General features: G+C 45.4%; 110 protein-coding genes and 2 pseudogenes. 77 read left to right on the top strand and 35 right to left on the bottom strand.

The genetic code is table 11. The features are described 5' to 3' along the window. The first annotated feature begins 98 nt into the window (after positions 1–98). The 9 genes and pseudogenes from BLU57_RS07570 (at position 99) to BLU57_RS07530 (ending at position 8,472) form a co-directional block, all read left to right on the top strand. Positions 99–554 (top strand): hypothetical protein, encoded by a 456-nt coding sequence (locus BLU57_RS07570; RefSeq protein WP_090318652.1) that lies wholly within the window; start codon positions 99–101, stop codon positions 552–554. Between the two features lie 5 nt (positions 555–559). Further along, positions 560–1,720 carry a glycosyltransferase gene (locus tag BLU57_RS07565; RefSeq protein WP_090318649.1) on the top strand — a complete coding sequence of 387 codons (1,161 nt, stop codon included), beginning with the start codon at positions 560–562 and terminating at the stop codon, positions 1,718–1,720. A 288-nt stretch (positions 1,721–2,008) separates the two neighbouring features. Continuing rightward, a pseudogene (locus tag BLU57_RS07560) lies at positions 2,009–2,743 on the top strand (IS5 family transposase). 13 nt (positions 2,744–2,756) lie between these two features. Next, complete coding sequence (locus BLU57_RS07555) at positions 2,757–3,692, top strand: glycosyltransferase family 2 protein (protein ID WP_218131646.1); 936 nt, start codon at positions 2,757–2,759, stop codon at positions 3,690–3,692. Positions 3,693–3,713: 21 nt separating this feature from the next. After that, positions 3,714–4,460 carry a glycosyltransferase family 2 protein gene (locus tag BLU57_RS07550; RefSeq protein ID WP_218131645.1) on the top strand — a complete coding sequence of 249 codons (747 nt, stop codon included), beginning with the start codon at positions 3,714–3,716 and terminating at the stop codon, positions 4,458–4,460. Between the two features lie 44 nt (positions 4,461–4,504). Beyond that, entirely contained in the window at positions 4,505–5,488 is a 984-nt protein-coding gene (gene fcl, locus BLU57_RS07545) for a GDP-L-fucose synthase (protein ID WP_090318646.1), read from the top strand. A gap of 448 nt (positions 5,489–5,936) precedes the next feature. Beyond that, positions 5,937–6,680, top strand: a complete 744-nt coding sequence (gene surE / locus BLU57_RS07540; RefSeq protein ID WP_090318641.1) for a 5'/3'-nucleotidase SurE — start codon at positions 5,937–5,939, stop codon at positions 6,678–6,680. A gap of 45 nt (positions 6,681–6,725) precedes the next feature. After that, complete coding sequence (locus tag BLU57_RS07535; protein WP_090318638.1) at positions 6,726–7,388, top strand: protein-L-isoaspartate(D-aspartate) O-methyltransferase; 663 nt, start codon at positions 6,726–6,728, stop codon at positions 7,386–7,388. A gap of 16 nt (positions 7,389–7,404) precedes the next feature. Then, positions 7,405–8,472, top strand: a complete 1,068-nt coding sequence (locus tag BLU57_RS07530) for a peptidoglycan DD-metalloendopeptidase family protein (RefSeq protein WP_090318636.1) — start codon at positions 7,405–7,407, stop codon at positions 8,470–8,472. A gap of 83 nt (positions 8,473–8,555) precedes the next feature. Here BLU57_RS07530 and smbP read toward each other — a convergent pair whose 3' ends face one another. The 5 genes from smbP to nadA all read right to left on the bottom strand — a co-directional run bounded on the left by smbP (position 8,556) and on the right by nadA (position 13,255). Then, positions 8,556–8,909 (bottom strand): small metal-binding protein SmbP, encoded by a 354-nt coding sequence (gene smbP / locus BLU57_RS07525; RefSeq protein WP_090318633.1) that lies wholly within the window; start codon positions 8,907–8,909, stop codon positions 8,556–8,558. Positions 8,910–8,980: 71 nt separating this feature from the next. Further along, positions 8,981–9,751 (bottom strand): HAD family hydrolase, encoded by a 771-nt coding sequence (locus BLU57_RS07520; protein WP_090318629.1) that lies wholly within the window; start codon positions 9,749–9,751, stop codon positions 8,981–8,983. Positions 9,752–9,776: 25 nt separating this feature from the next. Beyond that, positions 9,777–10,799, bottom strand: coding sequence for an L-threonylcarbamoyladenylate synthase (locus BLU57_RS07515; RefSeq protein ID WP_090318627.1), 1,023 nt, complete (start codon positions 10,797–10,799; stop codon positions 9,777–9,779). A gap of 61 nt (positions 10,800–10,860) precedes the next feature. Then, a complete protein-coding gene (gene clsB, locus BLU57_RS07510; protein ID WP_090318624.1) occupies positions 10,861–12,033 on the bottom strand; it encodes a cardiolipin synthase ClsB in 1,173 nt (390 codons plus the stop codon). 124 nt (positions 12,034–12,157) lie between these two features. Beyond that, positions 12,158–13,255: a quinolinate synthase NadA gene (gene nadA / locus BLU57_RS07505; RefSeq protein ID WP_090318621.1), complete on the bottom strand. Its 1,098-nt coding sequence runs from the start codon at positions 13,253–13,255 to the stop codon at positions 12,158–12,160. 244 nt (positions 13,256–13,499) lie between these two features. On the opposite strand from nadA, the gene lptC reads away from it, so the two are divergent. The 8 genes from lptC to BLU57_RS07465 all read left to right on the top strand — a co-directional run bounded on the left by lptC (position 13,500) and on the right by BLU57_RS07465 (position 19,358). Next, the gene (gene lptC, locus BLU57_RS07500) at positions 13,500–14,036 is read left to right on the top strand and encodes an LPS export ABC transporter periplasmic protein LptC (protein WP_256206178.1); all 537 of its coding nucleotides are present in this window, start codon (positions 13,500–13,502) and stop codon (positions 14,034–14,036) included. Between the two features lie 11 nt (positions 14,037–14,047). Beyond that, positions 14,048–14,581, top strand: coding sequence for a lipopolysaccharide transport periplasmic protein LptA (gene lptA, locus BLU57_RS07495; RefSeq protein WP_090318616.1), 534 nt, complete (start codon positions 14,048–14,050; stop codon positions 14,579–14,581). A 34-nt stretch (positions 14,582–14,615) separates the two neighbouring features. Beyond that, positions 14,616–15,338, top strand: coding sequence for an LPS export ABC transporter ATP-binding protein (lptB, locus tag BLU57_RS07490; protein WP_090318613.1), 723 nt, complete (start codon positions 14,616–14,618; stop codon positions 15,336–15,338). Positions 15,339–15,392: 54 nt separating this feature from the next. Then, positions 15,393–16,844 (top strand): RNA polymerase factor sigma-54, encoded by a 1,452-nt coding sequence (locus BLU57_RS07485; RefSeq protein ID WP_090318610.1) that lies wholly within the window; start codon positions 15,393–15,395, stop codon positions 16,842–16,844. A gap of 18 nt (positions 16,845–16,862) precedes the next feature. Continuing rightward, a complete protein-coding gene (hpf, locus tag BLU57_RS07480; protein WP_090318606.1) occupies positions 16,863–17,189 on the top strand; it encodes a ribosome hibernation-promoting factor, HPF/YfiA family in 327 nt (108 codons plus the stop codon). Positions 17,190–17,261: 72 nt separating this feature from the next. After that, positions 17,262–17,729, top strand: coding sequence for a PTS sugar transporter subunit IIA (locus BLU57_RS07475; RefSeq protein ID WP_090318670.1), 468 nt, complete (start codon positions 17,262–17,264; stop codon positions 17,727–17,729). Continuing rightward, entirely contained in the window at positions 17,716–18,669 is a 954-nt protein-coding gene (hprK, locus tag BLU57_RS07470; RefSeq protein WP_090318603.1) for an HPr(Ser) kinase/phosphatase, read from the top strand. The genes BLU57_RS07475 and hprK overlap by 14 nt, the downstream gene beginning before the upstream one ends. Before the next feature lie 77 nt (positions 18,670–18,746). Then, positions 18,747–19,358 (top strand): flavin prenyltransferase UbiX, encoded by a 612-nt coding sequence (locus BLU57_RS07465; RefSeq protein ID WP_090318601.1) that lies wholly within the window; start codon positions 18,747–18,749, stop codon positions 19,356–19,358. 29 nt (positions 19,359–19,387) lie between these two features. Here BLU57_RS07465 and BLU57_RS07460 read toward each other — a convergent pair whose 3' ends face one another. The 3 genes from BLU57_RS07460 to BLU57_RS07450 form a co-directional block, all read right to left on the bottom strand. After that, the gene (locus BLU57_RS07460) at positions 19,388–20,002 is read right to left on the bottom strand and encodes a 5-formyltetrahydrofolate cyclo-ligase (protein ID WP_090318598.1); all 615 of its coding nucleotides are present in this window, start codon (positions 20,000–20,002) and stop codon (positions 19,388–19,390) included. A gap of 10 nt (positions 20,003–20,012) precedes the next feature. After that, on the bottom strand, positions 20,013–21,083 hold the full coding sequence (gene mutY / locus BLU57_RS07455; RefSeq protein WP_090318595.1) for an A/G-specific adenine glycosylase: 1,071 nt from the start codon (positions 21,081–21,083) through the stop codon (positions 20,013–20,015). Positions 21,084–21,161: 78 nt separating this feature from the next. After that, a complete protein-coding gene (locus BLU57_RS07450) occupies positions 21,162–21,416 on the bottom strand; it encodes a Rho-binding antiterminator (protein ID WP_090318592.1) in 255 nt (84 codons plus the stop codon). A gap of 68 nt (positions 21,417–21,484) precedes the next feature. Between BLU57_RS07450 and BLU57_RS07445 the strand changes: the two genes are divergently transcribed. Next, positions 21,485–21,826: a YnfA family protein gene (locus BLU57_RS07445; RefSeq protein WP_090318589.1), complete on the top strand. Its 342-nt coding sequence runs from the start codon at positions 21,485–21,487 to the stop codon at positions 21,824–21,826. 47 nt (positions 21,827–21,873) lie between these two features. Here BLU57_RS07445 and BLU57_RS07440 read toward each other — a convergent pair whose 3' ends face one another. The 8 genes from BLU57_RS07440 to BLU57_RS07405 form a co-directional block, all read right to left on the bottom strand. Continuing rightward, on the bottom strand, positions 21,874–22,659 hold the full coding sequence (locus BLU57_RS07440; protein ID WP_090318586.1) for a flagellar brake protein: 786 nt from the start codon (positions 22,657–22,659) through the stop codon (positions 21,874–21,876). 2 nt (positions 22,660–22,661) lie between these two features. After that, positions 22,662–22,982 (bottom strand): EscU/YscU/HrcU family type III secretion system export apparatus switch protein, encoded by a 321-nt coding sequence (locus tag BLU57_RS07435; protein WP_090318583.1) that lies wholly within the window; start codon positions 22,980–22,982, stop codon positions 22,662–22,664. Then, complete coding sequence (gene fliK, locus BLU57_RS07430; RefSeq protein WP_090318580.1) at positions 22,972–24,015, bottom strand: flagellar hook-length control protein FliK; 1,044 nt, start codon at positions 24,013–24,015, stop codon at positions 22,972–22,974. Before fliK ends, BLU57_RS07435 begins: the two co-directional genes overlap by 11 nt. A gap of 71 nt (positions 24,016–24,086) precedes the next feature. Beyond that, positions 24,087–24,422 (bottom strand): flagellar protein FliT, encoded by a 336-nt coding sequence (locus BLU57_RS07425; RefSeq protein WP_090318577.1) that lies wholly within the window; start codon positions 24,420–24,422, stop codon positions 24,087–24,089. A gap of 38 nt (positions 24,423–24,460) precedes the next feature. Then, on the bottom strand, positions 24,461–24,889 hold the full coding sequence (fliS, locus tag BLU57_RS07420) for a flagellar export chaperone FliS (protein WP_090318574.1): 429 nt from the start codon (positions 24,887–24,889) through the stop codon (positions 24,461–24,463). Between the two features lie 38 nt (positions 24,890–24,927). Further along, entirely contained in the window at positions 24,928–26,898 is a 1,971-nt protein-coding gene (fliD, locus tag BLU57_RS07415; RefSeq protein WP_090318571.1) for a flagellar filament capping protein FliD, read from the bottom strand. 28 nt (positions 26,899–26,926) lie between these two features. Further along, the gene (locus tag BLU57_RS07410; protein WP_090318568.1) at positions 26,927–27,298 is read right to left on the bottom strand and encodes a flagellar protein FlaG; all 372 of its coding nucleotides are present in this window, start codon (positions 27,296–27,298) and stop codon (positions 26,927–26,929) included. A gap of 98 nt (positions 27,299–27,396) precedes the next feature. Next, positions 27,397–28,860: a flagellin N-terminal helical domain-containing protein gene (locus tag BLU57_RS07405; protein WP_090318565.1), complete on the bottom strand. Its 1,464-nt coding sequence runs from the start codon at positions 28,858–28,860 to the stop codon at positions 27,397–27,399. Positions 28,861–29,164: 304 nt separating this feature from the next. On the opposite strand from BLU57_RS07405, the gene BLU57_RS07400 reads away from it, so the two are divergent. From BLU57_RS07400 to BLU57_RS07320, 17 genes are all read left to right on the top strand, one after another. Then, complete coding sequence (locus BLU57_RS07400) at positions 29,165–30,736, top strand: hybrid sensor histidine kinase/response regulator (protein ID WP_090318562.1); 1,572 nt, start codon at positions 29,165–29,167, stop codon at positions 30,734–30,736. Positions 30,737–30,751: 15 nt separating this feature from the next. Beyond that, positions 30,752–31,384, top strand: a complete 633-nt coding sequence (locus BLU57_RS07395; protein WP_090318559.1) for a response regulator — start codon at positions 30,752–30,754, stop codon at positions 31,382–31,384. Positions 31,385–31,709: 325 nt separating this feature from the next. Then, positions 31,710–33,233 (top strand): GGDEF domain-containing protein, encoded by a 1,524-nt coding sequence (locus BLU57_RS07390; RefSeq protein WP_256206177.1) that lies wholly within the window; start codon positions 31,710–31,712, stop codon positions 33,231–33,233. 214 nt (positions 33,234–33,447) lie between these two features. Continuing rightward, positions 33,448–34,242 carry a GGDEF domain-containing protein gene (locus tag BLU57_RS07385; RefSeq protein WP_090318553.1) on the top strand — a complete coding sequence of 265 codons (795 nt, stop codon included), beginning with the start codon at positions 33,448–33,450 and terminating at the stop codon, positions 34,240–34,242. A 162-nt stretch (positions 34,243–34,404) separates the two neighbouring features. Beyond that, positions 34,405–35,643, top strand: a complete 1,239-nt coding sequence (locus BLU57_RS07380) for an EAL and HDOD domain-containing protein (RefSeq protein WP_090318548.1) — start codon at positions 34,405–34,407, stop codon at positions 35,641–35,643. A 288-nt stretch (positions 35,644–35,931) separates the two neighbouring features. Further along, positions 35,932–36,516 (top strand): hypothetical protein, encoded by a 585-nt coding sequence (locus BLU57_RS07375; protein ID WP_090318545.1) that lies wholly within the window; start codon positions 35,932–35,934, stop codon positions 36,514–36,516. Positions 36,517–36,569: 53 nt separating this feature from the next. Then, positions 36,570–36,935, top strand: a complete 366-nt coding sequence (locus BLU57_RS07370; RefSeq protein ID WP_090318542.1) for a response regulator — start codon at positions 36,570–36,572, stop codon at positions 36,933–36,935. 131 nt (positions 36,936–37,066) lie between these two features. Further along, the gene (gene cheA / locus BLU57_RS07365) at positions 37,067–39,244 is read left to right on the top strand and encodes a chemotaxis protein CheA (RefSeq protein ID WP_090318539.1); all 2,178 of its coding nucleotides are present in this window, start codon (positions 37,067–37,069) and stop codon (positions 39,242–39,244) included. 59 nt (positions 39,245–39,303) lie between these two features. After that, complete coding sequence (locus tag BLU57_RS07360; protein WP_090318537.1) at positions 39,304–39,816, top strand: chemotaxis protein CheW; 513 nt, start codon at positions 39,304–39,306, stop codon at positions 39,814–39,816. 307 nt (positions 39,817–40,123) lie between these two features. Further along, the gene (locus BLU57_RS07355; protein ID WP_090318534.1) at positions 40,124–40,987 is read left to right on the top strand and encodes a CheR family methyltransferase; all 864 of its coding nucleotides are present in this window, start codon (positions 40,124–40,126) and stop codon (positions 40,985–40,987) included. Positions 40,988–40,991: 4 nt separating this feature from the next. Further along, complete coding sequence (gene cheD, locus BLU57_RS07350; protein ID WP_090318531.1) at positions 40,992–41,603, top strand: chemoreceptor glutamine deamidase CheD; 612 nt, start codon at positions 40,992–40,994, stop codon at positions 41,601–41,603. 37 nt (positions 41,604–41,640) lie between these two features. Further along, entirely contained in the window at positions 41,641–42,720 is a 1,080-nt protein-coding gene (locus BLU57_RS07345) for a protein-glutamate methylesterase/protein-glutamine glutaminase (RefSeq protein ID WP_090318528.1), read from the top strand. 52 nt (positions 42,721–42,772) lie between these two features. Beyond that, on the top strand, positions 42,773–43,267 hold the full coding sequence (locus BLU57_RS07340) for an NlpC/P60 family protein (RefSeq protein WP_090318525.1): 495 nt from the start codon (positions 42,773–42,775) through the stop codon (positions 43,265–43,267). Between the two features lie 157 nt (positions 43,268–43,424). Next, positions 43,425–43,742: a DUF4389 domain-containing protein gene (locus BLU57_RS07335; protein ID WP_090318522.1), complete on the top strand. Its 318-nt coding sequence runs from the start codon at positions 43,425–43,427 to the stop codon at positions 43,740–43,742. 224 nt (positions 43,743–43,966) lie between these two features. Next, positions 43,967–44,947 carry a sulfite exporter TauE/SafE family protein gene (locus BLU57_RS07330; RefSeq protein ID WP_090318519.1) on the top strand — a complete coding sequence of 327 codons (981 nt, stop codon included), beginning with the start codon at positions 43,967–43,969 and terminating at the stop codon, positions 44,945–44,947. Positions 44,948–45,099: 152 nt separating this feature from the next. After that, positions 45,100–45,735, top strand: a complete 636-nt coding sequence (locus BLU57_RS07325) for a DedA family protein (protein ID WP_090318517.1) — start codon at positions 45,100–45,102, stop codon at positions 45,733–45,735. 268 nt (positions 45,736–46,003) lie between these two features. Beyond that, on the top strand, positions 46,004–48,673 hold the full coding sequence (locus tag BLU57_RS07320; protein ID WP_090318514.1) for an MMPL family transporter: 2,670 nt from the start codon (positions 46,004–46,006) through the stop codon (positions 48,671–48,673). 17 nt (positions 48,674–48,690) lie between these two features. Here BLU57_RS07320 and BLU57_RS07315 read toward each other — a convergent pair whose 3' ends face one another. Together BLU57_RS07315 and BLU57_RS07310 are read right to left on the bottom strand one after the other, a co-directional pair. After that, a complete protein-coding gene (locus BLU57_RS07315; RefSeq protein WP_090318511.1) occupies positions 48,691–50,250 on the bottom strand; it encodes an amino acid permease in 1,560 nt (519 codons plus the stop codon). Between the two features lie 517 nt (positions 50,251–50,767). Continuing rightward, positions 50,768–51,010 carry a hypothetical protein gene (locus BLU57_RS07310; protein WP_090318509.1) on the bottom strand — a complete coding sequence of 81 codons (243 nt, stop codon included), beginning with the start codon at positions 51,008–51,010 and terminating at the stop codon, positions 50,768–50,770. A gap of 239 nt (positions 51,011–51,249) precedes the next feature. On the opposite strand from BLU57_RS07310, the gene BLU57_RS16525 reads away from it, so the two are divergent. The 8 genes from BLU57_RS16525 (at position 51,250) to BLU57_RS07270 (ending at position 55,395) form a co-directional block, all read left to right on the top strand. Further along, positions 51,250–51,441, top strand: coding sequence for a hypothetical protein (locus BLU57_RS16525; RefSeq protein WP_256206176.1), 192 nt, complete (start codon positions 51,250–51,252; stop codon positions 51,439–51,441). Between the two features lie 126 nt (positions 51,442–51,567). Beyond that, positions 51,568–51,945, top strand: a complete 378-nt coding sequence (locus BLU57_RS07300; RefSeq protein WP_090318506.1) for a hypothetical protein — start codon at positions 51,568–51,570, stop codon at positions 51,943–51,945. 204 nt (positions 51,946–52,149) lie between these two features. After that, on the top strand, positions 52,150–52,512 hold the full coding sequence (locus BLU57_RS07295) for a hypothetical protein (protein ID WP_090318503.1): 363 nt from the start codon (positions 52,150–52,152) through the stop codon (positions 52,510–52,512). A 299-nt stretch (positions 52,513–52,811) separates the two neighbouring features. Continuing rightward, the gene (locus BLU57_RS07290) at positions 52,812–53,021 is read left to right on the top strand and encodes a hypothetical protein (RefSeq protein WP_090318500.1); all 210 of its coding nucleotides are present in this window, start codon (positions 52,812–52,814) and stop codon (positions 53,019–53,021) included. A 411-nt stretch (positions 53,022–53,432) separates the two neighbouring features. Further along, the gene (locus BLU57_RS07285) at positions 53,433–54,101 is read left to right on the top strand and encodes an IS1595-like element ISNol1 family transposase (RefSeq protein WP_090318497.1); all 669 of its coding nucleotides are present in this window, start codon (positions 53,433–53,435) and stop codon (positions 54,099–54,101) included. Positions 54,102–54,365: 264 nt separating this feature from the next. Then, on the top strand, positions 54,366–54,689 hold the full coding sequence (locus BLU57_RS07280) for a DUF4258 domain-containing protein (protein WP_090318494.1): 324 nt from the start codon (positions 54,366–54,368) through the stop codon (positions 54,687–54,689). Next, the gene (locus tag BLU57_RS07275) at positions 54,686–54,901 is read left to right on the top strand and encodes a hypothetical protein (RefSeq protein ID WP_090318492.1); all 216 of its coding nucleotides are present in this window, start codon (positions 54,686–54,688) and stop codon (positions 54,899–54,901) included. Before BLU57_RS07280 ends, BLU57_RS07275 begins: the two co-directional genes overlap by 4 nt. A gap of 65 nt (positions 54,902–54,966) precedes the next feature. Further along, positions 54,967–55,395 carry a hypothetical protein gene (locus tag BLU57_RS07270; protein ID WP_256206175.1) on the top strand — a complete coding sequence of 143 codons (429 nt, stop codon included), beginning with the start codon at positions 54,967–54,969 and terminating at the stop codon, positions 55,393–55,395. Positions 55,396–55,454: 59 nt separating this feature from the next. Here BLU57_RS07270 and BLU57_RS07265 read toward each other — a convergent pair whose 3' ends face one another. The 5 genes from BLU57_RS07265 to BLU57_RS07245 all read right to left on the bottom strand — a co-directional run bounded on the left by BLU57_RS07265 (position 55,455) and on the right by BLU57_RS07245 (position 60,082). Next, positions 55,455–57,251, bottom strand: coding sequence for a DUF2326 domain-containing protein (locus BLU57_RS07265; protein ID WP_090318489.1), 1,797 nt, complete (start codon positions 57,249–57,251; stop codon positions 55,455–55,457). Beyond that, on the bottom strand, positions 57,238–57,486 hold the full coding sequence (locus BLU57_RS07260) for an ABC-three component system middle component 8 (RefSeq protein ID WP_090318486.1): 249 nt from the start codon (positions 57,484–57,486) through the stop codon (positions 57,238–57,240). Before BLU57_RS07260 ends, BLU57_RS07265 begins: the two co-directional genes overlap by 14 nt. Further along, a complete protein-coding gene (locus tag BLU57_RS07255) occupies positions 57,479–58,507 on the bottom strand; it encodes an ABC-three component system protein (protein WP_256206174.1) in 1,029 nt (342 codons plus the stop codon). Before BLU57_RS07255 ends, BLU57_RS07260 begins: the two co-directional genes overlap by 8 nt. Before the next feature lie 110 nt (positions 58,508–58,617). After that, positions 58,618–58,956 carry a KfrB domain-containing protein gene (locus tag BLU57_RS07250; RefSeq protein ID WP_256206173.1) on the bottom strand — a complete coding sequence of 113 codons (339 nt, stop codon included), beginning with the start codon at positions 58,954–58,956 and terminating at the stop codon, positions 58,618–58,620. A 70-nt stretch (positions 58,957–59,026) separates the two neighbouring features. Beyond that, positions 59,027–60,082, bottom strand: coding sequence for a ParB/RepB/Spo0J family partition protein (locus BLU57_RS07245; RefSeq protein WP_090318479.1), 1,056 nt, complete (start codon positions 60,080–60,082; stop codon positions 59,027–59,029). 519 nt (positions 60,083–60,601) lie between these two features. On the opposite strand from BLU57_RS07245, the gene BLU57_RS07240 reads away from it, so the two are divergent. The 26 genes from BLU57_RS07240 (at position 60,602) to BLU57_RS07120 (ending at position 86,941) form a co-directional block, all read left to right on the top strand. Next, entirely contained in the window at positions 60,602–60,973 is a 372-nt protein-coding gene (locus BLU57_RS07240) for a helix-turn-helix domain-containing protein (RefSeq protein WP_090318471.1), read from the top strand. An 88-nt stretch (positions 60,974–61,061) separates the two neighbouring features. Continuing rightward, on the top strand, positions 61,062–62,027 hold the full coding sequence (trbB, locus tag BLU57_RS07235; RefSeq protein WP_090318467.1) for a P-type conjugative transfer ATPase TrbB: 966 nt from the start codon (positions 61,062–61,064) through the stop codon (positions 62,025–62,027). A gap of 21 nt (positions 62,028–62,048) precedes the next feature. Next, positions 62,049–62,438, top strand: a complete 390-nt coding sequence (locus tag BLU57_RS07230; protein WP_090318464.1) for a TrbC/VirB2 family protein — start codon at positions 62,049–62,051, stop codon at positions 62,436–62,438. Positions 62,439–62,449: 11 nt separating this feature from the next. Next, complete coding sequence (locus BLU57_RS07225; protein ID WP_074721752.1) at positions 62,450–62,761, top strand: conjugal transfer protein TrbD; 312 nt, start codon at positions 62,450–62,452, stop codon at positions 62,759–62,761. Then, positions 62,758–63,033 (top strand): hypothetical protein, encoded by a 276-nt coding sequence (locus BLU57_RS16520; RefSeq protein WP_256206172.1) that lies wholly within the window; start codon positions 62,758–62,760, stop codon positions 63,031–63,033. The genes BLU57_RS07225 and BLU57_RS16520 overlap by 4 nt, the downstream gene beginning before the upstream one ends. Beyond that, a complete protein-coding gene (locus BLU57_RS07220) occupies positions 63,008–65,296 on the top strand; it encodes a VirB4 family type IV secretion/conjugal transfer ATPase (protein ID WP_256206182.1) in 2,289 nt (762 codons plus the stop codon). The genes BLU57_RS16520 and BLU57_RS07220 overlap by 26 nt, the downstream gene beginning before the upstream one ends. Beyond that, complete coding sequence (locus BLU57_RS07215) at positions 65,293–66,057, top strand: VirB8/TrbF family protein (protein WP_090318462.1); 765 nt, start codon at positions 65,293–65,295, stop codon at positions 66,055–66,057. The genes BLU57_RS07220 and BLU57_RS07215 overlap by 4 nt, the downstream gene beginning before the upstream one ends. A gap of 13 nt (positions 66,058–66,070) precedes the next feature. After that, positions 66,071–66,979 carry a P-type conjugative transfer protein TrbG gene (trbG, locus tag BLU57_RS07210; protein ID WP_090318459.1) on the top strand — a complete coding sequence of 303 codons (909 nt, stop codon included), beginning with the start codon at positions 66,071–66,073 and terminating at the stop codon, positions 66,977–66,979. Continuing rightward, entirely contained in the window at positions 66,979–67,464 is a 486-nt protein-coding gene (locus BLU57_RS07205; protein WP_256206171.1) for a conjugal transfer protein TrbH, read from the top strand. Before trbG ends, BLU57_RS07205 begins: the two co-directional genes overlap by 1 nt. Before the next feature lie 13 nt (positions 67,465–67,477). Then, positions 67,478–68,887 (top strand): TrbI/VirB10 family protein, encoded by a 1,410-nt coding sequence (locus BLU57_RS07200; RefSeq protein ID WP_090318456.1) that lies wholly within the window; start codon positions 67,478–67,480, stop codon positions 68,885–68,887. An 18-nt stretch (positions 68,888–68,905) separates the two neighbouring features. Further along, the gene (gene trbJ / locus BLU57_RS07195; protein ID WP_090318453.1) at positions 68,906–69,706 is read left to right on the top strand and encodes a P-type conjugative transfer protein TrbJ; all 801 of its coding nucleotides are present in this window, start codon (positions 68,906–68,908) and stop codon (positions 69,704–69,706) included. A 19-nt stretch (positions 69,707–69,725) separates the two neighbouring features. Continuing rightward, positions 69,726–69,914 (top strand): hypothetical protein, encoded by a 189-nt coding sequence (locus BLU57_RS07190; RefSeq protein WP_256206170.1) that lies wholly within the window; start codon positions 69,726–69,728, stop codon positions 69,912–69,914. A gap of 55 nt (positions 69,915–69,969) precedes the next feature. Beyond that, positions 69,970–71,058: a P-type conjugative transfer protein TrbL gene (trbL, locus tag BLU57_RS07185; protein ID WP_090318448.1), complete on the top strand. Its 1,089-nt coding sequence runs from the start codon at positions 69,970–69,972 to the stop codon at positions 71,056–71,058. A gap of 28 nt (positions 71,059–71,086) precedes the next feature. Continuing rightward, complete coding sequence (locus BLU57_RS07180; protein WP_090318445.1) at positions 71,087–71,545, top strand: transglycosylase SLT domain-containing protein; 459 nt, start codon at positions 71,087–71,089, stop codon at positions 71,543–71,545. 425 nt (positions 71,546–71,970) lie between these two features. Beyond that, the gene (locus BLU57_RS07175) at positions 71,971–72,327 is read left to right on the top strand and encodes a hypothetical protein (protein WP_090318443.1); all 357 of its coding nucleotides are present in this window, start codon (positions 71,971–71,973) and stop codon (positions 72,325–72,327) included. A 105-nt stretch (positions 72,328–72,432) separates the two neighbouring features. Further along, the gene (locus tag BLU57_RS07170) at positions 72,433–72,777 is read left to right on the top strand and encodes a hypothetical protein (protein ID WP_090318439.1); all 345 of its coding nucleotides are present in this window, start codon (positions 72,433–72,435) and stop codon (positions 72,775–72,777) included. A gap of 155 nt (positions 72,778–72,932) precedes the next feature. Continuing rightward, on the top strand, positions 72,933–73,355 hold the full coding sequence (locus tag BLU57_RS07165; RefSeq protein ID WP_090318436.1) for a copper-binding protein: 423 nt from the start codon (positions 72,933–72,935) through the stop codon (positions 73,353–73,355). Further along, positions 73,352–74,698, top strand: coding sequence for a TolC family protein (locus BLU57_RS07160; RefSeq protein ID WP_090318435.1), 1,347 nt, complete (start codon positions 73,352–73,354; stop codon positions 74,696–74,698). The genes BLU57_RS07165 and BLU57_RS07160 overlap by 4 nt, the downstream gene beginning before the upstream one ends. A 24-nt stretch (positions 74,699–74,722) precedes the next feature. After that, positions 74,723–76,315, top strand: a complete 1,593-nt coding sequence (locus BLU57_RS07155; RefSeq protein WP_090318432.1) for an efflux RND transporter periplasmic adaptor subunit — start codon at positions 74,723–74,725, stop codon at positions 76,313–76,315. A 1-nt stretch (position 76,316) separates the two neighbouring features. Then, positions 76,317–79,463 (top strand): efflux RND transporter permease subunit, encoded by a 3,147-nt coding sequence (locus BLU57_RS07150; RefSeq protein WP_090318429.1) that lies wholly within the window; start codon positions 76,317–76,319, stop codon positions 79,461–79,463. Then, positions 79,460–80,119: a class I SAM-dependent methyltransferase gene (locus BLU57_RS07145; RefSeq protein ID WP_090318426.1), complete on the top strand. Its 660-nt coding sequence runs from the start codon at positions 79,460–79,462 to the stop codon at positions 80,117–80,119. Before BLU57_RS07150 ends, BLU57_RS07145 begins: the two co-directional genes overlap by 4 nt. Further along, positions 80,116–82,818, top strand: coding sequence for a cation-translocating P-type ATPase (locus BLU57_RS07140; protein ID WP_090318423.1), 2,703 nt, complete (start codon positions 80,116–80,118; stop codon positions 82,816–82,818). Before BLU57_RS07145 ends, BLU57_RS07140 begins: the two co-directional genes overlap by 4 nt. A gap of 61 nt (positions 82,819–82,879) precedes the next feature. Next, entirely contained in the window at positions 82,880–83,635 is a 756-nt protein-coding gene (locus BLU57_RS07135) for an HD-GYP domain-containing protein (protein WP_090318661.1), read from the top strand. 181 nt (positions 83,636–83,816) lie between these two features. Then, complete coding sequence (locus tag BLU57_RS07130) at positions 83,817–84,170, top strand: hypothetical protein (RefSeq protein ID WP_090318419.1); 354 nt, start codon at positions 83,817–83,819, stop codon at positions 84,168–84,170. A gap of 66 nt (positions 84,171–84,236) precedes the next feature. Beyond that, positions 84,237–86,444 carry a copper-transporting P-type ATPase gene (locus BLU57_RS07125; protein WP_090318416.1) on the top strand — a complete coding sequence of 736 codons (2,208 nt, stop codon included), beginning with the start codon at positions 84,237–84,239 and terminating at the stop codon, positions 86,442–86,444. Between the two features lie 140 nt (positions 86,445–86,584). Next, positions 86,585–86,941 (top strand): hypothetical protein, encoded by a 357-nt coding sequence (locus BLU57_RS07120; protein ID WP_090318413.1) that lies wholly within the window; start codon positions 86,585–86,587, stop codon positions 86,939–86,941. 362 nt (positions 86,942–87,303) lie between these two features. On the opposite strand, the gene BLU57_RS16515 is transcribed toward BLU57_RS07120, so the two are convergent. Next, on the bottom strand, positions 87,304–87,531 hold the full coding sequence (locus BLU57_RS16515; protein WP_090318410.1) for a GDCCVxC domain-containing (seleno)protein: 228 nt from the start codon (positions 87,529–87,531) through the stop codon (positions 87,304–87,306). A 100-nt stretch (positions 87,532–87,631) separates the two neighbouring features. Then, the gene (locus BLU57_RS07110; protein WP_090318408.1) at positions 87,632–88,558 is read right to left on the bottom strand and encodes a cation diffusion facilitator family transporter; all 927 of its coding nucleotides are present in this window, start codon (positions 88,556–88,558) and stop codon (positions 87,632–87,634) included. Between the two features lie 197 nt (positions 88,559–88,755). Between BLU57_RS07110 and BLU57_RS07105 the strand changes: the two genes are divergently transcribed. After that, a complete protein-coding gene (locus BLU57_RS07105) occupies positions 88,756–89,754 on the top strand; it encodes an arsenic resistance protein (RefSeq protein WP_090318405.1) in 999 nt (332 codons plus the stop codon). 73 nt (positions 89,755–89,827) lie between these two features. Here the strand turns inward: BLU57_RS07105 and BLU57_RS07100 are convergent, their stop codons facing one another. The 3 genes from BLU57_RS07100 to BLU57_RS07090 are packed head-to-tail and all read right to left on the bottom strand — an operon-like array spanning position 89,828 to position 91,000. Continuing rightward, positions 89,828–90,442: a class I SAM-dependent methyltransferase gene (locus tag BLU57_RS07100; RefSeq protein WP_090318403.1), complete on the bottom strand. Its 615-nt coding sequence runs from the start codon at positions 90,440–90,442 to the stop codon at positions 89,828–89,830. 11 nt (positions 90,443–90,453) lie between these two features. After that, entirely contained in the window at positions 90,454–90,774 is a 321-nt protein-coding gene (locus tag BLU57_RS07095; RefSeq protein ID WP_090318401.1) for a DsrE family protein, read from the bottom strand. A gap of 19 nt (positions 90,775–90,793) precedes the next feature. Then, on the bottom strand, positions 90,794–91,000 hold the full coding sequence (locus tag BLU57_RS07090; protein WP_090318399.1) for a hypothetical protein: 207 nt from the start codon (positions 90,998–91,000) through the stop codon (positions 90,794–90,796). Between the two features lie 344 nt (positions 91,001–91,344). Between BLU57_RS07090 and BLU57_RS07085 the strand changes: the two genes are divergently transcribed. The 6 genes and pseudogenes from BLU57_RS07085 (at position 91,345) to arsA (ending at position 96,168) form a co-directional block, all read left to right on the top strand. Next, entirely contained in the window at positions 91,345–91,674 is a 330-nt protein-coding gene (locus BLU57_RS07085) for an ArsR/SmtB family transcription factor (protein ID WP_090318397.1), read from the top strand. A 25-nt stretch (positions 91,675–91,699) separates the two neighbouring features. Further along, entirely contained in the window at positions 91,700–92,119 is a 420-nt protein-coding gene (locus tag BLU57_RS07080) for an ArsI/CadI family heavy metal resistance metalloenzyme (RefSeq protein WP_090318395.1), read from the top strand. Between the two features lie 2 nt (positions 92,120–92,121). Next, on the top strand, positions 92,122–92,619 hold the full coding sequence (locus BLU57_RS07075; RefSeq protein WP_090318393.1) for an arsenate reductase ArsC: 498 nt from the start codon (positions 92,122–92,124) through the stop codon (positions 92,617–92,619). A 39-nt stretch (positions 92,620–92,658) separates the two neighbouring features. Beyond that, positions 92,659–93,944: pseudogene (locus tag BLU57_RS07070) on the top strand (arsenic transporter). A 77-nt stretch (positions 93,945–94,021) separates the two neighbouring features. Beyond that, complete coding sequence (arsD, locus tag BLU57_RS07065; protein ID WP_090318390.1) at positions 94,022–94,372, top strand: arsenite efflux transporter metallochaperone ArsD; 351 nt, start codon at positions 94,022–94,024, stop codon at positions 94,370–94,372. 26 nt (positions 94,373–94,398) lie between these two features. Further along, complete coding sequence (arsA, locus tag BLU57_RS07060; RefSeq protein ID WP_090318658.1) at positions 94,399–96,168, top strand: arsenical pump-driving ATPase; 1,770 nt, start codon at positions 94,399–94,401, stop codon at positions 96,166–96,168. 111 nt (positions 96,169–96,279) lie between these two features. On the opposite strand, the gene BLU57_RS16510 is transcribed toward arsA, so the two are convergent. Both BLU57_RS16510 and BLU57_RS07050 read right to left on the bottom strand, forming a co-directional pair. After that, positions 96,280–96,507, bottom strand: coding sequence for a GDCCVxC domain-containing (seleno)protein (locus tag BLU57_RS16510; RefSeq protein WP_090318387.1), 228 nt, complete (start codon positions 96,505–96,507; stop codon positions 96,280–96,282). Between the two features lie 94 nt (positions 96,508–96,601). Next, the gene (locus BLU57_RS07050) at positions 96,602–97,126 is read right to left on the bottom strand and encodes an aspartate carbamoyltransferase (protein WP_090318384.1); all 525 of its coding nucleotides are present in this window, start codon (positions 97,124–97,126) and stop codon (positions 96,602–96,604) included. Between the two features lie 393 nt (positions 97,127–97,519). Here BLU57_RS07050 and BLU57_RS07045 point away from each other — a divergent pair, with 393 nt between their 5' ends. Next, positions 97,520–98,188: an IS1595-like element ISNol1 family transposase gene (locus tag BLU57_RS07045; protein WP_086558077.1), complete on the top strand. Its 669-nt coding sequence runs from the start codon at positions 97,520–97,522 to the stop codon at positions 98,186–98,188. Between the two features lie 344 nt (positions 98,189–98,532). Here BLU57_RS07045 and BLU57_RS07040 read toward each other — a convergent pair whose 3' ends face one another. From BLU57_RS07040 to BLU57_RS07020, 5 genes are all read right to left on the bottom strand, one after another. Then, complete coding sequence (locus BLU57_RS07040) at positions 98,533–99,657, bottom strand: JAB domain-containing protein (protein ID WP_090318381.1); 1,125 nt, start codon at positions 99,655–99,657, stop codon at positions 98,533–98,535. 15 nt (positions 99,658–99,672) lie between these two features. Further along, a complete protein-coding gene (locus BLU57_RS07035) occupies positions 99,673–102,516 on the bottom strand; it encodes a zincin-like metallopeptidase domain-containing protein (RefSeq protein WP_090318378.1) in 2,844 nt (947 codons plus the stop codon). Beyond that, positions 102,513–102,725, bottom strand: coding sequence for a conjugal transfer protein TraD (locus BLU57_RS07030; RefSeq protein WP_090318375.1), 213 nt, complete (start codon positions 102,723–102,725; stop codon positions 102,513–102,515). The genes BLU57_RS07035 and BLU57_RS07030 overlap by 4 nt, the downstream gene beginning before the upstream one ends. Positions 102,726–102,743: 18 nt before the next feature. After that, on the bottom strand, positions 102,744–103,283 hold the full coding sequence (gene traF, locus BLU57_RS07025) for a conjugative transfer signal peptidase TraF (RefSeq protein WP_090318655.1): 540 nt from the start codon (positions 103,281–103,283) through the stop codon (positions 102,744–102,746). Between the two features lie 29 nt (positions 103,284–103,312). After that, the coding region (locus BLU57_RS07020) for a type IV secretory system conjugative DNA transfer family protein (protein ID WP_090318372.1) at positions 103,313–105,028 on the bottom strand (1,716 nt) is incomplete at its 5' end.

Here is a 105,028-nt window from a genome sequence, read left to right as displayed (position 1 = left end):
TGTTTTCCTTTTTATTGGTTGATCTGCCCAGATCTTTACCAACAGGTTACACCGCTTTCTCCTCTACTGTCATACACCAGAAAAGATCATAGCTCGGAGTGCAGATAACACAGGTAAATGAGAAAGATTGGTGGAAAAGTATTATTTTGCATTTTAATAAAAAAGCAGGCAGGCTTTCCGAGATCGTCAAACCTTGGCTGATCGAAATCAATAAGCAACCGAGGCGAGTATCTTTTGCACATGGGGATCTGGGTTCGGAAAATGTATTTGAAGACTGTGCTGGGAATTTATATTTAATTGATTGGGAACGAGCACGATTTGACGCACCTTACCTAACTGATTACATTGGTATTTGGTTGGGGTCTTTTCATGAAGCCATCATAAATGCGGATGATAAGTGGTTTATTTCAGCTATGAAAGAGTTGTTGCAAGATAACTTAGATATATGGGATGTTATTCTTGCATTGCTTTATATTGCTTCGCTTAAATTTCGTTTGGCTGAAATAGTTATTGAAAGGTTAAGTGTTCAATCTTGCATTAATTTTAAAGATTAAGGATTATGAAAATTGTTCATATAGTAGAAGCATTATCAATAAAAGGCGGAGGTGGAGATTTGTCTGTTGCAGAATTAGCTGAGCAGCAGGCCAAGATTGGTCACAATGTATCGATTGTATATTTTAAGGATCTTAGGAAAGGTGATCAGGAACTTAATGTTCGAGGAGTTAGAAAGATTGGTATACCGCCTTCTCAAATACCTATCATGCGAAACCTTGGTTTTTTATACGGACTCACTGAATATTTTGAGAGGGAATTGAATTCGGTAGATATAGTACATATCCACGGTTTATGGCGCTGGTTACTTGTTGCAGCAGCAAGCTTTTGTTATAAAAATAATATTCCTTATATTTCACAGCCACACGGTTCACTTAGTCGAATACAATTAAAATTTAAATGGATACAGAAAAAAATTTGGTGGAGCTTGTTTGATCGTAAATTGGTTTTGAGAGCATCAAAAGTTCAGGCGGAAAGTGGTTTGGATTTTGTAGAGCTTACCGCTGCCGGTATCCCACGAAACAAAATTTATACTGCACCATGTGGCATCGATTTTGGTGCTATTGCAGAGGCAAAAAACATAATGCCGAATTGGGGGGTATCTTTGAAGGATAATGGTTTCATTTTATTTCTTGCACGTTTAGATGTGAATAAGGGATTGGATTTGTTGATAAAAGCTCTTGCACAAATCCCTGAAGAAATTCAGCTACCAAAGATAGTTATTTGCGGCCCAGATTATCATGGGACAGCTGATAAAATGAAAATGCTTGCACGAGAATATCAAATAGATAATAAATTAGTATGGACTGGAATTATCACAAAAGAAAAATGGTGGGCTTATAGGAATGCGGCTTTGTACATTCTACCTTCTAAGTCTGAGAATTTTGGAATTACTGTTCTAGAAGCAATGGCTAACCGTTGCCCAGTACTGACGACTACTGCAACGGCTTGGCAGGAAGCAGGAGAATTAAATTGTGCAATCGTCGTTCCACCCACTGTTGCTGGAATAAAAAAAGGACTCCTAGATTTCTTTAGAATCAGAGAAGATGAAAGGCTATCAATGACGACTCGCGCATATGAATATGTAATTTCTCGATTTGATCATGCAATTGTTACGCAGCGCATTCTCAAAGAATACGAAGAAATTCTTGCATTTAGTCATTCTTAGGGAGGCTCTGAAAAAGGTGGCGAACGATGGTCAGACAAGGTGAAATCAGGTGAAAAAGCACAGTTTACAAGGGGTAAATGAGTATTTTGAGCCTGATTTCAACGCAGCATAGCCGAGCGCAGTAGTTTTTCAGAGCTTCCTTAGAGATACAAAAAAGTGATTCGTTTCTGGATAAATTCTTTGGGTTAAGCGCTCTAGGGGCTGTTGACATTTAGAGATAAGTATTTCATAGAAAGAAACAAACTCGTAATATTGAGATTCCTATACCACCAACAAAACGAGTTTGTGATGCCCCGATTGATGCTCAATGATGAGTTCTGGTCGAAGCTGGAGAAGATTCTGCTTCAAGAAGCAATTTATAACAAGCGCAATCTGCGCATGACAGCAGAAGGCATGCTGTATCGAATGCGTGTAGGTTGCCCGTGGCGAGATCTGCTTGAGGCGTTCGGTTGCTGGAATTCCATCTATAAAAGATTCAACGCGTGGTCATTTAGCAGCAAATGGTTAAGGATTTTCAAGGCGTTGGCTATTGCCCAGATTGGAAGTGGGAATTTATTGATGGCAGCTATGCCAAGGCACACCAGCATAGTGCGGGAGCGGCAGGCCAACAATCGCAAGCCATAGGGAAAAGCCGTGCGGGCAATACCACAAAGATCAATTGGGCCGATGGTTATGGCTTGCCAGTTGAGTTTGAAATCACGTGCGGAGAAGACAATGACTGCTCCGCAGCACCTAATTTGATTGCCAGGCTGCCTGACGCGAAGGCGATTGTTGCGGACAAAGGGCTATGGCAGTGAGTGTATACGCGAGCAGATAACGAAGCAAGGAGCTCAGGTTGTAATACCGAGAAAGCGCAACTCGTTGGAGGGTAATGAGGATATGGATTAGAGCTTATATAGATACCGGCATTGGGTGGAGAATGCTTTTGCCCGGCCAAAACAGTATCGGGCAATTGCAATACGATACGACAAGCTGAAGAGAAATTTTGAGAGCATGGTAGCTATGGCGTGTGGATATCTGTGATTATCTTTGTGAAATGTCAACAGACCCTAGTACGAGTAAAAATAAAAGTATGAGAATCGTTGCAATAATTCTGACAAGAGATGAATCTATTCATATAGAAAGGTGTATTAGAAGTCTGCCTGAGGTGATCTCTGAAATACTGGTGGTTGATTGCGGGTCAAATGATGATACAGTCACTAAAGCAAGTAGACTTGGTGCTAAAGTTATATTCCATAAATGGACAAATTATGCATCCCAATTCAATTGGGCTTTGACTCAGCTTAATGACGATACCGATTGGGTACTTCGCATTGATGCCGATGAGTATCTGACTCTAACGCTCGCAAATGAGATAAAAACTTATTTTTGTAAATTAGAGTGTAATGATGTGAATGGTATTTTTTTTAGTCGACGTATGACTTTTCAAGGTCAATTAATTCGCTATGGTGGTATTTTTCCTGTGCGCGTTTTAAGATTGTTTCGTTTCGGATGTGGTGAATGTGAGAACCGCTGGATGGATGAACACATCAAAGTGATCGGACCTACGATCGAATTCAATGGTGAATTAATCGACGACAATCTTAATTCATTGACATGGTGGGTTGATAAGCATAATAAGTACGCTAGTAGAGAAGCAGTGGATCTTCTCAATTTGGAATACGGTTTTATGCCGCATGATTCGGTGGCTAACTTACGTGGTGGCTCCCAAGCTGGTATGAAGCGCTGGTTAAAGGAAGTTGTGTACTTTCGTTTGCCAGGTGGGTTTAGAGCACTGGTTTATTTCTTCTATCGCTATTTTGTCAGGTGTGGTTTTCTTGATGGTACTGTTGGTTCAACATTTCATTTTTTGCAAGGCTTTTGGTATCGTTATTTGGTAGATGCCAAAGTAGCAGAAGTGCGGCGATATATAAAAAAAAATGGATGTGGTATACAAGAAGCTATTGTGAAAGTATTAAATATTAAAGTCTGATTATAACTCTTGGGGTTTTTCTTGAAACCGGTTATTTCTATTGTTACTGCTGTTTTTAATCGTGCCGATACCATTGAACAAGCGCTTCATAGTGTTCACACTCAAACATGGCGTTATATTGAGCATGTGGTTATAGACGGTGGTTCTACCGATGGAACAGTACAAATTTTAAATGGGTGGCGTGAAATGATCTCGGTTTTAATTAGCGAACCGGATGATGGTATCTATGATGCGCTGAATAAGGGATTTTCTCGTTCCACGGGGGATATTATTGGACTAATGCATTCAGATGATTTTTATGCGAATGAACAAGTGCTTGAGCGCGTAGCCAAGGCCTTTGCTGATCCTACTGTGGATGCTGTATATGGTGATTTGGACTACGTGGTTAAAGACGAACCCTCTCGGATTATTCGAAAATGGCGCTCAGGTATCTATAAACGTAGCAAGTTGGCTTGGGGGTGGATGCCGCCTCACCCCACATTGTATTTACGTCGTCGTGTGATTGATGAATGGGGTGTTTTTGATACCCATTTTCGTATCGCCGCTGATTACGATGCTATATTGCGATATCTGGCACTGGGGAAGATCCGATTGGCCTATATCCCTGAAGTGTTAGTGAAGATGCGCGTAGGGGGCGAGAGCAACCGGTCTTTATCACGAATTTTGCTCAAGAGTCGGGAAGATTTGTACGCTTTGAAAAAGAATGGTGTGGGCGGTATCGGTGCCTTAGTCTGGAAGAATTTAAGCAAAATTAGACAATTTTTTTGATAAAGGCTTCGAGTAGTGCGTAGTCATATTTTTTGGATTAAGTAATGACAAAAATTTATGTGGCTGGACATAGCGGTATGGTGGGATCCGCCATTGTCCGGCTTTTGCAAAAGAGAAAACAAAAGGGTGAGCCGATCGAATTATTAACCCGCACACATGCGGAACTCGATTTAACCGAACAATCGGCTGTCCGGGATTTTTTCTCAGAAGCAAAGCCGGATGTGGTGATCCTGGCTGCGGCAAAAGCTGGCGGGATACATGCTAACAATACTTATCCGGCTGATTTTATCTATCTGAATTTGATGATGGAATGCAATGTTGTACACCAGGCATGGATGGCCGGCGTGAAGCGCCTGCTGTTTTTGGGCAGCTCTTGTATTTATCCTAAATTCGCACCGCAACCGATGCCGGAAGATTCTTTGTTAACCGGAACATTGGAACCGACCAATGAGCCGTATGGAATCGCTAAGATTGCCGGTATCAAATTGTGCGAAAGCTACAACCGGCAGTATGGTGCATCTCATGGCATAGACTACCGGAGTGTGATGCCAACCAATCTATATGGACCAAATGACAATTTCCACCCTGAAAACAGTCATGTAATACCAGCACTGATACGGCGTTTTCACGAAGCCGTGACGACCGGTGCGAAAGAAGTGGTGATATGGGGAAGCGGTAAACCTTACCGCGAATTTCTTCACGTTGATGATATGGCTGAAGCATCACTTTTTGTTCTTGATTTGCCGAAACAAACTTACGAAGCCAATACTCAACCGATGCTGTCTCACATTAATGTTGGAACAGGCCAGGAGGTATCGATTGCACAACTGGCTGAATCGATTGCGCAGGTAGCCGGTTTTGCAGGGAAAATTGTGTTTGATCCCAGTAAACCGGATGGCACGCCGAGAAAATTAATGGATGTATCAAGACTAAAGCAAATGGGATGGTCGGCAAGAATTGGTCTTAAAGATGGCCTGGAAGATGCCTACCGTTGGTATCAACAAGCAAATTCAGTGCGATCAGCGTGAATTAGCGTTGACTAAAGTAGTTTCGACCTAATCTGGCGGTTATCCGATTTGATAATATGCCTGTTTAGATCAAGTTTAGTTAGTATCCCATCGAAAGCAGCGAGATATTAACTGCGTTACCCATTTAAATCTATTGATTTTCAAAATCTTACGACCCCGGGGGGGTTACGCTTGAGTCCGCAATTTTGATGGTTTGATATTTTTTAGAAGTTTGTCATTGAGCGGCATTCTGCAAAAAGGCTTTTACTGGAAAAGAACTGTATAATATTACTTGTGCATTAATTCTGTGTACACAGATATGCACACAGAATTAATGGTAATTGGTGAAATTTCTTGAAACAACTTGGAGTCTAAAAAATTAATAACTCCATAATAATATGATAGATGCTGAGTTTACTGTACACGAATGTTCGTTTGATTATCCAGTGATTTTCATAACCGCATAAAAATGCGCATATTACTCAGTAACGATGATGGATATTTTGCTCCCGGTCTTGCTTGCCTTGCTGAATCACTCTCACAAATTGCAGAAATCATAGTCGTTGCACCCGAGAGAGATCGAAGCGGTTCCAGTAATTCTTTGACACTGGATCGCCCATTAAGTCTGCGTAAATCCCATAGCGGTTTCTATTATGTCAATGGCACACCGACTGACTGTGTCCATTTGGCAGTCACCGGCATGCTCGACATTATGCCGGACATGATTGTTTCCGGAATTAACAAGGGCGCTAACATGGGGGACGATACGATTTATTCGGGTACTGTTGCTGCGGCTACAGAAGGTTTTTTGCTGGGGATTCCTTCATTGGCTGTATCCCTGGTCGATGCGTCCAGAGGGAATTATTTGGCCGCCGCACGTGTTGCGGTTGATATGGTGGAACGTTTCAAAAAAAATGAAATTCAGAGTCCCGTTTTGTTGAATATTAATGTGCCGGATATCGAATATCAGCAACTGCAAGGAATCGAAGTGACCCGCTTGGGGCGGCGGCACAAAGCGGAACCCGTCATTAAATCGCAAAATCCTCGTGGTGAAACCGTATATTGGGTGGGCGCGGCCGGTCCGGCGCAAGACGCTGGGAAAGGAACGGATTTTTATGCTGTTCAGCATCATCGGGTTTCGGTAACGCCGTTACAGATAGATCTCACCCGTTATGATCAGTTGGATCTGATAACAAGCTGGCTTAATAATTAGGCGCTTGTTATGTCGAGAGAGTTGAAATTTTATAGGTACTGATTGGTGAATGTTCGTCATTCTGGAATAGGTATGACCTCGCAGCGTACACGCATGCGCATGATTGAACGTTTGCGTGCACAAGGAATCGCGGATGAGGTGGTTTTATCCGTGATGGGTAACATTCCTCGTCATATTTTTGTTGAAGAAGCCTTGGCAAGCCGGGCTTATGAAGATGTTGCTTTACCTATAAATTACGGACAAACGATATCCAGTCCTTGGATTGTGGCGCGCATGAGCGAACTCTTACGCGCCAATTCAAGTTTAGGCAAGGTGCTGGAAATTGGTACCGGCTGTGGTTATCAGACTGCCGTGCTGGCACATATCGCGCAAAAGGTTTTTTCGATAGAACGGATCGGACCGCTGCTGACACGTACTCGTATCCGGCTGCAAGAGTTGCAGATCCGGAATATCTATTTAAAACATGCGGATGGTTTGCTTGGGCTTGCCGAAGCGGGGCCTTTTGATGGTATTATCATGACGGCAGTGACGACGCACGTGCCACTTTCGTTATTGGAACAACTGGAAGTCGGCGGCAGGATGGTTTTCCCGAAGGGGACCCAAAAGCAGTATTTGTGCATTATTGAGCGGAATGTGCAAGGTTTTACCGAGACGGTATTGGAAGAGGTGAATTTTGTACCTTTACTGGCAGGAGTCATAAAAAAATAGCGGCGCGAGGTATAAAATGGCAAATCATGCAACGATCAAACTGATCAACACTATTGATATCTGCAAGTATATGGTTACGATATTTTCTTTACCGAAGCGGTCAAAGTTACCCATTAGCGATTTTTATTTGTTGTGCGGCGCCAGTCTTCTGTTGATTGGGTGTAGTACGACACAGCCTCCTGTGCAAGTAGTCGATCGCGCAAAAAGCGATGCGGTACAACCTGTAAAGCCAGTCGAATCGAACAATGCGGATAATCAAGTCTATACGGTGCAGAAAGGGGATACGTTATACGGAATAGCGCTTAATCATGGCGTGGATTTCAAGAAATTGACGGAATGGAATAATATTACCGATCCAAATTCGATCAAACCGGGGCAAAAAATTTATTTGTCGATACCGGCAAAAAGCTCGCAACCGGCATTATTCGCCTTACCGCAGCAACCGGAAACGGTAACACTCGAACCGGCGCAGAATCCAGTTGACCGGGTTGTTCCTATTCCTCCCGAAGGCAATCCAGCAGTCAGTAGCGGCAAGGTAAAAAACAGTCCTAAAGCGCTAAAACTTCCTTTCTCAGAGCAGAATGTGGCGCGATTACAATATCCGGCCAATAACCCTACGCCCGCAGTACCCCCTGCATCCGCTGTAGCAGAAAAAAATACCAAAATTGAAGTCGCTCCTCAGCCTGAATCATCAATATCCGATAAAGCGGCCAGTTCGGTTGCCGATTGGATCTGGCCGACAACAGGAAAATTATTGTCATCTTTTTCCAAGAATTCCAAAGGGGTAAAAATATCCGGCCAGGCAGGGCAGCCAGTTCTTGCTTCTGCGGCGGGCGAAGTGGTTTATAGCGGTCATGGCTTGCGCGGCTATGGAAACCTGATCATCATCAAACATGACAATACATTTCTGAGCGCTTATGCGCACAACAGTAAGCTGCTGGTCAAAGAAGGTGAGGCCGTGGTGAAAGGGCAGAAGATCGCGGAAATGGGTAATACCGATACGGACACGATCCAGCTGCATTTTGAAATCCGTAAACATGGAAAACCAGTTGATCCGTTACAATATTTACCTAATCAATCGTAATAGCCGGTAGTAAACCAGTTCGATAGAATAAAAAAAGTGCATAACTCTAAAGGGTTATGCACTTTTTTATTTTCGCTGTTTTTTTATTCAGCAACAGAATGCCGCAGGTGTTTCAACGCCTCGGCAGTATGTTTGGTCGCTTCTTCCGCATGATCTTGTTTCGCATGCGCAATCGCTTCTTCTAGATGCTTAATCGATTCGGTTATGTGTTGATGTGCCTCAGCAGACTCTTTTTCGGCGGCTTTTGCATGGGTGAGACTTTCTTGCGCGTGATCCAGCAATGCTTTGCTATGTCCGGCTTTGCCGTGAATCTGCGCATCCTCCGCGTGTTTTATCGCTTCCGTTGTATGTTGGTGTGCGTCCGCTGCAATGGCTTGTGAGCTGAAGTAAAACAAAGCGCCGATTACAGTAATCGCTAAGGTTTGCTTGAGTTTCATATTACTACCCTCCGTGCTGGTTAAGAAATGATTGCTAGTGTTCAATAGTGTTCATGTTTGCACAAACGGGACTAAGGATTGATCAGGCTATTGAGTGTTTTATAATCGACCCATCCTTGCTCAAGGGTCACACCGCCCATGTGCGTGAATGGCTGGGATGGTTCGCCCAGATCGGACAGAATAGACACCGCGCCGCCGAAATTTTGTGAACGGGTATAACCGCTGACGGTAATGAGAGTGGAAAGATTTGCCGCGCGTGCCGATTTCAAGCCGTTTTCCGAATCTTCAATGGCGATGCATTGTGGCGCGATTAGTTTGAGCTGATCCAGCACCCAGTGGTAAATATCCGGCGCTGGTTTTTTCAACGGCACAATGTCGCCGGCACCGATCACATCAAACCAGCCGATCGATTCTTCACCTAGTGTCGATTTAAGCAGCGCGGTGACATTTTCCATCGTCGTCGTGGTTGCGATCGCAAGCTTTACTTTTTCCCGGCGCAACTCGTGAATCAACCGGGCGACACCAGGACGTAACGGGATGTTGCCGGTTTCCATTAACGACTCAAAATGCTTGGTTTTGGTTTTGTGCAAACTGGCGATCCATTCGGTCAGATTACTTTTATCGAGCTCGGCGGGCATGTATCTTTCCAGGAAATAGCGAATTCGCTCCTTGCCACCGGTAATTTGCAGTAACTCACCATAAAGATCGATATCCCAATTCCAGTCGAGATGGAATTGTTTAAAGGCGGCATTGAAAGCCAGGCGATGACCATCCTGCTCCGTGTCGGCAAGCGTGCCGTCAACATCAAATAGTACAGCTTGTAATTTATTATTTGTATTCATTGTATTAGTCGTAGTAAATGTTGAATCAGTGATAGCTGGCGCGTTGCAAACGATCCGTGACGGCTAACCATCCCGGATGATCTGGCGGCGCCTCAACGAGCAGATAATCAAATGCTGCCCGGTCAAACTGCCGTAATCTGGCATACAGTTGCTGGCCATACGCGACAGGATCGGACGGCATGGCGAATTGTTCGATGGATTGACTCAGGGCGGGCCATGATTGAGCGTTATGCGACCAGGTTATGACCAGTATGCGCAAATCTTGTTCCGCCAGAGCTACTGCGCGCTGCCATAGTTGTTCCGCAGGGTAAATTCTCAATGGCGTTGCCGGCGCATAGTGTGCGGGTAAAGATCCAGAAGTACGGATGGTTTGCTGGCCATTATGCGGCAGCAGAACCGGACCTTCCAGCACCGTCTCAAGGGCGGATAGCGCAATTCCTCCCGGTCTGAGTAATTGCGGTAAGTCATCGTGAAAACTAATGATGGTGCTTTCCAGACCGACGGCACACGCACCGCCATCCAGAATCATATCGACTTCCGGACCTAATTCTTGCTGTACGTGCGCGGCTGTAGTAGGACTGATGCGCCCGAACCGATTGGCTGATGGCGCCGCCAATGCCTTTTCCGGACCTAATGCCTGCAGCAAAGCCAACGCGATGGGATGCGCCGGCATACGCAATCCTACAGTATCTTGTCCCCCCGTTACGCAATCGGGTATGCGCCGGTTGCGCTGCAGGATCACTGTCAAAGGCCCGGGCCAGAAGTGCTGTGCCAGCTTCCAGGCGGATTCCGGAATCGCTTGCGCCCAATGATGCAATTGGGCGATGGCGCCAATATGGACAATCAGTGGATGATCCGCAGGGCGTTGTTTTATCCGGTATATCTTGTGAATAGCGGAAGGATTGGTGACATCGGCACCCAGGCCGTAGACAGTCTCAGTTGGAAACGCAACCGTTCCGCCCGCACATAATATCTGCGCAGCGGCACTAATCTGCTGTTGTTGCTCCGTGGTCAGCCCGGACTGTGGTGTGGATAGCGTTGGTTCCATTGTTGTAACTTTCGATTCTCAATTTAAGGCAAACGCTCATGCCATGGAGCGGTGAAATGAATCACGGTGTATTGTCATGCCAGTCATACCCCAGTATGCCTTGCATCATCCGCACGATATGAAAGCTTAGCCAATTCACGATGTAGTTGCGCCATGAAAAGATACTTTTGCTGGCCGGCGTCACAGGGATCGATTGCTGTGCAATAGCCGTTTTTAAACTGGTTCTTAAGGTAGCGGCAAATTCGTGATCTTCAATAACGACATTGGCCTCGCGCGCGAGCAGCAAACTAAATGGATCAATATTGGAAGAGCCGACTGTGGCCCAATGCTGATCGATGACTGCTACTTTTGCGTGTAAATAACTCCGATTATATTCATAAATTTTAATTCCCGCCCCCAAGAGATTTTCGTACAGGGCTTGGGTTGCATGATATTGCAAGCGGTATTCGATTTTACCTTGCAGCAAAAGTTCGACATGCACACCGCGCCGCGCGGCATTTTTTAGCGCGTTGCTGAATTTTCTTCCCGGCAGAAAATAGGCGTTGGCAATAATAATTTCGCTATGCGCCTGATTAATAGCGTCCAAATAAGCGTGCTCGATATCGTGACGATGCCGCCAATTATCGCGTATCAGCAATGCGGCTTTTTGCTTTCCGCATGGCTCCCCCGATGGTTTGATCGCGGCGGGATGGACCCAGCGCTTCTTAAAATGCGCCCAAGCGACGATCAGCCATAAATGCCGCGCAGCTTTATGGATTTGCATCAGTAACGGGCCGCGGATAATGACGGCATAGTCGAAACGCGGGGTCAGATTTTCCGGGTTATGCTCGTCGTCGATGATATTGATTCCGCCGATAAAAGCAGTTTGTGCATCAATGATCGCTAGTTTGCGGTGCATGCGGCGCAACCGGTAGCGGCGCGGTTTTGAGAAAATATATTCCGGCCGGAATATAAGCACTTTCATGCCCGCTTGCAGCATCCGCTGTATTTCTTCCCGGGGGAAATCCTGTGAACCGAAGCCATCGAGCAGCAGAAATACCGCCACACCACGCTGAGCCGCGCGTTTTAAAGCATCGGTGATTTTTTGGCCAATTGCATCGTATTCAAAAATATATGTTTCGAGGTGGATTTCAGTGTGTGCTTTGTCGATTGCGGCTTCTAGTTCCGGAAAATACTCCGCGCCATTGTGCAATAAAGTGACTTGATTATTCTCAGCAAAGTGAAAATTTCTCATGGAGAAAACAAAGGCTGTACCGGTGTGATCGGCGTGAACGCACGATCAATCAGCCGATGGAAATCTTCCGGAATGTTGCAACACATGGTGGGCGGATTTCCAGACATGGATTGATGCGAAGCGATTACGAGATGCTCAGCATTCTATCCAGCGCCACTTTTGCCAGTTTGGCCTCATGTTCAGGTACTTTGATCTGATTGACCACATTGCCATTAACCAGATTTTCCAGTGCCCAAGCCAGATGCTGGGGATCGATCCGCGCCATGGTCGAACACATACACACCATCGGCGACATGAATTGGACAATTTTGTCCTGTGATTTGAATTCCTCGGCGATCCGGCTGACCAGATTCAATTCCGTGCCAACCAGCCAGCGTGTGCCGCTTTTCGCGGCTGCGATGGTTTTTATGATGTATTCCGTTGAACCGACATAGTCCGATGCTTTGCAGACTTCAATGCTGCATTCCGGGTGCGAGATAACAATGCCATCGGGGTGTTGATTGCGGAAACGGATAATATGCTGCGGCTGAAACATTTGATGCACCGAGCAATGGCCTTTCCACAACAGAATTTTGGCTTTCTTGATTTGTTCGGGTGTCAATCCTCCCATTGGTTCGTCAAAATTCCATACCACCATTTCATCCAGCGGAATGCCTAATTGATGACCGCTCCAGCGGCCCAGATGCTGGTCAGGAAAAAACAGCACTTTTTCGCGTCGTTTGAACGACCATTCCAAAACTTTACCGGCATTGCTGGAGGTGCAGACGATGCCTTCGTGTTCCCCGCAGAACGCTTTCAGGTCGGCGGCGGAATTGATGTAGGTTACGGGGGTGATCACTTCCTCAGGATTCAGTATTTCCGCAAGCTCACGCCAAGCGCGTTCGACGTTGGCGAGATTGGCCATGTCAGCCATGGAACAGCCGGCCGCCATGTCGGGCAGAATAGCGATTTGCGCCGGACTGGAAAGCATATCCGCAACTTCCGCCATGAAGTGCACACCGCAGAACACCAAATAATCCGCATCCGTCTGCGCGGCAAGATGGGAAAGCTTTAAGGAGTCACCTGTCAAGTCTGCGTGCCGGTATACATCGGCGCGTTGATAGTGATGAGCCAGAATGACGGCGCGCTTTCCCAACGCTTTTTTGGCGCTGATGATACGTTGTGCGCATATTTCATCCTGCAGTTGATCATACTGTTCAAATTCAAAGGCTTCTTGATGCATTGCGATCTTATTCTTCCCAATTTGTTGATTGAATGATGAACATTACTCTACTTTAAGATATAGATTCAAGCTGAAATTTAAAGGACTGCGGTGAAAATCTATTCACAAAATGAGAATTAGTGTTCTGTTATAATTCATGAAAGTGGAAATTTTAATCGGCAGTGGTCGTCCGATTCCAAATTGCCGCGGTTAAAGAAACGAATAAAATTTCCAGATGAGCACTCGCCTACATATCAGATCTCCTTTGATTCTCATAGTTTTGTTGATCTTTTTGACCTTCTGGCTGGATCGTCTGACCCGGCCGCTGGAACAAATTAAGGATGATTATTTGTATCGCAATCCGGATTATATTGCGGAGAATTTATCCGGCATCCGGATAGAATACGAACATGCGGTTCAGCGTAAATTCACCGCGCAAAAATTATTTCATTATCTTGATGATAAGGTTACGGAATTGGAGCATGTCAATTTCACCAATATCGAGCCGGAAAAACCGTTGATACGTTTGTTTGCGGATCGGGCGGTCATAATCAGTAAAGGTAAGGATATTTATTTAACCGGAGATGTGACGGCCGTCAGAGGGGCGGATGATGATAAAAGCAAGATTACTTTAGCGACTAATTTCTTGCATCTTATTCCGGATGAAAGCTTGATTAAGTCAGATCAGGCCGTAGCCATTTCCAGATTCAAGACCACGGTTAATGCGAATGGACTGGAGTTCAATAACCGCACCGGGATAATACAGCTCCTATCCAATGTAAAGGCTGTTAATACAAAGTAATTGAATAAAATATGAAGATACTGTTCGTTATTGGTTTTGCTAGTTTATTTTTTATCCAACCGGCTGCGGCTGAGCGGGCCGATCGTGAAAAACCGATCCATCTGGAAGCGGATCATGCCACGGTGGAGGACGTGAATCGTAAGGAAGGCAGCCGGATTAGCACATTCACCGGGAATGTCGTACTGACGCAAGGAACGATGCGGATACTGGCTAATAAAGTGGTGATGAAAGAGGATATGCAAGGATTCCGGCATGCCACCGCAACGGGAGACTTGGTGAGTTTCCGGCAGAAGCGCGATCGTATGAATGAATACGTTGAAGGATGGAGCGAACGGGCGGAATACGATAGTAAAGCGGATAAAATTGAATTGTTCCGGCAAGCGCGGCTGAAGCGCGGTTCCGATGAAGTGCAGGGCGACTATATTTCCTATGACATGAACACTGAGTTTTTCAAGGTTGTCGGCAGCAAAGAGCGCGGCGTTGAAAGCGGTCCCGATAAACGGGTGCGCATCACCATTCAGCCTAAAAACAAACCCGAAGAATGAATCACCGATTAAAGAGTGGAATAAATCTCATAAAATGAGTGAGTTAAAGGCGAATAGTTTAAAAAAACGCTATAAATCACGCACGGTTGTGCAGGATGTTTCTTTTTCACTGAGCAGCGGTGAGGTTATTGGCTTACTGGGACCCAATGGCGCCGGTAAGACGACCTGCTTTTACATGATTGTCGGCTTGGTGCCGCTGGATGGCGGCGGAATTTATCTGAATGATCAGGATTTAGGTCAGATGGCGATTCACCAGCGCGCAAAACTCGGATTAAGTTACCTGCCGCAAGAAGCCTCCATTTTCCGGCGTTTGACCGTTGAAGAGAATATTCTGGCGATACTGGAGTTGCAGCCTTTTGACGAAGACACGAAACAGCGGTATTTAGATGACTTATTACACGATTTGCACATCAGTCATTTGCGCGATAATGCCGCAATCAGTCTGTCCGGAGGTGAACGCCGCCGTGTTGAAATAGCGCGTGCATTGGCGTCCCAACCGCGGTTTATTCTGTTGGATGAACCGTTTGCCGGCGTTGATCCGATTGCTGTCATCGATATTCAGAAAGTGATTTCCTTTCTAAAAGAAAGGGGGATTGGTGTTCTCATTACCGATCATAATGTGCGCGAGACTTTAGGAATTTGTGACAGGGCTTATATCATCAGCGAAGGCCATGTGCTGGCCCAAGGTAAACCTGAAGAGATCATCAATAATGAAAAAGTTAGAGAAGTCTATTTGGGGGAACACTTCCGGCTATAGCGTTCCGGGCGGACTGCAACTGAATCGATTGGCGATTATTGTTTTTTCAGGATTATGAAGCAGACACTCCAATTAAAGGTATCGCAGCAACTCAGATTGACTCCCCAATTGCAGCAATCTATCCGGTTGTTGCAGTTATCCACCGTTGAGCTGAATCAAGAAATTGAAAGAATGGTGCAAGAGAATCCATTGCTGGAATTGGGGGAAGAGTGGGGTGCCCCGCCAGCGGTTGTCTCATCCGATAACCCGGAAACCGCTTCCGAATCAGCAGATTCTGACGCTATCTCAGCAGAAGCGGAATCGACTGAAGTTAAAGCGGAGCGCGAAGAAGATTTTGAGCATGATCCAGAATGGCAGCAGGACAATATTGTCTCTTATGGTGCTCCTGAAGATGATGATCTGGATGGACCGCAGATACCTGACAAGCCGTTAAGCTTGCGGGAACACTTGAATTTTCAAACCTGTCTGAGTCAGATTTCCGAGCGTGAAAAAATAATCATCGGCCTGCTGATCGACAGTCTGGACGATGATGGCTATCTGTTACAGGACTTAAACGAGTTGATGACTCTGCTGCCCGTGGAATTGAACATCGGTCCCGATGATTTGCAGAGTGCGCTGCAACGATTGCAGCATTTTGATCCTGCGGGCGTGGGGGCGCGCAATTTGCAGGAATGTTTGTTATTGCAGCTACAGGCGATGCCAAGTAATGCCGGTCACCGTGACCAAGCGATCAAGGTGGTGCGAGATTATTTGGAAATTCTGGCTTCTCATGATTTCGGTCAAATAAAAAAGCTGTTGGCCTGTGATGATGAAAGCCTTCGTGCGGTCAACAAACTAATTACTAGTTTGAATCCTAAGCCGGGTGCTCAATTTGGTTCTCATAGCGAACGCTACATTGTGCCCGATATTACGGTGACGAAAAGAGGCAGTGTATGGGTTGCGCATCTTAATGCGAATGCGATTCCGCGCCTCAATATAAACCATCTCTATGCTAACATACTCAAACAGGAGCATCATTCCGCGCGTCAATTAGTCAGTCAGCTGAATGAAGCCAAATGGTTAATAAAAAATATACAACAACGCTTCAATACCATTCTGAAAGTAGCCAATGCCATCGTGGAGCGGCAGCAGCAATTTTTTGAACACGGTGCAATTGCGATGCGACCGCTGGTGCTGCGCGAGATTGCGGAAACTTTGGATCTGCATGAGTCCACAGTATCACGGGTAACGACACAAAAATTTATGTATACTCCGCGAGGTATTTTTGAGCTCAAATATTTTTTTGGCAGCCATGTCGCCACGGATTCAGGCGGCTCTTGTTCAGCCACGGCGATTCGTGCGTTGATCAAACAATTTGTACAGGATGAAAATCCAAGGAAGCCGCTGAGCGATAATAAAATTTCAAGTATTCTTGAGCAACAGGGTATTGTTGTTGCGCGTCGAACCATTGCGAAGTACCGGGAATCGCTACAGATTCCCGCGGCAAATCTTCGCAAGTCCATTTAATCAAATTAGAGGAAGGATATGAACCTTAAACTTACCGGTAACCATGTAGAGATTACTGATGCCATGCGTGATTATGTCACTTCAAAAATCAGTAAAATTAAACGCCATTTTGATCATGTCATTGATGTCAGCGTCATTCTCTCGGTTGAGAAGCTTAAGCAAAAGGCTGAAGCTAATGTTCATATACGCGGTAAAGATATTTTTGTCGAAGCCGACAGCGAAGACATGTACGCATCGATTGATAGTCTGGTAGACAAACTGGACCGGCAAATCCTCAAACACAAGGAAAAAAATCTTGAACGGCGCAATCATGGCGCGTTGAAAGATCAAGAGCTTGAACAATAATAGGATGCCGCGTTCATGCGGTTTCAGCATGAATCGCGGCATTATCATCTAGAAGAAAGTATTCCATTCTCCATGAATCAAATTTCGCAATTGCTGCCATTGACGAATGTCATTGTCGATCTTGATGTCAGCAGCAAAAAACGTGTTTTTGAACAAGCCGGATTGTTATTTGAAAATACGAATCAAATTGCACGTAGCCAGGTTTTCGATAGCCTGTTTGCGCGTGAAAAACTCGGTTCAACCGGATTAGGGCAGGGTGTTGCTATCCCGCATGGCCGGATCAAGGGATTGCGCGAAGCGATCGCTGCGCTGGTGACCATGAAGGAGGCGATACCGTTTGATGCGCCTGACGGTCAACCGGTTAATATTGCCTGCATTCTGCTGGTTCCGGAAAAAGCCACTGACAAGCATTTGCAGATTCTAAGCGAGCTTGCGCAGATGTTCAGTGATAAGCAGTTTCGTGAAAGCATCCTGAAATGCAAGGACGCTGCGGAGATCCATAAGCTCATTACCGACTGGGAACCCAATGTCGCGAATTAGTATTGCACAGCTTTTCGAGGATAAAAAAGACAAACTCAAGCTGACCTGGATCACGGGTCAGGCCGGTGCCGCTATCGAGCTCAGCGATGAGGAAATCGCGCAATCGGGACAGGGTATGATCGGTCATTTGAATTTCATTCATCCAGATTGGATTCAAGTCATCAGCAGTGATGAAATTCATTATTTGAACAAGCTGGAAGCCGCTTCGCTGGAGAAAAAGATCAACCAGCTCACGCAGATTAATCTGGCTTGCATCATTGTCGCGGATAACGCTGAAGTGCCGCCACCGATCTTTAATATGGCGAGTGCAAACAATATTCCGTTGCTGCATTCACCTTATCCCGGCTTGGAAGTGATCTGGCTGATCCGTACCTATCTGAGCACTGCGCTGGCGCCATCGTGCAGCTTGCATGGCGTGCTTTTGGATGTGCTCGGCATGGGGGTGATGATAACTGGCGAAAGCGGGGTCGGTAAAAGTGAATTAGCGCTGGAATTGATCAGCCGCGGTCATGGCTTGGTTGCGGATGATGTAGTGGAATTAAGGCGTATCGCACCGGAAACATTGGAAGGTCTCTGTCCGCCGATGCTTCGGGATTATCTGGAAGTGCGCGGTCTAGGCATGCTGAACATCCGCACCATTTTCGGCGAAACGGCAGTGCGGCGCCGCAAAAATATGAAATTGATTGTGCATTTGCAAAATGGCGGCGGATCCAGCTCAGGTCAGTTGGAGCGCCTGCCGATCAGCGATCTGACCGAGAACATTATGAGTGTCGATATCCGCAAGGTTGTTATTCCCGTCGCGGCCGGGCGTAATCTGGCCGTTCTGGTGGAAGCGGCGGTACGGAATTATGTATTGCAATTGCGTGGCATTGATGGCACGAAGGAATTCATTGAACGCCACGAACGTGAGATGAATAACGAATTAGCCGATAAGAATTAATTCCGGCGCGGATTAATTCTTGCGCATTTATTTTTCTCAGCCTTTCCGGGAGTGATCTCCAAGTCAGCACGGATGTTATGAACAATCCTCAAACAATTACCTTGGCGTTGACGGGCGCATCGGGCATGCCGTACGGTATTCGTTTGCTGGAAATGCTGTTGCGGGAAGGTAAACAAGTCTACCTGTTGTATTCAAAAGTAGCGCAGATTGTTGCGCAACAGGAAATGAATCTGGCGCTGCCCTCCAGCGCCAAGGAAACGGAAGCGTTCTTTAACCGCCGGTATCAGGTGCCGGATGGACAGTTGCGGGTGTTCGGACGCGAGGAATGGTTTGCGCCGGTTGCTTCCGGTTCTAACCCGGCCGATGCGATGGTGATCTGCCCATGTACCATGGGTACCATGGCTGCGGTGGCTGCCGGTTTGAGTCAGAATTTGATTGAGCGCGCAGCCGACGTCATGTTAAAGGAACACCGGCCGCTCATTATCGTCCCAAGAGAAACGCCGTTTTCTGTCATTCATCTGGAAAATATGCTCAAACTGGCGCGAAGCGGTGCAGTCATTCTTCCAGCCAATCCCGGTTTTTATCATCATCCGCAAGCGGTGCAGGATCTGGTGGATTTCGTCGCGGCTCGCATTCTGGATCACTTGGGTGTCAAGCATGATCTGATTGCGCGCTGGGGAGCGGAATAACTGACGTCGCTCGTTTTATTCCTTGGTTGTTACTGAGGCGTATCTTGCAGTATCGAAGCAGGCATTAGCTGATGGTCCTTAGTACGAAAAATTCCAGCTTCGGTTACCACATAGTGCATCGAAATATCATGTGCTTGCGGATAAATACTATCAAGCCGTTGCAGCTCAAAAGCCACGCCGATGGTCAGCGGCTGGCGTTCGTAAGTAGCCAAGGTGCGGTCAAAGTAACCGCTGCCGTAACCTAACCGGTAGCCGTGTTGATCAAAACCGACCATCGGTATAATCAAAGCATCCAATCGGACAATCGGAGTTTCCAGCGGGACTGGAATACCGTAAGCGCCGCTTTTCATCGGTGTATCCGGCGACCATTCTCGGAAACAAAGCGGTTCGTTTTTGCTGGTTATTTCCGGCAAAGCAAGGATGGCACCCTGTTGCAAAAAATACTGGGCGATCGAGCGCGGATCGTATTCACCGCGAAATGGCCAATAAATCCCGATGATCATTTTCTGCGGTTGCTGCAAACCTTGCTTGAGGAAGCCGGTAATGGCCTGGCTCCATTGTTGATGGATTTCTGCAGGGATGGCTTCGCGGGCTGCGATTAAATGCTTGCGTTGCTGTTTCTTCCATTCCGGTAAATTGTCCATGAGTCTTAATTTAAACGCTGTGAATGGCGTTGTCAGATAAAAAATTTTGTTTTAACAGTTTTCTGACCGGTGCCGGAATACCTTGTTCAAGCGCATCAGCCGGATTGATCCAGATTGATTCCGGTGTTGTAATCCCGGAGTCTGGCACAACCTGCAGCAAGCGCGGATGAATGCGCAGCTTGAAATGTGTAAATTGATGATCCAGAACCGGTAACTCAAGCGGCGAATGAGCCTTGATGCCAAGCTGATGCTGGCAATAATGAATCGCATCGATACCGGTTTCGATTTCCGGAGGGCACCACAATGCTCCCCAGATACCCGAAGAAGCTCTTTTCTGCAAAAGCAATTTCTGCTGCCACATCAGCAATAAAAATACGGTTTCTTTTTGTGGCAGCGCCTTACGGGGTTTAGCGGACGGCAATTGATCCACACGTTGTTGCTGGAATGCAGCGCACTGTGACTGCAGCGGGCAGACTTCACAGCGCGGAGTTTTGCGTATGCAAACGGTGGCGCCCAGGTCCATGAGCGCCTGAGTATAGGTTTCAATCGCACCGTCGCTGTAGTCAACGGGCAGTGATTCTTCCGCCTTTTCCCACAGCAGGCTCTGAACCTTGGTTTCTCCCGGGTAACCGCTAATGCCGAAATAACGCGTCAAGATTCGCTTAACGTTGCCGTCCAGGATCGCTTCGCGCTGGCCAAAAGAAAAGACGGCAATAGCGGCGGCGGTGGATCGCCCGATTCCTGGCAGTTGCTGAATAATTTCCCGGGTCGTGGGAAATTGGCCTTGATGATCTTGCATAATCCTTTGAGCCGTCCGGTGCAGATTGCGCGCGCGGGAATAATAGCCGAGGCCGCTCCACAAAGCCAATATCGCATCGAGTGGCGCTTGTGCCAGACTTGCTACGGTCGGGAATGTCTGCATAAACCGGGTGTAATAAGGAATGACCGTATTGACTTGCGTTTGCTGCAACATAATTTCAGATAGCCAAATCGCATAGGGATCGCGATTTCGTTGCCAAGGTAAATGGTGACGGCCATGGTCGGAATGCCAATGGATAAGCCGGGATGCTATAAACGACATGAAAGCTCAAATGCGCCGGAGCAGGTGACCTGGAAAAACTGTCATGATTGCTATATTGCGATCACTCTTTGGCAAGATTTACGGGAAAATAACTTCACTGAATTTGGCACTGGGTGTTAGCACTTCCATTTTGGCGAGACGGATTAATTCGACTTGCTGCCGCGTATCGCTATCGATCACCAGGCATTCATTTTTCTCGGGTGAATTGACAATATCGATGGCTTTTCCTTCGATAATTTGATCGTTTTTTAAGATGAGTTTCAGCTGGTAGCCGTACATGCAAGCAACCTCCACAAAATCATGAAGATCGCATGAAATTGCGTCTTGAGTCATGGTGATGAATCCTTAAATGATAGTATGAGGGCATAATATACACGATACTAAAGCCGCAAAATCAAATTATGGAAATTCTAAAAACACTGGGTTTATTCACCGTTACTGCGCTCGCTGAAATAATCGGCTGTTATCTGCCGTACCTCTATTTGAGAGGAGGCAAGCCGTTCTGGCTGCTTTTCCCCGCAGCGGTCAGCTTGGTAATATTTGTTTGGTTATTGACACTGCATCCGCAAGCGGCTGGCCGTGTCTATGCCGCTTATGGCGGTGTTTATATCTGTGTGGCGCTGATGTGGTTGTGGGCGGTCGATGCTATCCGCCCGGCAATGACGGATTGGATTGGAGTAAGTATCTGCCTGATCGGGGTAATCGTGATTATGTACGGAAGACAACTGGACCGGTATTTATAGCAAAACTGACTGGCGTATTCCGGTGTGACAAGTTGTTTTCCGAGCAGTTATTTGATTTTTCTTATCTGCTCCTGCTTGATAATGTAGCGTTGAATCATCGCTTCCATGCTGGCTGCCAGTTCAATGAATTGACATCCTGCGCGCATGCAGTTTTGTCCGTTACGCAACGTGATTTCGTAGGTATTTTTTACCTGAATGGTGACCGTGATGGTTCCGATTTCGGGAAGGACGATTACGCAATCGCTATAGATCATGCCTGGATCAAAATCAATGATTGGATGGTGATCAATCACGGCGATTCCGCCGCAGCTGATATCGAGTAATGCCACTTCAGCTTTTGTGGATGCGTCCTTTCCTGGAATTGGAATGACGCATTTAAGCGGTTTGGCGATGGGAGTGGTAATGCGGAAATGATTTCTTCTTTGTATGCGTAACAGTGATTTAGGAATATTGACTGCGAAAGCATCTTTACCGTCATACTGAATTTTTCTGATTTGATCGCAAACAAATTCAATTTTTACTCTATTTTGCGTGGTTACAAAGACCAGTGCTTTGGAATGCAGTGCTTTCTGGCAATGTTTGTCATCGATGCCATAATCAATCACCATTTCTTTTTTGTTCGTGTCGATCGCGAGGATTGAAGTTAAAATAAAATCACTGGCGTAATCGGGATAGAGAGTGATTAATGAATTTGTTTGCATAATCCCTCGAAGAATAAAGAGAATATCGATTTCCGAATGGATGCGGAAATTCTCGCTCATTTCTTCTCGAGAGAATTGAGTGGGTGTAAATACGGTAGGCTCTTCAGTGACTTGGTCGGATGTATGCAACATTATTAATTCTCCAGAATTTTCTGTGTAATCTTTTTGTTCAGGCTATTTGCGGTTAAAGTTGCTTTGCCTTGCTCCAATTTGTAAAGCCATGCTAATAATTCCGCCACAGCGAGGTAAAGTTGGGGCGGAATTCGATCGTCAAGGTTCACTTGCATGAGTAGCGCGACCAGTTCACTCGATTCATGAACATAGATTCCAGTTTCTTTGGCGCGTTTAATAATCTCTTGGGCAATCAGACCGCGGCCTTTTGCAACGACTTTAGGGGCAATTTGCCCTTCGCGATAAGCGAGTGCAACTGCAGTAAGGTAAGACTCATTCTCCATCACACTCGACCTCTACCGCGCGAATATTTAACCCCGCAGATTGCATGCCGGTGGCGAGCGGTAATTGATTACCTTTCAATAAACCGGCAGTTTCTAATTGCGCGGCGTTCAGTTTGATGCTGATGCCATTTGCACTCAGCGCAATGTTGGCGGTAATATCACCCAGCTGCGGCATCGATAAACGAAGCTGTGTACGCCACTGCGCTGCTTGATCGAGCTCATTTTCCTGCGCCTTTTCGTCTGCGGGCTGTTCATGAATATCCCATTCCATCGACTGACCTTGCCAGACTTCTCCGCGCCAAAGCAGATGACCGGTTTCCAAGGTGGTCAGCTGTTGTTGCACTAGCGGGATTGCTTGGGTGTGCACCGGCATCTCCGGACTTAACGAAGCCGCTGCAGCAACTTTGGCAGTAGACAAATCAGCTGTGACCAGCATTAATTTTCCTTGAGGTTCTTGCTGCAAGTTTTCAAGTGTATTTTCTCCATTAACCCATTGCGCTTGGTGTGATTCATAGAATAAACCACTTTGCACAATTGCTTTTTGCAATAAACTGGGTAAATCAGTGCTATTTATTGGCGCGCTGGTCAGAATAGGAGCGGAACTGCTGAGTGATTGCGTGGTCTGGGTATCCGGCGCATCTGCTGGCGCTTGCTTCAGGATGTTTTGCATCAGCGCTCCCAAGAAACGTCCAGTGGTACTTATGGATGTATTATTTGTTTCATTATCTGATGGCGTATCGCTCAAGGCCAGAAACTCAAGCTTTGGTTCATTCGAGATGAAAACGAGTTGCAGTTTGTTACCCGGTTGAAAATTTTCAGGCAGGCGCATTTGTAATGACCTGCCTGCAACCAATACCCGTGAATCACCATTCAACAAGCGCGATTCAACTAATGCTTGATACTTTTGACCTTGTATGAACTCTGCGGGAGAGGTTTGTGAGTCGAGTATCGCCGTTACGGGCGTAACGGGGGGGGGTGGCTTGATTTGATTAGAAATTGCTGCTACATCTGTTTTAATTATGGTCGGAATCACGACAACTCATCTTAAATCTAAATAATGAGTTGGAAAAATTCTGAGTGCGGCATATTGTTTCTAATGTGTATTTATAGATTGCTAACGGGTTGATAAGCTAGTTGAAGATTACGTGTACGGCTATTCGTGTAGAGCATATCTTGCAATTTCATCATCCATGGCTCTGTGATCGCTCTGATTTGCGCATCATCAGCTAATATTTGATGGATAATTTTCACTTTCTTTTGAAGTAATTCTTCGTCTAATATGGGCTCCTGATCGTTCTTAATGAGTACTTCGGTTAACTGCCTGCATTCTTGTTCCAATTGTATCAATTGATCCCATTCGCTATTTTGAGCTGCCGCCAGCATTTTTCCAGTGGTTGCTAAAATAGCATCATATGTTTTCAGTGTTTGTACACTATCCATTTATCTTTGTACCCTTATTTTTATTTCAGAATTGTGAGCTAGACTGCGACTGCTTTGATTGCGGTTTGTGTTTCACCGGTTTGCCCAATTTCTTTCCAAGCGCTATGCAATTCAGATAGCAATTTGCTGACTTCGTTGACAATTTCAAGATTATTTTGGATATTGGCAACCAGAAGTCGATATGCCATGTAATCGTAGAGTGCTTGAAGCTTAACTGCTAGATCACCACCGGCGTTCATGTCCAAGCTTGCTTTTAGGCCGTGATCAATGATCATAATAGCTTTTGAGATCATTTGCCCTTTCTCTGCAATTTCATTGTGGTGCATGTGCATTTTGGCTTTTGCCAAAGCTTCTTGCGCACCTTCGAATAACATCAAGATGAGCTTGTGCGGATCGGCCGACTCAATTCCTGTTTCAACACCAACGCGTTGGTAAGCGGATATCGCACTATTCATGGCTGTATACATTTTGTACTCCTTTATTTATTGACGAGACTAGTTGCTGGTTATTCCGATTTTGGCAATCTGGATAATTGCTGTTGTAAAAAATTGCTGGTTTGAGTCATGCTGGCAATGGTTGTATCCAATGCGGTAAATTGAGCGCGTATTCGTTTTTCTGTGTCAGCAAGGCGCTGAGTTAAAGTTTCTCGTTGTGTTCCTATATCTTTGATAGACGAATTTATACCATCAATGCGACTGTCAATTAGCTGGCCATTCAGCATTCCTCCCACCAATTTGTTCAATTTCGCTGCAAAACCATGCGCGAAATCTATATCCCCTCTTGCACCTGTGCTGCCTCCAGTTATTTTGAGTACGAGTCCGCTGCTATCAGCGGCGCCGGTTAGAGTTTGGCCAGAACCTGTTGCAGTGACGCCATTTATAGTGCCAGCTACGTTTACTCCTGCAGTTTCAACGGGTGTGCCAAATAAATCCGATTTGCCATTTCCACCTGTAATGGATACGGTTGAGGCAGAACCATAACGATCTGAAGTAATAGCTAGATTTCCAGCAGACTGACTCACTGCTACTTTGACTCCTGCAGAGGAAATTGCAGATGTGCCATTAATTCTTGATCGAATCTCAGCTGCCAGAGAGGTTGCCGTATAAGTACCGGCTGCAAGGGTTATACTGGCATTAACGCCATCAATGGTGAGATTCAGTGAATCATTAACTCCCGTATTAATGGTTAATGCTGCCGCAGTACTACCAATTGCGGTACCTTGTGTTGCAATTTGGCTGATATTCAGTGCATATTTGCCATTGACGGTTTCGGGTTTAGCGCTGGTAAATGAGACGAGACTGTCGCTGGTTTTTCCAACAGAGGCAAATAGAGTTGAGATATCTTTGGTTGGATCATTCAGTGCCTTTGATAGCTTAGCTGAATCCAACTTAAGTGTTCCATCTGACTGAAAGGAAATACCGGTTTCTGATAATAAGCTTAAACCTCCACCTGCAGTAGTCAATGGATCAGAAATTGCACTACGTATGCGTGTTTGAATTGATCTAACTGTTGAATCCCCAGTTAAAATTGATGCTTGCTTTGTTGCTGCATCATATTTCGAGAGATCAACGATCGTCTTGTTTAAATCGTTAAAGGATTTTACAAATGATGACACAACATTTTGAATGCTTGCTGTATCTCGCGATAAATTTAAGGTAGATGTGGTGCCAGGATTTGCTTTTAATAAATTTAATGTGACGCCCTCAATAGCATCCGTGATATTGTTTGATGCTTTGCTAATTGAGATACCATCGATAACCAGTGTGGCATTGCTAGCAGCCATCGTTTGAGTCATGTTAGTCGTGCCGCTAGTCGATGCATCATAAACAAGCTGGGAGAGTCCAGCGTTATCCGTATTGTTCCCATCGGTATCAGTCGCAGTTATTTTCAGAGCATTACTTAAACCAGTATCTTGAGATGCAACAACTAAGCGATTGCCTGTTCCATCATTGACTATACTGGCGTTTACTCCCGCATTCGCTTGATTAATTGCGTCACGAATACCAGATAGCGATGAATTGCTTGGGGAAATGATAATAGACTGTGCAGCTTTATCCGGATTAAGCGTAAATGTACCGCTATTGTATGTGCCAAATTGTATCGTTAAAGTGCCGCTACCGACTGTGGCGCTGGTATTTGCAAAGTTAGCCGATTTTAATTTTTGAGCTAGAGCGAGTGTTTGGATTTCTACAGAATGACTTCCAGTGACTGCTGACGATGATGCGCTTGCACTGGCCAATGTTGTATCAGAAAAATTAGCCATGACGGCGGTAAATTTTGCCGGGTCGGACAGTGCTACAAGGTTGCTCTGAAATGAAGATAATGCCCCTTTCAAAGTACCAAAAGCAGTTAACCGGGTTTGCTGTTTAGCTTCTTTGGCATCAAGAGCAGTAAGTGGCTGGCTTTCCGCCGTCATTAACTTACTGACTATGCCATTGACATCTAAGCCTGATCCGATTCCTGGAGATGAAAGCATTTCTGAGCTCTATCCAATATGATTGTAATTATGCTTTTCCGTTGAATAACAATCCTTGGACTTTGTCTAAGGTGCGGGCTATTTCAACAGCTTCTTCTGATGGAATCTGGCGGATAATTTCTTCGGTATGCACATCCATTACTTTAATAATTGTTTTCCCAGTATCCTCATCAATTGAAAATCGCAAGTTGTGTGCCAGATTATCCACAGTGCCTTGAATTTTTTGAACAGCCTCATTAACTTGATCTTCGGATCTCGGGCTACTATTAACTCTAGGGTCTGCGGTTGAGACGGGTGATACAACTACATCTGCATTAGATGTGGATAATTTTCGAGATGTCGATAATGGTGGCGAAGACGGTGGAAGTGCGCCGACAGTATTTATTTGATTGATAGTCATGTTGTAACTCCTTAAAGTTGAGAGAAACGCGGAATATTTCTTGAATTCCGCGTTCTATCAGCTTTATTTAATACGAAATATCATCTGTTACGATCTACTTAACGTAATAGTGATAAAACGTTATTGGGTAGTGAATTTGCTTGCGCCAGAATCGCTACACCGGCTTGTTGCAGAATTTGTCCGCGCGTTAGGTTGGCAGATTCTGCGGCAAAGTCAGCATCTTGAATCCGGCTGCGAGAAGCAGACAGATTTTCCGATGCTGTTTGCAGGTTTGCGATGGTCGAACTGAAACGATTCTGAATTGCACCCAAATCACCGCGTGAGCTATTGATGGCTTTTAAAGCTTCATCCAATGTTTTAATTGCTGTCTGTGCGTTGGTTCCGGTAGAGATATCCAAAGTGGCAACAGAGTTAAAAGAACTGGAAGTAGCACCGAATACATCAGCATTTCCGCCACTGACAGATATCTGACCGCCAGCACTAGCGAGTTCGACAGTACCCGTAGCAATTGTAGAATCGGTTGCTGCACCGCCTGTTAATGTAGTTGTGGTTGCGCCAGAAACTACATTGGCTGTTTTTGTTGCGCCAGTATTATTGAAGTCCTGGATTCCTATGTCTCTACCATCAGCTGTCGTCAGTGTAATAACTGATTTGTTAGTAGGAGATGAAAATGAAGCGGTAACGCCAGTTAACGATTGCAATCCATTGATAGCAGATGCTAAGCCACTTAGATCGGAAGTGTCAGTAACCGTGGCGGATACAGTGTTGCCGTTTAAATCGAAGGATACTGTACCAGCGGAAGCAATACTGCCTAATGTCGCGCTATTGGTGGCTGTTGCCGTAATACCTATGCTGGAAGCAGAAGAGTTAATGGCAGCGGCTATCGCTTTTGCGTCAGATCCTACTGCGTAACCAATATTGCCTGTGGCTCCTTTATTATTGGAAAGCACCAAGGCGGCCTCAACCGTAACGCCATTACCCGCTGAGTTATCGGCACCGGCTGCAGTTGTTGTATTTACAGCAGTTCCATTGGTGGTCAATATATGACTGCCTAATGCGGTAGCGCGTGCATCCGAGATTGAAGAAATATTAATGGTTTGGTTTGCATTAGCGCCGACCTGGAAGCTTTGGTTAAGGAAAGAGCCATCCAGCAAATTCAGACCGTTAAATTGAGTCTGACTGGCGACACGGGTTACCTCAGCACTTAATTGAGAGGCTTCAGCTTGTAGTGAGGCGCGATCACTGGCACTATTGGTTGCGTTGGCGGATTGTACTGCCAGTTCGCGAATACGTTGCAAGTTGTTGCCGATTTCGCCCAGCGCACCTTCGGCGGTTTGCGATAGAGAGATGCCATCGTTCGCGTTACGTACAGCTTGGTTTAAACCGCGAATTTGTGAAGTCATCCTTTCCGAAATCGCCAGACCTGCAGCGTCGTCTTTAGCGCTATTGATACGTAAACCGGATGATAAACGTGTCAATGATGTATTTAACGCGGTTTGTGAAGTATTTAAGTTACGTTGTGCATTTAATGAGGCTACATTAGAGTTAATGATTTGTGGCATTTGGGTTCTCCTTTTTGATAACTATTTGTTTTGGCATAATTGCCATTTACGACGTTGGCTGCCCTGCAATCCAAGAGGGTGTGTAACCACCGTTGATTGCAGTTATCGGAAATCATTTTGAAAAGTTTAGGATTTTACTTTCATGGTTTTTGTCCAATTGATTGGTTAATATGAGCTATTCATGGTATAAAATGATTTTTTCTCGTAAAATTATCTTGTAAAATTGGGAATATATTCAGTCAGTTAATTTGACAAGTTAAGAGAAGTTATATGTTATATCGACTTCAACCGGTAATATGCTGAGATGATTAATGAAGAGAAACTGAACATACTGATGATCGAAGATTCCGAGAAGGATATCGATCGGGTGTTGCAAATACTTTCGCAAGGCGGTTTTAAAATCGATTGCCTGTGTGTTAGTACGGCTGAAGCTTTGCATGATGCACTGATGATCCGCGACTGGAATGTGGTGCTATCGGATTATGATTTACCTCGACTGAGCGCTCAGGAAGTTTTGCAAGTCATAAAAAGCAAAGAGCTCGATATACCGCTGATTATCATATCCAGTCACGTAGGTGAGGAAGCAGCCGAACATATCATGGCTTTAGGTGCTTATGATTTCATAATGAAATCAAATCTGGCCCGATTGGTACCGGCAATCCGGCGCAGCTTGCATGAAGTTGAGAATTATCAGCGTTTTATCACCACACAGACTGCGCTACAGAAGAGCGAAGCGCTTTTTCAAGTGATCACCTCTAATCTTCCTGGCGTGGTATTTCAATTTTTATTATCGGGTAATCATCAGGCAAGCTTTCCGTATGTGAGTGATGCCAGTGAGACATTATTGGGATTGTCGCCCCAGATGCTGATGGATAGACCGGAACTGTTTCCGGAATTGATCTTGCAAGAAGACAAAAAAACTTATCATCAGTTAATGATTACCTCTGCGGAGCAGCTATCAACCTGGAACTGGGAAGGCTGTATTCAGGTAAAAGGTGACAGTGATATCAAATGGATCAGCCTGCGTGCTACGCCTAGGAGAGTGTCGGATAATGCAACACTCTGGGATGGCATCATGATTAACATTACGCGTAATAAGCTGGCGGAGAGAGAAATCGCGCGCTCCCGCGAACAACTGGCGGAATTATCGTCTTATCTGCAAAGAGTGAAGGAACAAGAGCGTGCGCGTATTGCGCGCGAAATTCATGACGATATCGGGGGAACATTAACTGCCATTAAATGCGAGTTGTTTCCCTGCATGGACTCAACGGCGAGAAAGCAGGAATTTTATCAACAAAAAGCAAAATCGGTCGAATCGCTTGTGGATCGGGTGATTGATAGTACCCGGCGGATTTCTCTTGATTTGCGTCCGGGTATTTTGGATTGCGGCATAGTAGCGGCTGTTCAATGGCAAGCAAAAGAATTCAGTGACCGGAACGGTATTGCCTGTAAAGTTTCGTGTGAAGAAGATGAAATATCGTTAGACTCAGATTTGGCGATAGCGATTTTCCGTGTTTTTCAGGAAACGCTGACGAATATTTCCAAGCATGCCAACGCTTCCCGGATACAAGTAAAGCTCATTGAACTAGAAGGACTGGTTTTGCTTGAAGTGATAGATAATGGCCGCGGTATTACCGATATCGATATGGAAAAACAGGATTCATTCGGAATAAGAGGCATGCGTGAACGCTGTCAGCAATTGAAGGGCAATTTTCATATATCCGGAGATAAGGGAAAAGGAACGAAAGTGACTATTCTCATACCTACAGGTAACCCGGAATATCAATCCGGGCATGTGAATGGATTGGAGAGTGGATTGGAACGGCCGGTGCCGCTAGAAGCAGTGAAGAAAAAAAAGAAGGTTTCTCGGCTCTAGAAGCCGGAGGTATCCATGATAAGTGTGATGATTACTGATGATCATGCAATTGTTCGTCAAGGTCTAAAACAGATACTGAGCGAAACCGATGACATCAAAGTAACCGGTGAGGCAGAGACGGGATTCCAAGCAATCAAAATTGCACGGCAGCAAGATTTCGACGTCATGCTACTGGATATTTCTTTGCCAGACAGAAATGGTATTGAAATTCTGAAGCAAATAAAGAAAGACAGGCCAAGCCTGGCCGTTCTCATGCTCAGCATGCATAACGAACACGAATTTGCAATTCGTGCACTCAAAGCGGGTGCATCCGGTTATCTCAATAAACAAAGCGCACCCGCTCAACTGGTAGTCGCAATCCGGCAAGTAGCCGCTGGTGATAAGTATGTGAGTCCGGTGGTGGCGCAAGAACTCGCGAATATCATCAACACGGATGTCGACAAACCCCTTCACACCACGTTATCCGACCGGGAATATCAAACCTTATGTTTTATTGCCGCGGGCAAAACATTGTCGGAGATATCGGCCGAGATGTTCCTAAGCCCCAAGACAGTCAGCGTATATCGGGCCCGCTTGCTGGAAAAACTCAAACTAACTAATAATTCGGAGCTTATACGCTATGCGATTAAAAATAGATTGGTCGACTGATTTTTCATTGCTGTTGCGGGGAGTCAATTTTTAATCCATTTTTCCGGTTTTCTCGTCGGATCATGATCAAGATTTGTGCCGCTCGGCCGATACTTTTGAACTCTATGAACTGTTGCTAATACAGTAATAAATTCTGGCCAATTTTATGAAGCAATCAAAAGACTCCAACCCAACCATCATAGCCCGTGAAACTCTGCGGCAGCTTGCAACGCTTAGAATTCCTCCGACTCCTGATAATTACCACAAATTGTATAACCAGATTTCAGGTAACTCAGAAGAAAGTACCAATTCAGCGATTGCGAGTTCAGTAAGTCTCGAATCTCCCATGGAGAATACAATTGTCGATACCGTACCAGCCTGGGGAGAGACAATAGAAGCGCTGTTGAAACAATTGGAAAGCAAGCACGGCACGCTGACAACCGCGAAGAAAAAAGAGGGTGTGAATCGGGTTCTGGTCAAGTTTTCGAAAGATTCAAAACAGTTGCACAATAAGCTAAAGGCGCTGATCGATTCGTGGGGTACATTGGCTGCTGCGTCTCAAGAGTCAAGTACTGCGATCGAAGTAGAAGATGCGATTGCACAAACCGGTGCGGACCTGGAAGGTGCGCGACCCAAGCCATTCGCGGTAGAGTCAAGCTCTTCGGTCAGCCATGTTACTGATCAACTGCTGGAGCTGCTGGCGCAAGTGCTAGAGCAAGTTATTGCCGTGCAAGTAAATGATACGGGGCTGGCGGATGAAGCCAAAGTGCTGGCTAATCAAGTCCGAAAGATTGAAGAGATGACCGAAATGGAGCGGTTTACCGGGGAGTTCAAGCAATTCTGCCACAGATTTGATGAGTACGGCGAGAGCGGCCGGAAATTGCAGCAGGGGTTGCTCAATCTGCTCAATATGCTAATGAAGAGTACGGGCGAATTGCTGGCCGAAGACCAATGGGTTGGCGCGCAGATCAATAAACTACGCGCAACGATATCCGGACCGTTGGATCTTCAAGTCATCGAACAAGCCGAGCATTATCTGGAAGAGATCACACAGAGGCAGGAAATTATCCGGCGCAACTTGAGTGAGGCCAAGCTGACCCTGAAAAAGATGGTGACTTCACTGATTACCAATATCGAAGAACTCAGCGATACGACCGGAGGGTATCAGGAAAAACTTGAACAATATTCCGAGATAATCAGTAAAACGGATGATATAAAAGAACTGAATCAACTGCTGGTGCAGATCATGGAAGAAACCAAGCAGATGCAAAAAAGCGCGCTCAATTACCGTAATGATTTTCTGGCGGCGCGTGCCGAAGTGAGTCTGGCGCAGGATAAAATCAATCAGCTCGAAACCGAATTGCAGGAAATGGGCGAAAAGGTTCATGAAGACCATTTGACCGGGATACTGAACCGGCGTGGCTTGGATACTGCTTTTGAGCGAGAGACCTCCCGGTCAATACGCCATGAGACGCCATTGTGTTTTGCGTTGCTAGATATTGATAATTTCAAACTGTTGAATGACACCCATGGTCACAAAGTGGGGGATGATGCCTTGGTTTATCTGGTTGAATCCGTTAAGGACACGACACGTCCCGAAGATGTCGTGTCACGCTATGGCGGTGAAGAGTTTGTGATTTTGCTGCCAAACACAAGTCTTGAAGAAGCGACTCAGATTCTATCCAGAATCCGGCGCAATCTAACCAAAAAGTTCTTTCTGCATGAGAATAAGCGGTTACTCATAACTTTTAGCGCCGGTATTGCGCAGTTGCAAGCGGGCGAATCTCAGGAAAGTGTTTTCAAGCGAGCCGATGAAGCTTTATATCGTGCAAAGAAAGGCGGTAAGAATCAAATCATCATCGCTGATTAATTTTTTAACATTCTGTTAGTTATAGTATTTATTCTTTCTGTCGGTAAATAGCACCGATTTCCCTTTTTATTCATTCAATCCATTCATGGACTGCTCTGTTAACGTTACTGACATGGCAGTCTATACCGGAATGGGTTCTCCTTCGCAATCCAACGAATTATCCCCCGAACTGGCGTAGCCTGGCACTTAATGATGTCAATTGAGGAGGATAGCCATGCAAGAAGCTACTAAACAGAAAAGAATGCTGAGATTGGTTAAATCAACAAATGCTATTAAAAGTGAGCAGAAACCTATGATTGATTCTGAGGACTATTACAAGCAAGTAGAACGATATGCCGAGCAGATTCGTAAAACAAATAACGCTGATGAGATCATCGGGATTCTTGACATTGTATTATCAGAAACCCGGGGACTGAGATTTAGTGATGAAGTTTTCACCGCGCAGGAGCAAGTAAAGCGCGCGGAACAGAAGATTGAATCTCTGAAGAGTGAGCTGGAACAGTTAAGAGGGCTTGTGCAAACGGATCAGATGACCGGTGCATTCAATCGCCGTGGCTTAGAGGATATTTTTAAGCGCGAAGCCGCTCGGGCAGACCGTAATGCGCAATCCTTGGGGGTCGTACTGGTTGATCTGGATAACTTTAAACAAATCAATGACAACCTCGGCCATCAATATGGCGATAGTGTGTTGATCAATTTTGTTACAGTAGCCAAAGAAACACTTCGGCCTTCCGATATTGTGGCGCGTTTTGGCGGAGAAGAATTTGTCATCTTGTTGCCCGATGTTGAGATGCAAGATGCGCTGACTGTTATTCAGCGGATACAAAATAACTTGACAAAGAATTACTCAATTCAAGCAGATAACCAGACATTGCCGATAACGTTTAGTGCCGGTGTCGCGCTACGTTCGTTTGGCGAACATCAAAATTCAGTCATAAGCCGAGCGGATAAGGCGCTTTATCAAGCGAAGCGCACAGGAAAAAATCGCGCTATTCCTGCATTGATCTGACGAACTCAAACAAAATTTTCATGAGTGAGAGTTTTGCTGTGACCAAGCCGGGATTCTCATCAACAGTGTGCATGAATAATAAAAAAATACTTAAGAAACGTGTAACACAGCCGATGAGTTAAAACTTTTATACAAAAAAGATAAATTAACGCGGGGGAATAAATGGAAGGTTTTTTTCTTGGGCGGCAGCCAATTCTAGATCGTAATCAAAATCTTGTTGCATTTGAGTTACTGTTTAGACAAGAAGAAACTGAAGAGTCGGTCAGAATTACAGATGATTTATCCGCATCAGCAAATGTCATTATCAACGCTTATTGCCAGTTAGGAATCCAGAATGTATTAGGGAAGCAGCGTGGTTTTATCAACGCCAATCCTGAGTTGGTGATGAGTGACATTATCAGTTTATTGCCTAGTAAGCATGTCGTGTTAGAAATAAAAGAAACGGCAACGGTAACACCAGAATTTATGCAGCGCTGTAATGAGTTGAAGCAAAAAGGATATCAGTTTGCGCTGGATAATATTGTTGAAATGAATAGCAAGGTTGAGCAATTGTTGCCTGTGGTGAGTGTAGTGAAAGTAGATGTGCTTGCACTTGAGCAAAATGCACTTACAAAGTTGGTTACCGAATTAAACCGCTGGCCGGTATTGCTTCTGGCACTGAAAGTGGAAAGCCGGGAACAAGAGAAATATTGCATGCAATTGGGTTTCCAGATGTTCCAAGGCTATTATTTCGCAAAGCCTGAAGTAATGGCAGTAAAACGCGCCGATCCAGGCAAGCTTTCATTGCTGAAGCTGCTGACATTGGTCATGGGTGACAGTGATATCGAAGAATTAGAGCGGGAGTTTAAGCATCAACCCGGTTTGAGCTACAACCTGATGCGCATGGTAAATTCAGTTTCAAGCGGATTGCCTCAGAAAATTAATTCCATCAAACATGCAATCATGATCTTAGGGCGCAAGCAACTGCAAAGATGGATACAGCTGTTGCTTTATACCGCAAATCAATCCGACGATAGTATGTCGAATGCATTAATGCAAACAGCAGCGGCACGTGGGAAATTGATGGAGTTAATTGCAACAGCGGAACGTCCTCATGACAAAAATCACCAGGAAAGAGCATTCATGGTGGGAATATTATCGCTGCTAGATGTATTGCTGGGCATTGAAATGCAACAAATTACTGATAGGCTGGGAATTCCGGATGACATGAGTCAGGCATTATTGACCCGGGAAGGGCGTTTAGGTCAGGAACTGAAACTCATTGAAGCCAACGAAAAAGGTGAAATTGCTGCAATTCAATCGATTCTGTCGGAGTTGGGTTTTTTAAGTTTAAGCGAACTAGCTGATATCGAGATACAAGCGATTGAATGGGCAAATCGGATTGGTGAGGCGGCTAATTAAAATGAAGTTTCTCTATCCAAGAAAAAGCGTTGGGTGCTTATTTCTGGCCAGTGCATACCGTGGTTTTTTATTCTTCAGATACTAAAGTTATTCTGGTTAATGTCGTTAACTTGTTGAGTATAAATAATTTCATGATCTTGTGAAAATCTCTGATAAGTATTCATTGAGACGTTTCCTTGATTCCTGTGAGCCGGGAGTGTAAGCAAACATAGATTAATAAGTAGCAAGTTTGCTGAGTTGAATGGCAGTTTAATAGCTTCGATCAAGACGAGCGACGGGGAGAAAGTTATGGCTGAGCTGCGAGCAGCTGAGGGCAAATCTGATAGCCAAGTAACACATCAATCAGCGTTGATGGAGCGGGATGGTGTGTTATGTAATGCTGAAGCTGACGAATACTTTATGAGTATCAAGGAAGAATTAAATCAGGTTGACCGGCTGGTAAGTGATGCAGTGAATAATCTGGTTATTAATTTTGGATATATCAGTAATTTGACCAAATCACATCATGAAATGGTTTTGGCTATTGAAAAAATGGCCGCCCCTGAAGGAAGTAAACCCATATTGGAACTGCTGGAGAAACAGATGGTTATTGCTGATAAGATCGAGCAAGAGCTGGAAATGGCTGTTACTTCACTACAGTTTGGTGATCTAGTAACGCAATTGCTTGCGCATACTACGCGCCAAGTGGAGGCGTTGAATATTGAACTGCAACGCATTGAGCGACAAGGAAGCTGGAAAGAAAATGCGGGTAAAAACACGTTAGGCACAATACATGAAGGAATTTCTAAAGCAGTAAATATGGCAAAAACTAAAGGCAAGAGAAAGCCAGTTGTGCAGCAAGGTATGCAGATGGGTGATATTGAGCTGTTTTAGTGTGCATATTTTTATCAAACAAATTAACAATATTAGCAATAGGAGTGAGATAAATGGCTAAGACAATACTTGCAGTGGATGATTCTGCTTCCATCCGGCAGATGGTTGCTTTTACGCTTAAAGGCGCCGGATATGAGGTCATTCAAGCAGTCGATGGTCAAGATGCATTAGACAAAGCTAATTATCATCAGGTTAATTTGGTGCTAACTGATATCAATATGCCACGAATGGATGGGCTTAAATTACTGGAGCTGCTTCGTAAATTGGCGCACTACAAGAATATTCCTATCTTGATACTAACGACTGAATCCGGTGATGAAATTAAAGCAAAAGGCAGAGCGGCAGGTGCTACTGGTTGGCTCGTAAAACCATTCGATCCGAAAAGATTGCTGGAAGTAATCGGTAAAGTAATTGGTTAGATATTTATATTTCCGAGTGGATTAGTGGGTTGCTGACACATATTTTATTTGAAAAGTTAAGTATTTATTGCCGCTATTTTCTCGCTTCTTTAGGGTGTTAACCTAACAACTCAACGTGAAACAGGTTATCTATGAGTACAGATCTCGAACAGTTTTATGAAATATTTTTTGAAGAATCCTCAGAGTTGCTTGCGGACATGGAAGCATGCCTGCTGAGGCTCGATGTAAATTCACCCGATTTGGAAGACTTGAACGCTATATTTCGTGCAGCGCATTCTATCAAGGGTGGTGCTGGTACTTTTGGTTTTACAGATATGACGGAGATGACGCATATGTTGGAGACATTGCTGGATAGATTGCGCAAAGGTGAGCTTGCAGTACGGAGTGAGATGGTAGATGCTTTTTTGAGAGCCGGTGATGTCATTAAGGCGCAACTAGCAGGTCATCGTGGAGAAGGCGAAGCGGATCCCGCAGTTGCGGCGGAAGTTTGTGAAGAACTGAAAAAACTGAGTGATGAAACACAAGTTCCGGCACCTTCTGAAACCGTGGCGGATTCCGGCATTGGAATGAAAGCTATCCCAGTAGAGACCGATATTGGAGTGTCATCTAATGTTGCGATTAGCGAGGCTGTCTCAGAGCGTGATGTAGCGAAACTGACTTTTCGAATAGAGTTCTCCAGTTCAGGGATGGGTGATGCGGCAGTTGAAAACTTATTTGCTAACTTGAAACGCTTAGGTAGTCTTGGGGATATAACCTCGGTAGGCGGAAAAGATCATAAACTGAAACTTACGACTGCCAGTAACGAAGAAGATGTTTGGGAAACGTTGGCATTTGTTGTTGATCCAGCAAACCTAAAGATCGAGGTTGCAACCCAGTGTGTTGTAGAGCCTCATTCTAGTGACGAGGATTCCGCTGCAGAGCCATTTGCCGGTGAAGATGAGTTTTCAATAGCAAGTATGCCGCCTGCACCTGGTTATGGTTTTTTTCCTGGAGCTCCAGCGGCACCCAAAGATTTCGATGACTCAGAATCACAGCTAAGTTCAACGCCTCAGCAAAATATTCATGGCAATAAGAATGAAACGCAGAATGTAACAAATAAGCCTTCGAGCAAGGTAAGTGCCTCGGCTTCCGCCAGCGAGACTTCATCGATACGGGTCAGTATAGAAAAAGTTGATCAGATGATTAATCTCGTGGGTGAATTGGTGATTACCCAGGCAATGCTGGCGCAGACAGCATCGCAGCTTGATCCGGTGGTTTTTGAGAAATTGCTAAGTGGAATGAGCCAGTTAGAAAGGAATACGCGGGATCTGCAGGAGTCTGTAATGTCGATCCGAATGATGCCGATAAGCTTTGTATTCAGTAGATATCCACGTGTTGTGCGCGATCTGGCGGCAAAATTAAATAAACGCGTTGAACTGAAAACTGTCGGTGAAAATACTGAACTTGATAAAGGTCTGATCGAGAAAATTGCCGATCCATTAACTCACTTGGTAAGAAATAGTCTTGATCATGGCATAGAAGTAGCCGAGAAGCGTATTGCGGCGGGTAAGCCTGCGCAAGGCACGATTACATTACGTGCTTTTCACCAAGGCGGCAGCATTGTTATAGAAGTTAGCGATGACGGTGCCGGTTTGAATCGAGGAAAAATTCTCGCCAAAGCCAAGGAACGTGGTTTGCCAGTGAGTGATGGTATGTCTGACCAAGAAGTTTGGTTGCTGATTTTCGAAGCGGGCTTTTCTACCGCAGATATAGTTACTGATGTGTCTGGCCGTGGTGTTGGGATGGATGTTGTGAAACGCAATATTCAAAGCATGGGCGGACGCATTGATATTGAGTCGGCGCTTGGTGTGGGTACACGCATATCTATCCGATTACCATTAACGCTGGCAATTCTTGATGGATTGTCAGTGGCAGTCGGCGATCAAATGTTTATTGTGCCGCTCAATTACATTATTGAATCTATGCAACCGACAGCTAATGATATCAAAACAGTCAGTGGTCATGGGCGTGTAGTGCAAGTTCGCGGTGAATATTTACCTGTAATTGCACTACATGAAGTTTTTAACTTGCATCCGAATGTGACTGCAGTACATGAAGGAATTCTGGTGATCCTTGAAGCCGAAGGACACAAAGCGGCATTGTTTGTGGATGATTTAATCGGACAGCATCAGGTTGTAATTAAAAGCCTGGAAAGTAATTATCGCAGAGTACAGGGTGTTTCTGGTGCGACAATTATGGGCGATGGTAAAGTTGCGCTTATTCTGGATACTGCTGCGCTTGTGTTGGCATGCCAACAAGAAATGGTATAGACCGATTGGATAGTTGATATTTTTATACCTAGATAATTTATTAATCAGGAGTGTTTACCATGTCTCAAGAGCAAGCAGCGATTACTACTTCTAATCCAGTCAATCCACATACCAATCAAATGGCGAATGAATTTCTGACCTTTCGTTTAGGAAGCGAAGAATACGGGATAGAAATACTTAAAGTGCAAGAGATAAGAGGCTATGACGCCATAACGCAGATAGCGAATGCTCCTGAATTCATTAAAGGTGTAGTGAATTTGCGAGGAATAATCGTCCCGATCATAGATATGCGGATTAAATTCCAGTTGGGAAGTGCGACGTACGATCAATTTACCGTAGTGATAATTTTGAACGTAGCAGGCCGGGTGATGGGGATCGTTGTGGATGGAGTATCTGATGTAATCACACTGGGGCTGGAGCAGATGCGTCCTGCGCCGGGATTGGGATCGGTGATTGATACGGAATATATTATGGGACTGGGGACAGTTGACGAACGCATGCTGATATTGATTGATATCGAAAAAATGATGAGCAGCAGCGATATGGGGTTAATAGAGCAAACGGTCAATTAGAGAATAGTTGCTCCGGAGCGGAAATCTTAAGAAGAAACGAAGCATACAATTGGTGATTGTCAAGTTATCGGTTCACGTATAGGACTGAAGAAAGCTGTAAGAAATTGGGTGCAAAATTCGTTACTGGCTAAAGACTATGCCTTTGAATTATCTGCTTCATGATGACAATAGATAAGACTAATTATATATCGTTGTTTATTCAGTTGATTAATACATTCTGTCTGATAAAAAGTGGCGAGGCTCCAGGGTCTAATACTGCGAAGAATAACAGTAAAGCAGTATTTATTAGAATTCAAATGGATATATTATGGAAATGATTTTGGGTGGTGACGAAAGCTCTGATAGCAGGATACGTGAGTATGCTTTTACTCAGGCTGATTTTGATCGTATCAGAAAACTGATATATAACCATGCGGGCATCTCACTCTCCAAAGGCAAACAAAATATGGTTTATAGCAGACTTGCCCGGCGTCTGCGTGCCAACGGTCTGACGAGTTTTCATGAGTACCTTAATTTTCTGGAGTGTGGAAATCCTGAAGAGTGGGAAGCGTTTACGAATGCTTTAACTACTAATTTGACAGCTTTTTTTCGTGAGCAGCATCATTTCCCGATTCTTGAGAAGCATGTAGAAAAGCGAAAGAATCAGGGCAAAATTCAACTCTGGTGTAGTGCATCGTCAACTGGCGAAGAGCCTTATTCAATGGCAATGGCGATGGTGCAGGCATTTAAGACATTTTCACCCCCAGTGCACATTCTTGCAACGGATCTGGATACCAATGTTCTTGCAAAAGCGCAATTGGGTATTTATTCATTGGATAAGCTGGAAAAAATACCCCAAGAAAAACTTAAACAATTTTTTCTTAAAGGCAAAGGGCATCACGCCGGATCGGCGAGAGTACGTCCTGAATTGCGGAATATGATTACATTCCGGCAACTGAATTTGCTTGATGAAAACTGGCCGATTCGTGGTCCTTTTGATGCAATATTCTGTCGTAATGTAATGATTTATTTTGATAAACAAACTCAATATAAAATTTTGAAAAAATTTGTACCACTTCTGGCGCCGGATGGATTGTTGTTTGCTGGTCATTCAGAGAGCTTTCAGCATGCAGTTGATTTGTTTAAATTGCGTGAGAAAACCGTTTATGAGTTAGCTAATAAACAGAGGTAATCGTATGGCTGAGATCATCGATGATCAAGTTGCTACCAATTTGTACTTTGATAAGAGTTTCAATAATCAGGCTGTTAAGCTGCTTCCAGGTGAATACTATGTTACGGATAAGGATTTACTGCTCGTAACCGTGCTTGGCTCATGTGTTGCGGCTTGTATCCGAGATAGTTATAGCGGTATCGGCGGTATGAATCATTTTATGCTTCCGGATGGCGGAGGAGATGCGGGTAGTCCGCTAAATGCTTCAGCCCGTTATGGCACTTATGCCATGGAGATACTGATCAATCAGTTATTGAAGCTGGGTGCCCGCCGAGGAAATCTCGAAGCAAAAGTATTCGGCGGTGGTAACGTTCTGGATGGGTTGACAGTCGCCAATGTCGGACAACGGAATGCGGATTTTGTCTTGAAGTTTTTACAAACAGAGAAAATAAAAGTCGTAGCACAGGATCTGGTTGATATTTTTCCGCGCAAAGTCTATTTCTTCCCAAAAAGCAGCAAAGTAATGGTAAAAAAATTACGCAATATACATAACCCGACTATTTCCGAGCGTGAAAAGGATTATAGGCAGCGTCTGCACAAGGTTGATAGCGGTGGAGATGTGGAATTATTTTCCTAGCTTGAACCTGTTTCATGAAATACGTTGAGTTTTTATTATGAAGAAGATAACAGTTATCGTTGTTGACGATTCGGCGCTTATTCGTAAGCTATTAACTGAGATAATTAATAGCCAGTCCGATATGGAAGTCATTGGAGCAGCTGCTGATCCGCTAGCAGCACGGGAAATGATCCGGGAGTTGAATCCGGATGTGCTGACGCTGGATGTCGAGATGCCCAAAATGGACGGGCTTGATTTCTTGGAGAAATTAATGCGACTGAGGCCGATGCCTGTGGTAATGGTTTCAACATTAACTGAGAAAAGTTCCGATGTGACATTACGTGCGCTTGAATTGGGCGCGGTTGATTTTGTGGCCAAACCCAAAATCGATATTGCATCGGGACTAAAAGAATATGGTAGTGAAATCGCCAATAAAATCCGTATTGCGAAGTCTGCGAGACTCAAGCGAAATGCATCCCCATCGGTTACCAAAAGTGCAACTGCGGATGCAGTATTGCCATCCATTGCGAATCGAATTGCCTCGACAGAGAAGTTAATCATCGTGGGGGCTTCTACCGGCGGTACAGAAGCCATCAAAGAATTTCTAATTCGTATGCCACCTGATTCACCGGGGATCCTGGTTACTCAGCATATGCCGGAAGGATTCACAAAATCATTTGCCAATCGTTTAAATAGCCTGTGTAAGATATCCGTGGTTGAAGCCCAAGGGGGTGAAAGGGTGTTGCCAGGACATGCATTTATCGCACCTGGGCACTCGCACTTATTGCTCAAGCGCAGCGGTGCCAACTATATGACGGAATTAAATCAGGGAGAGCTGGTCAGTCGACATCGGCCATCGGTTGATGTACTATTTCGCTCGGTTGCAAATTGCGCAGGAAAAAATGCTATCGGTGTGATTTTAACGGGCATGGGAAAAGATGGCGCGGCCGGAATGCTGGAAATGCAGAAGTCAGGGGCATATAATTTCGCCCAAGATGAAGCCAGCTGCGTTGTTTTTGGGATGCCGAAAGAAGCGATTGCAGCAGGTGGAGTCAATGAGGTTGTGTCATTAAAAGATATGGCAAGGTCTGTTTTGTCAAAAATCTCGAGTATGGGATCACACGGTAATCGCGTATAATCACCGTAAGAACTTACTTTTTAATTTGCTATAAAGTAAAAGTGCTTTATCAATGAAAAGGATTATCTCTCGGCTTATTATATTTATTGGCATCAGCTTCTTAGTGAGTTGTGGATCACTTCAGGAAAAACCTTCGGTAAAACAAGGCTCGCGTCCACCAGTCAATAAATCAACGGATTCCGGCCACATTAAGAAAGCACTCTATTCTCAATTTAATGAATGGCAGGGGGTGCGGTATCAGCGTGGGGGACTCAGTCAGCGCGGAATCGATTGTTCAGGTTTTGTGCATTTGACATTCAAATCAAAACTTGGAATGCATCTTCCTAGAACAACCAGAATGCAGATGATGGTTGGGAAAGAAATCAGGAAAAACGATTTGAAGGCGGGTGATCTGATATTCTTCAAAACGGGCCCAAGCTCAAATCATGTTGGAATATATTTGGAAAAAAATAAATTTCTACATGCCTCAGAAAAGAAAGGCGTCACAATATCCCGGTTGGACCATGTTTACTGGCAATCCAACTATTGGAAATCGATTCGCATATAAGCGAAAAAATAAAAAATAGTATCTTCTGATTCAATTCAAGCAAATCCAGCATAGTGATATCCTTGTCACCTTAACAAGGTTGATAAGAAGATAGCTTGCCCTTGTTTCATGTGTGCCACCAACGTAACGTGACTGCATCAAATCGCGAGAAAATACAATGAATGAAGAAATTAAACAAAGAATTCAGAAAAGAGAAAACTGGCAGCGTGGGCTTTTTATGTTTTTTTTCATGTTTATCTACGGATTTTCTAATTCATTGGTTATTGGTATCTTATTTTTCCAGTTTGCTACGTTGATATTAACCGGGAAAACGAATGAATTTTTGCTTGGGTTCAGTCAGAGTCTAAGCATCTATATCCATCAAATCATTAACTTCCTGACTTTTAACAGTGAGCAACGCCCGTTTCCGTTCAGTACGTGGCCAAACGCCAGCGATACTCGCGATATGATTAAAGATAGCAGTAAAAACGACTAATTCATTGTTCTTCTGATATTTATCTGATTTTCCTTTTGACTGATTCAAACAAATTCCTATCCAATTTCGGCGTATTCTTTGGTTACGGTCGCATTTTTGCCGGACACCGCACTCAGTAATAGATCCAACTTATTGCTATAAGTATATTACTAAATATTATTTCAAATTATGTTCAGGTGCGGCTATAGTGCAGCGCATTTTGAAGGTTATATAAAGCTAAGCTTATGAAAATACGCAATCTTGATCTGACGTCGAATCCCGTCAATGAGGAACATCAACAATTAGGATTACCGCCTGTTGAAGATACCGTTTCTCATCTGGATGCACACCCTTTTTTGCGTGCTGCCGTCTGGTTTGCGGTCATAGTATTAGTTTTACTGATCGCATTTTTAATCATTAGATTTTTCCTTGCGCAAGATTTGGGGGAAAGCTGGCAGATTATTAGTAGTACGCTCGATAGCAGGATTTTCTGGAGTGCAGTTGCCGTCGGTTTTCTTGCGCAAGTAGTCGATGGTGCTTTGGGTATGGCTTACGGTGTCACCGCAACCACTTTTTTATTAGCCTCCGGTGCAAGTCCGGCCGCTGCCAGTGCCAGTGTGCATATTGCTGAGATATTTACCACGGGTGTTTCAGGCATTGCGCATGCCAAATTCGGTAATGTCAATAAACAATTGTTCACTCGTTTGCTGGTGCCGGGTGTATTGGGCGGTATTTTGGGCGCGTTATTAGTCACGCATGTCAATAGCGCATTATTCAAGCCTTTCATATCCGCTTACTTGGTTCTGCTGGGTGTGTATATTCTCAGTAAAGCTTTCCGGCAACTGAGCACCCGTAAGGACGCGCCTCAGCATATCGGTAAATTAGCCTGTTTCGGTGGATTCATGGATGCAGCGGGCGGCGGCGGCTGGGGACCGATTGTGACTTCAACTTTGGTAGGGACAGGTACAGACCCGCGCACAACCATCGGCTCGGTGAATTTTGCGGAATTTTTCCTGACACTAGCCAGTGCAGCGACGTTTGCACTCCTGATGGAAACCGATCATTGGCCGTTGATTGTCGGATTGGTTTTCGGCGGTTTGTTTGCAGCGCCATTTGCAGCTTATTTGTGCAAGAAGTTTCATGCGCGTACATTGCTAATACTTGTGGGTGTTCTGATTATTACGATTAGCTGTTTCAATCTCTATAAAGCGCTCATCACGTTGTAGCCATAATAATCTCCCGGAAATAAAGCAATATTCCGGGAGATTTTTTCTGCTCTTCCAGTTAAACTTACCCAAACTGAATTCTTCTCCAGTTTGAGTATGTCTCTCCCTCCGGAGTCCGATGCCTAACGTTCTCATTCTTCCTGCAATTATTTATGTTTCTTATTGATTTCATTCTTCATATCGACAGGCATTTGCAACAGCTTGCTACAGAATACGGGTTATGGATTTATGGCATTCTTTTCCTGATCGTGTTTTGCGAGACCGGACTCGTTGTGCTGCCGCTTCTACCGGGTGATTCCCTGTTATTCGCGGCCGGTTCTCTGGCATCGCTGGAGGGCTCTCAGCTTAATCCGCATGTCTTATTTGCTGGCTTAAGTTTTGCCGGTATTCTAGGGGATTCTGTGAATTACTGGATAGGTAAAACGGTGGGAGCAAAAGTATTTGCTTCGCAGAATTCGCGTTTTTTCAAACGGGAATACCTCGAAAAAACCCAAGCCTTTTATCTGAAACATGGCACTAAAACTATCATCATCGCACGCTTTATTCCCATCATCCGTACCTTTGCACCCTTTGTAGCGGGTATCGGCACGATGCCTTACCGCACCTTTATTGTGTACAACATAGTGGGCGCCGTGCTATGGGTCGGAACGTTTGTTTATGCCGGGTTCTATTTTGGGCAGTTGCCGATGGTGCAGCAAAATTTCAAACTCATCATTCTAGCGATCATCATTCTATCGATAACGCCGCCGGTGATTGAATATCTCAAACACCGCTACAAAAAACAGTAGGAATCTCCCGCGGATAGCGGTGTATTTCATCAGACTGAAGAGTGATAATTATCAGAAGGTTAAATCCGTGCTGTGACTAATTGCCGTAAGACCAAGTTTTTAATGTAAAATCAGCATATTTAACTCAACTGAAAGATCATTCAGTGCAATTTGACCACATATTGTGCGCGAAAAAACAGCTGGTGCATCTTAATACCATGACCGCCAGCACTCTCAATTTCGCGCAGGCGATATTCATTACTGATCGTTTCAATTCCTCTTCAGAACAATGACAACACCAGTGGAAACTTCACATAGCCGTGTTCATGCCATTTTTGCGCGCTGGACCACATTTTCTTATCAATATGCGTTGTGGGTACTGTTAGCGGCGCTATTGATCGCAATCGTCAGCGGCATCTATGTCTCGCGCAATCTGGGAATGAATACCGATACCGCCGAGATGCTGTCCGAAGACTTGCCGTTTCGTGTCAATCTGAAACGCTACAATGAATCATTCCCGCAAGACATCGATACTCTTCTCATTGTCTTGAATGCGCCTACACCGGAACAAGTGCGGGTGGCGACGGAGAATTTGGCTGCACGGTTAAAGCAAGATTCCAGCAATTTTTACGATGTTTATTCACCGCGAGTGGACGACTTTACCGCACGTAACGGGTTGCTTTACCAAAGTATTCCGGAGCTTGAACGGATTACCGATAGCTTGGCTGCGGCGCAGCCCTTGATCACACGCATCAGCCGGGATCCTTCGCTGGCTGCTTTTACCGATGTGCTAACCAGTGCAGTGGATGAGTTGAACAAGGGACGGAGTATCGAATTGCGTCCGGTATTGAAGGGCGTCAACGCAACTCTGGAAGCGCGGCTGAACGGTTCTCCCAGAGCATTGTCATGGCAGACCATGTTCAGCGGCGAAGCGCAAAAAAACACTTATCAAGAACTCATCATCATCAAGCCGCGGCTTGATTTTTCTCAACTGTTTCCAGCCGAGCAATCCATTGCCGCGTTGCATGCCGCGGCGGAAAGTGTCGGAATCACAGAGGATGGTCCAGTCCGCTTGCGCATTACCGGCGAGGTGGCCCTGGCCGAAGAAGAACTCAACAGTTCGCTGCGCGGTATGGAATATGCTGGAATTATCACGTTTGTACTGGTCGGCGTTGTACTTTTCTTCGCCATGCGTAATGGAGGGCTGATCCTCAACGTGCTGGTGTGCTTATTGATGGGGTTGATTTTGACTGCGACATTTGCCACTGCGGTTGTCGGTCATTTGAATCTGATTTCCATCGCCTTTGCCGTACTGTATATCGGCTTGGGCGCGGATTTTGCAATCCATTTTCTGCTGCGCTATCGCGAAGTTCTGGAGAATAATCATTCCCCGGCTGAGGCTATCCATATCTCCGGCGGCGATGCTGGAGCGGCCTTGACTGCGTGTACCGTCACCAATGCGATCGGTTTCTATGCCTTCATGCCGACCGATTACAGCGGAGTGGCCGAGCTCGGCATTATTTCCGGAACCGGGATGATCATCAGTTTGCTGGTTACGCTCGTCATCGGCCCTGCATTGTTGCGTTATCTGCCGAAAAAAACGGCGGCAAAACCAGCTACAAAGAGTTCGGTTGGTAAGGTGCTGGAGTTTTCGCTGAAGTGGCATAAAGCAACGTACGCGGTTACGCTGGTGGCTACGGTGGGAGCGCTGGCAATTTTGCCGCAAGTGCGATTCGACTACAATTTGCTCAATATGCAAGATCCGAAGGGGGGCGCAGTACAGACTTTCCGGGAATTGCTGGCCGAGCCTGATCTATCGCCCTGGCATATTGCAGTGCTGGCTAACAATCCGCAGGAAACAGAAACTTTGGCCAAACGGCTAGCTGATTTGCCCGAAGTCAATAAAGTCGTCACGGTATTGGATTTTGTACCCGAACAACAAGAAGAGAAATTCTCACTGATTCAGGAAATGGCGCTGACGATAGGGCCGATTGCCGCGACACCGCCGCCACAAACCCGGATCACCAGCGATGCGATTCTGGCTGAGCAATATAAGGCGTTACGGGAATTGGTTGTGGCATTGGAAAGGTTTGTTGCCAACCATCCTGAGCATCCATCGGCCGCCACTGTAAGTGCTTTAAGGTCGACGCTGGCCCATTTGTTCACACAATTGGACAAAGTCAGCAACGATGAAAAAAGTAAACTTTTGTATACTATTGAGGACGATCTGCTGGCGATGTTGCCGCTGGCTTTGCAGAGTTTGCGCACTGCGACTGAAGCAACTGTTTTCGATGAAGGGGATTTGCCCGTCGCATTTAAAGACCGTTGGCATAGCGATACGGGCGGGTACCGGTTAGCGGTTTATCCGGTTGAGGATCTTAACGATAACGATGCCTTGCGGCGCTTTGTGCGTTCCGTACAGCAAGTGGCGCCGCATGCCATCGGCGTGCCGGTGATCAGTCTGGAAGCCGGGGAAGCCGTGGTACAGGCCTTTGTTCAGGCATTCTCTTTGGCGCTGATCGGTGTGGTGGTCATTTTACTGGTGTTGCTGCGCAGTATTAAATATACCTTACTGGTGTTATTGCCGCTGCTGCTGTCGAGTTTATTCACTGCGGCATTTACCATTCTACTGGACGTTCCGTTTAATTTTGCCAACATCATCGCTTTGCCGCTCTTGCTCGGGCTTGGCATCGATAGCAGTTTGCACATGGTGTATCGGAGCATCAATAATGAGCTGGTGAGTGAAGTTCTGATTCATACCAGCACCGCGCGGGCCATTTTCTATAGTGCGCTTACAGCGCTGGTAGACTTTGCCAGCTTAATCTTCTCGTCACATTTGGGCACGGCGAGTATGGGGATACTGCTGACAGTGGGGCTAGCTTTTACCCTGATCTGCACACTCATTATTCTGCCGGCTTTGCTTCGTGCTCCGGCAGCCGGGGTTAAAGCGAATGCATAACACGCTAAGCGAAGAACTCAACTTTTTTTGTTCGTGCCGTCCGGATCACAATCGGCCAGAGGCCGGACCTGACTGATGATATCTTCACCACCGGCGGGTGTATCAACGCCCCGGCCAACGTGGCTTTTCCGGTAGCCGTAGAGAAAATAGAAAATCAACCCAATTCCTGACCAGATCGGGAACACTAGTTTTGCATCGTCTGGCAAAAAGAAAAACAGTGTGATGCAACCCAGTACCGCGAGCGGGCCGATCAGCCAAACGATGGGTGTCCGGAAAGGACGCACGCGGCTCTTGTCTTTGATGCGCAGTATCATCACGGTAAATGCTACGACCATGAAAGCGAACAGCGTTCCGGAATTAGAAATATCCGCCAGTTTCCCAACCGGCAAGAAAGCGGCGGCAGCCATGACACCCAGTCCCGTTACGTAAGTAACAATATGCGGCGTTTTGAAACGGGGATGAATGCGGCTTAAAACTTCCGGCAGCAGGCCGTCGCGCGACATGACGAAAAAGATGCGCGTCTGGCCGAACAACATCATCAGAACCACCGAAGGCAGCGCCAGGAAAGCGGTAAGCCCCAGCAGATTGCCGATTTTTTCCCAGCCGATCTCACGTAACACCAACGCCAATGCTTCACGCGAGCAAACCAGCGGATGCTGCCCGAGAGCGGCCAGCGATTTGCATTGCTCGGCCAATTGCAAGGAGCCGGGCACCAAATTCTTACCGGTTTCATCCAGCAGCGGCTGCGCACCGATGGCGCCGATCGCACCGGCTGAAATGAGCAAGTAAAAGACAGTGCAGATTGCCAGCGAGCTGATCAACCCGATGGGCACATTGCGTTGCGGATCCTTGGTTTCCTCCGCAGCAGTGGAAACTGCATCGAATCCGACATAAGCAAAGAATATGGACGATGCCGCAGCCACTACCCCAGCTTCTCCTAATGGTAAGAAAGGCTGGAAATTTTCCAGATTGACAACCGGTAGTGTTAAAGCAATGAAAAGCGTTAATGCGGCAATCTTGATAGCGACCAGTGTGGCGTTAAATGTGGCGCTTTCGCGTGTACCAATAACCAGGAGTGCGATTACCAGTATGCAGATGAAAACCGCCGGTAAGTTAATAATTCCACCAGCAAAAGGTCCATTCGCCAGTGCAAAGGGTATCTCTATCCCGAGCGAGTTTTGCATAAGACCGACGAAATAGCCTGACCAGCCGACGGCAACCGCGCTGGCGGCGACGGAATATTCCAGCATGAGCGCCCACCCGACCAGCCACGCGACCAATTCGCCCAGCACTGCGTATGAATAAGTATAGGCGGACCCGGAGACCGGCACCATGGAAGACAGCTCGGAATAGCACAGTGCGGCGACGGTGCACACGAAACTGGCAATAACAAAGGAAAGCATCATGCCCGGCCCGGCTTTCTGTGCAGCCTCAGCCGTCAAAACGAAAATACCGGTACCGATAATCGCGCCAATACCCAGTAGCGTTAACTGCCATGCGCCCAAGGTACGGTGGAGACTTTTCTTTTCTGCAGTTGCCAGGATGGCATCAAGTGATTTTACGCGCCAGAAAATCATGCATGCTACCTTTTATCTAAACTAATAGTTACGATGCAATGGGATTAACTCTCAATCGGGCTCGAATAATATCATAAAATCTTTTCAATCCGATTGCCGATTGTCAACACTGGAAGCTGTCCCGGCCTAATGTGTAAAGGTTTTGCTGAGCGCTAATTTATCCGATATGCGATCGTTTTCTCATCATTAGGGCAAGCTGAAATTGGCAGTAAAATTGCTGGAAACCAGATACGCAATGTTGCTACTGCGCCCAGCAAGTTAAGCTGCACGCCGGTAAGGATGAAACTATGTGAATCCGCAGGATGATGGCAGTGCTTTCAGTCAGGAAATGAGGGCAATTGCTTGGTTTTGAAAATGTTGCCGCTGGAAGGAGTCTGAACGATTGGGTTCGATGGCACACTAAGGCATATTCTTCTTTCCTTGGCTCTGACCCGAGATGATTTTTTAATCCGCCGCTTTTTTTAATAAAAAAGGTCAATGTCTAAATAACATTGACCTTATGTAAAAAGCTTACAGTTTAGGCATATATTTTTTTCATTGGAAGGCGAGTTTTGCTTTTCGATACACTTCCAATTAAAAGATAGCTTACAAAGAATACTGCCCCCAACATGAGATCAATTTCCAACCAGCTTATTTCAGATTGCGCGAGTGAAAATGAACGCAAATCGCCAAATGCAGCAAGTCCAATTAATGGTAAAACACCAAATAAAACGAAAGTAACTTTTACAGCTGTACTAAAAAGGCTTTGACTTGTTTTCATTTTTATCTCCTAAATGAAAGTTTATTGAAGTTATCAAAAGTTTACGAATATTAAGGCTCGATAATTCACAAAAAGTTCACAGAATATTGATGAAAAATTCACATTCAATGATTTTGTTTTATAAAATAAGACATTATTAAAATAATTTAATCTCGCACGGTATTTTTATTCATAGACTTTCAATCATCGTTGGAAGCTTTCTGGTCTATCAAAACATTTGAAAATAATGCTTTATGAGAGTGGGTAACTGGCGCATCATTTTTGAATGGCATGATGTTGTTAGAATTATTGCGATTGAGAAAATCAAATCCATACAAGGCAAAGATGAATATGTCCTGTTACCAATCGCGGTTTATCGTACTCTGAAAGATCAAATCGAAAAAGAATTGGCGGCTTTCGAAGCAATACCGTTAAGCCTCATAAGAGTTTGAATAATGCCACCCCTTATGAAATACTCATCGTTTATCTCAATCAACCTCTTTGTAAACAACACTGAAGTTTCTTACACGTAATTTTTTAAGACTACTTTTTTCATATTAAGGATTAAACCCATATCCATGATAGATAATCACGCCACCCGCTTAGGGGAAATAGTCGGAAACCTCCAAGCTTTAGAAATGCTGCTACGTATGTCCCTTCATAAACTTCCTGGTGCGAAGCCTTTGGATGTTCCCTATGGCACTGATATATATACTTTACCAGTCGGACATGAACTTCCCGAAAACGAACTTACAAATTACGATTCTCTTGGTATGCTAGTTAATAAATTTAACCGCGCAGTGGCTGAGAATGGCGGTAAGCAATTAATATCAACTGCTTTAGTTGAGCTAAGAGACGCGCTAGCGCACGGCCGCATATCTGCGAATGAAGCATACGAAATGCGTCTATTGAAATTTGACAAGCCAAAAAAATGGAATTGTCAAAATTTTATATAATCAAAAAATGACGGAAGAGTGGTTCAACAATCAAAAAGAAACTACTTCTGACGCACTTAAAATTGTCGGTGGTCAACTTGGAATCAACATGGATGATAATAAAACATCCTCATAATCTGATAAGAAAACGCCGATGAAATATCAAAAATCAGAGATTTCAAAAAAGATGTTGGAGACCGCAATAGAGCTATATTTAGAAGATAAATGCAAATTTCAGTTGTTCAGCTAGCAGGTGCTGCTGAAGAAGTGATGGCTGGATTATTAAAAGCTAAAGATCACAAAGAGATAACTGGTCGGGAAGAAGCAAAAGAATGGTTAATCAACATCACTAAAAATTATGGAAACGAATTGACTGACAAAGAAGCTGGCGATTCTTTAAATCAAATTAGGAATAGCACCAAACATCATGATGCAAAATCAACCATCGAGAATCTTGAAATAGCCAGTATTTCAGAACATGCAAAATCCTGCATTGTAAGAGCCATAATAAACTACAGAAAATTACATTCCGAGCCTAACGAGATCGTCGAAAAATACATGACTTTGTGGTTAGCCAATAAAATTTAAACCAAGCTTTGGATTTTCACTGTTTAGCAGCATGAGGAAGTCAGATTAAGTTAATCCGCGCTAGCGAACGGGCAGTATGCCCATAATGGGGCATACCCTTCGCGCCTTATAAGATAAATCTGTATCTCCCATAAGTTGGAAATAGCAGCAGGTTAAGTTTGGTTTATTATGACTGCACGCTAAGGTACTTCCGGGAGTTTCGCTCATGCAGGTGATTCAAACCCAATTTAAAATCTAGCCAATCAAATTCCATGCATACTTAACTTTTGATTACCTGAAAAAATTTCATAGGTTGATGCATGAAAAAAACAGAACTGGCCAAGGCTTTGGGAATATCAAGGCAAGCAATCTATAAGTTTTTATGGCAGGGAATGCCGGGCGATGATCTGCAAGCCGCTATCGATTGGCGGGAAAAGAATTTGAATTATTTCAGGACAAAGAAATACCGAACTGGATTAGCGGCTGCGCGTGAAAGATTGGAAGCGGAGCGGCGATGCAAGATCAGATGAAAGTTAGTTAGCAAGGAAACAAAGCCGGAACATAACTGGCTTTTTTATTGCTTTGCATATGGATGTAGCGCGGCGGATGGAGCTAGGTTCATTGATTGGCGTCAGTTATTTTGTAACCCTGGCGTAACCCCGGGAAAAGTTATTTTTTATGACGTCTTGTAACTTATTGATTTTTTGGTGCTGTTGAGAGGAGTCGAACCTCCGACCTACTGATTACGAAACCTAGTTATAAATTTTGTGTTTATATAAATCAAACACTTGCAATGCTTGCCAAGCATAAAATCAGTGTCACACAACTACATATGGTGGTATTTCAGGCACAGTTTGGCACAAATTTGACACAATCAATTTTGCGATCCGTAACATTTAAAAGGCTCTAGACTAGCAGACACGATCTGTTAGTCTAGTAAGATGTTAAGAAACAGTGAATTAAGTGATTATTACATTAGAAAAATAATTCAATGCTTTTGCATTGATATACCTGCCAGCAAAACAGCTCTGCTGTTAGGTAAAAATCGTAACACGATTAATCGTTGGTATGGCATTTTCAGGCAAGTAATCTATAGCCATCAGACTGCCCTTAAAGACAAGCTGTTAGGCAAAGTGGAAGTTGATGAAAGCTATTTTGGTGCGAAACGGCATCGAGGTTATCATGGGAAACTCAAACGCGGTCGCGGGACATTAAAACAGCCTGTATTTGGTGTGTTTGAACGAGATGGCAGGGTATACACCGAAATAGTACCGGACTGTAAGCGCTTGACTTTACAAGCGGTGATACTGGGTAAAGTGTCCATTGAGAGTGTCATCTATAGTGATGGTTGGCGTGGCTATAGTGGTTTGGTAGATGTAGGATACTCCAAGCATTTTCGTGTATCCCCTGGTGACAATGAATTTGCTCGGGATGGGCATTGCCATATTAACGGTATCGAATCGTTTTGGAGCTTTACCAAGCGGCGGCTTGCAAAGTTTAACGGCGTGTCGGTTAACTTTGAGCTGCATTTAAAAGAATCTGAATGGCGTTGGAAAAAACAACCTGATGCACTTGCTAATGAACTATGGCAAAGCATCAGATATTATTAACTCTGCTAGTCTAGAGCCTTTAAAATTGTATAAAATTTAACTGCAAGAGTTTGCTTGCTATTATTGATACAATGAAACCTTGGTAGTTTTATTTGATCGCATATACGGCTCCTACTCTATTGCCAAGATTCGTTGTCGGAGGTAGAACTTAAGAAGGCTAAATAAAATACAATGAAAAATAAAGGGATAAGCTGGGGTGATGATTTTCAGGAAAAATAGATGGCATAATTTCGTGTTGATAATTTTACCTGATGATATTTCGCCATGAGTGTGACTTTACAACGGGTTATAGCATTAGTCAGTAATGGGGATGTCCGTATATCCGAACATGGTTATGATGAGTTGTCACACGACAATATCTTCGCAAGAGATATTCTATCAGGTATTGGTGAGGCACTAGTCGTGGAAGATTATCCAGACTATCCGAAAGGCCCATGTGTTTTAGTATTACAAAAGGATAAAAATAACAAGCCAATCCATGTGGTGTGGGGAATTCCTAAAAATGCGGATTTACCTGCTGTTGTTGTTACGGCTTACCGACCTAACTGTGATAAGTGGAGTGATGATTTCTTGAGGAGATTACGATGAGTAATAAATGTCATACAAAATTGGTGCGTGAAGGCCAATACATTGCGGAAGTTGAGATCGAGTTGATAGACGCAGGAGAAGGCTGGTCGCCTTATTTGTCGATTGAAGATGCATATAAATTGGATGATGTTCGTGCTGCCTTGCAACGCGGAGATATTCGTACCGCAGGAAAATTTGGTAGAGTTTATACGTTGACGCCTCTAGCAGTATAAATTCTAGGTATTGGTATCTTTAGAAACTTACCAACAATCTATGTACTTACGCAGCAGGGGCACCTATGTGCGGTGATATTGAGTACCAGGATCAGAAGATTTATTTTCCGCAACCGGGTGCGTGGTTACTGGTATGTTTGCGAGATGGTAGTGTAACTTGGATAGCCTGGGGCAGGTGCAAGGATGAAGCCATCAGCAAATTTCCGAACGGCAGCTGGGCACGACTGAATTCTATCAAAAGCGGTAAATGGAAACCCTGGCACCCAAGACCGGTTTTAATCGCTGCTGACCAGTTCATGGAAAAAGATCATGACAACCAATCTCACTGGGTATCCTTGGATACAAGAATAGCGATTCAAGGATTATTGGCAGAAAGGGATAATGAATGCGGGTTTATGTGGGTGATTATCAACACGCCACCTGAATATGCCTGGATACAACATGATTGCTGGCCAAGATTGGTTCGACTGACAGTGTTTAGTGCTCTACAATGAGCTTTCGGCATTAAATCAGCTATACGATCTGATCTGAACTAGCACACCTAAAATATAAATCACCAAGACTTTATCTTGAATAAGCGCCCTTGGGCATTCTCGTCATGTAAAAATACCACTATTTCTTCTCTATCGAATACGGGTAGTTCATTTTCTGGTCTTATTGGCAAGTCAGAATCAATCAGAGTTATCATTGGTTGCAGACCCAGATCAGCGTAATGTCGAATAACACTAAGAAGATTCTCTTTTTTCCTGTCATCCAGCGATTCAAATACGCCATCGTGATATACAAAACGGGGAAATCTGTCATCTATATGTGCTCTGAGTACTGCCAAATCAAATGCGATGCACAGTAGCTTACGGTAAGTATGACCTTGATTTGCACTTGTGGCATTACCAGCTTCGTCAAGGATTTCAGCAGTGTAATCTAAGTGACCGTCCTTATTCGGCGATACGCTGAGCAGCGCTTTCCGGTCGATCACCTCTTCAACAATTTCACTGAAAAAAAGCCGAATTGTTGAGAAAAGGCTTTTTTGATCAGAATTCTGCTCCTCAACGTTTGCTTCTATGCGTGTTTGTAGATGACTTAGCTCTTCACTTAATGTACGTATAGTAGTACGTAGTTCTTGCAATCGGTGCAGGAAGCCACGCTGACGCTCAAGAGAAGTGATATCCGCACGAAGTGTTACCATTTCATCAGATACTTGCTTATATTTATTGAAGACATCAGTTCCACTAAGAAATGCCAATGTTTCCGAGCGCTTTTTCCCGAGAGTATTTAATTCGGCATTGACACGTTTTAGTTCTGACTCAACTTCGGCACGTTCCTCTTGAAGATAAATACGACGCTCGTCAGTGATGGCGCGATTGAATGCGATTAGTTGCTGAAAATCTTTTTTAATCTGACCTTGGAAGAGCACTCCAGCCTCGGCGAATAAACGCTGAGCTTCATCAGGATTAAATAGAATTCCGTCATCCTCTAAGGATGCCATAATTTTTTTCTTACTTTGAGTTAGTGAATAACGCTCTCCATTTAAGCTAGCTATGCGATCATCAATGCCATCGACTAGATATTTTGTATGAGCTTTGTCTTGCATGCGAAAATCGAAAGCATCAAGCAATTCCTGCTTTTTTTCAGCCTCTTTTTGCTTTAGTAGCAAGAGACCTTCAATCTTACTAATGTCTTCAATTGAACCGCCGAGCTCCTTCTTGATAGTCTCGGCTTTTTCCTGTTTTTCTGATAGTTGTTTCTCTTTGTCGTAATGTTCGGAAATGAGTTCTGCATCAAAGCCTAGTATGTGAGCAAGAAATGGCTTCCAGTAAGCGTGTTTTCCAGCGAATTTACGCAGTTGAAAAACATCTTGGTAGTCATCTTGAGTACGCAGCAAATAACCAAGTCCATTACGATATGACCAAGGTTTTAGTACACGCCAGTCAAGCAAGCTATCCAACAAGTCAATTGCTCGCTCAAATGGAACGTCCGAGTGATCCCATTCTGGCGATGGGAGTGTAGAGAAGTCTTGATGGCCAGTTTGATGTTTCTTGAAACTAATTCGCGTTGCTTCATCAACGCCGCGACGTATTGTGAGAAATAATGTATCTTCAAGCTCAACTTCAAGATAGAAAATAAATTCTTTGAAAATGTCTAGATGTTTAAAAAGAAAAAACTTCGGATCACGATTCATTAAGAGTGCGAAGTCGATCAATCGACCTAGTGTTGATTTTCCGAGGTTATGAGTATCCTTCCTGCGGTTTTCAGCCAGTCGAATTTCAGCCATGACAACATTCATGCCCGCACGGAAATCAACCGCCTCAAAAAGATCAGCCTTATTAGAATAAAGTCTAGATAACTTCATTAGGCCCTATATACTCCACAGCATCTGTCTTGGGGTGATAGTCGATCAAACCCAGCAGATACAAAAAATTTAATGCGGGTAAGAAAAGTATGTCGCCTCCAACAACAGCTTTCTTCGCATATTTCTTCAAGGCTTCATATTCGTCAAAGCGGCGAGCTTGCAAACGTTGCAATAAAAGTAAAGATATATTGATGACTGTGCGATCTGGGTGAGAATGTTTAGTTGGTCTAAGCATCGTCTAATTCTCCAATGTCGCAATTCCAGTACATATAGAATAGTATTGCTCGTGTTAGTCGCTTGTGTGCAAGCTGACACAGTATTGGATCGCGACTAAATAGCAATTCAACAAGATACTCCATTACACAATCAAAAGACTGGTGATCCTTGCGTTTGGAAGTGATTTTAAGTTGAAACTCCTCTGTCACTGATTCATATAAGCGTTGTAAATCAATGTTCTCAGGCGCAGCTAAGAAGGTTCTAATCTGGGATGTGTCTTTGAGGTAGCGTCTACGTTGTTCTTTGGCGTAAGCCTCTGTCATGTTATTAAGCTCATTTTTCCGCTCGTAGGGAATGCGTGGTACAGGTGGCGTGTCAATTACAGCAGACAAAGCAGTGCGATACTTTGCCAGCGCTTGTACTACCACAGCTAAATCGTCCGAGCTAACAATTAACGGGGAGTCAACTGGATCAAGATTTGCCTTAAGCGCGACTTCAGGGAAAGTTTTTAGAAATATTTCCAATTGCTCAATGCCGCACAGGTAGATTGAGCTCTCTGGAATGCCACATTCTTTTGAAATTTGAGCACGTATATCGCTCTCTGCGTTGCCAGCTAAGCGCCGATTTGCGAATAGCATGTAATGATCAAGTTGTTTGCTATGACGTAGTTTCTTAATTCGTAGAATTTCTTTACCAATTATTGAGTTTACACCACTGCTAAAGTCAGCTTCAGAAAAATGACGGTTATAGCCGTTGGTATGCTTAGCTTGGATAATTATTGTCCCGATCCAAGGCGAAGCTTTACTCGGGTGCAGTTCTGAGGTTCCAACAAATTTAGCATCGCGACCTCCATCTGGCCCTTTTGAAAATCCCTGAACCGATATACCAAGCAAGTGCTGGCACAAAAATACAATGAGTGTTTCGAATTGGTCGCTATTCAGATCTTCGTAGGCATATTTCATTTGAATTTCGTGAGGGTATTTATGTGAATATTTACCAAATTCAACATCATTTATAGTGTCGCATTGTATCAGTCTCATCGCACAATCACCACGTACCAATGGTTAATGAACCTAAATCCATCAATGCATAGATAGCTCAGATTGTGAGACTGGTAAATCTTCAGTTCTGATTGGCAAAATTTGCCCGATCAAATTTTCAACGATCTTTTATTCTTAAGCATATCTATTAGAGTTAACGTAGCTTTCTCTCCATCATATTGAATTGCCACATCTCTCCCAGCAACAGGTTTACCATCAACAGCATTTAATTGATGCACAATAAAATCCTTGTTGACCTGTTGATAGAACACCGCATTGTCCTTATCAACATGAATAATTTGCCCTTCATACTGATTTTTATCACTCGGAGTTTTAGCTAAATAAATATTGTAGACACCCGGCTTGATACCTTCATCAACCTTCTTGATGGTACCCATCGTTTCCCATTCATTATTATTCTGAGTTTGTAGAATCTTTTGTCCATTCATTACAATCATTCGTAGCTTTTGGAGTGTCATCATTTCAAATTAGTTGTGTAGCGCTGATAGCAAGTCAAAATTATCCCGCTTCCTGTTGTCCGGCAATTTCTTCCAGTATTTTCATGAGATCAAAAGACTCTGATCTTTCCATGCCATGCAAAAAGGCAATCAATTGCAGTGCGCCGCTGCCCTTGGCTGAGAAGCTGCCATCTTGCAGTGCTTTGATGGTGAACTGAACGATATTAGGGCAATTTCTGCCTTGCTCAAAATAATCACCAATCTTGGTTTTTAGTAACTCTTTATTATCATTAGACAGATCACGCATTAAATCCTGTGGCTTACGTTTGTCTTTTTTAATCAGATTGTAAATAGAGTCCAGCAATGAAGGCGAGTCACCTTTTTTTTGATCGTTGTTACTGCCTGGAGTGGTACTAGATCTGTTTCCGGTACTGGATACTTGATCATCCACAGAATTAGATGGAGGCGTTTTTTTAAGCTTTAAGAATTTACTGAATTGGTATACATCCAATCGTGATATTTCTTCCTGTGTACTGAGTTCCAGCCAAGTGATTACTTCCTCTTTATTGGCTTTATACAGCCTTGTTAAATCATAGAGTGCAGTGACATCGGTGCAACGGCCTGTTCGATACACTTCTCCGAGTGGATCGGGTAGATCAAGGAGTGTGGCGTGCATAGTGATATAGGGATTGGTTTTGCCAATGAGCCTTGCAATTTCAGACTTGGTTTTACCACCCGCCAGTTGTCGCCCAATAAAATCAGCAATCTCTCTGGAGGTTAAATCATCTCTTTGCAGATTCTCGATTACCTGATCAGCTTCACTGTAATCGGTGTCAATGAATGCCGGAATCTTGGTTAACCCGGCGTGAATGCTGGCACGATAGCGTCTTGCACCATGATTAATGATATAGGTTCCCGGTTTATCCGGATTGGGGCGAACCGATATGGGTGATTTGACTCCGCGTAATTTAATCGTTTCCGTTAATTCTCGTAACGTTTCCTGATTAAACTCCTTCCGGGGTTGATGGATATCTTCGCTGATCAGCGTAATATCAATTTCTGTTGCACCGATAGGAGCAACAAGCCCTTTTATATTTTCCTTTTTTTTCTCTGTCATTTTTATCTTGGACCTAACTTGCGCTCGTTATACTGGGTAAGAATATTTATTTGGATTAAATAATTCTGCCAATTTATGATTAGAAAGATAGAAACGATGGATGCAGTCATCAACAAATAAAACCGCGCAAAAGTTGTTTTTGCATTTTTGTTCTTCTTGTTCAGTTTATTATTGAATGCCTAACCTCTCGTATCAGAAAACGGGTTACGTTTTTAGATTCGCCAAGTTTTCCATCAACTACTCATCTAGCCTCTATTCATAGCATTCTAAGGTAACTATTAATATTAATTATATTGATATAAATCAATGGCGTGATAAATTAAAAGTTTAAATTTCTATTCTAAACTCACTATTAATAATTATCCATAAGCTATGCATATAACGAAACTATTATTTGGCCCTCTATTGAATTAATGAATTTTTGTATTTATTTTGGATTAAAATAGCAGCAATACTACTGCAAAACAATGGTGCTGATTAGTTAAGCTGCTTAAACCCTAAAAATGGCAGGGCTATTATATGTACAATTTAATCTTAATCACAAATATTTTGCGTATCCTTGATGAAAAGGATATGACCAAGTCAGAATTGGCAGAGAAGGCGGGCGTTTCCATCTCTTTTTTTACTGATCTGACCAATGACAAAGCCAATCCATCACTCAGGATTATAGAAGCCGTCGCAGAAGCACTAGAGACCCCACTACCAATGCTATTGGATAGTTCGGATATGAGCGCGGCTGATCTTGAAGCATTAACCAATCGAAAGCTAAAACATTTGCCCAAAGGTTTTGTCTGGAAGGGGAGCGTTCTGAGTGAGTATGAAGCTTATCAGGTCGAGCAATGGGATAAAAAGAACAGAGCGTTTTTATTAAAAAATAAAAATAAGAAATAAATAAAGTAATAAAAATCAGTAAAAAATATTGCACAAAATATAATTACGTTATATTGTAATGTCATGTGTAAGTTGTTGGAGTATTCGCATGACACTGCAAGATCAATTACCTCACGCCATAACCGTTAAGGATCGTGCCAAGAGCAAGCTGGAACGAGACGCACGGGAAATACTATCCGCACTGCAAGATCCTGAGACGGTTGAAATCATGGTCAATGCCGATGGCCGTATCTGGCAAGAGAAGCTGGGTCAAAAGATACAACATATCGGAAATATACAGGCTGCCCAGGTTGAAGCCGTTATCAAAACGGTTGCAGGTTTCCACGGCAAGGAAGTCAATCGATTCAACCCGATGATTGAAGGTGAATTCCCGCTCGATAATTCACGCTTTGCCGGTCAACTACCCCCCATTGTTTCATCCCCCACATTTGCCATCCGCAAAAAAGCTATCAAGATTTTTACGCTTGAGCAGTATGTGGAAACCGGCGTGTTGTCGCCAAGACATGGAGATGTCATTAAAGAGGCTGTGCGCAAGCACCGCAACATTTTAGTTATTGGTGGCACCGGGTCAGGTAAAACGACCTTGATCAATGCCATTATCAATGAAATGGTTTTGAGTGACCCGGATGAGCGCATTTTCATCTTAGAAGATACCGGCGAGATCCAATGCGCTGCCCGGAATTTTGTTCAATATCACACCGCAATCGATGTCGACATGACGCAATTGTTAAAAACAACATTGCGTATGCGTCCGGATCGCATCCTGGTGGGAGAAGTCAGGGGAGCGGAAGCACTGGATTTACTCGATGCCTGGAACACCGGCCATGAGGGTGGTGCCGCCACACTGCACGCCAATGATGCGCTATCAGGACTAACCCGCCTGGAATCCCTGATTTCACGCAATCCTTCAGCACCTAAAGAGATCATGCCATTAATCGCGGAGGCGGTTGATATGGTCGTGCATATCACGCGCACACCGCATGGCAGAAAAATCCAACAAATTATCGAAGTACAAGGTTTTAAAAGAGGAAGTTACCAAATCAAGAAGCTGTAAATCATCCATAGGAGCCAGTCTATGAAACTGATTCATATCAAGGATATCTCTCCATTCTTTTGTTTCTTCTCAATCGCTTTTTTGTTTGCGCTTTTGTTTTCAACCGATAACGCACAAGCCGCTGTAGGCGCGGGCGGTGCGCTTCCTTATGAAACCTGGCTGGTGAATCTTAGAAACTCTGTCACCGGTCCCGTTGCTTTTACCCTATCCATTGTCGGTATTGTGGTTGCAGGCGGCATTCTGATCTTTGGTGGTGAACTCAATGCTTTTTTCCGCACATTGATTTTTATCGTGTTGGTTATGGCATTACTCGTCGGGGCCAACAACATCATGACCAATCTATTCCAGGGCGCGGTTATTCCAGGTGAAATACCCAAAGACCAGGAATCAATCGTAAATTTACAGGAATAGGAGGCAAACTCATGGCGCTTCGAACCATACCTATCCGTCAATCGGGAAACCGTCCCAACTTGTTCATGGGTGGCGACCGGGAACTGGTTATGTTTTCTATCCTGATTGCAGCCACATCCATCTTTGTGGCGATGGAAATCAAGGCTACGCTTTTCGGCATAGCACTGTGGATCTTTGCACTGTTTGCACTACGACTGATGGCTAAAAATGATCCGCAACTGCGTCATGTTTACTTACGCCAGATGCAATACAAAAAATACTATCCGGCGCGAAGCACTCCTTTTTATGACAATACCCGCCAGCAGGAGAAACAGCATCTATGATTGCCGCCATCACAATTCTTATCGCAATCTCTGGAGCTGTGCTGCTCTTGATACTATTTATCCGTATCCGTGATACGGGCAAAGAATTACGACTGGATCAACATCGATCAAAAGAAATGGGCTTTGCCGATCTGCTGGTATATGCAGCGGTGGTGGAAGACGGCGTGATTGTGGGCAAGAACGGTGCATTGATGGCTGCCTGGATATTCTGCGGCGATGATACGGCCAGCAGTACCGAGATTGAGCGTGGAACGGGTGTCATTCCGTATTAACCAGGCTTTATCCCGCTTAGGCAATGGTTGGATGATTCATGTCGATGCCATCAGAAAACCCGCACAAGGTTATTCAGATAAAGCACTTTCCAATTATCCCGATCCCGTGACCGCTGCCATTGACGAGGAACGGCGCAATCTGTTCGAGCGTATCGGCATAATGTACGAGAGTTGCTTTATCGTATCACTCACGTACTTACCGCCAATGCTGGCGCAGCGCAAGTTCGTTGAACTGATGTTTGATGATGAAACCCAGGCTCCCGACCAGAAAGCCAGAACACAAGGGCTGCTGGAATATTTCCAGCGCGAATGTGCCAACTTTGAATCCCGATTATCCAGCGTATTTCATCTGTCGCGTTTAAAAAGCCGCAAACTGGTCAATGAAGACGGTACCACCATCACCCATGATGATTTCTTGCAGTGGTTGCAATTATGCGTGACCGGCTTGGATCATCCGATGGTGTTACCGGCCAATCCGATGTATCTGGATACGCTGCTGGGTGGTCAGGAAATGTGGGGTGGAGTCGTACCTAAAATTGGCCGTAATTTCGTCCAAGTGGTCTCGATTGAAGGTTTTCCGCTCGAATCCTCCCCTGGCATGTTAAACCTGCTCTCTGAATTACCTGGTGTATACCGCTGGTCATCGCGGTTTATCTTCATGGATGCGCATGAAGCAGTCAATCATTTGGAAAAATTCCGCAGACGTTGGAAACAAAAGATTCGTGGATTCTTCGATCAGGTGTTTAATCTGCAAAGCAGCAACATTGATGAAGACGCGCTGAATATGACTGAAGATGCGCAGTCGGCCATTGCAGAGACTAACAGCGGCTTTGTAGGTCAAGGTTACTATACCAGCGTGGTGGTGCTGATGATGGAAGATCGGGCAGCATTGGAAGAAGCCGGGCGAAAGGTAGAGAAAGCCATCAATCATCTGGGCTTTGCTGCACGGGTGGAAACCATCAACACGATGGATGCGTATCTGGGAAGTCTGCCCGGTCACGGTGTTGAAAATGTGCGCAGGCCCCTCATCAATACCATGAATCTGGCCGATCTGTTGCCGGTCAATACCATTTGGACAGGCAAACCCATAGCACCCTGTCCGATGTATCCGCCCAATTCGCCACCCTTGATGCACTGTGTCACACAGGGAGCAACGCCTTTCCGGCTGAACTTGCATGTACGCGATCTGGGCCACACCTTCATGTTTGGACCTACAGGCGCCGGTAAATCCACGCACTTGGCACTGATTGCCGCGCAATTGCGGCGCTATCAGGGCATGTCGATTTATTGCTTTGACAAGGGACTATCGATGTATCCACTCACAAAAGCTGTGGGTGGTCAGCATTTCACGGTAGCAGGCGACGATGAATCGTTATCTTTCTGTCCCTTGCAGTTCTTGCACACCAAGGGTGATCGTGCTTGGGCGCTGGAATGGATTTGTTTGATGATAGAACTCAACGGTCTCACCGTCACCCCGTTACAGCGTAACGAAATCAGTCAGGCCATTACTAACATGCATCAAAGCGGCTCAAAAACCTTATCGGATTTGTCAGTGACGATTCAGGATGAAGCTATTCGCGAGTGTCTTCGGCAATACACCATCGACGGCATGATGGGACATTTACTCGATGCCGAAGCCGATGGATTGAATCTTTCAACCTTCACCACGTTCGAGATCGAAGAATTGATGAATCTCGGAGATAAATACGCACTGCCGACTTTACTGTATCTATTCCGGCGCATTGAGCGCAGCCTGCACGGGCAGCCTTCCGCCATCATTCTGGACGAAGCCTGGTTGATGCTGGGTCATCCGGTGTTTCGCGCCAAGATTCGCGAGTGGCTGAAAGTCATGCGTAAAAACAATTGCCTGGTGTTGATGGCAACCCAAAGCCTGTCGGATGCCGCCAACAGTGGGATTCTTGACGTCATTGTCGAATCTACCGCCACCAAGATATTTCTGCCCAATGTATTCGCCTGTGATGAAGAGGCATCGGTACTCTATCGGCGCATGGGATTGAATACACGCCAGATTGAGATCTTAGCTTCTGCCATTCCTAAACAGCAATATTACACCGTGTCCGAGAATGGCAGGCGGCTCTACGACTTGGCGCTTGGCCCATTGGCGCTGGCATTTGTCGGATCGACTGATAAGGAATCGATCGCAACCATCAAAAATCTACATAACAAGTATGGAGATCGTTGGGTTCACGAATGGCTGGCGATCAAAGGATTAACGTTATCTGACTATGGAGTGGCCGCATGAATATGATCAACGAAATATTCAAATTAAAGCCGGGTGCGCATAAAACTATGTGTGTCAATGAAGACAGGATGGAAGGTGGTCGCCGCTGCGGTGAAAATGAAAACCCTTATCTGTCAGCACGGCGCACCTGGAATGATCATATGCGGGAAGTAATTGCTTCGCGCACTATGTGGCAAATGCTGGCGCTACTTTGTTTATTGATTGCTCTGGCAGGAGTAGGTGGAGTCATTGCTATCGGCAGTCAATCCAAATTCATTCCCTATGTCGTCCAAGTTAACAAACTGGGTGAAGCCATCGCGGTTTCGCGCGCAGATATCGCTGCGGTGGCCGATCAGCGCGTTGTGCATTCGTCCGTGGCAGCGTTTATCAACGATTTGCGCATGGTCACACCGGATATCGCCTTGCAACGTCGCGCTATCTTTCGTGCCTATGCCATGCTGTCCAATAATGATCCGGCAACGAACAAAGCCAACGAATGGTTCAATAGTACTGAAGCCAGCAGTCCTTTCAAACGGGCTGAAACACAAACGGTGAATGTTGAAATCATATCTGTGATTCCCCAATCGCCGGAAACTTGGCAGGTCGATTGGGTGGAAAAAATCTATGACCGGCAAGGACACTTAACCGAACCACCCTTCAAGATGCGTGCTTTACTGAGAATCTATAACAAGCCGACCACGCAAAGCACCACGGAAGAACAGATCCGAAATAACCCACTGGGTATTTATATCCAGGATTTCTCCTGGTCGAAACAAACCTAAGGAGTTGCTCATCATGAAACCGTTATTCGCTTTAAGTATCCTGAGCACATTTATTTTGTCCGTTGGACTTGCTGCTCCAATTCATGCCGATGGATTGTCAGAAGCGTATTTCGCCAATAAGAATCCTCAACTAACCCCGCAGGAACGAGCTGCCATTGACCTGGCCAAGAAATGGCAGGCAGCCAATCCCACCGGCACGAAGCCTGTTGCCGGGCCGGATGGCTCCATTCGTTTTCTGTTCGGTTCACAGCAACCCAGTATCGTGTGTGCAGTATTGCAGGTATGCGATATCGAATTGCAGCCGGGTGAGCAAGTTAATTCCATCCATCTGGGCGACCAGGCACGCTGGTTAATAGAACCGGCAGTGACCGGTCAAGGATCTGCCGAGGTGCAACATCTGATTGTGAAACCACTGGATGTGGGCCTGGAAACATCGCTAGTGGTGACGACAAACCGGCGCACGTATCACATGCGTCTGCGATCTCACCGGCGCGATTTTATGCCGAGAGTGAGTTTTACTTATCCGGAAGATGCGCTGATTAAATGGGATGCGATTAGAGATAAAGAAAGCCATGTCATGGGAATCAGGAAATCGCGCACTATTCCTGAAACCGGGGAATATCTGGGCAATCTGGATTTTGCCTATGCAGTGTCTGGCGATGCTGCCTGGAAGCCGCTGCGAGTCTATAACGACGGTCAAAAAACCATCATACAAATGCCTGCCATCATGGCACAGACAGAAGCGCCGACTTTGCTACTGCTGAATAAAGAAGGCGGCATTTTTAGTGAAGATGAAACGGTCATGGTGAATTACCGTTTGCAGGGTGATCGTTATATTGTCGATACCGTTTTTGACAAGGCTATTTTGATTGCCGGTGTTGGCGGCAATCAAAGCCGGGTGACGATTATGCGGGGGAATTGATGATGAATAAAATGATCATTCCATCCAATGCTGTTTTTATCCTCATGCTGGTTTTATCGCTATTGAATGGTTGTTCTACACAACCCTACGGCAATTTTATTCAAAATCCTTCAACTACATACAGCAAAGTCATGGCCGATGACGTGACAGCCCAAATAGTGCGGCTGTATCCGGCAGCCAATACGCAGTTTAATTTGCGCCATGTGGTTAATGATCCGTTTGGCAAGACCTTGATTGAAAACTTGCGTCTTGAAGGTTTTGCGGTTCAGGAGGCGACTCAGCAATCAATTCAGCAGCAAATCTTTGCTGCGCCGAATCAACCTGATACTGAACCGCAAAAAGGATTCACGCTAAGTTACATCGTAGACCAGTCGGGTGATTTGTATCATGTCAAACTCATGATTGACGAGATGCGCTTATCGCGTGCATTCAGTGTGCAGGCCGACAGTATCCATCCTGCTGGTCTTTGGGTGAGAAAAGAATAAGGGGATAAGGGTGATGTCAACCAATTCTAAACTCCTGTCGCCCGATTCATCCCCGGATATAGTTGCCAAAAGCGTTGGGGTGCGGCGCGTCAATAACCTGCCAATTTTTATCTTTGGCGCGATCATGCTGATATTCATGTTGCTCATGATGATCGTCGCCATGAATCGCGCAGCTGAGCGCGGTCAATACGATTTTGATGGTAATCATGATACACAGTCGAGCAATTCCTTTGCCTCGCTGATTGCCAAAGACTATATCGGCGGCATTATTGAACCCAAAACCCAGACTAAAACTCCTGATTTAACCGAAAAATCATCCCTACAGGGAATTATTATTGAACGGCCATCGGATCTGGATCGACCGCCTTTGCCGCCATCTATGGATACTACCGATCCATCGCTTCACGCGGATATTGCCCATATTCGGATGCTGAAACGCCAGCAACTGGAAGAAGCGATCAAGGCTAAAACCAATGTCAATGTGATTGCGCCCAGAAGTACGGGCTCATCACCGGATTTAGCCCACGCCGGTACACCTAAAACACGTGATGAAATGTTGGCTAAATTGGCATCGGTGCGTCAACAGATTGATGCAAATCTGCGCGAAGATCCAACGGCTGCCTATCATGCACGCCTGGCGCAGTTGCGGCAGGATGGGGGAACAAGTGTAGCTGGAGGAATGGGAGCGCGTAGGGGTGATGAATTCATGGATGATGGCGCTCCTCGATTGCTGGATGACGAGACTGGTACACGGGATAAGGATTATTCGCGCTTTGATTCAGCGAGTGGCGAGGAACGCTGGAAATTAAATAGCGAGGTGCAAAAGCCCGCATCGCCTTATGTCCTGCAAACAGGGTTTGTGATACCGGCAACTTTGATATCCGGTATTAATTCCAGCCTGCCGGGGCAGATCATGGCGCAGGTGAGTCAGCATATTTATGATTCACCTATTGGTAAATGGCGTTTGATCCCGCAAGGTTCCAGATTGGTGGGCACCTACTCCAGCGAAGTGGAATTTGGTCAGGCGCGTGTGCTGGTCGCTTGGCAGCGCATTATCTTTCCGGATGGAAAAACCATGGATATCGGTGCCATGCCGGGTGCTGATGGGGTGGGTTATGCTGGATTTCGCGATCAGGTCAATAACCATTACCTGCGTATCTTCGGATCAGCCCTGATTATGTCGGCGATTGTGGCCGGTGCCGCGTACAGTCAACGTGATGCAGGCGGTGCATTCGGACGGCAAAATGCTGGCAGCATTATGAGCCAATCGCTCGGTCAGCAATTGGGGTTGGTAACCGCCAATCTCATTCGGAAAAACCTGAATATCTCACCCACCCTTGAAATCAGGCCAGGGTATCGCTTTAACATCATTGTGACCAAAGACATGAAGTTTTCTAAACCGTATCAATCATTTGATTATTAATGCAAGGAGTGTTTGAACATGACAAACAGTAAAAATATAGTCTCCCGGTTGATAGCAATCCTGCTTATTCTGGGTAATGTCGGTTATTCATCGGATATCAAAGCAGGCGGTCTTGCGGTCATTGATATGGCAAATATCAAACAAACCACAACGACTGCCATTGAGAATGTAGCGCAAACGCTGAAGCAGATCGAGCAGTATCAAACGCAATTGCAGCAATATGAAAACATGATCCGCAATACGCTGGCTCCGCCTGCCTATGTATGGGCGCAAGCGCAATATACGATGAACCGGTTGCTCTATCTGACCAATACCATACGCTATTATGAGCAGCAGTATGGTGGGCTGGATGGTTATATGCAGCGGTTTCGCAATGTTGAATACTATCGAGGCTCGCCTTGCTTTAATTTGCAGGAAAAATGCAACGATTCCGCCTGGAAACTGTTACAGGATGGACAAAATACCAGCACTGACGCACAAAAAAACGCCAATGATTCCCTCTTGCGGGGTTTAAGCGAACATCAGAATCAGATTCCAGTGGATGCTGCTCACCTGCAAGTCTTACAACAAAGAACCGAGTCGGCTCAGGGACAAATGGAAGCGCTGCAATATGCCAACCAGCTGGCCGCGTACCAGGCAAACCAGTTGCTGCAAATGCGTCAAATGCTGATTGCTCAGCATAATGCCGCCAATACGCTAAGTCAGGCCGAGGTAGACCAAAAGGCCATGCAGCAGGCTGCGCGTGAGGCGGCAACCAAGCGACTGAGTCCTGAAATATTGCCAGTTGGTAGAAACTGGTCTGTCAGGGATGCTTTTTAAAACACTAATCTGAGGAAAAATGATGAAAAAGAGCGATTTGAATATTGCTGTTATCTGTTTATTGTCTTTGTTACTGTTGTCAGGGTGTTATAAGGATGGCGATGGCAAGATTGAATTGAAGGAGCCTAAGAAAGAATTAAGTGAAATGCCACCTGGGATAGTCTGGGATGCATCTGATCCTGATAATGCTAGGAAGGCAACAAAATAACTGAATGTGAGCTTAAGCGATTCTCATGCGAAAGACAATTAATGGAATAAATAAGATGAATAAAATACAATTTGTTTTCATAACCTTGTTTTTTCTATTGTTTCTTTCTGGAGGGGCATTTGCTGAACTGGCCTATATTGATCCAGCGACTAATCTGAGTGTGCTGGACCAGGTGACCAGTATGTTTGCTGGAAAAGTAAAATCCTGGCAAAACATCATACAGTCTGCTGCTGAGCGTTTGTTCTGGACGTTGGTGCTGATTTCAATGGTCTGGACATTTGGCATGATGCTGTTACGCAAAGCCGACATAGGAGATTTCTTTGCTGAGTTCACTCGTTTTATAATTTTTACAGGGTTTTACTTCTGGCTGCTGACTAATGCCGTATCAGGCCACAATATTGCGGGTACCATTATAGCTTCGATGCAGCAATTAGGTAATAGCGCGGCAGGCTTACCTGGCAACACAGGTTATTCCAGTATTATGAATACAGGTGTTTTAATCTGGAATCAGGCGACAAGTAACCTAACATTGATGCAACCAATAGACAGTTTGATTGCAATCATCATATCTTTAATCATCTTGATCGTAATCGCTGTTATTGCAGTAAACATGCTGCTCTTGCTAATTTCCTCCTGGGTACTGTTGTATGCTGGTATCTTCTTTTTAGGCTTTGGTGGCGCTCGTTGGACATCCGACATCGCCATAAACTACTTTAAAACAGTTCTGGGTGTTGGTATTCAGCTATTTGTAATGCTCCTGATTGTTGGTATTGGTAGTGACCTGTTATCCAGTTTCTACGCCAAAATGGGTAAAAATGTTCTGAATTATGAAGAACTGGCGGTTATGCTTATTTTTACGATTGCATTCTTTGTGTTGATTTCTAGATTGCCGCTGTTGCTGGCTGGCATTATAACGGGTAGTAGCATAGGCTCGACTGTCGGAATTGGTAGTTATGGCGCCGGTGGTTTTATGGCAGCGGCAGGTGCCGCCGCAGCTGTTGCGTCTTATGGTGGCACGTTGGCAGCCGGTCGGCTGACGGCAGCAAGAAGTGCAGGAACGGATGCTTTGCGGAGTGCCATTGAAAAAGGCCAGGCCCAGGAATCTGCGGGTATTAACAATATTTCGCGAGGAGAGGGTAAATGATGGATAAGGTATTTAAGCGATTCGCTCGATGATGGATTTGCCGCCGGATGTGCAAGAAAGGGTAGTGTGTTCCATCACTGCTGCCATCAAGTATGAAATACCCGCCAATATCTTACTGGCGATAGCCGAAAAAGAAAGTGGTAAACCGGGGCAATGGGTGCGTAACAGTAACGGCACGCATGATGTTGGCTCGATGCAATTTAATACGGCTTATCTTCAGGATTTATCCAAATATGGCATCACGCCTGATCATGTAGCAAATCCGGGTTGTTATGCCTTTGATCTGGCCGCATGGCGTGTGCGGCTACATATCAAAAATGATAAAGGCGACATCTGGACAAGAGCGGCTAATTATCATTCGCGTACTCCAAAACATAATGCAAGGTATCGAGCTGATCTGATTGCCAAAGCTGCTAAATGGGCTGACTGGCTAGAAAATCGCTTTATCAAGGAAATCAATAAAATACCTGACGCTTATCTGGATTAATTCAGTTCTATGCGTTATCCACAAATTCCGTGGAAAAGGCTGCGAATAACAAGCTTATGTTAGGCACAGGTAATGTTAAAAACACTTATGCCTTAATTAAAGGCGATCCTGCGAACTGATAAAAGAATTGATCGTTATGAATATACAGAGAATCCTTCAGAACGAAAATAATGGGAGTATGGAAAGCAGAGAAAATAACTAAAGCTCGAGGTTATAAATTAGGTATTACGATATGAGATCTTTACGCGTGCGGCGGGCGACATCAAAATCTGAAAAGCTCATAATAAAATTCCACTTCATCCTTGAATCCACCTAAATTAGATCATTCATCAACTTTGTCTTATTTTTTGTCGTGCAAAGATCTATAACTATAGTAGTATTATGGTTTTATTGGGCTATATTAATTTTTATTATGGAGAAATATTGTGAAAAACAAAATCTTAATCTTAATTGCTGTTGGTTTATTAAGTTTATTAGCTTCCTGTGCACAAATGAATCCACACCCAATGGATATGACTCGGGCTATTCAGAATGCAAAAACTCCTACTGACCATAATGCACTTGCTAAACACTATGAAGATACTGCAAAAGAAATGCAAGCAAAAGTGGATGAGCATCAAAAAATGTTAAAACAATATCAAGCAGAAAGCCAATACTACGGGAGACAAGGTCTAGATATGGAATCAATGTGCCAGGGCTTAATCCGTGCTTATGAGCAAGCTGCAAAAGCAAATCTGGATATGGCCGATTCCCATCGCAAAATGACTGTGGAGATTAAATAACATTTGCTCTATGAAATAGAATCTATTTTTTGAGCAAAAATCTTAGAAGCTGCTTATAATAGAAAGATGAAATTATCTATATGTAGATGGCTATTGGTTTTTTTCATGCTATGGCTGCCATTGCAAGCCGTAGTAGCGGCTGTTTTATCAGTTTGTGTACAGGAAAAAAGTTTCAATAGTGATTATGGCAAATCAACGGCAATGATCGACAACCATCATCATGATGCTTGTCATAAGCAAACAGCAGATAATACAACCGATCATTTGTTAGCAAGTCTGCCGTGCGATGATACTTCTTCTTGTAACGCATACAGTAATACGCCGATCCTGTCTGGCTACACTGCTGTTATGCAAACTAACGGCACTTCCGCTATTGCTTCATTGAGTCCAAGTTTTATTTCATTTGTACCCGAACAGCCGCAACATCCTCCGCTAGCTAACTCCCTTTAAAAATCCGCCTGTAATTCTGGCAAGAAATCTCAATTCGGATTAATCCTGCGTCAAAGTAATTGCTACGCAAGACTTTTCCATGTCGAAAGCTATTACCATTAGTTGACTATCACTATATTGATAATTTTGGTGATACAACAAGCTAGGAGGTTAGTATGTTTCTTTCATTTTCTTTTAAATTACTACTGTCGTTAATCCTTGCCTGTATGTCTGCTCTGTCACTTGCAGATCGGATCACGCAATCAAGTCCAATTAATTTAGCATCCGACGCTACTGATCACACACACAACAGCTCGGAACAAATATCCAATAAAGAATCACCTGTTTCTTCCAATCTCATTTCTGCAAGGGGTGTGGTGCTGCAGGTCGATCAATCCAACGCCACAATAAAAATAAATCACGACCCGATCGCTGCACTAAATTGGCCAAGAATGGCTATGTCCTTTCGCCTGAAAGAACGTTCATTGATTAACAAAATTAAAGAAGGTGATATCGTTGAATTCTTACTTCAAAAAGAAACTTCTGATCACGTCATCGTAAAATTGAGTAAGCAAAGTTCCATTAGGAGTTCGCAGTGATTCCCGGCAGAATTGTTGCGTTAGTGCTTGCTGTTACCGCACTTCCGGCAAATGTTCAGGGGAAGGAAGATAGTTTAAACAAGGCTGGCACAGCAATTTTTGCACAGTCTATTCCGCAGAAAACCTTAGCAGCATCCCACTCCCACAACGTGACGCTGCTCCCGAGTTTGATTGCAGAAGCACTGGAAAATAATCCGGAGATTCAGGCTGCGTATCAAGAACGTGAAGCCGCTCAGCAGAGAATATCGCCAGCGGAAGCTTTGGATGATCCCATGCTTGAGGCTGGTGTGATCAATGCGCCGCTGGCATCTTCACCGTTCAACCGCGAGGATATGACCATGAAAATGATCGGTCTATCCCAGCGTTTGCCTTTTCCGGGAAAGCGCGGCTTACGCAAGGATGTTGCCGCCAAGGATGCCGACGCCATTGAGCAGGGCTATCATGAAACGGTTAATCGCGTTGTGCACGATCTTAAAATAGCTTACTTTGATCTCGGGCTTACGCTGGAAACGATCAAATTGGTTGAAAAAAATAAACAAACACTCGAACGTTTTCTACGCATTGCTGAGGAACGCTACCAAGTTGGACAAGGCAGTCAGGCGGACGTGCTGAAAGCACAAACACAAGTATCAAGAATGCTGGACAGATTATTAATATTGGCACGCGAACAGCCTGTGTTGGAAGCGGAACTGATTCGCACCTTAGGGCGCAACACGAAAGGTGAAATTCCGATTCCGGTGCCACTACAAATTCAAGAAGTGCCCCTTAATCTGGAAACATTTCAACAAGAAGCGATAGCGCAACGCCCACAATTGCTAGCATTGCAAAGCCTGATTGCACGTAATGAGAAATCCATTGATTTAGCGCGCAGGGCCTATTATCCGGATTTCGATGTGCGACTTTCTTATGGCCAGCGAGATAACATGATGGACGGTACGAGACGCGATGACATGGTCAGTATGACTGTGGCGGTTAATCTGCCCGTATGGCGCGGCAATAAAATTGAGCCTCGCATCATGGAGTCACAGGCAATGCGTGATCAAACAGTCAGTCTGTATCAAGCACAAAGTAATGAAGTTACGGCAAGATTGCGTCAGCAAATTGCCATCGCTGAGCAAAGCCTGAAATCGGTCAAGCTCTATCAGACTGCCATTCTTCCACAAGCGAAATTGACGGTTGAATCCGCATTGGCTGCTTACCAGGTAAACCGGGTTGATTTTCTGACCTTGTTGGATAATCAAATGACAGTATTTGATTTCGAGACCAGTCTCATCACCGCGATGGCGAATTACAACAAAGCCGTGGCGGAGATTGATTTACTGGCTGGCAAGAAGCAGCACTAACTGTTACCGATTATGGAGATTCCTATGAAATCCGTCGTTAAACTAATTATGGTTGGAGTTGCGATTACAACTGCTTTGTTTGCAAGTTATTGGTGGGGTACTACGCAATCACAATCATCTTCTGGTACTGCGATATTTGAAACAGCCAGTACTGAGAAAAAGATTTTATATTATCGCAATCCAATGGGTTTGCCAGATACTTCCCCGGTACCCAAAAAAGATCCAATGGGAATGGATTATTTGCCGGTTTATGAGGGAGAAGAATCTCCTTCGGATCAAACTATCATAAAAATAAGTACCGAAAAGATTCAAATGCTAGGGGTGCTTACTGAAACCGCAACATTACGTGAACTGACTCGCACTATCAGGGCCGTAGCAACGATACAGGCAGATGAAAGAAAATTATACACATTAGTGACCAAATTTGAGGGTTGGATTCAGCGGCTCTATGTAAACACTACGGGTCAGGCAGTGAAAAAAGGCGATGCGTTAATGGATGTATACAGTCCTGATTTGATTACAGCACAACAAGAATACTTGATCGCGCTAAGGGGGTTGCAATCCACCGCTGATAGCGATTCCGATGTGCGGGCCTCTATGCAGCGATTGGTTGCCAGCGCATTGCAGAAACTGCGCAATTGGGATATTGCGGAAACCGAGTTACAACGCCTGCAGCAAACCGGCGAGGTGCGGCAGTATATGACACTACGCTCTAAAGCTGACGGTGTGGTACTGGAAAAGAAGGCTGTCATGGGGCAGCGCTTTATGCCTGGAGAGGTGCTTTATCAGATTGCGGATTTATCCAGCGTGTGGATGCTAGCTGACGTATTTGAACAGGATCTTGGAATGGTGCATCAAGGTCAGGTGGCCACAATCAGAGTGGAAGCTTATCCAAACAAAGTATTCAACGGTGAAATCGCTTTCATCTATCCCACGGTAACTCCGGAGACGCGTACTGCCATCGTACGTGTTGTACTTCCCAATCCCGATGGCCTGTTGAAGCCTGCCATGTACGCACGTGTGGAATTTGCTTCATCCCACAGTAAAGACAAAGTACTGGCAATACCCAATTCAGCCGTACTGGATACTGGCACCCGCCGGGTGGTATTGGTGGATCTCGGCGCAGGCCGATTTGAACCGCGTACAGTAAAGCTGGGCATGCATGCCGACGGTTATGCTGAGGTGCTGGGGGGAATTAATGCTGGAGAAACCGTTGTGGTTAAAGCTAATTTCCTGATTGATGCAGAAAGTAATCTCAAGGCGGTTCTGAGTGGTTTTGGTCATGGAGGCCACCAGCTACCGGACGAGAAAAAAGAAACTGAGACTGGCTCGTTTGTTAAGGCATCGCCGTCAAAAACTCATCGTGGCGAAGGAACCATCAATGCCATGGATTTTGCGCATGCAACTGTCACACTTGCGCATGGCCCAATTGCTAGTCTTCAATGGCCTGCAATGATAATGGATTTTCGCGTTTCTGATCCAGCGCTACTTCGTTCATTAAAGCCCGGGCAAAAGGTTGCATTCGAAATCGCCGAGGAATCAGCCGGTGAATATATCATCGTGCACATTCAGCCAGCAGATCTCAGCCTTGGCACCACCACTCACGGAGGACACTAAGATGGTTGGCAATATAATCGAATGGTCGGTGCGGAATGTCTTCCTGGTACTACTTGGAACCTTCTTTGTGGTAGCTTGGGGCGTGTATGCAGTATTGAAGACGCCTATCGACGCAATACCAGATTTATCGGATGCACAGGTCATCATTTACACGGAATATCCCGGACAGGCACCGCAGGTGGTCGAAGACCAGGTGACTTATCCGCTGACCACAGCTATGTTAAGTGTACCAAAATCAAAAGTTGTCAGAGGAGTATCAAATTTCGGTGTATCGTTTGTGTACGTCATCTTTGAAGATGGAACTGACATCTACTGGGCACGTTCGCGAGTACTGGAATATCTGAGCTTCGCGGCAAGCCGGTTGCCTGAAAATGTCAGGCCCTCGCTCGGCCCGGATGCAACGGGAGTCGGTTGGGTTTACCAATACGTGCTAGTTGCCAAGAACCGCGCACTCGACGAATTACGCGCGATTCAGGACTGGTTTTTGCGTTATCAGTTGACTGCAACACATGGCGTGTCGGAAGTAGCGAGTGTAGGCGGATTTGTAAAAAACTACCAAGTTACCGTAGATCCACGACGCCTTCAAGCCTACGGGATATCACTCAAAACAATCTCCGATGTTATCGCCTCCAGCAACCGCGATGTCGGGGGACGTGTGATCGAGCTGACGGAAACTGAGTATATGGTTCGCGGTAAGGGCTATCTGCGCGGAATTAGTGATCTTGAGAATCTGGTTGTGAAGGCGCACGAGGGTATGCCGGTATTGCTGCGCCATGTTGCCCGGGTGGAATTAGTACCTGATGAGCGCCGTGGCATTACCGAACTCAACGGGGAAGGAGAAGTTGTTTCGGGTATCGCAGTAGCGCGGCATGGTGAAAACGCTCTCAATGTGACCCATAATCTCGAAAAAAAGATCGACGAAATCGCATCTGGTTTACCGGAAGGCGTTTCGATTCAGCCTGTCTACAATCGCTCAGAGTTGATTCACCGCGCTATTGCGACGCTAAACGAAGTATTTGTCGAACAGGTCATAATCGTGGCGCTGGTATGTGTGGTTTTTCTCATGCATGTGCGCAGTGCGCTGGTGGCGATCATTATGCTTCCGATTGGCGTGCTGATCGCTTTCATTGCAATGTTTCACCTTGGTATCAATTCCAACATCATGAGCCTGGCCGGTATCGCGCTGGCGATCGCAGAAATGACCGATGCTGCCATCGTCATGGTAGAAAATGCGCACAAACATCTTGCGCGCCTTGCTCCCGATGAATCGCGCACAGAGGCTGTCATTGCAGCCTGTAAGGAAGTCGGTCCACCGCTGTTCTTCAGCCTGTTGATTATCACAGTATCGTTTCTGCCGGTGTTTGTGCTTGAAGCACAAGAAGGACGCATGTTTCACCCACTCGCCTATACCAAAACGTTTGCCATGGCAGGTGCTGCGCTGCTTTCGATCACTTTGGTACCGGCTCTGATTCTGCTTCTGCTCCGTGGCCGCATTCCGCGCGAGCAAGACAATCCGCTGGGCCGGATCATGATCCAGCTCTATCGGCCTGTAATGGCTAAGGTGTTACAGTGGAAAAAAGTCATTGTCCTGGCAGCAGTCGTGATAGTTGGGGTTACTGTCTATCCAACGCTCAGGCTTGGAACAGAATTTATGCCAACATTGAATGAAGGCACGCTGCTTTACATGCCAGTGACACTTCCGGGTATTTCCGTAACCAAGGCTGGAGAAATCCTGCAAACACAGAATAAAATCATTAAAAGCTTTCCCGAGGTGGCATCGGTATTGGGCAAAGCCGGACGTGCTAATACTGCTACTGATCCAGCGCCGCTGGAAATGACTGAAACCATCATTAATTTGAAACCGGAAAGCGAATGGCGTCCAGGTATGAGTGTCGACAAGCTGATCGCCGAGCTGGATCAAGCATTGCAAATGCCAGGAGTCAGTAATGCCTGGACGATGCCGATTAAAAATAGGAACGATATGCTTGCCACCGGCATACGCACACCCGTCGGCATCAAAGTGTTCGGCAAGGATTTGGGTGAAATTGAAAAACTTGCCAAGCAGATTGAGGCAGCTGTAAAAACAGTGCCAGGAACCAGTAGCGCCTATGCGGAACGCACGACCGGTGGCTACTATCTTGATGTTGAGCCGGATCGTCTTGAACTTGCCCGATATGGATTGGCTGTCGGCGATTTATTGTCTGTGATTTCAGCAGCGCTTGGCGGCGAGATGGTGACGACCACGGTTGAAGGCCGGGAACGCTTTGGTGTTACCGTACGGTATCCACGCGAGCTACGTAGCGATCCGCAGGCAATCGCTACTCAGGTACTGGTTCCAACCATGGGAGCGACGATGATTCCGCTTGGCCAGCTTGCACGAATCAGCCTTGTCAAAGGCCCGCCAAGCATTCGTACGGAGAATGCACTACTGTCTGCGTATATTTTTGTTGACATTCGTGATCGTGACATCGGTAGCTACGTTGCAGCCGGACAGAAAGCAGTGCGCGAACAGGTGCAATTTCCTCCCGGATACTATGCTACCTGGAGCGGGCAATTCGAATACATGGAGCGGGCCACCGAAAAACTGAAAGTAGTAGTTCCAATCACTCTCCTGATGGTATTCCTGCTTGTATATCTGAATTTCAATCGTCTCACAGAGACATTGATAGTAATGCTATCGGTACCTTTTTCCTTAGTCGGAGGTATCTGGTTGATGTATTGGCTCGACTACAACATGAGCATCGCAGCAGCGATTGGTTTCATCGGCCTCGTTGGTATTGCGGCTGAATCGGGAATGGTCATGCTCGAGTTCCTCGATCAAGCGCTCAAAGATGTGACTGCAAAACGCGAAGCTGCTGGCAGCAAAGTCACCGTCGAGGATCTTTATGAGGCGGTAGTGCAAGGGGCGGTATATCGAATACGACCCGTGATGATGACCATTGCTGGGAGTGTTGTGGGACTGCTCCCGGTTATGTTTAGCAGTGGCACAGGTTCCGAAGTGATCCGGCGCATTTCCGCTCCGATGGTGGGCGGTATGGTTTCCGCTACAATACTAACATTGATCGTATTTCCCGCAGTCTATGCGCTTGTCAAGGAAATCTCAATTCGACATTCACTTAAAACGGAAAAGATGAGGGATTTATCATGAAGAAACATCCTCATTATATCCCGGCTTTTCATTTCCACTGGCTGACACGCTGGTACGATCCGATAATGCGGTGCTTATTTCCTGAGGCGGCGTTAAAGACTGCATTGATCGCGCAAGCCCGTATCCAGCCTAGTCAAGAGGTGCTGGATGTAGGTTGCGGTACGGGCACACTTACTCTGATGATCAAACAAATTCAACCGGATGCCGCAGTCTATGGATTTGATATGGATCCTCAGATATTGGACATCGCACGAAGGAAGGCCGAGCAAGCAGGAGAGATCATTATCCTGCAACAAGGTACAGCGACAAGTCTGCCCTATCCAGATGAAAGCTTTGATCACGTTTTCGCTAGCCTGATGTTGCATCATTTGACGCGGCAAGATAAACAGCAAGCGCTCAGAGAAGCATTTCGCGTGTTGAAGCCCGGTGGAGAGTTGCATATTGCGGACTTCGGCAAACCGCACGATTTGGTCATGTGGCTAATCTCTCTGGTAATGCGGTGGGCTGAAGAGGTTCACGATAACATTCTGGGTTTATTGCCGGTTTTTATAGCGGATGCCGGATTCCATCCAGTGGAGGAGACTACCCGTTATCGCACAGTGGTCGGTGGCATCGCTTTATATCGTGCCTGCAAACCAATGAGAAATGAGCTATGAATGCATGGCATAGCCAATCAATAGCCGAACTCGAACACCTCATTATAACCGATGTGGAGCGGGGACTTACCGATGAAGAAGTGGCCGCTCGTCTCGCACGGAATGGGCCTAATAAACTACGAAAGGGTAAGCGATTTTCAGCCTTAGCAATTTTTGTAAGTCAGTTTAAAAGCCTGGTTATCTGGGTATTGATTGGCGCAGCGGCTGTTTCAACAGCGCTGGGTGAAAACATTGATGGCATTGCCATTATTGCCATCGTAATATTGAATGCGCTGATTGGTTTCATTCAAGAATTTCGTGCCGAAAAGGCTGCTGCCGCTTTGGCTGATATGGTATCGCCTCATTGTCGCGTAGTGCGCAATAGTCGTAGCGTGGTGGTTGCTGCAATCGAAATCGTACCGGGCGATATTCTTTTGCTAGAAGGAGGGGATCTGGTTGCTGCGGATGCCCGCTTGATTCAAGCCTCTGTTCTACGCATCAACGAAGCACCGCTTACTGGTGAATCGCAAGCTGTAAATAAATTTACTGATAATTTGCCTCCGGAAACAGCTTTGGCCGAGCGAAAAAATATGGTTTTTCTCGGTACCAGTGTGACAGGCGGTTCCGGTCGCGCATTGGTCATTAACACCGGCATGGAAACGGAACTCGGCCATATCGCTAAACTGCTGGAGACTGCCGAAAGTGGAGAAACTCCGTTGCAAGTCCAGCTCGACCGGGTAGGACGCATGTTATTGCTGGCCTGTTTCTGCATTGTTACACTGATTTTCGGGCTAGGATTATTGCGGGGGATAGCGCCATTTGAGCTCTTCTTAAGCACGGTGAGTCTTGCCGTTGCTGCTATCCCCGAGGGATTGCCGGCAGTAGTGACTATCGCGCTTGCCTTGGGTGTACAACGCATGGTGCGGCGGAATGCATTGGTGCGACGCCTGGCCTCGATTGAAACATTAGGCCGCGCTCAAGTCATTTGCACGGACAAGACGGGCACCCTGACGATGGGTGAAATGACGGCCTGCAAACTGGTCACGGCAGATAACTTGTATCGCATTACTGGCGAAGGTTATTCAACCGAGGGAACATTCTTTGTCGGAAATTCAGAAATACCGGTAGAGGAGACCCCATCACTTCTCGCGCTGCTCCGTGCGTCGGCTGCTTGCAACGATGCCGAGTTAGCTTTAATTGATGGTCGATCCATGATAGTGGGCGATCCTACTGAAGGAGCGCTGCTGGTTGCTGCCGCCAAAGGCAATATTACCCGGAAAATGATTGAGGCTGAGCTGCCACGACTGGCCATTATTCCTTTTGATTCCGTGCGCAAACGTATGACTGTCATCCGTCGGCAGGAGAATCATTCCTGGGCATTCGCCAAAGGTGCACCGGAAATGATTCTCGACCGCTGCACAAGAATCCGTACCGACCAGGGAATAAGGGATCTGACAGAAAGTGACCGTGTCCGGCTTCTCCATGCTAATACGTTGCTGGCAAACGATGCGCTACGTGTGCTTGCCGTCGCCGAACGCGCCTTGGATGGCCTCAGTTTCGAAGAAGGCAAAGTGACAGATGATGCCGAAATCGAGAAGGAACTTACTTTTCTGGGGCTAATAGGCTTACAGGATCCGCCACGCGCCGAGGCAAAAGAGGCTGTGGCTAAATGCAAACGGGCTGGCATCAAAACTGTGATGATTACAGGTGATCATCCTGATACGGCACGTGCGATAGGGCGTGAGCTGGGTATTCTGGGTAAGAATGACGAAATTCTCGCAGGTATCGAGCTCGACCGATTGAACGATGAGGTGCTGAAGGAGCGTGTATCAAGGGTTTCCGTTTATGCGCGTGTCACCGCCGAGCACAAGCTTCGCATCGTCCGCGCGTGGAAGGCGCAAAGTGCGGTAGTGGCGATGACCGGAGATGGGGTGAACGATGCTCCCGCAATCAAGGAAGCATCCATTGGTATCGCGATGGGCCTTACTGGCACCGAGGTGACCAAGGAGGCGGCGGATATCATTATTACCGATGACAACTTTGCTTCTATTGTCGCTGCCGTGGAAGAAGGACGGGGCATTTATGACAACATTGCTAAAACTTTGGCTTATCTGCTAGGTAGCAGTACCGGCGAATTAATCGTGATGCTGGTCGCAGTTCTACTTGGCTGGCCGCTCCCTCTATTGCCCTTGCATCTTCTGTGGATCAACTTGGTAACTGATGGCTTTGCAGCCTTGGCGTTATCGACCGATCCGGTTGACTCCGATGTATTGGACCGCCCGCCTCGACATCCACAGACGGCATTAATCAACCGTGATTTAATCAAGTTAACGCTATTTACCGGCTTACTGACCGCCAGCGTCACGCTCGGTGTGTTTGCCTATGAACTCTACATAGCGGGTAGTAGTCTTGAACAAGCCCGCGATGCCGCGTTTACTACTTTAGTAATTGCCGGACTGCTGCGCGCTTTTGGGGCCCGAAGCGAGCAGCGTGCCATTTGGGAAATAAGCATGTTTTCCAATATAAGATTATTTCTGGTTGTGGCAGTATGCTTTGGCTTGCAGTTGGCGATACACCATGTCCCAATGTTTCAAACCTTATTCGGGGTAGAGCCCATTACGCTGGGTCAGTGCGTAGGGTGGTTCGCGGTAGGATTCATGCCATTGATTGTTCTGGAGCTGAGAAAATTCATCCGCTATCGTCTTATAAAGAAGATTTGAAAAATAATAATGACATTGATCTCTGTGTACTCATGAAACACACATGCTAGACGAGGATCAAATGAACAAAACAGGCAGGCACTCAGAAGCGTATTGCCAACATTGTGGAAAACTTCTTGAAAGGCAACCGTATATTTCTGTGGGTGCTACATACTGTTCTGAACATTGTTTCCTCAAAACCATAGATGTCTGCGCCAGTCAGGAAGATATGTTCAACCTCTTAGCAGAAACTTTGGTGAATGCGCTGGATCTGAGAGAGCACGAAACGGGTTTGCACTCCAAGCGCGTCGCCTGCCATACGATGGTGCTCGCACATCGCTTTACCTCTGATCCGAATGTATTGCAGCAAATATACTGGGGAACATTACTGCATGATATTGGCAAGATTGGTATCTCTGATACCATTTTACTGAAAGCTGGCTCTTTAACAGAATCTGAATGGATCGAAATGCGGACACATCCAGAAAAAGGCTACCATCTCATTTCGCAAATACCTGCCATGACAGATGCTGCAAATATCATTCTCTGTCATGAGGAACGCTATGATGGTTCAGGTTACCCAAAAGGACTTAGTGGCGATCGTATTCCATTAGGTGCACGTCTATTCATGGTAATAGATGCCTTGGATTCGATAACCTCTAATCGGCCTTATCGTAAGGGTCATTCTTTTGAGTTCGCCAAAGCAGAGATTCTACGTATGAAAGGGAGTCAGTTTGACCCGGAAGCCGTAGATGCTTTCAGCGCCGAAGAAGAAGTGCTGCGAAAAATGATTATTGCTAAATGCCATAATCATGCATCGTTAGTGTCAAGCAAATGAACTGTTATGTAGGAGTTGATCTTGGCACCAACAGCGAGTTCACTCACTAACCGCTAAGGACGGAATATTCTTTCAGTTATCACAGCATTGGGGATACTCGGTGGCTGCTTTGTGCCGAGGATTACGAATTAAATTATAGAATTTAGGTATATTTCTTTGACTCAACTACCAGGAGATACTTATGAAAGCACATATATTTTTTGCAGCCTTGGTGATTCTGGCTTCATTGATTTCCTGTGCACAAATGAATCCTCACCCAATGGAGATGACCAGCGCGGTTCGGAATGCCAAAACCAGTGTTGACCATGAAGCATTGGCCAAACATTATGAAGATGCAGCTCACGAAATGCAGTTAAAGGTGGAAGAGCACAAAAAACTGCTTGAAGAATATGAGAACCACCCTTATTACTATCCCAAGCGCGTCCAAGACCTCCAAGCGCATTGTAGGAGTCTGATAAAAAGTTATGAGGAAGCTGTAGAAATAAATATGAGCATGGCAAAAATTCACCACCAAATAGCGGATGAAGTGAAGTAATGTCCACAACTTAAGAACGACAGGCTCGTAAACTTCAGATTAGGTATGATTTATGGGAGGGTCAAAATGAATTCAGATTTAAACGATTCACATCCGTCACATACTGATGATCATCGGCAAATAAACTCCAAACCTCCAGATGCGCCGCTAGCAGCGGATGAAGATAAATGGACATGTCCAATGCACCCGGAAATCTTGCGGAATGCACCGGGAGACTGCCCGATCTGCGGTATGGCTCTGATACCTATTACAAATACGAATATGGGCGAATCGGATAATTCCGAGCTTCGCGATCTCACGCGACGGTTGTGGATTGGCATTGCTTTGTCGCTTCCACTGATTGCTCTCACAATGATGCCCATGATTGGTCTAAATGAACCATTCGGCCTTCAACCTCGTTTACGTGGTTGGATCGAATTCCTGCTGGGTACGCCAGTAGTGCTGTGGGTTGGTTGGCCTATCTTGCGTAAGTTCTGGCTCTCACTCGTACACCGTGCGCTTAATATGTATACGCTAATCGGACTCGGAGTCGGATGTGCCTATTTCTTCAGTCTGGCCGCAGTACTTATGCCTGATTGGTTTCCACAGGAGTTTCACGCGCACGACGGTGCGGTGGGCACTTATTTTGAGGCAGCAGCAGTTATCGTAACACTTGTGATACTTGGCGATTACCTTCAGTCGCGTGCGATGGGTCAAACAAGCCGGGCAATTCAACAATTGTTGAGGCTTGCACCCAACCAAGCTTGGCGCATGCGCGATGACGGCACGGAGGAACAAGTACCGCTTGATGTAATTGTTGTAGGTGACAGGCTACGCGTAAAACCTGGAGAAAAAATTCCTGTCGATGGTACAGTACTTGAGGGGATGAGCAGAGTTGACGAATCAATGATTACCGGTGAGCCTATGTCGGTAGCTAAAGCACCGGGCGATAAGATCACTGGTGCAACCCTGAATAGTAATGGCTCATTGATTATCCGCGCTGAACACGTCGGCGCAGACACGTTGCTGGCACGTATCGTCCATATGGTCGGAGAAGCCCAACGCACGCGCGCGCCTATCCAGCGGCTTGCGGATATTATCGCCGCTTACTTTGTTCAGATCGTTATCGCCATCGCAATAATCACTGCACTAGCATGGTGGTTTCTAGGCCCCGAGCCAAAATTCACTTATGCATTTCTTAATGCCATTGCTGTTCTCATCATCGCCTGTCCTTGTGCGGTCGGTCTTGCCACACCTATTTCAATCACCGTCGCGATGGGACAAGGCGCTCGGATGGGTATCCTGTTTCGCAATGCCGAGGCGATCGAACGCATGCGGGATATTGATACCTTAGTGATAGACAAAACTGGCACGCTGACACTCGGGCGTCCGGTACTAACAAATTTTATCGTCAAGGGTATTGCGGATGATGAGGCGCTCGCGCTGATCGCAAGTGTGGAACAACTTTCGGAGCACCCGATTGGTCTTGCAATTGTAGAGAATGCAAAAGCACGTGGCTTGACTCTGCGTCCAGCAAAATCTTTCGACGCAATCAATGGCCTTGGCGTACAAGCAGATATTGATGGCGAGCGCGTGCTCGTTGGCAATCACAACTTTCTCGCGCAACATGGCGTGGATACTCAATCTTGGCATCATCAAGCAGAAGCTTTACGCACTGAAGCCAAAACAGTAGTGTTCTTCGCCGTGGATGGCATTCCCGTTGGAATCGCAGCAGTTGCTGATCCCATTAAGGAAAACACGCCCGAAGCTATCGCAACGCTCAAACATTTGGGCATTAGAATTGTGATGCTGACCGGAGATTCACAGCACACAGCCAATGCAATAGCTCGGCATCTAGGGATTGATGAAGTGCTGGCCGAAGTGCTTCCCGAAGACAAGACTGGGCATGTAAAGCGTTTGCAAGCCGAAGGCCGCAAGGTTGCAATGGCGGGTGATGGCATCAATGATGCGCCTGCGCTAGCGCAAGCCGATGTCGGTATAGCGATGGGTACAGGCACTGATGTTGCAATGGAAAGCGCAAGTATTACGCTCGTAAAAGGGGATTTGCGCGGTATTGAGCGCGCTATCCTGCTGTCGCACGCCACCATGCGTAACATTCACCAAAACCTTGCTTTTGCATTCGGCTATAACGCCTTTGGAATTCCGCTTGCTGCCGGTGTGTTGTACCCGGCTTTTGGCTTTTTACTTTCACCCATGTTTGCCGGTGCTGCCATGGCAATGAGTTCGGTATCGGTTGTTACTAACGCGTTGAGGCTTAATCGTACAAGACTATGATTACTAGGAAATTTTTGGATATTAATTTTTATTTTTCATTTACTTGTGCTACTAAATTTCATGCTGTACTGTAAGGTATGATGATATATACTACTTTTGATAGGGTGTTAATTGATCCTAATTAGTAAGGATATATAACTGTGAGAATTTCAATTTTTTCGTTAGTTGTTTTTGGCTTGTTAGGATTTCTGACTTCCTGCGCAGATCTGGGGCCTTATCAGATGGATATGACTCAAATAATCGAGTCTGCCAAAACTTCTCGGGATCATAATTGGATTGCTGAACATTATGAAGATACTGCAAAAGATATGCAGTCAAAAGTAGAAGAACATAAGAAAATGCTGGCGCAATATAAAGCCCAAAGACAGTATTATGGTCAGCGCGATTTAGATATGGAATCAATGTGTCGGGCTTTGATTCATACTTATGAGCAAGCTACAATAGAAAATATGAATTTAGCTGATTCCCATCGTAAGATGGCCGAAGCAATTAAATAATTCTTTTGCTTTACCTCCATAAATTGTGTGCCGCCATTCGGCGTGAAAGCTATGCGCCCGAAAGAATTTCTTCCACACTGAAGATAATACCTGCACCACTAATAGCCAAACCCAGCGCAAAGGCTATCGTCAATTTCAGGAATGAACGTTTTCGTGAATCATGTTGTGGGTATTCGTTCTTATTGTCGCATACGTAGCACATAAAAGCTCCAGTATTCAGAATCCTTCATATCGGAGCAAAAGGTAATTTTTTAATTACAGTTAATGTTCTCCCAAGCCATAATGGCCTGATCCACTCATCTTTCTGGCTTTGTGTGATCGTCTCTATCCACAAACTTATTTAAAGAGTCAAGCTTGGTGATTCAAGAATCTGTACAGCAAGAAGAATTGCTATCGGACAGTTGAATCGGTGGACATGGGACATTGCCATAAGAACAGTAAACACAGCAATGTCCCGCTTTAGGCTTCAATAAATGGTGACAAGATTCACATTCATAAAAGAATTGACAAACATTGGTCGGCATCATCTCCAATTTTTGAGTTCCACAGTTCGAGCAAGTAATAGTCGATTGCAACTGTATCGTATTCATTTATGTATATTTGTCACGTAATTATTAAGTTTACAAAACCTGTGGAGCTCTCGAATGATTATTTGTTGTGATGATAAAACAAAAGTTACTCATTTCTACTTTAAACCACTTCTGCTGGTGCTTGCTTACAGGGATGAGATGTATTTCCACGCTCAAATTGGACAGTGGTATGCTGTATTCCAAACAGCTCACGCAATTCATTATTAATTTGAACCAATAGCAAATCATCAATGACTGCATCCGGCTTGATTAAATGCACGGTTAGCGCAATTTCCGTCGTGCTCATTGCCCAGATATGTAGGTCGTGAACTGCTTCAATTCCTGGAAGACCAGCGAGGTAAGCCTCAACTTTGGCCGGATGAATATTTGCTGGCACAGCATCAAGAGCAAGGTTTAGCGATTCACGGAGCAAACTCCAAGTGCCAATACCAATAATTACGGCGACAATAAGACTCACGACTGAGTCCAACCACAACCAGTCCGTGAATTTTATGGCAATAGCTGCCAAGAGGACGCCAAGAGAAATAGCTGCGTCAGCCATCATATGCAAATACGCACCGCGAATATTCATGTCTTGTTTTTGGCCGGACATGAACAGCCATGCCGTGAACCCATTAATGACTATGCCAACTGACGCCACCCAAATGACTGTATCACTTGCCACTGCCTCGGGATGGCCAAATCTGAGAATGGCTTCCCAGGCGATAGCGCCGACAGCAACAAGCAAAACTAGCGCATTAATCAATGCAGCCAAAATCGAGGTGCGGCGCAAACCGTAAGTGTGCCGCTGTGTTGGTAACTTGCGTACTAAGATGCTTGCGCCCCACGCGAATAATAAACTCAACACATCGCTGAGGTTATGGCCTGCATCTGCCAACAGCGCGAGAGAATTTGAAAATAAACCAAAAATAACTTCAACCACAACGAAACCTACATTTAGCGCAATTCCAATTGCGAATGCGCGATCAAAGTTTTTGGGAGCGTGGCTATGATCATGATCATGATCGTGGGAGTGGTTATGTGCCATATATAGGTTTTCTTTCCGACATGTGAATTTCTAAAAATAGCGGATTAACTAAAATTATATGGAACTGATCGGAGATTCGTAGACTGAATTACAATGGTTATGTCAACATGATCAGAATCATTGAAATAAAACGCTGTGCCAAATTATGGCACAAATTTTTCGCTGACCCATGACGGTTTGTATTTTAAGGAAATACTATGCGCAGAGAACAACTGGAAGAAAATCAGATAGGGCTATACGCTGTGGCCTTGGCCGTCGGGACGGGGCTTGGGTTATGGAATCCTAGCTTTGGCGCAAGCCTGGAGTATTTGATTTCCCCCATGCTTGCATTATTGCTTTATAGCATGTTTGCGCAAATCCCTTTTCTTCAACTGCGCGAGGCGTTCGCGAATAAGCGGTTTACAGCTGCGCTATTGATGATCAATTTCATCATCGTACCCATCGTAGTTTGGTTTTTGTCGCTTCTTTTACCGGAGCACCCGCCACTGTTACTCGGAGTATATCTGGTTCTGTTAACACCTTGTATTGATTACGTTGTCGTATTTACCCACCTTGGTCGTGGCAATGCTCGACTCGTGCTTGCTTCCACGCCTTTGTTACTGCTTGTTCAGATGCTCCTTTTGCCCGTGTATCTATGGCTTTTCATGGGAGAGCAAGCCGCACAAGTCATGAGTGCTGAGCCGTTTCTGGAAGCTTTTCTTGTATTGATTATTTTCCCTCTAGGGCTTGCCTTATCAACTGAGTTTTGGGCAAAGCGTCAGCGTAGCGGTGCCATCTGGCTTGAAATCACGGCGTGGCTTCCAGTGCCCTTTATGGCGATTACATTACTTCTCGTTGTAGCATCTCAAATTGGCAGAATAGAAGAGTACCTCCCAGTTGTAAGACAAGTCGTGCCAGTTTATGTTGCTTTCATGGCTATCATACCGTTTCTTGCTCGCTTGACGGCATATGCGTTTCGCCTGGAAACACAGGCAGGACGAGCACTCGTTTTTAGCGCCGGAACGCGAAACTCGTTGGTGGTTCTGCCTTTAGCGCTGGCTTTACCGGACGGCTGGATTTTGGCATCTGTCGTAATCGTTACTCAAACGCTGGTGGAACTGGTCGGTGAGTTGATTTATATACGCTTGGTGCCTGCGATGATATTTCAAGAGTCTAAAAGTTTAGAGATATCAAAAACATTTAGCAAAAAGAAGTAGTCAGGATAAATAAGTTGTGCTTCTATCCGGGAAAGATTATGCACTCTGAAAATATTCGAGGAATTAGCACTTACTACCTCTTGCGGCAATAGCAATAAACAAACTGCTGAACTGTGCCAAACGGCGTGTGGTGTGCCTCTTTTTCATGTTCGACCAGCTGAAAAGTATCTCCAAATACCGCATGTAAGGCTTCAGGTTGGTATCGCATCACGGGCAGGCCGCTGCATTTTTCTGGCCCATCTTCGGCAAAAGTGGCAACAATCACATGTCCGCCTGGCCGAACCGAACTTAAGACACGCTCGACATAAGCATGGCGATCTGCCGGATCAGTCAAAAAATGGAACACTGCACGATCATGCCAAATGTCGAACCGGTTCAGGGGAAACTTTGCACGGGTAATATCGCCTTCTATCCAGTGAACAATATCCGCATGTTTCCCCAAACGCTGCCTTGCAACAGCAAGTGCAGTTGATGACAGATAAAATACTGTCAAATCAGTATAGCCCTCGGCCACAAGGTCATCCACCAGTCTGGAAGTTCCCCCTCCCACATCAATAATGGCCGCATCTTTACCGAGTCTTGTATTATGGATTAGTCGCAGAGACTGGTCAGCGTGTTCCTGAAACCAACTGACTGAGTCAGATTTCTTGATAGTATATATCTGTTCCCAATATTGCTTATTATCCATCGTAAATTTTCCTAAAAGCTCAATACCTTATCTGAATCGTGAATCAGCGTATATAAATCCTGCATCGTTGATATCGGACATATTCCTAACTCTTCAGGCTGACGAAGCTTAAGACAGGTTCCGCAAGCTAGAATTGCACCACCTATATCCAAAAAACTGTGAATCTGTCCGGTAATATCAAACTTGTCCCTATCAAGAGATTCTACCTCCACACCTTTTCCGAGCAAAAAGACTGAAACAGTATCTCCCTGCTTGCGGGAGAAAATTCCAAGTCGGAAGGCGTTCCATACTGTTTCCGGGTCATTCGAATAAATGATAATTGCGAGTTTCATTTAATCCCCTTCAATTCCATTAGGAAAGCTCTGAAATAGTTTGATATTTTTTGCACTCTTCAATCATTCCCTTTATCAAAAATGTCAGCAAAGCGAACTCAAGAGCCGCGGCACCCATGCCGGGTTGGCGATGAAATACAGCATGAACTGTGAGATTTCTTTGTAGGGTATGCACCTTGGCAACTTTGTATGGTGATGACAGCAGTTTACAAGATGTCCTTTCCATCTTACGAGATTCCAGACAAGATAATTGCTGCCTAATAATTCATTATTCTTGAACCGAGCAACAATCCCACATAAGAATCCAGGGCATATTAGATAGAAATTTCTAGATAAAATAAAATCTGTGTACAACTGCCTTTTGATATGTCGCACAGAAAACAGAAACTTTATGTTCTGCACATACAATTGCAATACAGTTATTTTATATGGTTATATTTAGCGCATCAAATGGCAATAGCTATTCTATCAACTACTTATGAGAAATTTCTAAGATTGGTCCTGATGAATTAACGATTAATCAAATCAAAGAGGGTTGACGTCAATTATAATTTCTAATATATTGGAAACATGGAAATGAGTATTGCAATTAAAGCGCTTGCCGCCCTGGCCCATGAGACTCGTCTCACGATATTCCGAATGCTGGTTCAGGCTGGCGAATCCGGCGTTCCGGCCGGTCAGCTTGCCAAGGAATTGTGCATTCCCAATGCAACGCTGTCTTTTCATCTGAAAGAATTGACTCACGCGGAGCTGGTGATTGCCCGGCAGGAAAGCCGCTTCATTTATTATTCGGCAAATTTTACAACCATGAATGCATTAATAGGTTATCTCACCGAGAACTGTTGCGCCGGTACACCCTGCGGCAATGTTGAAGTTTGCTGCGATGAAAAAAACAGCTAAATATAACTTAACGAAGGAGACAATGATGAAACGCTTTCATGTCCATATTGCCGTCAATAACCTACAGGATAATATCCGCTTTTACTCAGCACTATTCGGTGTCGAACCATCCGTCAGCAAATCGGATTACGCAAAATGGATGCTGGATGATCCGTATATCAATTTCGCCATATCGGCGCGAGGTGCAAAGCCGGGTTTGGATCATGTGGGAATCCAGGTTGATTCTGACGATGCCTTAACCGAAGTAAATCAACGTTTGACGCAAGCCGGTTTGCCTGCTGTGGAACAACAGAATGCACAATGCTGCTACGCATCATCAAATAAATACTGGACAGTTGATCCGCAAGGCATCGCCTGGGAGGCATTTCATTCGCTAGCCTCAATTCCGGTATTTGGACAGGATACCGCCATTCCCACTAAAACCGAAACCTGTTGCGCAGCCTGATCATGAATGTACTATTTCTTTGCACCGGAAATTCCTGCCGCTCTATTCTCGCGGAAGCTACTTTTAATCATCTGGCACCCAAAGGTTGGCAAGCGATGAGCGCGGGCAGTAAACCGACCGGCCAGGTCCATCCGCGTTCGCTTGCTTTGCTTGAACGCGAAGGTATCGCAACCGAAGGGCTTTGCAGTAAATCGTGGGATAACTTACCAGCTACACCGGATATTGTAATCACTGTGTGCGGCAACGCCGCCGGAGAAACCTGTCCGGCGTATCTCGGGCCCGCACTGCGCTCGCATTGGGATGTCGATGATCCCGCTGAAGCGACGGGAACCGAAGAAGAAATCAACACGGCATTCGTGCTGGCTTATCAAACCTTGCGTGAGGGTATCGAGACTTTTTTATCGCTGCCACTCGATGATTTGCAGCAAAATCCTTCCGCTTTTAGGACAAAACTGGACTACATCGGCATTTTGAAATTCAAGCCGTCACAATCAAAGTGACAGCAACAAGCAGAAATTCAAACACCGTGAACCATTGACATGCTGATTGCTCTACTGATTTTCATCGTAACGCTCGTGCTGGTCATCTGGCAGCCGCGCGGCCTTGGTATTGGTTGGAGTGCTCTACTTGGCGCTACCGCAGCACTACTGCTGGGCGTGATTCAGCTCAGTGACATTCCGGTGGTGTGGAATATTGTCTGGAATGCGACAGCAGCTTTCATTGCCATCATCATTATCAGTTTATTGCTTGATGAAGCGGGATTTTTTGAGTGGGCAGCATTGCATGTGGCGCGTTGGGGTCGCGGCAATGGGTATTTATTATTTACCTACATTGTATTACTGGGCGCGGCGGTTGCAGTGTTGTTTGCCAACGATGGCGCAGCTTTAATTCTAACGCCGATTGTGATGGCGATGCTACTGGCACTTGGGCTTAGCCCGGCTGCTACGCTCGCTTTCGTCATGGCGGCGGGTTTTATTGCCGATACGGCCAGCTTGCCGTTAGTGGTATCTAATTTGGTGAACATCGTCTCGGCTGATTATTTCAAGATTGGGTTTGCCGAATATGCTTCAGTGATGATTCCGGTCAATATTGCTTCAATAGCGGGTAGCTTGGGAGTACTCACTTTCTATTTTCGCCGCAGTATTCCGGCGCACTATGATGTCGGTCAACTGAAGGTACCCAATGAAGCAATAAGCGATCCAGCAACGTTCCGTGCTGGCTGGGTGGTGTTGGCTTGCTGCTGATCGGCTTTTTTGGCCTCGAATCTTTGGGTGTGCCCATCAGCCTTGTGGCTGCCACTGGCTCACTCATACTACTCGCGGTGGCGGCGCGTGGTCATGTGATTAACACGCGTAGGGTGGTACGCGAAGCGCCGTGGCAAATCGTTATTTTTTCACTGGGCATGTATTTAGTGGTGTATGGTTTGCGTAATGAAGGCTTGACCGGGTACATTACCGGCCTGCTTGATGTCTTCGCCAGTTATGGCTTATGGGGAGCAACACTTGGCACCGGTTTTCTGGCTGCTTTCTTATCGTCTATCATGAACAATATGCCCACGGTACTGATCGGCGCGTTGTCGATCGATGCAACAAACGCAACCGGAACAATCAAGGAAGCCATGATTTACGCCAATGTGATCGGTTGCGATCTGGGGCCGAAAATCACACCGATTGGCAGTCTGGCAACCTTGTTATGGCTGCATGTACTAGCGCGGAAAAATACGGTTATCACTTGGAGATATTATTTCCAGGTGGGGATTGTGTTGACGGTTCCGGTATTGCTCGTCACGCTGGCTACTCTCGCTATGTGGCTTAATATTCGGTGAGATTACCACCAAAAAGCACAATAACCGTACAAAACAAATTGCATCAACTTTATTAACTTTACTCATGGAGAATCAAAATGACCACCATACAGATATTTGACCCTGCCTTATGTTGTAGCTCAGGCGTTTGCGGTGCCGATGCTGATCGTGAATTAATCAACTTTTCCGCTGATGTCGACTGGGCCAAACAACAAGGTGCTGCCATTGAGCGCTTTAATCTGGCGCAACAACCGATGGCTTTTGCAGATAACTCTACAGTGAAAGCATTCTTGGAACGCTCCGGTGCTGAAGCGCTGCCATTGGTTCTCATAGATGGCGAAGTGGCATTGGCAGGCCGCTATCCAAATCGCGGTGAACTGGCGCGCTGGACTGGCGTTGCTGTGGAGGAAGAAATCGAAGAATCCAGTTGTTGCGGCGGCTGTTGCTAACGCAAACCCGAACCCGAACCAACTACATGACGCAACTCAAATTCCTCGATCAACCGCCGCGATTTCTGTTCTTTACTGGCAAGGGCGGTGTCGGGAAAACGTCGTTGGCTTGCGCTACGGCGATAACGCTGGCCGATGCCGGTCAGCGGGTATTGCTGGTCAGCACCGATCCGGCTTCCAACGTGGGTCAGGTGTTCGGCATGACGATTGGCAACAAGGTTACCTCGATTACAGCAGTGCCCGGATTAGCCGCTCTGGAAATCGACCCGCAAGCAGCAGCGCAAGTCTATCGTGATCGCATTGTCAATCCGGTGCGCGGTGTATTGCCGGACACGGTGGTCAAAGGTATCGAAGAGCAACTATCCGGTGCATGCACGACTGAAATTGCCGCTTTCGATGAATTCACCGCTTTGTTGGTCGATTCGGCGCTGACAACGGATTACGATCATATTATTTTTGACACCGCCCCGACCGGTCACACCATACGGTTGCTGCAACTGCCCGGCGCATGGAGTGATTTTCTTGCGGAAGGCAAAGGCGACGCGTCCTGTCTTGGCCCGCTGGCCGGCTTGGAAAAACAACGCGCACAATACAAGGCAGCAGTGGATGCCCTCGCCGATTCGCAACGCACCCGGCTGGTATTGGTGGCCCGCGCGCAACAAGCCACGTTACGCGAAGTAGCGCGCACACATGAAGAATTGGCAGCCATTGGTTTGACGAAACAATTTCTAGTCATTAATGGATTGTTTCCACAAGCAGAAACAGCACAGGATCCACTGGCAACCGCAATTTTCAAACGTGAGCAAAACGCTTTGGCCGCCATACCGGAAGTCCTCAGCCAATTGCCTTGCGATCATATTTTACTGAAACCGTTTAACCTGGTCGGATTGACAGCCTTGCGGAAACTATTGGTTGATGATCTACCTGTCGATGGTGAAAATAAATCAAGCCACCCTGCCATTCCATTCCCCAGCTTATCCAAGCTAACGAATGAGATTGCCAAGGATGGCTGCGGTTTGATCATGTTGATGGGAAAAGGCGGTGTTGGCAAAACCACGCTGGCTGCGGCCATCGCGGTCAATCTTGCGCATCGGGGCCTTCCCGTCCATTTAACCACTTCAGACCCCGCGGCACATTTAAGCGAAACACTCAGCGGTGCTATGGGCAATCTGCTGGTTGACCGGATTGATCCGCACGCGGAAACCGAGCGCTACCGGCAGCGTGTTCTGGAAACCAAGGGCTCGCATCTGGATGCGCAAGGCAGAGCATTGCTGGAAGAAGATTTACGTTCACCTTGCACCGAAGAAATTGCGGTATTTCAGGCATTCTCGCGTATTATCCACGAAGCGGGAAAGCAATTCGTGGTGATGGATACCGCACCCACCGGGCATACACTATTGTTGCTGGATGCCACCGGCGCCTATCATCGCGAAATTGCCAAACAAATGGATCCTTCCATCGTGCACTACAATACGCCGATGATGCAACTGCAAAACCCTAAGCAAACCAAAATACTGCTGGTAACATTGGCGGAAACGACACCCGTACTGGAAGCTGCTAATCTTCAAGCAGATTTGCGCCGGGCAGGTATTGAACCGTGGGCATGGATCATCAATAACAGCGTTGCTGCAACAACTGCCCACTCTCCCTTATTGTGTCAGCGCGCTAGTAATGAACTTGCTGATATAAAGACAGTATCCACCATGTATGCAAAGCTTTATGCCGTCGTGCCATTACTCCAAGAAGAGCCCGTGGGCATCGAGAAGTTATTGGAATTGTCCAGAAGTAGCCAATAACCGAGCATGTATAGATAAGTGTCGATAAGATTTACCAAACAACCCATCAGATAAGTGGTTAAACAAGATGCTGAAGCTGCTGGTTTGTGAGGCTGCCGTATAGCTCATGGCCTAACCGTCACAACAATCGCCGCTGTTTTTGCCGTGCTCTTGAATTGGCGGGCATGGAACCGTGCCGTAGGAACAGTAAACACAGCAGTCACCCGGCTTCGGCTTGAGCACAGTGTGACACTGCTCGCATTCATAGAACCACTGACACGCATCCGTTGGCATGATCTCAGTTTTGGTGTGGCTGCAAACGGGGCAAGTCAGCGTGGATTCAAGAATGACAGCGCTCATGAAGAACCCTATTCAACGATTTTGACTGATACTTCGTTGAAAAAGCTACGACGCAGCAACCACATCACTGTAAGAGGTAGAGTAACCAACTTATTTACTTATGATTATGATGAATAGAGTCATGATGATGTCCTCCTGGCACGGCATGGCGCGCATGATCACTTAATTGGGCATCAAACCACTGGTGAATAGCAAGTTTAAGTTTTTCAATATGAGTGGAATAAGTAATTTCTGCTCCGTCTGACAATTCCTTATACACAATATTAATTTGACCCACTTTAGCTGCTTTCAATTCTGCTAACCCAGGCATCGTTGTGCCGTGAATTTTTTCTGGATTTGAAAAATTGCCTTGTTTAAATTCTTTAGCAATAGCAGATAAATGTGATCGTATCAGGTTGATTTGTTCAGTATCAGATTTATCCTTCGCAATAACCTGTTGAATTCCTCCAGTGTCTGTTTTGGAAAAAATATGCGTAGTTTTCTCCAAATCAAACGGCATAACATGCGAACCACGTTCAGCAACTTCATCAAGACGCTGTTCATCCGCTTTTTCTACCGCATGAACAGGCGTTGCAATAAATAAAGCCAGCAAGAAAGATGGAATAAACAGTTTGTTCATTTTATTTCTCCGTTACTCAGTTTGTGAAGTGGCTCGTGTTCAAGAGTGCAACTAAGGCCATGCTCCACATTATCCTAGATTCTCAGTTGAAGTCACCTAGGTCGCTCAAGAATCCCATAGATTAAGGCTTTTTGAAAGATTTATGGTATCAGTAAGCAGGTGAGATTTTGATAAATTAGCCAGAATTGGCTGAAAGTATTGTTACATATAGCTTCCAGCTTGATTAAATCAACTGAGGTGCAGTTAATGTTCTTATTGATCCGGCCATTAAAAAGATTGACTAGTATCTCCGTATTCTGGCCTTCTCCGCCATGACAAACCGCACTATTTAATTGCCGACTCTATAATAATAAAGGCTCTAGACTAGCAGACACGATCTGTTAGTTTAGCAAGATGTTAAGAAACAGTAAATTAAGTGATTATTACATTAGAAAAATAATTCAATGCTTTTGCATTGATATACCTGCCAGCAAAACAGCTCTGCTGTTAGGTAAAAATCGTAACACGATTAATCGTTGGTATGGCATTTTCAGGCAAGTAATCTATAGCCATCAGACTGCCCTTAAAGACAAGCTGTTAGGCAAAGTGGAAGTTGATGAAAGCTATTTTGGTGCGAAACGGCATCGAGGTTATCATGGGAAACTCAAACGCGGTCGCGGGACATTAAAACAGCCTGTATTTGGTGTGTTTGAGCGAGATGGCAGGGTATACACCGAAATAGTACCGGACTGTAAGCGCTTGACCTTACAAGCGGTAATACTGGGTAAAGTATCCATTGAAAGTGTCATCTATAGTGATGGCTGGCGTGGTTATAATGGTTTGGTAGATGTAGGATACTCCAAGCATTTTCGTGTATCCCATGGTGATAATGAATTTGCGCGGGATGGGCATTGCCATATTAACGGTATTGAATCGTTTTGGAGTTTTACCAAGCGGCGGTTGGCAAAGTTTAACGGTGTGTCGGTTAACTTTGAGCTGCATTTAAAAGAATCTGAATGGCGTTGGAAAAAACAACCTGATGCACTTGCTAATGAACTATGGCAAATCATCAGATATTATTAACTTTGCTAGTCTAGAGCCTAATAAATATTGACTGTACAATGCTCTTACCGTTTTTATCACAAATTCCAACTGAGATTTTTAGGATTATGTCACAGTTAGTTCTTTTTTAAGATGATATGTGTCGTATGAAATCCATGCGTTGATGCAAAATGTGGACGATCAAAATACCCGTATCCCGTATTCTTAGGGAAAATCTGAAAAAACCCAGCTAGATGTAAAATAGCCATTAGATTGAGACCGCCGCATGAGAAGTAACTGATGAAGCAAGTGGGGCTATCGATACCGCCATTTGTCAAGAAACCGGAAGTGACGTGGCGACAAAAATTTCTGCAAGATCCTGTCTGCTACCTACTGCGTCCTCTGCCTCTTGTGTATTTGCCCAATCCGCCATCTTCCTTCACAAATGTTCTGGGCTTCCTAAGAATGGCGCTTATCTCGCCAGATATTGATGCAAATAACCCTTCTTCACGCAATGAACGATAATCAAAACCGTCCACCGCCAATACATCTTTTAATATACCAGCTTCACATGCTTTCAATAATACGGGATGTCTGTAATCATTAACATTCGTGATGGCAAATATGGTATTGACGCCGGAATTGCGTGCAAAATTTTGTAGTCGCGCCAGAAGTAGATTTTGAGGACGAATCAGTACAGTTAGTGGTAATTCACTTAACGATAATACAAAACCTGTTGCGCTGAGTCCTATCAAGTTAAAAAACTGATCCCGATTTTTTAAAGCATGGCCTATCTTTGCCAGATCCTCCGGTGAGGCTATTTTCTCCAAAAGCAGCTCATGACTTTTATAGTGGTTATTCTGATAACCACCTGCCAGATTACCCATCCAATTCACAAAATCGACATGACCGTCATTATCAATAACACTGTATTGACTGGTATTGATAACGACATGACCTTTGAAACTCGGAACAAATGATGCGATTATTTCTGTGAGCCTGATATCCTGACTCGATGGCGTAGCATTACCCGATGGATGGTTATGCAATAACCAGTAACCATCAGCTTTAACATGACGTTTAGTCTTTTCTACCAAAATACCTAGATCATGTTTGTCATGCCCAATCTTTTCCAGATAAACTGCGCCCGGTAATCTGGAACTCACAGCCGTATGATGAACGATGCGATTCATACGGGTATAAAATATTCTCAGCGTTTCATAGCGCGGATCGCGTAATATTTGCGCCATCACTGCCAGATCATAGCCTGACTTGATGGACTGATTCAGGAAGGTAGTTCCTCCTTTTTCTCGGAAGTCTTTCGGGAAATCACAACCCAGTATGCTGCCACCTGCCCATCGAGCATGAGCTTCGAGCAGTTCTGTATAAGCACCTCGCCTTGCTTCCTTTTGTTTTTTTGTAGTGCCGGGACGAGTCTCAATTTTTTCATAAAGATCACCTTCATCAGGATTGGATGGGTTTCCTGGAATCTTCAGCATATTATCGCGCATCTTGCGGCCTCCTTATCAGATTACCTGACCAATACGTTTTTGCTTGATTTCCTGCTGCTTAGGTTCAATAGGGACTTGTAACCTCAATAAGCTGTCCTGTTTAGCCTGCTGAGATATTTTTTCAACAACCGATCCAATCTGACGTTTGACGGCCTCAATACCCAGCATGCTTTTATTGGCCAGATCATTAAAATCATTTAATTTCTTTGATATCTGCTCATTAGGTGCAAAAACTGGAAATACCGCCACACCATCAACAAAACTTGCTGCTTCAAGCGCCTTTTCCTTGCCGGGGTTTTTGCCAAGGGTTGATGCCAGATGATGATCATCATCTCCGGCAATAATAATGGGCTTATGTGGATACTTTTCATGCAAATCCTTAGCTACTTTGGGCAAGTTACCTGAATCAAATGCGGCTATGACAGGATAATCCAGCGCCTGGGATAGCGTGTCTGCGGTGGCATAGCCTTCAGCAATCACAATGGTAGGTGCTGTATTAATGGCTGCTTCCAATCCCTGACCGTTATTTCCCACGACATGAAAGTTATTCTCCTTTCTACTTCCAGATGCAAAAAGCTTTGCACCACTGGGTTGTATCGTTTGCACACTCCAGATCTGATCATCAATATCTTGTGCGGCCAGCAACAAATCACCGGCGGTAAATACCAAACTGTCAGGGTATACTTCGCGCAGTGCTTTGACTTCCTGCCAGTTTTGACCAATTTTGATGATTGAGTCATGGGATAAATCATCCGCATTCTGCGGCACGATTCTCAAATCTCCCGGTCTGGCGTGCTTATCCTTCAAATAAGGATGTTCGGAATCAGCAACCAGTGCGATCGCTAGCAATTCTTTAATTGCATCAGCAACCTTGATGTGCAATGCCTGTTGTTCGGCTTTTCTGTTTTGCTGCTTGATAGCGGCCTGTAGCACAAGCTCTGCTTTTTGTGCACCCGTTAACGAATACCCCTTAGCCTTCCAGCGAATTTCTATACCAGTTCGATTATTCTTGAAATATCCGGCAGGATGACCATCCAGATGCGCCACATAAAAACCTGATTTCTCACCGGACTTATCACCCTCAACTTTAATTCTGTTTTTGCTGCCATCCATCACCGGATGATTGCCATCAACCAAACAACCTTGAGCGCGCAGCAAGTCAGCAAATTCACTCACAGGATCGATAGCCGGTTCCTGCTGTCTGGAAACGTTCTCAGGCAGCCAACGTTGCAATGTTTGGATATCTGCTTCTGACCCTACGTACCAGGCACGGGCGGTTTTGTCCCAACGAGCTCCAGCAGCCTTTGCCAAATCTTTTTCCGTATAAGGAACAATCAAATATTGACGAGCATTGTCATCGTTTTGCTCGGTCTTGGCTCCCAATATCGATACATCAGTGGTATTTGGATCATTTCGAATGCGATTTTCATTGATGTGGGCAAGCTTGGCGGCCTTTTCATGTTCATTTTGTTCTGCAGCGACATCTATGAGTGCAAGCAGATTGGTTAAATCTTGCGCTTCTTGTTTGGATTCACAGTCTTTCACCCATTGGAAATTCTGATCATCACGCTGCGTATACACGCCCCAGAATTGTGGCTCCGTGTTTATTGAATCAGCGGATACTATAGACTCAATACCATTTTCATCGGTTTGTATCGCATTACCCTGAATCTGCATCTGTCCATTCCAGTCAGCCGGGATTCTAAAACCCAGTTTGTCTTCTGCTACCTCTTCAAACTCCAGATTATCAATACTCCCATTTCTCACAGACTTGAGTGCATCGGCCACCAGAATGATGGCACCCTGATCCTTTTTTGACATAGCTTGTGTCAGATCATTAAACCGTTTGATATTGTGGGATGCGATGGTGGCCAGATCAGGTGAGAGATTCTGCAAATAAGTGGCAGTGTTTTGCTTGATTTGATCCATCTTGATTGTCTCCTCTGTATCAACTTCCTGTGCCATTTCCTGTTGTTGTGACAATGCCAGTATATAATCCTGGATTTTTTCAGCATCAGCGGCAGCACGAAATATTTCTGTGGGATCTTCCTGTAGCGCTTTGATCCATGAACTCACATAAGCCACATGCTGCCCCGGATCATGACCAATACCCAATTCACCACTGAGCAGCATGCTGGCAATCTCAGCGCGTAGTTCTTCGCGGCCGTAACCTTCGCTACCAAATGGATGCGAGAGATCTCGGTTTAAGCGCAATTCATGACCGGTCCAGTGGCCCAGTTCATGCAGGGCGGTTGCGTAATAGCGATCCGGTGTCGGAAATTGGTGTTTATGGGGCAAGTGGATACTGTCGGTTGATGGCCGGTAAAATGCGCGATCTGCCTCGCCATGACGGATCACGGCATGGGATGCTTGTAAGATGTGCTCAGCACGCTCCAGCGGATCCCAGTCAGGGGCTTTAATGCTAAGTTCCGGCAGATTATCCATTTGTTCCGCATTAAATACGGAGGCGTAGAACACCCTGGGGCGCTCCAGCCTGATCTGCTCTTTAATGGGATTGCCTTCACTATTTAAAACAGGATTCCCGCTATCATCTTTTTTGATGTGTTCATCGGTGAATTTCCAGTATTGAACGAGCGTGCTTTTTTCACCTTTACGCACTTGCGCACCCAGGCTTATCGCTTGCTTGTACGTGAGCCAACGCGGATCCGTATACGCAAGACTCATCAGGTTCAGGCTATTAATGCCCCGGTAGCGTTTGCCGGTTGTTGGATTCACGGGTAATATGGCCAGCAAATCACCGGGTTCCCACGGCTTTTGCCAGGGCGCAACGCCTTTCTTGAGTTGCTCAATCAGATTCTCGGCGACTTGTTCATGAAAAGCTTTTTTAGAATCTTTCATTGTTCATCCTCCGCTGCATGATCGATGCTGCTATCCAGCGCATCTTGTTCACTTAAGGCATCTTCTTTGAATGCACCCAGCCTTTCGGCTTCTAAGGGATTAAATTCAGCCTGGAAGCCCGGTAATTCTGCATCGAGTAGTTTTTCCTTGATCACCTGATCTTGAATGTCAGGATTTTTTGATTGAGTTTCATCGTCCGTTCTATTCATGGCGCTTACTCCTGTTGGCTAATGACTCCAGGTAAATAAAGGGTATATAACCTGTTGAATCTGATCACGCGCAATCAACCCGAAATAGCGCGCATCAAAGGATTGTGGGTTCACATTGGATAGCAGCAGGTACTCGGAATCATTGAGCACAGCTTTAAGCCGATATTGCGGCAATGGTTGACCCTCAGCATCTGCTGCTAACTGGGCGCTGTTGGGTAAGTGTTCACCATTCACAAAGATGCCAGCCTGATCGATGGAAACCGTATCTCCGGATTGTGCAAACACCCGTTTCAGCAACAAACCGTAACCGCCCGGACAATCTCCTCGGTTGATGTAGGATCGATCCCTAGCCATATCAAAAACCGCATTCTGTGGTGGGCAGAAAGCGACATAAGCACCGCTGGCAATTGGTTCATCAACGACTTTGTAAAAACCCACTGGCAAGCTGGGTGTGGTATTTATATAAATCCCGCTGACACGTAATCCAATACTCAGCACAAATACGCTAACGCTTAGGGTCAGAATCAAAACACCCAGGATTTTGATATTTTTTTTCATGAAGTTGGTTTTCATGCGCTCGAGGTATCTCACAGTCCGGTTAATTTATCGCTAAAGCTTGGGGGATTGACCTGTGCCCGTGCCGTAAAGGTTTCATCCTGGAAATACAAAGGCTGTGTGCCATAGATTGCGGGGAATCCGGCCACATAAATAATCATGTCGCCAGGTTTGGTGATCTTGCCTTCAGCATCTTTCATGGGACCGGGCAGTCGCATACATTCATCCGGCGTTAATAACGCGCGCTGCGTCTCCTGCAGGGTACGGGTGACATGTCCATGCATCATTGATGAGCGGCGTCCACTGGTGGTAATCTGTTCTTTGATGACCGTGGTTTGCCCGGTCAGTTTGGATAAATGTTCAGCTGTTTCAATCCGGTTGGGTGCAAATGCGGTCTGGATATGACAGTTGGAAGTGATCGCCTCATCATGTCCGTAGCCGGTCTCGCGGCTTTTAAGCTGATTTAAGTCCTGGCAGATCAGATAGGCCTTCATGCCATAGCCTGCGATAAACGCGAGTGATTCCTGAAATATTTCAAGTTTTCCTAAGCTTGGGAATTCGTCCAGCATCAATAGCAACTTGTGTTTGTAATGCGCAGCTGGTTGACCGTCTTTAAACGTGATTCTATCGGCCAGCTTTCTGATGATCATATTGATCAGAATGCGGATTAAAGGGCGCAACCGCGATTTGTCATTGGGATGCGACACAATATACAAACTGACGGGACTCTCATGGTGCATGAGGTCGCGGATTGTAAAATCCGATGTGCTGATATTGTTGGCAACGATCGGGTCGCGGTACAAGGATAGATAGGATTTTGCAGTTGAAAGCACGGAACCTGCTTCTTCTTCCGGGCGATCCAGCATGTCTCGCGCACTCGCTGCAATCACGGGATGGTTCTTGCCATCCAGATAATCCTGCATGGCCATTTCCATCCAAAGCTCCCTGATATCGCGATCTGGATCAGATAGCATGGAGTCTACTGTGGATAATGTGGCGGGGATTCCTTCTCGCTGTGATTTGTACAAAACATGCAAAATGACACCCACCAGCAATGCCTGGCTGGTTTTCTGCCAGTGGGTTTGTAATCCTTTACCATCCGGATCAACGATTAACGTAGTCAGGTTTTGAACATCGGCGACTTCGGTACCACTGCCAATCTGGATTTCGTCCAGCGGATTCCAATGCGCGCTACTGGTTGAAGCTGGATCAAAGCGCAGCACCTTGTTTTTGGCATGATGCTTTCTCCAACCGGAGGTCAATGCCCATAACTCACCTTTGAGATCAGTAATGACTGCACTCTGAGTCCAAGAAAGCAGGGTCGGTATAACCAGACTGACACCCTTGCCAGAGCGGGTTGGGGCATAACACAGCACATGTTCCGGGCCACTGTGTTTCAGATAGTGGGTTTTGCCGGAATTATCCCGCCAGCCGCCGATATAAACGGCATCGTTATTGTTACTTTTGCTATTCTTGATGGTTGGCAGTAGTCCTGCGGCTACAATGTCCTGCTTATTTGCCCATCTGGCTGAACCATGCAATCCCTGATTGGTTCGGGATGAATTGGCCAATACCATTTTAGTGACCAGCACCAATATCAAGCCGATACTGGAAAATAAAATGCCGAAACCTGCCGCTAGATCGAAGATGCCCGAATACTCGCCATACCATTTATTTGCCCATAGCAGAATTGCCCAGGATTCATAAATGTTAAAAAAGTGCGCGCCTAATTGCGGCTGGTAATTGAA

It is taken from the genome of Nitrosomonas oligotropha (assembly GCF_900106555.1).
Lineage (GTDB): Bacteria > Pseudomonadota > Gammaproteobacteria > Burkholderiales > Nitrosomonadaceae > Nitrosomonas > Nitrosomonas oligotropha_A.
The sequence above is the reverse complement of the archived record's forward strand: the minus strand, read 5'-3'. Positions and strand labels throughout refer to the sequence as shown.

What these genes read in the sequence shown, in the direction of transcription:
- BLU57_RS07565 (WP_090318649.1), top strand. Translation starts at nt 560, where the DNA reads ATGAAAATTGTTCATATAGTAGAAGCATTATCAATAAAAGGCGGAGGT.
- BLU57_RS07555 (WP_218131646.1), top strand. Translation starts at nt 2,757, where the DNA reads ATGTCAACAGACCCTAGTACGAGTAAAAATAAAAGTATGAGAATCGTT.
- fcl (WP_090318646.1), top strand. Translation starts at nt 4,505, where the DNA reads ATGACAAAAATTTATGTGGCTGGACATAGCGGTATGGTGGGATCCGCC.
- surE (WP_090318641.1), top strand. Translation starts at nt 5,937, where the DNA reads ATGCGCATATTACTCAGTAACGATGATGGATATTTTGCTCCCGGTCTT.
- BLU57_RS07530 (WP_090318636.1), top strand. Translation starts at nt 7,405, where the DNA reads ATGGCAAATCATGCAACGATCAAACTGATCAACACTATTGATATCTGC.
- smbP (WP_090318633.1), bottom strand. Translation starts at nt 8,909, where the DNA reads ATGAAACTCAAGCAAACCTTAGCGATTACTGTAATCGGCGCTTTGTTT.
- BLU57_RS07520 (WP_090318629.1), bottom strand. Translation starts at nt 9,751, where the DNA reads ATGAATACAAATAATAAATTACAAGCTGTACTATTTGATGTTGACGGC.
- BLU57_RS07515 (WP_090318627.1), bottom strand. Translation starts at nt 10,799, where the DNA reads ATGGAACCAACGCTATCCACACCACAGTCCGGGCTGACCACGGAGCAA.
- clsB (WP_090318624.1), bottom strand. Translation starts at nt 12,033, where the DNA reads ATGAGAAATTTTCACTTTGCTGAGAATAATCAAGTCACTTTATTGCAC.
- nadA (WP_090318621.1), bottom strand. Translation starts at nt 13,255, where the DNA reads ATGCATCAAGAAGCCTTTGAATTTGAACAGTATGATCAACTGCAGGAT.
- lptA (WP_090318616.1), top strand. Translation starts at nt 14,048, where the DNA reads ATGAAGATACTGTTCGTTATTGGTTTTGCTAGTTTATTTTTTATCCAA.
- lptB (WP_090318613.1), top strand. Translation starts at nt 14,616, where the DNA reads ATGAGTGAGTTAAAGGCGAATAGTTTAAAAAAACGCTATAAATCACGC.
- BLU57_RS07485 (WP_090318610.1), top strand. Translation starts at nt 15,393, where the DNA reads ATGAAGCAGACACTCCAATTAAAGGTATCGCAGCAACTCAGATTGACT.
- hpf (WP_090318606.1), top strand. Translation starts at nt 16,863, where the DNA reads ATGAACCTTAAACTTACCGGTAACCATGTAGAGATTACTGATGCCATG.
- BLU57_RS07475 (WP_090318670.1), top strand. Translation starts at nt 17,262, where the DNA reads ATGAATCAAATTTCGCAATTGCTGCCATTGACGAATGTCATTGTCGAT.
- hprK (WP_090318603.1), top strand. Translation starts at nt 17,716, where the DNA reads ATGTCGCGAATTAGTATTGCACAGCTTTTCGAGGATAAAAAAGACAAA.
- BLU57_RS07465 (WP_090318601.1), top strand. Translation starts at nt 18,747, where the DNA reads ATGAACAATCCTCAAACAATTACCTTGGCGTTGACGGGCGCATCGGGC.
- BLU57_RS07460 (WP_090318598.1), bottom strand. Translation starts at nt 20,002, where the DNA reads ATGGACAATTTACCGGAATGGAAGAAACAGCAACGCAAGCATTTAATC.
- mutY (WP_090318595.1), bottom strand. Translation starts at nt 21,083, where the DNA reads ATGTCGTTTATAGCATCCCGGCTTATCCATTGGCATTCCGACCATGGC.
- BLU57_RS07450 (WP_090318592.1), bottom strand. Translation starts at nt 21,416, where the DNA reads ATGACTCAAGACGCAATTTCATGCGATCTTCATGATTTTGTGGAGGTT.
- BLU57_RS07445 (WP_090318589.1), top strand. Translation starts at nt 21,485, where the DNA reads ATGGAAATTCTAAAAACACTGGGTTTATTCACCGTTACTGCGCTCGCT.
- BLU57_RS07440 (WP_090318586.1), bottom strand. Translation starts at nt 22,659, where the DNA reads ATGTTGCATACATCCGACCAAGTCACTGAAGAGCCTACCGTATTTACA.
- BLU57_RS07435 (WP_090318583.1), bottom strand. Translation starts at nt 22,982, where the DNA reads ATGGAGAATGAGTCTTACCTTACTGCAGTTGCACTCGCTTATCGCGAA.
- BLU57_RS07425 (WP_090318577.1), bottom strand. Translation starts at nt 24,422, where the DNA reads ATGGATAGTGTACAAACACTGAAAACATATGATGCTATTTTAGCAACC.
- fliS (WP_090318574.1), bottom strand. Translation starts at nt 24,889, where the DNA reads ATGTATACAGCCATGAATAGTGCGATATCCGCTTACCAACGCGTTGGT.
- fliD (WP_090318571.1), bottom strand. Translation starts at nt 26,898, where the DNA reads ATGCTTTCATCTCCAGGAATCGGATCAGGCTTAGATGTCAATGGCATA.
- BLU57_RS07410 (WP_090318568.1), bottom strand. Translation starts at nt 27,298, where the DNA reads ATGACTATCAATCAAATAAATACTGTCGGCGCACTTCCACCGTCTTCG.
- BLU57_RS07405 (WP_090318565.1), bottom strand. Translation starts at nt 28,860, where the DNA reads ATGCCACAAATCATTAACTCTAATGTAGCCTCATTAAATGCACAACGT.
- BLU57_RS07400 (WP_090318562.1), top strand. Translation starts at nt 29,165, where the DNA reads ATGATTAATGAAGAGAAACTGAACATACTGATGATCGAAGATTCCGAG.
- BLU57_RS07395 (WP_090318559.1), top strand. Translation starts at nt 30,752, where the DNA reads ATGATAAGTGTGATGATTACTGATGATCATGCAATTGTTCGTCAAGGT.
- BLU57_RS07390 (WP_256206177.1), top strand. Translation starts at nt 31,710, where the DNA reads ATGGAGAATACAATTGTCGATACCGTACCAGCCTGGGGAGAGACAATA.
- BLU57_RS07385 (WP_090318553.1), top strand. Translation starts at nt 33,448, where the DNA reads ATGCAAGAAGCTACTAAACAGAAAAGAATGCTGAGATTGGTTAAATCA.
- BLU57_RS07380 (WP_090318548.1), top strand. Translation starts at nt 34,405, where the DNA reads ATGGAAGGTTTTTTTCTTGGGCGGCAGCCAATTCTAGATCGTAATCAA.
- BLU57_RS07375 (WP_090318545.1), top strand. Translation starts at nt 35,932, where the DNA reads ATGGCTGAGCTGCGAGCAGCTGAGGGCAAATCTGATAGCCAAGTAACA.
- BLU57_RS07370 (WP_090318542.1), top strand. Translation starts at nt 36,570, where the DNA reads ATGGCTAAGACAATACTTGCAGTGGATGATTCTGCTTCCATCCGGCAG.
- cheA (WP_090318539.1), top strand. Translation starts at nt 37,067, where the DNA reads ATGAGTACAGATCTCGAACAGTTTTATGAAATATTTTTTGAAGAATCC.
- BLU57_RS07360 (WP_090318537.1), top strand. Translation starts at nt 39,304, where the DNA reads ATGTCTCAAGAGCAAGCAGCGATTACTACTTCTAATCCAGTCAATCCA.
- BLU57_RS07355 (WP_090318534.1), top strand. Translation starts at nt 40,124, where the DNA reads ATGGAAATGATTTTGGGTGGTGACGAAAGCTCTGATAGCAGGATACGT.
- cheD (WP_090318531.1), top strand. Translation starts at nt 40,992, where the DNA reads ATGGCTGAGATCATCGATGATCAAGTTGCTACCAATTTGTACTTTGAT.
- BLU57_RS07345 (WP_090318528.1), top strand. Translation starts at nt 41,641, where the DNA reads ATGAAGAAGATAACAGTTATCGTTGTTGACGATTCGGCGCTTATTCGT.
- BLU57_RS07340 (WP_090318525.1), top strand. Translation starts at nt 42,773, where the DNA reads ATGAAAAGGATTATCTCTCGGCTTATTATATTTATTGGCATCAGCTTC.
- BLU57_RS07335 (WP_090318522.1), top strand. Translation starts at nt 43,425, where the DNA reads ATGAATGAAGAAATTAAACAAAGAATTCAGAAAAGAGAAAACTGGCAG.
- BLU57_RS07330 (WP_090318519.1), top strand. Translation starts at nt 43,967, where the DNA reads ATGAAAATACGCAATCTTGATCTGACGTCGAATCCCGTCAATGAGGAA.
- BLU57_RS07325 (WP_090318517.1), top strand. Translation starts at nt 45,100, where the DNA reads ATGTTTCTTATTGATTTCATTCTTCATATCGACAGGCATTTGCAACAG.
- BLU57_RS07320 (WP_090318514.1), top strand. Translation starts at nt 46,004, where the DNA reads ATGACAACACCAGTGGAAACTTCACATAGCCGTGTTCATGCCATTTTT.
- BLU57_RS07315 (WP_090318511.1), bottom strand. Translation starts at nt 50,250, where the DNA reads ATGATTTTCTGGCGCGTAAAATCACTTGATGCCATCCTGGCAACTGCA.
- BLU57_RS07310 (WP_090318509.1), bottom strand. Translation starts at nt 51,010, where the DNA reads ATGAAAACAAGTCAAAGCCTTTTTAGTACAGCTGTAAAAGTTACTTTC.
- BLU57_RS07300 (WP_090318506.1), top strand. Translation starts at nt 51,568, where the DNA reads ATGATAGATAATCACGCCACCCGCTTAGGGGAAATAGTCGGAAACCTC.
- BLU57_RS07295 (WP_090318503.1), top strand. Translation starts at nt 52,150, where the DNA reads ATGCAAATTTCAGTTGTTCAGCTAGCAGGTGCTGCTGAAGAAGTGATG.
- BLU57_RS07290 (WP_090318500.1), top strand. Translation starts at nt 52,812, where the DNA reads ATGAAAAAAACAGAACTGGCCAAGGCTTTGGGAATATCAAGGCAAGCA.
- BLU57_RS07285 (WP_090318497.1), top strand. Translation starts at nt 53,433, where the DNA reads ATGTTAAGAAACAGTGAATTAAGTGATTATTACATTAGAAAAATAATT.
- BLU57_RS07280 (WP_090318494.1), top strand. Translation starts at nt 54,366, where the DNA reads ATGAGTGTGACTTTACAACGGGTTATAGCATTAGTCAGTAATGGGGAT.
- BLU57_RS07275 (WP_090318492.1), top strand. Translation starts at nt 54,686, where the DNA reads ATGAGTAATAAATGTCATACAAAATTGGTGCGTGAAGGCCAATACATT.
- BLU57_RS07270 (WP_256206175.1), top strand. Translation starts at nt 54,967, where the DNA reads ATGTGCGGTGATATTGAGTACCAGGATCAGAAGATTTATTTTCCGCAA.
- BLU57_RS07265 (WP_090318489.1), bottom strand. Translation starts at nt 57,251, where the DNA reads ATGAAGTTATCTAGACTTTATTCTAATAAGGCTGATCTTTTTGAGGCG.
- BLU57_RS07260 (WP_090318486.1), bottom strand. Translation starts at nt 57,486, where the DNA reads ATGCTTAGACCAACTAAACATTCTCACCCAGATCGCACAGTCATCAAT.
- BLU57_RS07255 (WP_256206174.1), bottom strand. Translation starts at nt 58,507, where the DNA reads ATGAGACTGATACAATGCGACACTATAAATGATGTTGAATTTGGTAAA.
- BLU57_RS07250 (WP_256206173.1), bottom strand. Translation starts at nt 58,956, where the DNA reads ATGAATGGACAAAAGATTCTACAAACTCAGAATAATAATGAATGGGAA.
- BLU57_RS07245 (WP_090318479.1), bottom strand. Translation starts at nt 60,082, where the DNA reads ATGACAGAGAAAAAAAAGGAAAATATAAAAGGGCTTGTTGCTCCTATC.
- BLU57_RS07240 (WP_090318471.1), top strand. Translation starts at nt 60,602, where the DNA reads ATGTACAATTTAATCTTAATCACAAATATTTTGCGTATCCTTGATGAA.
- trbB (WP_090318467.1), top strand. Translation starts at nt 61,062, where the DNA reads ATGACACTGCAAGATCAATTACCTCACGCCATAACCGTTAAGGATCGT.
- BLU57_RS07230 (WP_090318464.1), top strand. Translation starts at nt 62,049, where the DNA reads ATGAAACTGATTCATATCAAGGATATCTCTCCATTCTTTTGTTTCTTC.
- BLU57_RS07225 (WP_074721752.1), top strand. Translation starts at nt 62,450, where the DNA reads ATGGCGCTTCGAACCATACCTATCCGTCAATCGGGAAACCGTCCCAAC.
- BLU57_RS16520 (WP_256206172.1), top strand. Translation starts at nt 62,758, where the DNA reads ATGATTGCCGCCATCACAATTCTTATCGCAATCTCTGGAGCTGTGCTG.
- BLU57_RS07215 (WP_090318462.1), top strand. Translation starts at nt 65,293, where the DNA reads ATGAATATGATCAACGAAATATTCAAATTAAAGCCGGGTGCGCATAAA.
- trbG (WP_090318459.1), top strand. Translation starts at nt 66,071, where the DNA reads ATGAAACCGTTATTCGCTTTAAGTATCCTGAGCACATTTATTTTGTCC.
- BLU57_RS07205 (WP_256206171.1), top strand. Translation starts at nt 66,979, where the DNA reads ATGATGAATAAAATGATCATTCCATCCAATGCTGTTTTTATCCTCATG.
- BLU57_RS07200 (WP_090318456.1), top strand. Translation starts at nt 67,478, where the DNA reads ATGTCAACCAATTCTAAACTCCTGTCGCCCGATTCATCCCCGGATATA.
- trbJ (WP_090318453.1), top strand. Translation starts at nt 68,906, where the DNA reads ATGACAAACAGTAAAAATATAGTCTCCCGGTTGATAGCAATCCTGCTT.
- BLU57_RS07190 (WP_256206170.1), top strand. Translation starts at nt 69,726, where the DNA reads ATGATGAAAAAGAGCGATTTGAATATTGCTGTTATCTGTTTATTGTCT.
- trbL (WP_090318448.1), top strand. Translation starts at nt 69,970, where the DNA reads ATGAATAAAATACAATTTGTTTTCATAACCTTGTTTTTTCTATTGTTT.
- BLU57_RS07180 (WP_090318445.1), top strand. Translation starts at nt 71,087, where the DNA reads ATGATGGATTTGCCGCCGGATGTGCAAGAAAGGGTAGTGTGTTCCATC.
- BLU57_RS07170 (WP_090318439.1), top strand. Translation starts at nt 72,433, where the DNA reads ATGCTATGGCTGCCATTGCAAGCCGTAGTAGCGGCTGTTTTATCAGTT.
- BLU57_RS07165 (WP_090318436.1), top strand. Translation starts at nt 72,933, where the DNA reads ATGTTTCTTTCATTTTCTTTTAAATTACTACTGTCGTTAATCCTTGCC.
- BLU57_RS07155 (WP_090318432.1), top strand. Translation starts at nt 74,723, where the DNA reads ATGAAATCCGTCGTTAAACTAATTATGGTTGGAGTTGCGATTACAACT.
- BLU57_RS07150 (WP_090318429.1), top strand. Translation starts at nt 76,317, where the DNA reads ATGGTTGGCAATATAATCGAATGGTCGGTGCGGAATGTCTTCCTGGTA.
- BLU57_RS07145 (WP_090318426.1), top strand. Translation starts at nt 79,460, where the DNA reads ATGAAGAAACATCCTCATTATATCCCGGCTTTTCATTTCCACTGGCTG.
- BLU57_RS07140 (WP_090318423.1), top strand. Translation starts at nt 80,116, where the DNA reads ATGAATGCATGGCATAGCCAATCAATAGCCGAACTCGAACACCTCATT.
- BLU57_RS07135 (WP_090318661.1), top strand. Translation starts at nt 82,880, where the DNA reads ATGAACAAAACAGGCAGGCACTCAGAAGCGTATTGCCAACATTGTGGA.
- BLU57_RS07130 (WP_090318419.1), top strand. Translation starts at nt 83,817, where the DNA reads ATGAAAGCACATATATTTTTTGCAGCCTTGGTGATTCTGGCTTCATTG.
- BLU57_RS07125 (WP_090318416.1), top strand. Translation starts at nt 84,237, where the DNA reads ATGAATTCAGATTTAAACGATTCACATCCGTCACATACTGATGATCAT.
- BLU57_RS16515 (WP_090318410.1), bottom strand. Translation starts at nt 87,531, where the DNA reads ATGAATACGATACAGTTGCAATCGACTATTACTTGCTCGAACTGTGGA.
- BLU57_RS07110 (WP_090318408.1), bottom strand. Translation starts at nt 88,558, where the DNA reads ATGGCACATAACCACTCCCACGATCATGATCATGATCATAGCCACGCT.
- BLU57_RS07105 (WP_090318405.1), top strand. Translation starts at nt 88,756, where the DNA reads ATGCGCAGAGAACAACTGGAAGAAAATCAGATAGGGCTATACGCTGTG.
- BLU57_RS07100 (WP_090318403.1), bottom strand. Translation starts at nt 90,442, where the DNA reads ATGGATAATAAGCAATATTGGGAACAGATATATACTATCAAGAAATCT.
- BLU57_RS07095 (WP_090318401.1), bottom strand. Translation starts at nt 90,774, where the DNA reads ATGAAACTCGCAATTATCATTTATTCGAATGACCCGGAAACAGTATGG.
- BLU57_RS07090 (WP_090318399.1), bottom strand. Translation starts at nt 91,000, where the DNA reads ATGGAAAGGACATCTTGTAAACTGCTGTCATCACCATACAAAGTTGCC.
- BLU57_RS07085 (WP_090318397.1), top strand. Translation starts at nt 91,345, where the DNA reads ATGGAAATGAGTATTGCAATTAAAGCGCTTGCCGCCCTGGCCCATGAG.
- BLU57_RS07080 (WP_090318395.1), top strand. Translation starts at nt 91,700, where the DNA reads ATGAAACGCTTTCATGTCCATATTGCCGTCAATAACCTACAGGATAAT.
- BLU57_RS07075 (WP_090318393.1), top strand. Translation starts at nt 92,122, where the DNA reads ATGAATGTACTATTTCTTTGCACCGGAAATTCCTGCCGCTCTATTCTC.
- arsD (WP_090318390.1), top strand. Translation starts at nt 94,022, where the DNA reads ATGACCACCATACAGATATTTGACCCTGCCTTATGTTGTAGCTCAGGC.
- arsA (WP_090318658.1), top strand. Translation starts at nt 94,399, where the DNA reads ATGACGCAACTCAAATTCCTCGATCAACCGCCGCGATTTCTGTTCTTT.
- BLU57_RS16510 (WP_090318387.1), bottom strand. Translation starts at nt 96,507, where the DNA reads ATGAGCGCTGTCATTCTTGAATCCACGCTGACTTGCCCCGTTTGCAGC.
- BLU57_RS07050 (WP_090318384.1), bottom strand. Translation starts at nt 97,126, where the DNA reads ATGAACAAACTGTTTATTCCATCTTTCTTGCTGGCTTTATTTATTGCA.
- BLU57_RS07045 (WP_086558077.1), top strand. Translation starts at nt 97,520, where the DNA reads ATGTTAAGAAACAGTAAATTAAGTGATTATTACATTAGAAAAATAATT.
- BLU57_RS07040 (WP_090318381.1), bottom strand. Translation starts at nt 99,657, where the DNA reads ATGCGCGATAATATGCTGAAGATTCCAGGAAACCCATCCAATCCTGAT.
- BLU57_RS07035 (WP_090318378.1), bottom strand. Translation starts at nt 102,516, where the DNA reads ATGAAAGATTCTAAAAAAGCTTTTCATGAACAAGTCGCCGAGAATCTG.
- BLU57_RS07030 (WP_090318375.1), bottom strand. Translation starts at nt 102,725, where the DNA reads ATGAATAGAACGGACGATGAAACTCAATCAAAAAATCCTGACATTCAA.
- traF (WP_090318655.1), bottom strand. Translation starts at nt 103,283, where the DNA reads ATGAAAAAAAATATCAAAATCCTGGGTGTTTTGATTCTGACCCTAAGC.